This is a genomic window from Kitasatospora sp. NPDC022856 (genome assembly GCF_055561235.1).
In genome coordinates this window covers 174,297-280,809 of sequence record NZ_JBVHHE010000010.1, presented here as the reverse complement: position 1 = coordinate 280,809, position 106,513 = coordinate 174,297, and the positions used below count along the sequence as shown (strand labels likewise).

The 106,513-nt window shown below is 74.2% G+C and carries 101 protein-coding genes and 1 pseudogene (1 of these 102 running past the window's edge); 58 read left to right on the top strand and 44 right to left on the bottom strand.

The window, feature by feature from the left end:
* A pseudogene (locus ACZ34W_RS15535) lies at positions 1–303 on the bottom strand (hypothetical protein); the annotation flags it as partial.
* On the opposite strand from ACZ34W_RS15535, the gene ACZ34W_RS15530 reads away from it, so the two are divergent.
* Positions 263–1,507, top strand: a complete 1,245-nt coding sequence (locus ACZ34W_RS15530; RefSeq protein ID WP_465604273.1) for a Scr1 family TA system antitoxin-like transcriptional regulator — start codon at positions 263–265, stop codon at positions 1,505–1,507. The pseudogene ACZ34W_RS15535 and the gene ACZ34W_RS15530 sit on opposite strands and share 41 nt — an antisense overlap.
* 59 nt (positions 1,508–1,566) lie before the next feature.
* On the opposite strand, the gene ACZ34W_RS15525 is transcribed toward ACZ34W_RS15530, so the two are convergent.
* Together ACZ34W_RS15525 and ACZ34W_RS15520 are read right to left on the bottom strand one after the other, a co-directional pair.
* The gene (locus ACZ34W_RS15525; RefSeq protein WP_465604271.1) at positions 1,567–2,922 is read right to left on the bottom strand and encodes a DUF3987 domain-containing protein; all 1,356 of its coding nucleotides are present in this window, start codon (positions 2,920–2,922) and stop codon (positions 1,567–1,569) included.
* Between the two features lie 73 nt (positions 2,923–2,995).
* Positions 2,996–3,706 (bottom strand): Lsr2 family DNA-binding protein, encoded by a 711-nt coding sequence (locus ACZ34W_RS15520; protein ID WP_465604269.1) that lies wholly within the window; start codon positions 3,704–3,706, stop codon positions 2,996–2,998.
* A gap of 730 nt (positions 3,707–4,436) precedes the next feature.
* Between ACZ34W_RS15520 and ACZ34W_RS15515 the strand changes: the two genes are divergently transcribed.
* Positions 4,437–4,823 (top strand): hypothetical protein, encoded by a 387-nt coding sequence (locus ACZ34W_RS15515; RefSeq protein ID WP_465604267.1) that lies wholly within the window; start codon positions 4,437–4,439, stop codon positions 4,821–4,823.
* 8 nt (positions 4,824–4,831) lie between these two features.
* The gene (locus ACZ34W_RS15510; RefSeq protein WP_465604265.1) at positions 4,832–5,098 is read left to right on the top strand and encodes a hypothetical protein; all 267 of its coding nucleotides are present in this window, start codon (positions 4,832–4,834) and stop codon (positions 5,096–5,098) included.
* 60 nt (positions 5,099–5,158) lie between these two features.
* On the opposite strand, the gene ACZ34W_RS15505 is transcribed toward ACZ34W_RS15510, so the two are convergent.
* From ACZ34W_RS15505 to ACZ34W_RS15490, 4 genes are all read right to left on the bottom strand, one after another.
* A complete protein-coding gene (locus ACZ34W_RS15505; protein WP_465604263.1) occupies positions 5,159–6,067 on the bottom strand; it encodes a hypothetical protein in 909 nt (302 codons plus the stop codon).
* 15 nt (positions 6,068–6,082) lie between these two features.
* Positions 6,083–6,433 carry a hypothetical protein gene (locus ACZ34W_RS15500; RefSeq protein ID WP_465604261.1) on the bottom strand — a complete coding sequence of 117 codons (351 nt, stop codon included), beginning with the start codon at positions 6,431–6,433 and terminating at the stop codon, positions 6,083–6,085.
* 15 nt (positions 6,434–6,448) lie between these two features.
* The gene (locus ACZ34W_RS15495; RefSeq protein ID WP_465604259.1) at positions 6,449–6,802 is read right to left on the bottom strand and encodes a hypothetical protein; all 354 of its coding nucleotides are present in this window, start codon (positions 6,800–6,802) and stop codon (positions 6,449–6,451) included.
* A 915-nt stretch (positions 6,803–7,717) separates the two neighbouring features.
* Complete coding sequence (locus ACZ34W_RS15490) at positions 7,718–7,873, bottom strand: helix-turn-helix domain-containing protein (RefSeq protein WP_465604257.1); 156 nt, start codon at positions 7,871–7,873, stop codon at positions 7,718–7,720.
* A gap of 179 nt (positions 7,874–8,052) precedes the next feature.
* Here ACZ34W_RS15490 and ACZ34W_RS15485 point away from each other — a divergent pair, with 179 nt between their 5' ends.
* The 4 genes from ACZ34W_RS15485 to ACZ34W_RS15470 all read left to right on the top strand — a co-directional run bounded on the left by ACZ34W_RS15485 (position 8,053) and on the right by ACZ34W_RS15470 (position 14,089).
* A complete protein-coding gene (locus ACZ34W_RS15485; protein WP_465604255.1) occupies positions 8,053–8,619 on the top strand; it encodes a helix-turn-helix domain-containing protein in 567 nt (188 codons plus the stop codon).
* Between the two features lie 5 nt (positions 8,620–8,624).
* Positions 8,625–9,806 carry a tyrosine-type recombinase/integrase gene (locus ACZ34W_RS15480; RefSeq protein WP_465604254.1) on the top strand — a complete coding sequence of 394 codons (1,182 nt, stop codon included), beginning with the start codon at positions 8,625–8,627 and terminating at the stop codon, positions 9,804–9,806.
* Positions 9,807–9,872: 66 nt separating this feature from the next.
* Positions 9,873–11,042 carry an exonuclease SbcCD subunit D gene (locus tag ACZ34W_RS15475; RefSeq protein ID WP_329490556.1) on the top strand — a complete coding sequence of 390 codons (1,170 nt, stop codon included), beginning with the start codon at positions 9,873–9,875 and terminating at the stop codon, positions 11,040–11,042.
* Positions 11,039–14,089 (top strand): AAA family ATPase, encoded by a 3,051-nt coding sequence (locus ACZ34W_RS15470; protein ID WP_465604252.1) that lies wholly within the window; start codon positions 11,039–11,041, stop codon positions 14,087–14,089. The genes ACZ34W_RS15475 and ACZ34W_RS15470 overlap by 4 nt, the downstream gene beginning before the upstream one ends.
* Before the next feature lie 66 nt (positions 14,090–14,155).
* Here ACZ34W_RS15470 and ACZ34W_RS15465 read toward each other — a convergent pair whose 3' ends face one another.
* On the bottom strand, positions 14,156–14,377 hold the full coding sequence (locus tag ACZ34W_RS15465; protein ID WP_465604250.1) for a hypothetical protein: 222 nt from the start codon (positions 14,375–14,377) through the stop codon (positions 14,156–14,158).
* Positions 14,378–14,630: 253 nt separating this feature from the next.
* Between ACZ34W_RS15465 and ACZ34W_RS15460 the strand changes: the two genes are divergently transcribed.
* Positions 14,631–15,317 (top strand): DUF1990 family protein, encoded by a 687-nt coding sequence (locus ACZ34W_RS15460; RefSeq protein WP_465604246.1) that lies wholly within the window; start codon positions 14,631–14,633, stop codon positions 15,315–15,317.
* Between the two features lie 99 nt (positions 15,318–15,416).
* Here the strand turns inward: ACZ34W_RS15460 and ACZ34W_RS15455 are convergent, their stop codons facing one another.
* Together ACZ34W_RS15455 and ACZ34W_RS15450 are read right to left on the bottom strand one after the other, a co-directional pair.
* Positions 15,417–15,854, bottom strand: a complete 438-nt coding sequence (locus ACZ34W_RS15455) for a YjbQ family protein (protein ID WP_329490552.1) — start codon at positions 15,852–15,854, stop codon at positions 15,417–15,419.
* 146 nt (positions 15,855–16,000) lie between these two features.
* Positions 16,001–16,267, bottom strand: a complete 267-nt coding sequence (locus ACZ34W_RS15450; protein ID WP_329490551.1) for a hypothetical protein — start codon at positions 16,265–16,267, stop codon at positions 16,001–16,003.
* Positions 16,268–17,066: 799 nt separating this feature from the next.
* On the opposite strand from ACZ34W_RS15450, the gene ACZ34W_RS15445 reads away from it, so the two are divergent.
* Entirely contained in the window at positions 17,067–19,265 is a 2,199-nt protein-coding gene (locus ACZ34W_RS15445; protein ID WP_465604244.1) for a bifunctional glycosyltransferase/CDP-glycerol:glycerophosphate glycerophosphotransferase, read from the top strand.
* A 151-nt stretch (positions 19,266–19,416) separates the two neighbouring features.
* On the opposite strand, the gene ACZ34W_RS15440 is transcribed toward ACZ34W_RS15445, so the two are convergent.
* A complete protein-coding gene (locus tag ACZ34W_RS15440; RefSeq protein ID WP_329490549.1) occupies positions 19,417–19,629 on the bottom strand; it encodes an EF-hand domain-containing protein in 213 nt (70 codons plus the stop codon).
* A gap of 237 nt (positions 19,630–19,866) precedes the next feature.
* On the opposite strand from ACZ34W_RS15440, the gene ACZ34W_RS15435 reads away from it, so the two are divergent.
* A complete protein-coding gene (locus tag ACZ34W_RS15435; RefSeq protein WP_359804277.1) occupies positions 19,867–20,535 on the top strand; it encodes a lysophospholipid acyltransferase family protein in 669 nt (222 codons plus the stop codon).
* Between the two features lie 41 nt (positions 20,536–20,576).
* Here ACZ34W_RS15435 and ACZ34W_RS15430 read toward each other — a convergent pair whose 3' ends face one another.
* Positions 20,577–22,394, bottom strand: coding sequence for an ABC transporter ATP-binding protein (locus ACZ34W_RS15430; RefSeq protein ID WP_329490547.1), 1,818 nt, complete (start codon positions 22,392–22,394; stop codon positions 20,577–20,579).
* Between the two features lie 218 nt (positions 22,395–22,612).
* Positions 22,613–23,386 (bottom strand): SDR family NAD(P)-dependent oxidoreductase, encoded by a 774-nt coding sequence (locus ACZ34W_RS15425; protein WP_329490546.1) that lies wholly within the window; start codon positions 23,384–23,386, stop codon positions 22,613–22,615.
* A gap of 188 nt (positions 23,387–23,574) precedes the next feature.
* Between ACZ34W_RS15425 and ACZ34W_RS15420 the strand changes: the two genes are divergently transcribed.
* The 4 genes from ACZ34W_RS15420 (at position 23,575) to ACZ34W_RS15405 (ending at position 26,714) form a co-directional block, all read left to right on the top strand.
* Positions 23,575–23,763, top strand: coding sequence for a hypothetical protein (locus ACZ34W_RS15420; protein WP_329490545.1), 189 nt, complete (start codon positions 23,575–23,577; stop codon positions 23,761–23,763).
* A 94-nt stretch (positions 23,764–23,857) separates the two neighbouring features.
* A complete protein-coding gene (locus ACZ34W_RS15415; protein WP_465604240.1) occupies positions 23,858–24,670 on the top strand; it encodes a hypothetical protein in 813 nt (270 codons plus the stop codon).
* Positions 24,667–25,605 (top strand): DUF6895 family protein, encoded by a 939-nt coding sequence (locus ACZ34W_RS15410; RefSeq protein WP_329490543.1) that lies wholly within the window; start codon positions 24,667–24,669, stop codon positions 25,603–25,605. The genes ACZ34W_RS15415 and ACZ34W_RS15410 overlap by 4 nt, the downstream gene beginning before the upstream one ends.
* Positions 25,606–25,610: 5 nt before the next feature.
* Complete coding sequence (locus tag ACZ34W_RS15405) at positions 25,611–26,714, top strand: serine hydrolase domain-containing protein (RefSeq protein ID WP_465604238.1); 1,104 nt, start codon at positions 25,611–25,613, stop codon at positions 26,712–26,714.
* Between the two features lie 53 nt (positions 26,715–26,767).
* Here the strand turns inward: ACZ34W_RS15405 and ACZ34W_RS15400 are convergent, their stop codons facing one another.
* Genes ACZ34W_RS15400 through ACZ34W_RS15390 form a run of 3 tightly spaced genes read right to left on the bottom strand, consistent with a single transcriptional unit; the run spans position 26,768 to position 30,224 of the window.
* Entirely contained in the window at positions 26,768–27,661 is an 894-nt protein-coding gene (locus ACZ34W_RS15400) for an SDR family oxidoreductase (RefSeq protein WP_329490541.1), read from the bottom strand.
* On the bottom strand, positions 27,658–28,605 hold the full coding sequence (locus tag ACZ34W_RS15395; protein ID WP_465604235.1) for an alpha/beta fold hydrolase: 948 nt from the start codon (positions 28,603–28,605) through the stop codon (positions 27,658–27,660). The genes ACZ34W_RS15400 and ACZ34W_RS15395 overlap by 4 nt, the downstream gene beginning before the upstream one ends.
* On the bottom strand, positions 28,602–30,224 hold the full coding sequence (locus ACZ34W_RS15390) for a flavin-containing monooxygenase (RefSeq protein ID WP_465604233.1): 1,623 nt from the start codon (positions 30,222–30,224) through the stop codon (positions 28,602–28,604). The genes ACZ34W_RS15395 and ACZ34W_RS15390 overlap by 4 nt, the downstream gene beginning before the upstream one ends.
* Before the next feature lie 193 nt (positions 30,225–30,417).
* On the opposite strand from ACZ34W_RS15390, the gene ACZ34W_RS15385 reads away from it, so the two are divergent.
* The 7 genes from ACZ34W_RS15385 (at position 30,418) to ACZ34W_RS15355 (ending at position 36,845) form a co-directional block, all read left to right on the top strand.
* A complete protein-coding gene (locus tag ACZ34W_RS15385) occupies positions 30,418–31,248 on the top strand; it encodes a MerR family transcriptional regulator (RefSeq protein WP_465604231.1) in 831 nt (276 codons plus the stop codon).
* Between the two features lie 94 nt (positions 31,249–31,342).
* On the top strand, positions 31,343–32,305 hold the full coding sequence (locus ACZ34W_RS15380; protein WP_465604229.1) for an ABC transporter substrate-binding protein: 963 nt from the start codon (positions 31,343–31,345) through the stop codon (positions 32,303–32,305).
* 281 nt (positions 32,306–32,586) lie between these two features.
* Positions 32,587–33,957, top strand: a complete 1,371-nt coding sequence (locus tag ACZ34W_RS15375) for an MFS transporter (RefSeq protein ID WP_465604227.1) — start codon at positions 32,587–32,589, stop codon at positions 33,955–33,957.
* 113 nt (positions 33,958–34,070) lie between these two features.
* Positions 34,071–34,409, top strand: coding sequence for a type VII secretion target (locus ACZ34W_RS15370; protein WP_465604225.1), 339 nt, complete (start codon positions 34,071–34,073; stop codon positions 34,407–34,409).
* A complete protein-coding gene (locus ACZ34W_RS15365) occupies positions 34,406–35,965 on the top strand; it encodes a hypothetical protein (RefSeq protein WP_329490534.1) in 1,560 nt (519 codons plus the stop codon). Before ACZ34W_RS15370 ends, ACZ34W_RS15365 begins: the two co-directional genes overlap by 4 nt.
* The gene (locus tag ACZ34W_RS15360) at positions 35,962–36,351 is read left to right on the top strand and encodes a hypothetical protein (protein WP_380389157.1); all 390 of its coding nucleotides are present in this window, start codon (positions 35,962–35,964) and stop codon (positions 36,349–36,351) included. Before ACZ34W_RS15365 ends, ACZ34W_RS15360 begins: the two co-directional genes overlap by 4 nt.
* Complete coding sequence (locus ACZ34W_RS15355) at positions 36,348–36,845, top strand: hypothetical protein (RefSeq protein ID WP_465604222.1); 498 nt, start codon at positions 36,348–36,350, stop codon at positions 36,843–36,845. The genes ACZ34W_RS15360 and ACZ34W_RS15355 overlap by 4 nt, the downstream gene beginning before the upstream one ends.
* A 135-nt stretch (positions 36,846–36,980) precedes the next feature.
* On the opposite strand, the gene ACZ34W_RS15350 is transcribed toward ACZ34W_RS15355, so the two are convergent.
* Positions 36,981–37,382, bottom strand: coding sequence for a VOC family protein (locus ACZ34W_RS15350; protein ID WP_329490531.1), 402 nt, complete (start codon positions 37,380–37,382; stop codon positions 36,981–36,983).
* 59 nt (positions 37,383–37,441) lie between these two features.
* Positions 37,442–38,248, bottom strand: a complete 807-nt coding sequence (locus ACZ34W_RS15345; protein WP_465604219.1) for a (2Fe-2S)-binding protein — start codon at positions 38,246–38,248, stop codon at positions 37,442–37,444.
* A 210-nt stretch (positions 38,249–38,458) separates the two neighbouring features.
* On the opposite strand from ACZ34W_RS15345, the gene ACZ34W_RS15340 reads away from it, so the two are divergent.
* From ACZ34W_RS15340 to ACZ34W_RS15295, 10 genes are all read left to right on the top strand, one after another.
* Positions 38,459–39,421 carry a FecCD family ABC transporter permease gene (locus ACZ34W_RS15340; protein ID WP_329492333.1) on the top strand — a complete coding sequence of 321 codons (963 nt, stop codon included), beginning with the start codon at positions 38,459–38,461 and terminating at the stop codon, positions 39,419–39,421.
* Positions 39,418–40,470: a FecCD family ABC transporter permease gene (locus ACZ34W_RS15335; protein WP_465604217.1), complete on the top strand. Its 1,053-nt coding sequence runs from the start codon at positions 39,418–39,420 to the stop codon at positions 40,468–40,470. Before ACZ34W_RS15340 ends, ACZ34W_RS15335 begins: the two co-directional genes overlap by 4 nt.
* Positions 40,467–41,312 (top strand): ABC transporter ATP-binding protein, encoded by an 846-nt coding sequence (locus tag ACZ34W_RS15330; RefSeq protein ID WP_359804264.1) that lies wholly within the window; start codon positions 40,467–40,469, stop codon positions 41,310–41,312. Before ACZ34W_RS15335 ends, ACZ34W_RS15330 begins: the two co-directional genes overlap by 4 nt.
* 125 nt (positions 41,313–41,437) lie before the next feature.
* The gene (locus ACZ34W_RS15325; RefSeq protein WP_465604215.1) at positions 41,438–42,442 is read left to right on the top strand and encodes an ABC transporter substrate-binding protein; all 1,005 of its coding nucleotides are present in this window, start codon (positions 41,438–41,440) and stop codon (positions 42,440–42,442) included.
* Positions 42,443–42,557: 115 nt separating this feature from the next.
* The gene (locus tag ACZ34W_RS15320; RefSeq protein WP_465604213.1) at positions 42,558–43,772 is read left to right on the top strand and encodes an ATP-grasp domain-containing protein; all 1,215 of its coding nucleotides are present in this window, start codon (positions 42,558–42,560) and stop codon (positions 43,770–43,772) included.
* Complete coding sequence (locus ACZ34W_RS15315) at positions 43,769–45,574, top strand: IucA/IucC family protein (RefSeq protein WP_465604211.1); 1,806 nt, start codon at positions 43,769–43,771, stop codon at positions 45,572–45,574. Before ACZ34W_RS15320 ends, ACZ34W_RS15315 begins: the two co-directional genes overlap by 4 nt.
* A complete protein-coding gene (locus tag ACZ34W_RS15310; protein ID WP_465604209.1) occupies positions 45,571–46,827 on the top strand; it encodes an MFS transporter in 1,257 nt (418 codons plus the stop codon). Before ACZ34W_RS15315 ends, ACZ34W_RS15310 begins: the two co-directional genes overlap by 4 nt.
* The gene (locus ACZ34W_RS15305; RefSeq protein ID WP_465604207.1) at positions 46,824–48,554 is read left to right on the top strand and encodes an IucA/IucC family protein; all 1,731 of its coding nucleotides are present in this window, start codon (positions 46,824–46,826) and stop codon (positions 48,552–48,554) included. The genes ACZ34W_RS15310 and ACZ34W_RS15305 overlap by 4 nt, the downstream gene beginning before the upstream one ends.
* Positions 48,555–48,600: 46 nt before the next feature.
* Positions 48,601–49,821, top strand: coding sequence for a type III PLP-dependent enzyme (locus ACZ34W_RS15300; RefSeq protein WP_465604205.1), 1,221 nt, complete (start codon positions 48,601–48,603; stop codon positions 49,819–49,821).
* Between the two features lie 141 nt (positions 49,822–49,962).
* A complete protein-coding gene (locus tag ACZ34W_RS15295) occupies positions 49,963–50,763 on the top strand; it encodes an inositol monophosphatase family protein (RefSeq protein ID WP_465604285.1) in 801 nt (266 codons plus the stop codon).
* Between the two features lie 70 nt (positions 50,764–50,833).
* On the opposite strand, the gene ACZ34W_RS15290 is transcribed toward ACZ34W_RS15295, so the two are convergent.
* From ACZ34W_RS15290 to ACZ34W_RS15275, 4 genes are all read right to left on the bottom strand, one after another.
* A complete protein-coding gene (locus tag ACZ34W_RS15290; RefSeq protein WP_465604203.1) occupies positions 50,834–52,021 on the bottom strand; it encodes a cytochrome P450 in 1,188 nt (395 codons plus the stop codon).
* A gap of 195 nt (positions 52,022–52,216) precedes the next feature.
* Positions 52,217–52,975: a tRNA-dependent cyclodipeptide synthase gene (locus ACZ34W_RS15285; protein WP_465604201.1), complete on the bottom strand. Its 759-nt coding sequence runs from the start codon at positions 52,973–52,975 to the stop codon at positions 52,217–52,219.
* 504 nt (positions 52,976–53,479) lie between these two features.
* Positions 53,480–55,033 carry a pyridoxal phosphate-dependent decarboxylase family protein gene (locus tag ACZ34W_RS15280; protein WP_465604199.1) on the bottom strand — a complete coding sequence of 518 codons (1,554 nt, stop codon included), beginning with the start codon at positions 55,031–55,033 and terminating at the stop codon, positions 53,480–53,482.
* Positions 55,030–56,427 carry a diaminobutyrate--2-oxoglutarate transaminase family protein gene (locus ACZ34W_RS15275; protein ID WP_465604197.1) on the bottom strand — a complete coding sequence of 466 codons (1,398 nt, stop codon included), beginning with the start codon at positions 56,425–56,427 and terminating at the stop codon, positions 55,030–55,032. Before ACZ34W_RS15275 ends, ACZ34W_RS15280 begins: the two co-directional genes overlap by 4 nt.
* A 145-nt stretch (positions 56,428–56,572) precedes the next feature.
* Between ACZ34W_RS15275 and ACZ34W_RS15270 the strand changes: the two genes are divergently transcribed.
* The gene (locus ACZ34W_RS15270) at positions 56,573–57,232 is read left to right on the top strand and encodes a class I SAM-dependent methyltransferase (protein ID WP_329490518.1); all 660 of its coding nucleotides are present in this window, start codon (positions 56,573–56,575) and stop codon (positions 57,230–57,232) included.
* Between the two features lie 48 nt (positions 57,233–57,280).
* Here the strand turns inward: ACZ34W_RS15270 and ACZ34W_RS15265 are convergent, their stop codons facing one another.
* Positions 57,281–58,030 (bottom strand): response regulator, encoded by a 750-nt coding sequence (locus ACZ34W_RS15265; RefSeq protein WP_465604195.1) that lies wholly within the window; start codon positions 58,028–58,030, stop codon positions 57,281–57,283.
* A complete protein-coding gene (locus ACZ34W_RS15260; RefSeq protein WP_329490516.1) occupies positions 58,027–59,667 on the bottom strand; it encodes a sensor histidine kinase in 1,641 nt (546 codons plus the stop codon). The genes ACZ34W_RS15265 and ACZ34W_RS15260 overlap by 4 nt, the downstream gene beginning before the upstream one ends.
* A 182-nt stretch (positions 59,668–59,849) precedes the next feature.
* Between ACZ34W_RS15260 and ACZ34W_RS15255 the strand changes: the two genes are divergently transcribed.
* Complete coding sequence (locus ACZ34W_RS15255) at positions 59,850–61,247, top strand: cation:dicarboxylate symporter family transporter (protein WP_465604193.1); 1,398 nt, start codon at positions 59,850–59,852, stop codon at positions 61,245–61,247.
* A gap of 123 nt (positions 61,248–61,370) precedes the next feature.
* Here the strand turns inward: ACZ34W_RS15255 and ACZ34W_RS15250 are convergent, their stop codons facing one another.
* Positions 61,371–62,327, bottom strand: a complete 957-nt coding sequence (locus tag ACZ34W_RS15250; RefSeq protein WP_329490514.1) for a hypothetical protein — start codon at positions 62,325–62,327, stop codon at positions 61,371–61,373.
* Positions 62,328–62,372: 45 nt separating this feature from the next.
* Positions 62,373–63,128: an RNA polymerase sigma factor gene (locus ACZ34W_RS15245; protein ID WP_465604190.1), complete on the bottom strand. Its 756-nt coding sequence runs from the start codon at positions 63,126–63,128 to the stop codon at positions 62,373–62,375.
* Between the two features lie 203 nt (positions 63,129–63,331).
* On the opposite strand from ACZ34W_RS15245, the gene ACZ34W_RS15240 reads away from it, so the two are divergent.
* Positions 63,332–63,703 carry a hypothetical protein gene (locus ACZ34W_RS15240; protein ID WP_329490512.1) on the top strand — a complete coding sequence of 124 codons (372 nt, stop codon included), beginning with the start codon at positions 63,332–63,334 and terminating at the stop codon, positions 63,701–63,703.
* A gap of 111 nt (positions 63,704–63,814) precedes the next feature.
* On the opposite strand, the gene ACZ34W_RS15235 is transcribed toward ACZ34W_RS15240, so the two are convergent.
* Both ACZ34W_RS15235 and ACZ34W_RS15230 read right to left on the bottom strand, forming a co-directional pair.
* Positions 63,815–64,618: an MHYT domain-containing protein gene (locus ACZ34W_RS15235; protein WP_465604188.1), complete on the bottom strand. Its 804-nt coding sequence runs from the start codon at positions 64,616–64,618 to the stop codon at positions 63,815–63,817.
* A 288-nt stretch (positions 64,619–64,906) separates the two neighbouring features.
* Positions 64,907–65,974, bottom strand: coding sequence for an RNA ligase (ATP) (locus tag ACZ34W_RS15230; RefSeq protein WP_465604186.1), 1,068 nt, complete (start codon positions 65,972–65,974; stop codon positions 64,907–64,909).
* 442 nt (positions 65,975–66,416) lie between these two features.
* Between ACZ34W_RS15230 and modA the strand changes: the two genes are divergently transcribed.
* The 3 genes from modA to ACZ34W_RS15215 all read left to right on the top strand — a co-directional run bounded on the left by modA (position 66,417) and on the right by ACZ34W_RS15215 (position 69,323).
* Positions 66,417–67,271 carry a molybdate ABC transporter substrate-binding protein gene (gene modA, locus ACZ34W_RS15225; RefSeq protein ID WP_465604184.1) on the top strand — a complete coding sequence of 285 codons (855 nt, stop codon included), beginning with the start codon at positions 66,417–66,419 and terminating at the stop codon, positions 67,269–67,271.
* Positions 67,268–68,137 (top strand): ABC transporter permease, encoded by an 870-nt coding sequence (locus ACZ34W_RS15220; RefSeq protein WP_465604182.1) that lies wholly within the window; start codon positions 67,268–67,270, stop codon positions 68,135–68,137. Before modA ends, ACZ34W_RS15220 begins: the two co-directional genes overlap by 4 nt.
* A 118-nt stretch (positions 68,138–68,255) precedes the next feature.
* Positions 68,256–69,323 carry an ABC transporter ATP-binding protein gene (locus ACZ34W_RS15215; RefSeq protein ID WP_465604180.1) on the top strand — a complete coding sequence of 356 codons (1,068 nt, stop codon included), beginning with the start codon at positions 68,256–68,258 and terminating at the stop codon, positions 69,321–69,323.
* 36 nt (positions 69,324–69,359) lie between these two features.
* Here ACZ34W_RS15215 and ACZ34W_RS15210 read toward each other — a convergent pair whose 3' ends face one another.
* Both ACZ34W_RS15210 and ACZ34W_RS15205 read right to left on the bottom strand, forming a co-directional pair.
* Positions 69,360–70,040 (bottom strand): response regulator transcription factor, encoded by a 681-nt coding sequence (locus ACZ34W_RS15210; protein WP_329490506.1) that lies wholly within the window; start codon positions 70,038–70,040, stop codon positions 69,360–69,362.
* Positions 70,037–71,284 (bottom strand): sensor histidine kinase, encoded by a 1,248-nt coding sequence (locus ACZ34W_RS15205; protein WP_465604178.1) that lies wholly within the window; start codon positions 71,282–71,284, stop codon positions 70,037–70,039. Before ACZ34W_RS15205 ends, ACZ34W_RS15210 begins: the two co-directional genes overlap by 4 nt.
* 131 nt (positions 71,285–71,415) lie before the next feature.
* Here ACZ34W_RS15205 and ACZ34W_RS15200 point away from each other — a divergent pair, with 131 nt between their 5' ends.
* From ACZ34W_RS15200 to ACZ34W_RS15190, 3 genes are read left to right on the top strand one after another with little or no spacing between them, the layout of a single operon-like run.
* On the top strand, positions 71,416–72,324 hold the full coding sequence (locus ACZ34W_RS15200) for an ABC transporter ATP-binding protein (RefSeq protein WP_359804241.1): 909 nt from the start codon (positions 71,416–71,418) through the stop codon (positions 72,322–72,324).
* Positions 72,321–73,136 carry an ABC transporter permease gene (locus tag ACZ34W_RS15195; protein WP_465604175.1) on the top strand — a complete coding sequence of 272 codons (816 nt, stop codon included), beginning with the start codon at positions 72,321–72,323 and terminating at the stop codon, positions 73,134–73,136. The genes ACZ34W_RS15200 and ACZ34W_RS15195 overlap by 4 nt, the downstream gene beginning before the upstream one ends.
* 45 nt (positions 73,137–73,181) lie before the next feature.
* Complete coding sequence (locus ACZ34W_RS15190) at positions 73,182–73,928, top strand: hypothetical protein (protein WP_359804239.1); 747 nt, start codon at positions 73,182–73,184, stop codon at positions 73,926–73,928.
* Positions 73,929–73,964: 36 nt separating this feature from the next.
* Here the strand turns inward: ACZ34W_RS15190 and ACZ34W_RS15185 are convergent, their stop codons facing one another.
* The 3 genes from ACZ34W_RS15185 to ACZ34W_RS15175 all read right to left on the bottom strand — a co-directional run bounded on the left by ACZ34W_RS15185 (position 73,965) and on the right by ACZ34W_RS15175 (position 76,412).
* On the bottom strand, positions 73,965–74,681 hold the full coding sequence (locus ACZ34W_RS15185) for an aminoacyl-tRNA hydrolase (RefSeq protein WP_329490501.1): 717 nt from the start codon (positions 74,679–74,681) through the stop codon (positions 73,965–73,967).
* Between the two features lie 97 nt (positions 74,682–74,778).
* The gene (locus ACZ34W_RS15180; protein ID WP_465604173.1) at positions 74,779–75,411 is read right to left on the bottom strand and encodes a hypothetical protein; all 633 of its coding nucleotides are present in this window, start codon (positions 75,409–75,411) and stop codon (positions 74,779–74,781) included.
* A gap of 65 nt (positions 75,412–75,476) precedes the next feature.
* Positions 75,477–76,412, bottom strand: coding sequence for a hypothetical protein (locus tag ACZ34W_RS15175; RefSeq protein WP_329490499.1), 936 nt, complete (start codon positions 76,410–76,412; stop codon positions 75,477–75,479).
* Positions 76,413–76,534: 122 nt separating this feature from the next.
* On the opposite strand from ACZ34W_RS15175, the gene ACZ34W_RS15170 reads away from it, so the two are divergent.
* The gene (locus ACZ34W_RS15170; protein WP_329490498.1) at positions 76,535–76,906 is read left to right on the top strand and encodes a YbjQ family protein; all 372 of its coding nucleotides are present in this window, start codon (positions 76,535–76,537) and stop codon (positions 76,904–76,906) included.
* A 200-nt stretch (positions 76,907–77,106) separates the two neighbouring features.
* On the top strand, positions 77,107–78,198 hold the full coding sequence (locus tag ACZ34W_RS15165) for an NAD(P)-binding domain-containing protein (protein ID WP_465604283.1): 1,092 nt from the start codon (positions 77,107–77,109) through the stop codon (positions 78,196–78,198).
* On the opposite strand, the gene paaE is transcribed toward ACZ34W_RS15165, so the two are convergent.
* From paaE to ACZ34W_RS15135, 6 genes are all read right to left on the bottom strand, one after another.
* The gene (paaE, locus tag ACZ34W_RS15160; protein ID WP_465604170.1) at positions 78,186–79,331 is read right to left on the bottom strand and encodes a 1,2-phenylacetyl-CoA epoxidase subunit PaaE; all 1,146 of its coding nucleotides are present in this window, start codon (positions 79,329–79,331) and stop codon (positions 78,186–78,188) included. The genes ACZ34W_RS15165 and paaE overlap by 13 nt on opposite strands.
* Entirely contained in the window at positions 79,332–79,838 is a 507-nt protein-coding gene (gene paaD, locus ACZ34W_RS15155) for a 1,2-phenylacetyl-CoA epoxidase subunit PaaD (RefSeq protein ID WP_465604168.1), read from the bottom strand.
* Positions 79,832–80,713: a 1,2-phenylacetyl-CoA epoxidase subunit PaaC gene (paaC, locus tag ACZ34W_RS15150; RefSeq protein ID WP_352291080.1), complete on the bottom strand. Its 882-nt coding sequence runs from the start codon at positions 80,711–80,713 to the stop codon at positions 79,832–79,834. Before paaC ends, paaD begins: the two co-directional genes overlap by 7 nt.
* A 17-nt stretch (positions 80,714–80,730) precedes the next feature.
* Positions 80,731–81,024 (bottom strand): 1,2-phenylacetyl-CoA epoxidase subunit PaaB, encoded by a 294-nt coding sequence (paaB, locus tag ACZ34W_RS15145; protein ID WP_329490494.1) that lies wholly within the window; start codon positions 81,022–81,024, stop codon positions 80,731–80,733.
* Positions 81,021–82,064 (bottom strand): 1,2-phenylacetyl-CoA epoxidase subunit PaaA, encoded by a 1,044-nt coding sequence (paaA, locus tag ACZ34W_RS15140; RefSeq protein WP_465604281.1) that lies wholly within the window; start codon positions 82,062–82,064, stop codon positions 81,021–81,023. Before paaA ends, paaB begins: the two co-directional genes overlap by 4 nt.
* Positions 82,065–82,589: 525 nt before the next feature.
* On the bottom strand, positions 82,590–83,819 hold the full coding sequence (locus ACZ34W_RS15135) for a M20/M25/M40 family metallo-hydrolase (RefSeq protein ID WP_465604165.1): 1,230 nt from the start codon (positions 83,817–83,819) through the stop codon (positions 82,590–82,592).
* A gap of 1,206 nt (positions 83,820–85,025) precedes the next feature.
* On the opposite strand from ACZ34W_RS15135, the gene ACZ34W_RS15130 reads away from it, so the two are divergent.
* From ACZ34W_RS15130 to ACZ34W_RS15115, 4 genes are all read left to right on the top strand, one after another.
* On the top strand, positions 85,026–85,328 hold the full coding sequence (locus tag ACZ34W_RS15130; protein ID WP_396487906.1) for a GNAT family N-acetyltransferase: 303 nt from the start codon (positions 85,026–85,028) through the stop codon (positions 85,326–85,328).
* A gap of 192 nt (positions 85,329–85,520) precedes the next feature.
* Entirely contained in the window at positions 85,521–86,516 is a 996-nt protein-coding gene (locus ACZ34W_RS15125) for an aldo/keto reductase (RefSeq protein ID WP_465604279.1), read from the top strand.
* A gap of 123 nt (positions 86,517–86,639) precedes the next feature.
* Positions 86,640–87,227 carry a TetR/AcrR family transcriptional regulator gene (locus ACZ34W_RS15120; RefSeq protein WP_329490489.1) on the top strand — a complete coding sequence of 196 codons (588 nt, stop codon included), beginning with the start codon at positions 86,640–86,642 and terminating at the stop codon, positions 87,225–87,227.
* Between the two features lie 177 nt (positions 87,228–87,404).
* Positions 87,405–88,337 (top strand): ADP-ribosylglycohydrolase family protein, encoded by a 933-nt coding sequence (locus ACZ34W_RS15115; RefSeq protein ID WP_465604162.1) that lies wholly within the window; start codon positions 87,405–87,407, stop codon positions 88,335–88,337.
* Positions 88,338–88,446: 109 nt separating this feature from the next.
* Here ACZ34W_RS15115 and ACZ34W_RS15110 read toward each other — a convergent pair whose 3' ends face one another.
* Positions 88,447–88,713 (bottom strand): GlsB/YeaQ/YmgE family stress response membrane protein, encoded by a 267-nt coding sequence (locus tag ACZ34W_RS15110; RefSeq protein WP_329490487.1) that lies wholly within the window; start codon positions 88,711–88,713, stop codon positions 88,447–88,449.
* Between the two features lie 136 nt (positions 88,714–88,849).
* Between ACZ34W_RS15110 and ACZ34W_RS15105 the strand changes: the two genes are divergently transcribed.
* Entirely contained in the window at positions 88,850–90,088 is a 1,239-nt protein-coding gene (locus tag ACZ34W_RS15105; RefSeq protein ID WP_465604160.1) for a glycosyltransferase, read from the top strand.
* A 68-nt stretch (positions 90,089–90,156) separates the two neighbouring features.
* Here ACZ34W_RS15105 and ACZ34W_RS15100 read toward each other — a convergent pair whose 3' ends face one another.
* The 4 genes from ACZ34W_RS15100 to ACZ34W_RS15085 all read right to left on the bottom strand — a co-directional run bounded on the left by ACZ34W_RS15100 (position 90,157) and on the right by ACZ34W_RS15085 (position 95,058).
* Positions 90,157–91,686 carry an NCS1 family nucleobase:cation symporter-1 gene (locus ACZ34W_RS15100; protein WP_465604158.1) on the bottom strand — a complete coding sequence of 510 codons (1,530 nt, stop codon included), beginning with the start codon at positions 91,684–91,686 and terminating at the stop codon, positions 90,157–90,159.
* Complete coding sequence (locus ACZ34W_RS15095; RefSeq protein WP_329490484.1) at positions 91,676–92,713, bottom strand: TIGR03842 family LLM class F420-dependent oxidoreductase; 1,038 nt, start codon at positions 92,711–92,713, stop codon at positions 91,676–91,678. The genes ACZ34W_RS15100 and ACZ34W_RS15095 overlap by 11 nt, the downstream gene beginning before the upstream one ends.
* Positions 92,714–92,788: 75 nt before the next feature.
* Positions 92,789–94,201: a dihydropyrimidinase gene (gene hydA / locus ACZ34W_RS15090; protein ID WP_329490482.1), complete on the bottom strand. Its 1,413-nt coding sequence runs from the start codon at positions 94,199–94,201 to the stop codon at positions 92,789–92,791.
* Between the two features lie 14 nt (positions 94,202–94,215).
* Positions 94,216–95,058, bottom strand: coding sequence for a nitrilase-related carbon-nitrogen hydrolase (locus tag ACZ34W_RS15085; protein ID WP_329490481.1), 843 nt, complete (start codon positions 95,056–95,058; stop codon positions 94,216–94,218).
* 409 nt (positions 95,059–95,467) lie between these two features.
* Here ACZ34W_RS15085 and ACZ34W_RS15080 point away from each other — a divergent pair, with 409 nt between their 5' ends.
* From ACZ34W_RS15080 to ACZ34W_RS15030, 11 genes are all read left to right on the top strand, one after another.
* Positions 95,468–98,545, top strand: a complete 3,078-nt coding sequence (locus ACZ34W_RS15080) for a hypothetical protein (RefSeq protein WP_465604154.1) — start codon at positions 95,468–95,470, stop codon at positions 98,543–98,545.
* Positions 98,546–98,592: 47 nt separating this feature from the next.
* A complete protein-coding gene (locus tag ACZ34W_RS15075) occupies positions 98,593–98,670 on the top strand; it encodes a putative leader peptide (RefSeq protein ID WP_101948289.1) in 78 nt (25 codons plus the stop codon).
* Between the two features lie 175 nt (positions 98,671–98,845).
* Entirely contained in the window at positions 98,846–99,412 is a 567-nt protein-coding gene (locus ACZ34W_RS15070; protein WP_329490479.1) for a cysteine dioxygenase, read from the top strand.
* Entirely contained in the window at positions 99,406–99,792 is a 387-nt protein-coding gene (locus ACZ34W_RS15065) for a rhodanese-like domain-containing protein (RefSeq protein WP_329490478.1), read from the top strand. Before ACZ34W_RS15070 ends, ACZ34W_RS15065 begins: the two co-directional genes overlap by 7 nt.
* A gap of 374 nt (positions 99,793–100,166) precedes the next feature.
* Entirely contained in the window at positions 100,167–101,303 is a 1,137-nt protein-coding gene (locus ACZ34W_RS15060) for an ABC transporter ATP-binding protein (RefSeq protein WP_465604151.1), read from the top strand.
* The gene (locus ACZ34W_RS15055; RefSeq protein WP_359804223.1) at positions 101,293–101,961 is read left to right on the top strand and encodes an ABC transporter permease; all 669 of its coding nucleotides are present in this window, start codon (positions 101,293–101,295) and stop codon (positions 101,959–101,961) included. Before ACZ34W_RS15060 ends, ACZ34W_RS15055 begins: the two co-directional genes overlap by 11 nt.
* Positions 101,958–102,653 carry an ABC transporter permease gene (locus ACZ34W_RS15050; protein WP_465604149.1) on the top strand — a complete coding sequence of 232 codons (696 nt, stop codon included), beginning with the start codon at positions 101,958–101,960 and terminating at the stop codon, positions 102,651–102,653. Before ACZ34W_RS15055 ends, ACZ34W_RS15050 begins: the two co-directional genes overlap by 4 nt.
* 68 nt (positions 102,654–102,721) lie before the next feature.
* Positions 102,722–103,663, top strand: coding sequence for an ABC transporter substrate-binding protein (locus ACZ34W_RS15045; protein ID WP_329490473.1), 942 nt, complete (start codon positions 102,722–102,724; stop codon positions 103,661–103,663).
* Positions 103,664–103,858: 195 nt separating this feature from the next.
* Entirely contained in the window at positions 103,859–104,464 is a 606-nt protein-coding gene (locus ACZ34W_RS15040; protein ID WP_329490472.1) for a hypothetical protein, read from the top strand.
* 107 nt (positions 104,465–104,571) lie between these two features.
* A complete protein-coding gene (locus tag ACZ34W_RS15035) occupies positions 104,572–104,937 on the top strand; it encodes a hypothetical protein (protein ID WP_465604146.1) in 366 nt (121 codons plus the stop codon).
* 458 nt (positions 104,938–105,395) lie between these two features.
* Positions 105,396–106,513: the 5' portion of a glycosyl hydrolase family 18 protein gene (locus tag ACZ34W_RS15030; RefSeq protein ID WP_465604144.1), read on the top strand. It continues 937 nt past the right edge of the window; 1,118 of the gene's 2,055 nt are visible here — the first part of the coding sequence; the start codon lies at positions 105,396–105,398; its stop codon lies beyond the right edge, outside the window.

The window sequence follows — 106,513 nt, the reverse complement described above, 5'->3', positions numbered from 1 at the left end:
CAGGACGTCCATGATCCGCTGATAGTCCGGCGCCAGCACCGCCGGAGCAAGCCCTTCCCGCCAATGCGGCACCACCGAACCGGCCGCCGCCGCCAGGTCCCGCGCCGGACGCTCGTCGGCCACCACGACCTGCGGAAGCTCCTCGCCATCGCGAGGTTCCGCTAGGACCTCGGCAACCGTCTCACGGGTGATCACGAACCGCTCCCACGCGGCCTCCGCCTCCCGCAGCTCGGCCTGAAGGGTCTCCACCCGCTGTCGGGCAGTGCGTTCGCGTTCCTCCAACAGCCCCATCACCGACGGCATCCCGGCACCTCCACGAAGAGACGAATCGACACCCCGTCCCTGCCGCCGAAACACCATTCCTATACCTGACCAGCGGAAACACGCCCGTCACTCTCGGAAAGACAACGGCTTCTTAGCGTTGGGTGAGAGAAGGACAGAACAGCCAGCGGTCTCCATTTCGCCTGAGGTCTGGGCATGGCTGCTGACCAGCCACCGAACGCGTGCAGGGATCACCTCGTACGCCGAGCTGGCTCGACAGACCCAGTACCACCCCAGCTACGTGGGCAAGGTCGAGAACCGGGAACGGAAGCCAGCGCGACGATTCGCCGAGCAGTGTGACGAAGCGTTGAACACGGGCGGACAACTGACTGACGCATGGGACCGCGTTGACTGGGAGGCCGAGCCGCCACACCCAGACTGGTTCGAGTTCTATGCCGACCTTGAATCGACCTGTGCCGGGATTCGCGGTCACGATGTCCGTCGGGTCTGGGGGTTGCTCCAAACCGCAGCGTACGCACGCGCGCTAACCCGGTACGTGAAGCGGGGGGCCTCCGCCTTTGAGGTAGAAGAGACCGTTGACGCTCGTCTCGCTCGTCAAGGGAGATTTCTAGCGGCGGGTGGTCCACCGCTGGTCTCGATCTTGGATGAGGCCGTGATCCGGCAGGTCGTTGGCGGTCCGCTCGTCATGCGCGAGCAGCTGCAACATCTACTTGACGTGCCGGAGCAGTACCCACACATCACGGTTCAGGTGGCACCGTTCGACCTTGGGGAGCGCACGGGGGCAATCGGCAGCGTCACCCTCATAGAGACACCCAACGGTGAACGGTGGGCCTACTCAGAGGTCATGGGCCGGGGCCACATTGTGGACGACCCAGAAGCGGTCGCCAAGGTCACCCGGTCCTATGATCGCCTTCGGGCGGAAGTGCTGTCCGCGCGGGACTCCGCCAATCTGATCCGCGCCGCCATGAGAGGGCTGAACAACGTGACCACCAGCCAGATGCCGCCCAAGGTCTACTCCAACCACCACGCTGACTGGCACAAGTCCACTTACTCTGAGGGAGACGGCGGCAACTGCGTTGAGGCAGCACTGAACCTCGCCGAGACCAACGATGTGGTTCCCGTGCGGGACAGCAAGGATCGGAGCGGCCCGGAGCTGGGGTTCTCCCCCGATGCGTGGTCGGCCTTCGTCGCTGGCATCCGAGCCGGAGAGTTCGGCACCGTCTGACCGAACGAAAGAACCGCCCCGGCCAACTCGGCCGGGGCGGTTTGCTTTGCTTCGAACGTTCAGAGGAGGGCGAGGAACGGGTTCCCGGAGGCCACGGGAGCAGGCAGGGACGCGGGTACGGGGACCGGAGCAGGGGGCATGGTCCTGGCCGGTCGGTAGGTGTCGATGCGGACCACGGTGGCCGGACGTTCGTCACTCTGGCCAGGTCGCCGGCTGAGCGGAGCGTGACCGGCCTCCTCCTCGGTCAGGGTGTAGACCGTGGCGGGGCGTCCCAGGCCGGAGCGGTCGAGAGTGACCCTCACCCCGGGCAGTGCCTTGACCTCATCGGCGGAGGCCCCGACGAACGGCAGCAGATCGGAGGACCGTGCCTTGCCCCCGTGCATCTCGATCCGGGCCCGGACCTTCTCCGCCAGCGTCGGCACCCGGCGGGTGGGCTTGGTGGTCCCGGCCGCACCACCGGTGATGCTCACCGCGCAGCGGACGCTGTAGCGAACCAGGGAGAACGCGGCGGACAGACAGGCGTGGTCAATCACCTCGGAGCGTTCCGAGGCCGCCAGGCAGGCTGCTACCCGAATGGTTTGTTCGGCGGTGCGCTCCACATACACGGCCTGCGTTTCGCGGAGGTTCTCGGAGATGATCCGGGCGTACCGGCGGACGACCTTCCACAGTGGCCGGGCGTCGTCCCCGAGGATGACCGTGTGCCCGTCACCGGCCGCCCAGTAGTACGCCTGAGTGATGTCCCAGCCGTCCGCCTCCGGCAGGGTGGCTCCGTCGTCGTCCAGCATCGGCACGGACCCAAGGCTGAAAGGCATGATCCTGTTGTACGACCCCCCAGCCGCCTCGGTCGCGCCAATGTACTTGGTCCAGTCGGACGGCGTGATGTGGGCGTGAAAGACCACTGCCGGATCATCCACGGACTGAGCTTCGGCTTTGGTCGTGTTCCGCAGCGGGGCGCCGTCCCAGGCACTCCGGAGCTTGGCCGTGAAGCTGGCATCCCGTCGGACCCTTCGAAGCGTTTCGCTCCATTCCTCCTCGATCACCAGAGCCCGAACGTCGCGCCCGGCCTCCGTCTCCTCCGTGGCTTCCACCTGTTCAGCGAGATGGTTCACGAGGCTTGCACCAGAGGTGATGCCGGACGTGGTGTGAGTCTCCAGGAAGCGGCCAAGGGCAGGCTTCATGATGTGCTGTGCGGCCCGCAATGCCGTGCCCTTGCCCTTGCCCGTCCCACCAACCAACGCACTCCAGACCAGGGCCGGACGGGCGTTGCCCCGGCTGGACACCTTCACCGTCTGGCCGATGGCCGCAGACCACATGCTCAGAGCGGCCACGTAGGTGCCGACCGGATCGCACTCGACGTACGGGCTGACCTTCTCAACGGCGCGACCGATGGGCCCGTACAGGGTGATGGTGCTCAACTTCTCTTCTCCTGAGACTGGTTGGGATCGGGTGGCCGGGCCGACCCCGGCCACCCCAGGTACGTGCTGTTGGTCAGGCTGCTTGCTTGGTAGTCACGCGGTAGGCATGGCGGACCGATGCGGGGATGGGACCCTTGGCGTTCACCGTGTAGCCCTGGGCCTTGGCCCAGTCACGTATGGCCTGCGCCTCGGACTTGGCCTTGACGGCCTGAGCGTCCACCCTCACCGGTTCGGGCAGGGGGTCACCGCCCTTGAACTCTCCGGCGCACACAGCGTCACGGAAGGCACCCGGCTTGGAAGCGTCGAAGCACGGGATGCCGAACTCAACTGCGTCTTGCAGCTTCTTGGTTGCTCGCTCCGCACCTTCACCGCAGATGATCAGCACCGTGTTGGCGTCGGCCCGGCCAACCACCTCGTAACCCATGCGGCGGACGGCCTCCCTGGCGTCGTCCCACTCGTACCCCGGGATCTCGCCGGACACCATCACAGTGGGACGGACCACCGGCTCGACCTCGGTCTCGTCGTCCTCTCTGGTGTCGTCTTGGCGGTCAGCCTCGGCATCGGTCACGGACGGCTCAGCGGCAACCGGCATGGCCTCAGGCTGGCCAGGCACGCCGAGTGCATCCATGAGGTACCGGGTGAAGACGACACCGTGTTCCAAGCACAGGTCCCATGCGTGACCGGCAATGGTCAGAGTCTCCGTGGCCTCTTTCTCCCCGCCGTCCTTGGCAAGGTGGGCATCACAGAAAACACGCTCAACAGGTACCAGGACAGTCGTGCGCATGGGCTTGTTCGTTCCTTAGTGGAGTGAGTTCCAGTGGTTCAGCCGGAGCCTTGCTTCTTACGGCTGCCATTCCCGCCCACCGGCCCGACCGGCGAACGTCTCCATTCTCCCAGCCAAACCCTCCGAGTCACCCCACTAGGCATCACGGATTCATTTCTTATAGGTAACTGGATGATAAATACAATGGGGGGTAATGCTTCGTTCGTAATGCACAGGACCCACCGGGGGTGCTGTCCTCACCCTCTGTACGGGTTTGAATCTTTCGAGGGCTGGGGGCTGCCAGGGCCGCCCTGGCGGCCGGCGGGTGGTCCGGGGGCTGCTCGGGGGCGGTTTTCGGGCCTCCTGGGGCCCTTCTGGGGTCTCTCGGGGTTCTGAATGCCGCTCCGCGGGCTCGCTGAAGGCACTGAATGAATGAAATGAGGTTCCTGAACGCTATGCTGGCCACTCTTTGGCGAGAAGTGTCCCCAACTGGGCCCCGGCGACACATACATCTATTTTGCAGGGGGTTATATACCCCTCGTTAGAGTGAGTTCTCTCTATCGACGCTAACGTCTCTTCTCCGACATAAGTAAGCTCCATCCTTGAGGCAGGGGGCATTCCTGGCTCAGAAATGAACTCAGGAGAGTGTCACTCCGATGGCTTCTTTGGCGTGCGCTCTGGTTGGCATGGTGGTTGCCTGGGCTCCGGTAGACGGCATCTGATCGTCTCTCACACAAGCCAAGGAAGAGAAATGACCTCTCGTACCGCTGCTCGTTGGGTCGCCCTGCTCGCCGCCCCTGTGGCAACGGCTGGCCTGCTCGTCGCCATGACCCCTGTGCAGGCCCAGGCCGCAGTTCTGTGCGGCACGCTGGCTTCCGACTATCAGGGTCACACCTATAGACTTGAGGGAGGGAACGCAACTCTCGAGTTCAAGAGCGGAGGCGTAGTGACCCTGACCGAAAGTTTTGATTACCCTCCTAAATTCAAAAGCGGAACTTACACCGCCTCGCTGGGAAATTTGACTAGCACTTTCCCTGACTCGACCATTACCACCAATTTCCGAGGATGCGACAGCAGCGTCACCACGCCCGCGATTCTTGTGATGGTCGGAGGCAATATTTGGACGGAATATTCGTAACTCGGACCATGGCGGGGATCATCGTGCTTTTCGAGCTGGACCAGGCCCAGGCACCGAGCCCGGAGGACGAAGAGCCTGCCGTGCTGCTGGTGCACGCGGCCGGCCAGGACCCCGACCTTCCCGAGGACCCGCTTCCGCGGACGCTCTGCGGGTTGGACACCGGGGCCATGGAGCAGTCCCATTACCGGCCTGAGAGGCCCGGCGATCCCTGGTATCCGGTCTACCTGCGGAACAGGCGCTGTCGGGCCTGTGAGGACGTCCTGAGGCGGTTCTGAGGTCCCAAAACAATGAAAACGGGCCCCTGCCGAAAAGGCAGGGGCCCGTTAGGGTTTTAGTCAGGAAGCAGGCCAATCTACAGCAGCCTTAAGAATTCCCTTGGACGGCTTGGTCTCGTCGAAGGTCTGATCCGGCTTCACCGTGTCCAGGGCCGGGAATCGAACGACCTTACCGCCGTACAGGTGGAGATTGTCGATGTAGTCGGCCCGGTACTTCTCCGACTGGCCGAGGCGGAAGCCCGAGAACTGGGATGCGTACGTGGCGAAACTGGAGTGTCCCGCGACGATATCGACTCCGGCCGGCATGGCCGTGGTGGACAGGACGGTGAAGCCTGCGAGGCGGGCCACGACACCGTTAGCCGTCGCCCCGGCCTCACCGTAGGCCCCGGCGTTGGCGATCGCCGGATGCTCGATCAGGTACCGCTTCACGCGGGGCGAAACGACCACATAGCGGCCGTCCGGGATGTCATTAGTGTCCAGGGCGAGCATAAGGTCCAGGACGGTACTGTACAGGGCCTGAGGGGCATTTCCGGACGTCACCTTGATATTCGGTACAACGGTGGCGCCAGCGGCGATCACACGGCCCATGAAGCTGTCGGCCTCACGAGCCAGGGCCCGCACCATTTCCTTGTTGATCGGGGAGTCCATGGCCCCGGCCACCTGCACCCGCTCGATATTCTCCACGAGCAGCTGCAGGAACTTGGCTTCGGTGATGTGGAGGAGCTGGTCCACGGTCTCCGGCCGCTGAGCGGTCATGCCATCGGGGAGCTTGTAGTCACCGACGGTCGGGCGGGTAAGGCTGTTGATGTGGACGACGTCGCCACGCTGGCGAATATCGCCCTCGTAGGAACGATTACTGACGATACGGGAACCCCACACGAGCAGCGGGTCAAACTGCGTGAGAAGTCCGGAATTCCACTCCTCGCTAACAAAGGTATTGGAAAGCGGGTTCTGGTAGCTGTAAGCCAATGTGACTCCTAATGCTTATCGGTATCGCGCATCAAGGGAGCGCGAGTTCGGAAGGGAGGGGATGGCGTAGGACGAACCCTGGCGGCCAAGGCCCAGGTTCTGGGCATACTCGGGCTTGGCAGGCTTCAGGAACGGTGCGATGGCCTCGCTGACAATCTCGCTGGACGGCAAGCCGTCTTCCCCGAGCAGTTTGGAAATGTCCAGAAACTTGAACGCGGCGTCAGGAAATTCACTACCCGCCTGGGCTGCCTGAGCCTTGATCATTGCCCGGGCGAGATGGGGAGCCATCTCTGCCAGAGCATCCTTGCGGGCCTCTTCCCGTACGGCCTCAAGGTCGGGACTGGAATTAGTCTCGTTGTCAGTCATGAAATGTCCAAAGGATCAGCGGTGACGGGCGTCAAGAGAAACGGTGGGAGGCTTCGGGGCGCTCCCTCGGTGATATCCGGCGCCCTGAAGCTCCGGGAAGGAAGTGGCTGCCTGATTCTTACGTTCCTTCTCGATCATCGCTTGGATGGCCTCGATATTCGTCGTGCCGTCCTCGGAAAGGAAACAGTTCGGGTCGTAGTAGTCCGCCAGAACGGTCACGCCCGCAATGGCGGCCTGGGCCCTCACCTCAGCCAGGGCGAGCCTGCCCGCGTACTCGTGGTGAATCTCTGCCCGGATGGCCTGGGCCGGATCGGCCGGCACGGCCTCCGGAGAACCGGAATCACCAGTGCGAGTCTGTTCGTCGCTCATGGCGACACCTCCTAGTCAGAACTAAAAATCAAGAGAGAAGAGAGAGTGTGAGAAGTAAGCCGCCTTAAGGGGCGGCTGCATCTCACAACAGGACAACGTAGAGAAGACGGGCCCCTACCCCCAGGAATTTAACTTCACAGGGCAGAGACACTCTCCGGTTGTGTGCTGTGGCTTCACAGGCAGGTATCCGCAGAGCCGCATTCGAGCATCTTCACAACATGCTCTGGACTTCGAACGGGCCCGGACTCTCGTCCGCGTCAGAGGGCCACCGCCCAGCGGCCTTGACTCCGAGGGAGAACTTCCCTCACCTATAAGAATTAACGGACGCACCCGTGGTGAACGGTTCCATGGCGGGCACTGGGCCCCGGGTGCACAGGGGCTCTGCATGCCACCAGGGTCGGGCTGATCCGATCACCGACAGCCGGGTATTGGTCCGGCCCGTTTCCGGTCCGGTCTTTGCCTCCCTGGTGTCCTGGAACCACAGCTGGACTGTACGGCGGTCTTCGCTGCTGGAGTACCGGAGGTCAGGGTGAACACGTCGCTCCCTTTCGGAGTGGCTGTCATGGGCCATGGGCGGAGTTTCGAAATGCAAGACGTCTTCGGCATGAGCCCCGGCACGCCACGCGATATCCAGAGCGTCCGCCCTGTCAGGCTGACGCTTTGGCTTCAGGCCGTCCCGCTTGCGCTGTCGAGACTGCGCGCGGCCCACATTTTCCCGCTTCCGCAGGCACTGGGGATGGTTTGGATTCGTGGCTGGATTCGGCCCTCGCTTCCCCAGTGGGCGCTTATAAACGTATGGCTCGCGACATGTTGCGCATACGAGGGCAACCGGCTTTACAGCTGTCGTGGTCAGATTTTGCTCCAGAAACAAAGAAGGCCCCCGCGGTGCCTCGGGGGCTGTGTGTGTCGAACAAATCAATACGTCTGCTGGTCTAGCCACTTCTCCAGGTCTCCAGGGCGGCACCGGAGCGACTGACCTACCTTCCGGAACGGGATGCCCTCGCTTCTCCATTGGGAGTAGACCCAACTCTTGGGCTTGTGCAGGTAGTTCGCTACGTCGTTCACCGTCATGAGGCTGCCGTCCAAATGTTGTCCCTGCTGCGGTCCGGTGGGCGACTGTCCCGTCCGTTGCTATCCGGCCTGTCCTCAGAACACCATGTCCGAACATGTGGCAGCAAGTCCAAATTAAGTGATCCCCGACACATTCCCGAACTTGACGCAACCTGTTCGCCGTGAGCTATGGTCGTGCCATGACCTCACGAACGAACGAACCCGGCCTCCCGCCGGGATGGCACCGCGAGGGTGACTCGCTGATCTGGGCACGGTCCTACGGGCCCTGGCTGGTCAAGGCCCGGTGCCCCTCGGGCGCACCCTTCACCGGCCCCTCGGAACTGACTATTCACCTCGCCGTGGGCAGCAGTGTCGAAGAGATCGAGCAGGGGATGACCACGGCTTTGGAGACGGACGGCATTCCCGCCAGCCTGCTCCGACAACTCCCCTTTGCCGAGATCAAGGCCCAGGCCCGTGCCGTGCTGGCCCAGGGTCAGGACCAGTTGCCGGCCGAACCGTGGCCGGTACCAGCACGCTGCCGGACCGACCTGGACTACGCCCTGCTGGTGGCCGAACTGGTTCGGATGAGGGCGACGGGAACCACGGCCCCGCAACAGTCCCTCGCGGACCGTCTGGGGATCGGCAAGGCGACCTTGTCCGAGCGGGTCAAGCGGGCCAGGGCGCTCGGCCTGTGGGACGGGAAGCAACTCACGAACAAAGCAGCGGAACTGCTTGCCGAGTGGAAGAACGAACGAGAGGGGCAGTAGCAGCAGTGGCAACGACCTTCCAAAAGTGCAAGACCGACAAGACAGACCCATGCGCCAGGACACGTTGCGGGCATCCGTGGACGGCCCGGTACCGGGAGCCGGGAGGGCGCGCCGGACGGCAGCGGGAGAAGACGTTCCCCACCAAGAAGGAGGCCGACAACTTCGGGATCAAGGTCGAGAACGACAAGCGGGAGCGCGTCTACATCGATCCAGACGCCGGAACGGTTCCAGTACACGTCTTTGCCCGGGAATGGCTCGGTCGCCGTGCGGTCAAGGAGACGACCAGAAGGAATTACGAGAACTTCATCGAGCGCCACCTGATACCGGCGCTCGGCCGGAAGACGGTGGCCGGGGTCCGACCGTCCGACGTTGAGGCCCTCTGCTCCGGCATGTGCGCGGCTGGCCTCTCACGCCGAACTGTCTACCACTCGAACATGGTCCCACTGCGCTCCATCTTCAAGTCGGCTGTCTCGGAGAAGCTGATCACAGAATCGCCGGTATCCCTGGCTGACCTGCCGAAGATCAAGACCAAGCGCGTGGACGAGCGGTCCCTTCCAGACGGGAAGGCCGTTGGTCGGGTGGCCAGTGCGATGCGGGACGACTGGTCGGTGTCCGTCTGGCTCATGGCAGGCTGCGGGCTACGAATTGGTGAAGCTCTCGGCGTGAAGCTCACGGACTTCCAGGACGGCACCCTTCGGCTGCGCCGTCAGGTCGTCCATGTGAAGCGGGACGGAAAGTGGACGCCAACGATCGGTCCGTTGAAGCAACGCGAGGAGGGCGAGTGGCGAGACGTGCCGGTGCCGCCACTGGTGCAAGTCGCAATCATGCGGCACGTTGAGAGCCACGGTCTGGCCGACGACGGTTACCTCGTGCACACCTTGAACGGCGCGGTGGTCCGTGACTCGAACTACCGCACAGAGTTCGCCAGGGCCGTCAAGGCTGCGGGATACGGCGACGAGCCGTGGACGGCTCACTATCTGCGACACTTCTTCGCCTCCAGTGCCATCGCGGGTGGGGTGTCTCTCCTGGAGGTCTCCCGGTGGCTCGGACACTCCACAATCCGGATCACCGCCGACATCTACGGTCACCTCTCCCCTGATGCGGGTGACAGGCTGAGGGCAGTCATGGATGAAGCCCTGTCGGTGGGTCCTGTGATACTCGGTACTGACCAGGCACTGGCCGCGTGACCCGTGCTGACTTGGTGCTGACTCGGAGGACAGTGAAGTGGCAAACATGCAGGTAGGAGCGCTGTAGTGAGACTGCTGCATACCTCCGACTGGCATCTCGGGCGCTCCTTCCACCGGGAGAGCCTGCACGACGCCCAGCGCGCCTTCCTGGACCACCTCGTGGCGGTGGTCCGGGCCGAGCGCGTCGACGCCGTGCTCGTCGCCGGCGACGTGTACGACCGCGCGCTGCCCGGTCTGGAGGCGGTCGCCCTGTTCGACGACGTGCTGCACCGGCTGGCCGACCTGGGCGTGCCGACGGTGTTCATCAGCGGCAACCACGACTCGGCCCGCCGGCTCGGGGTGGGCGCGGGCCTGATCGGCCGGGCCGGCGTCCACCTGCGGACCGATCCGGGCGAGTGCGCGGTGCCGGTCCTGCTGGCCGACGAGCACGGGCCGGTCGCCGTCTACGGGCTGCCCTACCTGGAGCCGACGCTGGTCCGGGAGCGCTTCGGGCTGGCGCGCGGCGGCCACGCGGCGGTGCTCGGCGCGGCGATGGACGCCGTCCGGGCCGACCTCGCGAGCCGCCCCGCGGGCACCAGGTCGGTGGTGCTGGCACACGCCTTCGTCACCGGCGGCGCACCCAGCGACAGCGAGCGGGACATCGCGGTCGGCGGAGTCGCCTCCGTCCCCGCGTCCGTCTTCGACGGGGTGGACTACGCCGCGCTGGGCCACCTGCACGGCTGCCAGACGCTCGCCCCGCACCTGCGCTACAGCGGCTCGCCGCTCGCCTACTCCTTCTCCGAGGCCACCCACCGCAAGACCATGTGGCTGGTCGACCTCGCGGCGGACGGCTCGGTCGCCGCCGAGCGGATCGACTGCCCGCGGCCGCGACCGCTGGCCCGCCTGCGCGGCCGCCTCGACCAGCTGCTGACCGCCCCGGAGCACGCCGAGCACGAGCGGTCCTGGGTCCAGGCCACCCTGACCGACCCCGGCCGCCCGGCCGAGCCGATGGAGCAGCTGCGCCGGCGCTTCCCGCACACCCTGCAGCTGCTCTTCGATCCCGAGGAGAGCGAGGCCACCGCCTCCCCCTCGTACGCGGCCCGGGTCAGCGGCCGGGCGGACCTGGAGATCGCCGAGGGCTTCCTGCGGCACGTGCGCCCCGGCGCCGAGCCGGACGCGGACGAGCTCGGCTGGCTGCGCGAGGGCTTCGAGACCGTCCGGGAGAGCGACGACCGCAAGGCGGAGCTGCCCCGATGAGACTCCACAGCCTCACCGTCACCGCCTTCGGACCGTTCGCCGGCACCGAGACGGTGGACTTCGACGCGCTCGCCTCCGGCGGTCTCTTCCTGCTGCGCGGGGCCACCGGCGCGGGCAAGAGCAGTGTGCTGGACGCCGTCTGCTTCGCCCTCTACGGCGAGGTGCCCGGCGCCAGGCGGGCCAGCCGGCTGCGCAGCGACCACGCCGAACCGCTGCGGCTCACCCAGGTCCGGCTGGAGCTGACGCTCGGCGGGCGGCGGTTGGAGATCACCCGGCTGCCCGAGCAACTGCGCCCCAAGAAGGTCGGCCGGGGGACGACCGTCGAACGCGCCCAGACGCTGCTGCGCGAGTGGGCCGCCGACAGCGGCGACGGCACGCCGGGCTGGCGGGCGGTCAGCAAGTCGCACCAGGAGGCCGGGGAGGAGATCCACCGGCTGATCGGGATGAGCCGGGAGCAGTTCTGCCAGGTGGTGCTGCTCCCGCAGGGGGACTTCGCCCGCTTCCTGCGCGGCGACTCCGAGGAGCGCGGCAAGCTGCTCAGGCGACTGTTCGACACCGAGCGGTTCCAGCACGTCGAGGCCTGGCTGGCCGAGCAGCGGCGCTCCCAGGAGGCCGCCGTCCAGTCCGGCCGCCGGCGCCTGCGGGACTTGGCCAGCAAGGCCGAGCAGGCGGCCGGTCCGCAGGCCGAGCCCGCCGCCGGCTGGGTGCCCGCCGAGGAGGAGTCGGCGCACGCCGCCGCGGACCTCACCGCCGGGGTGCTCGGCTGGGCCGCGATCCTGCGCGGCGGCGCCGCCGAGCAGCTCGCCGTCGCCGAGGCCGCGCTGGCCGGCGCCGAGGCCGGCCATCGCCGGGCCCAGGCGGACCGGGGGAACGCGGAGGAGCTGGCCGGTCGGCAGCGCCGCCACCGCGAGGCCGCCTTGGAGGCGGCCCGCCTCGCCGAGGGCGCACCGGCGATGGAGCGTGACTCCGCCAGGCTGACGGCCGCCCGGGCGGCCGTCGGGGTGGAGTCGCTGCTGCACCTGCGCGAGGCCGCCGAGGCCGCCCACCGGGCGGCCCACGAGGAGGAGCGCCGCCAGCGCGCCGCGCTGGCCGGCGCCCCGGACGGCGAGGGCCCGGCGCTGGCCCGCGCGGAGGCCGAGGAGCTGGCGGCGGCCGAGCACCGGCTGCGGGCCGAGGTGGTCCGGCTGGAGACGGCCCGGGCCGAGGAGCGGCGCTGTGCGGAGTTCCGCCGCGAGCAGGCGTCGCTGGAGGCCGACCGGCGGCGCGCCGAGGAGCTGGCCGAAGAGGCCGCCGACTGGCTGGCCGACTTCGACGGCCGGCTCTCCACGCTCCAGGAGGAGCAGTCCGCCGCCCGGGCCGCGGGTGCCCGGGTCGAGCAGCTGGACGTCCGGCAGGCCGAGCTGGCCGGGCGGCTGGCCGCCGCCCGCCGCCGGGACGAGCTGCGGGCATCGATCGCCGTGGCCGAGCCCCGGGCGCTCACCCTGCGCACCGAGGCGCTCGACGCCCGCGAGCACAGCCAGAACGTCCGCGAGCGCCGACTGACCGGCATGGCCGCCGAGCTGGCGGCGCAGCTGCGGTCGGGCGAGGCCTGCCGGGTCTGCGGATCGCCCGAGCACCCGGAGCCGGCCCTCCCGGCGAGCGGCCAGGTCGGCGCGGAGGAGGAGGACGCCGCCCGGACCGCCCAGGCGCGGGCCGAGCAGGCGGCCGACACCGCCGAGCGGGAGCTGGCGGGCCTGCGGGTGAGCGAGGCGACCGCCGCCGGGGCGGCGGGGCCGGAGAGCGTCGCGGCCCTGGCCGAGGCGCTGGGCGCGCTGGAGCGCGAGCACCGCGAGGCGCTGCGGGCCGCGGAGGGCCTCGACCCGGTCACCCGGGAGCTGGAACGCCTGGCCCAGGACCAGGCCCGCCAGCTCGCCGCACTGCGCGACGCCGGTGAGCGCACCGCCGCGCTGACCGCCCGGATCCAGACCCTCGGCAGCGAGCAGGAGGAGCTGACCCGCCGGGTGACCGCGGCCCGGGGCGACGCGGCGTCGGTGTCCGCCCGGGCCTCGGCGCTGGCCGGCCTCGCCGGGAGCGTGGCGGCACTCGCCGGAGCGGCCCGGGCCTGCACGGACGCGGCGCTGCAACGGAAGAAGGCCGAGGACGAGCTGGCCGGGGCAGCCGTCGCGGCCGGGTTCCCGAGCCCGGAGGAGGCGACGGCCGTCCTGCTGCCCCGGGAGGAACGCGAGCGGCTGGAGGCCCGGCTGACCCGGCACCGCTCGGCACTGGCCGCGGCGGAGCGGGAGCTGGCCCGGCCCGAGCTGGCCGAGGCCGCCGGCCGCCCGCCGGCCGATCTGCCCGGCACCCAGGCCGACCTCCTGGCGGCCACCGACCGGCTCCGCCGGGCGCACGCCGGCCACGAGGCGGCGCAGGCGCGCTGCACGGCGCTGGCCGGGATCGGTCGGCAGCTGGCGGAGCTGGCCGCGTCACTGGCCCCGGCGCTGGACCGGTACGCCCGGATCAACCGGCTGGCCTCCGTCGCCGCCGGCACCTCCACCGAGAACCGGCTGCGGATGCGGCTGGAGTCGTACGTCCTGGCGGCCCGGCTGGAGCAGGTGGCGGCGGCGGCGAGCGCCCGCCTGGTACGGATGTCGGGCGGCCGGTACACCCTGGTCCACAGCGACGGCCGGGGCACCGGCAACAAGCGCTCGGGTCTCGCGCTGCGGGTGGTGGACGCCTGGACCGGCACCGAGCGGGACACCTCGACGCTCTCCGGCGGCGAGAGCTTCTTCGCCTCGCTCGCCCTGGCGCTCGGTCTCGCCGACGTGGTCACCGACGAGGCCGGTGGCATGCCGCTGGACACGCTCTTCATCGACGAGGGTTTCGGCACGCTGGACGAGCAGGCACTGGAAGAGGTGATGGACGTCCTCGACGGCCTGCGCGAGCGGGACCGCGCGGTCGGCATCGTCAGTCACGTCGCCGATCTGAGGAGCCGGATCCCGGCGCAGCTGATGGTCCGCAAGGGCCGCCGGGGCTCCACCCTCGCCCTCGCCGGGCGGGAGGACGCCTGAGGGGAGGCCCGGGGACCGCGGGGCCCGGGCGCCACGGCCGCGCCGGGCCCGGTCGGGTGCGCTCCGTCAGCCGGAGCAGGCGATCCGCTGCGCCTGCTGCCAGGTGCAGACCGGGCAGAGCGTGACACCGGGGTGGTCGGCGGGCAGTTCGGTCGGCTCCCCGCACAGCACGCAGTCCGCGCGCGGCCCGGTCAGCTCCGGGTCGTGCGTCAGGGCGGCCTCCGGCCCGGTGCCACCGGGGGCGAGTGCGCAGACCGGGTCCGTTTCGTTCTTCACCGCTTCGCTCATGCCGCCTTGATACTCCGCGCCCCCACCCCTCGGCAAGGCCGGCCCCGGCCGGACGGGCCCGGAGCGCTGGGCGGACGGCCCCGCCGGCGAGGCCGAGGCACCGGCCGGCCGGCCGGGCGGAGCTACCGAACCAGTACCCGCGACGCCCGGGCCCGGCCGGACGGACCCGAGGCGCCGCGAGTGCCAGGACGGGCGACCGGTCCGCCCACCCCCACCCCCGTCCCGACGGCCGGGCCCGGTTACCGTGAGGGGCATGCCCGCCTCCTCCGCCTCCCCCGCCTCGCTCCACCGGCGGTTGCTCGCCGCTCGCGCTGCCGCCCCGACCTACCCGGAGGTGGGCGCCACCCGCGAGGCCCGGCTCCCCGAGGGCTACGCCCAGCTCCGGCGGCGGATCCACCTCGGGCAGGGTCCCGACGTCCTGGAGCGGGCCGGGCGGTACGTGCTCGGCTGGGGCAGCCAGCTGGGCAGCGGCTTCGCCGTCCATCCGTACGCGCCGGCCGAGGAGGGCGCGACCGTCCTGCTGCGGCTGAGCCTGCCCGGGCTGCGGCGGCCCCGGCTGGTGATCCCCTGCCGGGTGGTGTGGACGGTGGACGAGCCGGACCGGATCGGCTTCGCCTACGGCACCCTCCCCGGGCACCCGGAGTGCGGCGAGGAGGCGTTCCTGGTGACCATGGACGCTGCGGGCGAGGTCTGGTTCGAGGTGACCGCGTTCGCCCGGCTCGCCTCGTGGTACGCGCGGCTCGGCCGCCCGGTGGCGGTGCTCTGCCAGTACCTGGCCATCGAGCGCTACCTCGCCGCCGTCGCCACGGCGGCCTCTCCCACCGGGGCGGCCACCCCACCGGAAGCCACGCCACCGGCCCCCGGCAGGACGGCCGGGCCGACGGCCGCACCGATCCTTCCCGCCCCCGGCCGGACCGACGGCCGCGCAGCCACCCGATAGCCGACCCGCCGACCCGCCGACCACGACCGCAGCCGGCCACCCCACCGGAGGCCACGCCACAGGCCCCCGGCGGGGCGGCCGGGCCGGGGTGCGGGCCGGTCAGCCCAGGAAGGAGAGCCGGACCGTCCGGCGCGGGTTGTCTCGGTTGGTGTCGATCAGGACGACGGACTGCCAGACGCCGAGCGCCAGTTGGCCGCCGATCACGGGCAGGGTGGCGTGCGGGGCGACCAGGCCCGGGACGACGTGGTCGCGGCCGTGACCCGGGCTGCCGTGCCGGTGACGCCAGCGGTCGTCGGCGGGAAGCAGTTCGCGCAGCGTCGTGAGGAGGTCGTCGTCGCTGCCCGAGCCGGTCTCCAGCACGGCGATTCCGGCCGTGGCGTGCGGCACGAAGACGTTGAGCAGGCCGTCACGGCCGGCTGCCCGGTCGTTCAGGAACTCGGCGCAGCGGTCGGTGATGTCGAGGGCGACCTCGTGGCTGCCCGTGGTGATCTCGAAGGTGGTGGTGTGGAAGGGCGTGGAGTGGATGTTGTCCGCCATGAACGCCATCCTCACGTACCGCCGGGGGCCCAAGGGCTTGGACCCAAGGAGCCCGAGGTCGGCCGAAGGACCCCGGGTACGCCGAAGACCCGACGGTCCCTGAGGTCCGCCGGGTCGGATGCCGGTGGGCGCGAGGGCTTGAGGCCCTAGCCGCGACCGCCGAACAGGCTCCGCCGCAGCCGGCGCAGCGGCGCCAGCAGCGACACCCGCGCATGGCGACGCGGCTCGGTCGGGGCACTGGAGCCGCGCGGCGTCAGTTCCCTTATCAACCCGAGTGCCTCGGCGGTGTCCACCGCCGGGAGTGCGGGCGCGCCGAGCACTGCCAGGTGACGCTCGATCCGACGGCCGGTCGCGCCGACGCCGCACTGGATCGCCGGCACGCGGGGCCGGGACCGCACTTGCATGTGTTCCATCAGTTTTTCCCACCCCTACGAGGCGCCAGGGCCGTGAGGCGAAGACTATCCGTGACAGACGGCCTTCGCGCAACCGTCCTGGTGTGCTGCCACCGTATCGTGCGGCGTCAACTGACGCCGCACCAGGGGCCGCCCGGAGCGGTTACGACTGAGCATCAATGATGGTGCACGACCGGCCGCGCGTCACGGGTGCCTCGGGGGTACGCGCCCGGCGCTTGCCGGGGAGGCACGCGCCGGGCGTGCGGGATCACCGTCGATCACGACCGGCGGGGCCCGGACGCGACCGGCGGTCGCCCCGCACGCCACCGGAGCGCCACCGACCACCCGGAGGAGACAGTTCAGAAAGTGAACACAATCGAGGGATTGACGTGGGGGAAACCTCCAAGCAATATCTTCATCGACCGCGCGAACACGGATCCCGCTCAAGCACCGCTCAATCGTGCGTTCGACTGATGAAGAATTCCGGCTCCCCCGAGCCACTGCCCGGCCACCTCGACGCTGCGGTGGCCAGGCCCGGGAGGCGCTGGGACGGGCGGCCGGCCGTGAGGGTCGGCCGGGCCGCCACCAGGCTGCCGGTGCCGCCCCGTACGGGGCCCGGCACCGGCGGTTCCGGGCCCGCGGACGGCCACCGGTACGGCCCGGTAGCGAGGCACCGGACCGAAGCCCGCCCCCACGCTCCCGCGACGCATCTCACACCCCCGCACCGCGCCCCCGCCCGGCACCGCGCACCGCACCCCCACCCCGTGCCCCGACCCCGCGCGAATCCGCTCCCCGGCGGCGCTCGGTAGACTCGGCCAGCGTGCCAGTCCTCCTCAGCATCGTGCTCCCGGTCCACGGAGTCGAGCGCTACCTGCCCCGCTGCCTCGACTCGATCCTGGAAGCCACTCCCCTCGGGGAGTCGCGCTTCGAGGTGATTGCGGTCGACGACCTCTCCCCCGATCGCTGCGGCGCGATCCTGGACGAGTACGCCGCCCGCGACCCGCGGTTGCGCGTGCTGCACCTCACCGAGAACCAGGGTCTCGGCGGCGCCCGGACCGCCGCCCTCCCCGAGGTGCGCGGCGAGTACGCCTGGTTCGTCGACAGCGACGACTGGCTGCCGGACGGCACCGTCTCCGCGCTCCTCGACGAGCTCGCGCAGGAACGCGCCCGCGAGACCCCGGCCGACGTCCTGCTCACCGACTTCACCCACGTCTACCCCGACGGCGGGACCGAGCCGAACCCCTGGCGCCACGTCCTGGTCGGCTCGCCGCTGGCCGACGGCTGCACCCTCGCCGACCACCCCGCGCTGTTCCGGACCGTGATGTCGGTGTGGAACAAGGTCTTCCGCCGCGACTTCCTGCTCGGCCTCGACGTCTCCTTCGGGCGCGGCTTCTACGAGGACATCTCGGTCACCTACCCGGCCCTGCTGGCCGCCGGACGGCTGCGCTACCTCGACCGGGTCTGCTACTTCTACCGGCGCGGCCGCCCCGGCGCGATCACCAGCACCGCCTCCCCCAAGCACGCCGACGCCTTCGCCCAGTACGACGCGATCTTCGCGTTCCTGGACCGCCCGGACCGGCCCGGCCGCCCGGTGCCGGACACCCTGCGCACCCTCGTCTTCGAGCGGACCGTCCAGCAGGCGCTGACCGTCCACGACACCCCCGGGCTGGTCCCGGCCGGGCTGCGCAAGGACTTCTTCCGGCGGATCGCCGAGCACTTCGCCCGCCACCGCCCGGCCGGCTACCAGTTCCCCGGCGGCCTGCGCGGCGTGCAGTACCGCCTGGCGGCGCGCGGTGCCCGGGTCGCCTACGCGGAACTGCGCCGCACCGGCCGGCTGCCGCGCGAACTCAAGCGGGGGGCGCGGGCCGTCGCCCCGGCGGTGAAGAAGGGGGTGCGCAGCGGCGCCCGCTTCACCGCGTACAACGCGTTCCGCCGGCTCCCGCTGGACGAGCACCTGGCGGTCTACGCGGCGTACTGGCACCGGGGTTACGCGTGCAGCCCGGCGGCGATCTACGAGAAGGCCAGGGAACTCGCCCCGGACGTACGGGGCGTGTGGGTGGTGGAGAACCGGAAGCAGGCGGCCACGCTGCCGGCCGGGGTGCCCTACGTGATCGTCAACACACCGGCCTACCTGAAGGCGATGGCGACCGCCAAGTACTTCGTGAACAACGTCAACTTCCCGCGCACGATGGTGAAGCGGCCGGGGACGGTGCACGTCCAGACGCAGCACGGCACGCCGCTGAAGGCGATGGGGATGGACCTCCGGGACCACCCGGTGGCCGCCGACGGGATGGACTTCGACCGGCTGCTGGAGGCCGTCGACCGCTGGGACTTCCTGGTCTCCTCCAACCCGCACACCAGCGAGCACTTCGCCCGGGCCTTCCCCGGCCGCTACGAGATGCTGGACACCGGCTACCCGCGCAACGACCGGCTGGCCGTCAGCACGCCGGCCGAAGTCGCGGCGATGCGCGAACGGTTCGGGCTGGCACCGGACACCACGGCGGTGCTGTACGCGCCGACGCACCGCGAGGGTCGGGGCGGGTACGTCCCGCTGCTGGACGTCCGCGAGCTGGCCCGGCGGCTGGGCCCCGGCTTCACGCTGCTGGTGCGCACGCACTACTTCCACACCGGGGGCCCGGGCGACTTGGCGGCGGGTGAGGACGCGGCCGCGATCGTGGACGTCTCGGCGCACCCGACCGTGGAGGACCTCTACCTGGCGGCGGACGTCCTGGTCACCGACTACTCCTCGATGATGTTCGACTACGCCGTGCTGGACCGGCCGATCGTGGTCTTCGCGCCGGACTGGGAGGAGTACCGGCGGGTGCGCGGCGTCTACTTCGACCTCTTCGCGGAGCCGCCGGGCGCGGTGACGGTGGATGCCGACGGGCTGGCCTCGGCGCTGCTGGCCGGCGACCCGGAGCCGGCGGCGCGGGCGAAGTTCCGCGAACGGTTCTGCCCGTGGGACGACGGCGGGGCGAGCGAGCGGGTGGTCCGCCGGGTGTTCCCGACCCGGGCCTGAGCAGGCGCCGGCCGGGCCGCACCGACCGGCCCGGGAACGCGGCGGGCGGGACCCCGGGAATCCCGGAGCCCCGCCCGATGCGGGCTCGGCCCGGTACGGACTCGGCCCTGAACGGGCTTCGGTCCGGTACCGGCTTCGGCCCGAAGCCGGCTCAGCCCTGACGCGCGGCGAGGAACTCGTCGAAGGTCAGCTCGCCGTCGTGGTTGGTGTCCATCTGCTTGATGATGGCCTCGGCCATCGAGATCGACGTGGTCAGGTCGCCGAGCTCGCGGGCGACCTTCGCGTACTCGACGGCGGTGATCCGGCCGTTGCCGTTCACGTCGTACTTGTCGAACGCCGCGCGGATGGTGTCGACGTCTGCCATGGGTGGCCCCTCCTGAGGAACTGCATGCCTGCGATGATCCGCATGACTGCTGATGTGCGTTTCCGACGGCCGTACCCTACCCGGCCGTGGTGAGCGCCACGGTTGCCGGGAGTGGACGGGCTCGGGGGTGGGTGTCGTAGTCTGCGGGTCTGATCCCGGCCCGGCCGGGGAACGAACGCCGATCGTCGTCTGTTCAGGCCCGGGCTCGTCTCGGGCGTGCTCGTCCTGGGAGGGACCATGCTCGATCTCGTCACCAAGCTGGTGCTGAAACCGCTCGCGCGGGGGATCTGGCGGCCGACCATCGAGGGCCTGGAGAACGTGCCGCGCAAGGGTGGCGTGATCCTGGCCAGCAATCACCTCTCCTTCATCGACAGCGTGGTGATCCCGCTGACCGCGCCGCGCCGGGTGCACTTCCTGGCCAAGGCCGAGTACTTCACCGGTACCGGGATGAAGGGCGCGCTCTCCAAGGGCTTCTTCGAGGCGATCGGCGCGGTGCCCGTCGAGCGCGGCACCTACCGCTCCGCGCAGGCCTCGCTGGAGTCGGCCCTGGAGATCCTGGAGGACGGCAAGGCCTTCGGCATCTACCCCGAGGGCACCCGCTCGCTCGACGGTCGCCTCTACCGCGGCAAGACCGGCGTGGCCTGGCTGGCCCTCACCGCCGGCGTCCCGGTGGTGCCGGTGGCGCTGGAAGGGCCCGACCAGATCCTGCCGATCGGCAAGCGCGTCCCGCGCCTGCGCAAGGTGACGGTCCGCTTCGGCGAGCCGCTGCACTTCGACGAACTGCACGGGCAGGCCCGGTCGCTCAAGGCCCGCCGGCAGGTCACCGACGAGGTGATGCGGGCGATCCAGCAGCTCTCCGGCCAGGAGATCGCGGAGACCTACAACGAGATCCCCAAGGCCGCCTGACCGTCACCCGAGCCCGGGCCGCGGACCGGCCGCCCCGGCGGCTACCGCTTTTCGAGCACCGGGACCGGCGCCTCACGGCGCAGCAGGGCCGCGTACCGGCCGTCGGCCTCGACCAGTTCGTCGTGGGTGCCCTGTTCGACGACCTCGCCCCGGTCCAGCACGACGATCCGGTCGGCGGCCCGGACGGTGGAGAGCCGGTGGGCGATGGTGATGGTGGTGCGGTCGGCCGCTAGGGTGTCGATGGCCTGCTGGACGGCCTGCTCGGTGCGGTTGTCCAGCGCGCTGGTGGCCTCGTCCAGGATCAGCACGGGCGGGTTGCGCAGAACGGTCCGGGCCAGCGCGAGACGCTGCTTCTCCCCTCCCGAGAAGCGGTAGCCGCGCTCCCCGACCAGGGTCGCGTAGCCGTCCGGGAGTCCGGCGATGGTGTCGTGGATCTGCGCGGCCCGGGCGGCGGCGACGAGTTCCTCGTCGGTGGCGTCCGGCTTGGCGAAGCGCAGGTTGTCGGCGACCGAGGCGTGGAAGAGGTACGTCTCCTGGGAGACCACGCCGACCGCCCGTGACAGCGAGTCGAAGGAGAGCTCGCGGACGTCCACCCCGTCGATCGTCACCCGGCCGCCGGTGACGTCGTAGAGGCGGGGGACGAGGTAGCTGAGCGTGGTCTTGCCGGAGCCGGTCTCGCCGACCACGGCGAGCGAGCTGCCGGCCGGGACCTTGAGCTCCACCCCGGCGAGCGTGGGCCGCTCCTGCTCGGGGTCGTAGCGGAACTCGACGCCCTCGAAGCGCACCTCGCCGCGGATCTTCTCCAGGACGGTCGGCCGCTCGGGCTCGGCGATCTCCACCGGGAGGTCGAGGTACTCGAAGATCCGCTGGAACAGCGCCAGCGAGGTCTGCACCTGGACACCGGTGGAGAGCAGGCTGATGGTCGGGCGGAACAGGCCCTGCTGGAGCGAGACGAAGGCGACCAGGGTGCCGACCGAGACGATCGGCGAACCGCCGGCCGAGGCCAGTCCGGCCGCCCAGTAGATCACCGCGGGCATCGCGGCCATCACGATCTGGATGGTGTTCATCCGCCAGCGCCCGGCCATGCTGGAGCGCACCTCCAGCTCGGCCAGCCGGTCGGACTGCCCGGTGAAGTCCGCGGCGAGCGAGTCGGAGCGGCCCATGGTGCGGCCGAGCAGGATGCCGCTGACCGAGAGGGACTCCTGCACGGCCGAGCTCATCGCGGCGAGCTGCTTCTGCCGCTCACCGGTGATCTTCTTGCGCTCGTTGCCGACCCGGCGGCTGATCCAGACGAAGACCGGCAGGAGCAGCAGCGAGACGACGGTGAGCCGCCAGTCCAGCGCGACCATCGCGACCACCGAGGCGATCACGCTGGTGAAGTTGGAGACCAGCGAGGTGGCGGTGGAGGTCACGGTGGACTGCATGCCGCCGATGTCGTTGGCGATCCTGGACTGCACCTCGCCGGTGCGGGTGCGGGTGAAGAACGCCAGCGACATCCGCTGGAGGTGGCCGTAGACGGCGGTGCGCAGGTCGTGCATCACGCGCTGGCCGACGGTGGTGGAGATCAGCGTCTGGAGCACGTTGAAGATGCTGTTGACCACGGCGGCGGCGATCATGCCGAGCGCGAGCAGGCTGAGCAGGCCGGTCCGGCCCTGCGGGATGGCGGTGTCCAGCACGGCCTTCAGCAGGAACGGCGTGACCACCGAGACGACCGCGGAGGCCGCCACCAGCACACCGACCACGGTGAGCCGGCCGGAGTACGGGCGGAACAGCGCGAGGATGCGGCGCCACTGGGCCGGCGGGCGGGGCTCTCCCTCGGCCTGGGCGGGCGGGGTCCAGCTGATGCCGTCGGGCCTCAAGGGCGGGCCTCCTGGGGTCGGACGCGCGGGCGCGCGGCGGGCACGGCGCCGCAGAGGGCTGCGGCGGGCGTGGCGGGCGTGGGGGACACGGCGGTCGGGCGGCCACCGGCATAGCGAGGATAGCTCATAGTTAGCTAAGCTAATAGTGAGACTGCTCCTATTCCATGGCCGCCCCTGAGGGACCGGCGCCGCCCGAGCCCGCCCGCCGAACCGGTACGTCAGTCGGTACGGTACGTCCGCGCCGCCTTCGAGGAGACCCCGCCGAGCTTGCCCGACGGCAGCACCCGGGCGATCGCGACCGCGAGCTTGTAGCGCTTGCTCGGCACGGACAGCGAGCGGCCGCGCGCCAGGTCCCGCATGGCCTCGGCGACCACCCGCTCGGCGGACAGCCAGCCCCAGGAGGGGATGTTGCCGGTGCCCATGCCGGCCCGCTCGTGGAACTCGGTGTGGGTGAAGCCCGGGCAGAGCGCCATCAGCCGCACGCCGGTGCCGCCGAGGTCCCGCATCACGCCCTGGGTGAAGCTCACCACCCACGCCTTGCTGGCCCCGTACGTGCCGCGCGGCAGGAACGCCGCCACCGAGGCGACGTTGACGATCGCGCCGCGGCCGCGCTCGCGCATGCCGGGCAGCGCCGCCGTGGTGAGCCGCAGGATCGCCTCGACGTGCACCTTCAGCATGTCCAGCTCGTCCTGGAGCGGGACGGTCAGGAAGGCGCCCTTGTTGCCGAAACCGGCGTTGTTCACGAGCAGGTCCACCGGGTGGGCCGGGTCGGCCAGCCGGGTCTCGACGGCCGCGATACCGGCCTCGGTGGCCAGGTCCGCGGTGAGCACCTCGGTGTCGATGCCGAACTTCGCCCGCAGGTCGGCGGCCGCGCGCTCCAGCCGCTCGGTGTCCCGGGCCACCAGGACGAGCCGGTAGCCGCTCCGGGCGAGCCGGCGGGCGAACGCGGCTCCGATGCCGGCGGTCGCGCCGGTGATCAAGGCAGTGGTCATGCAGCGACCGTATCTACTCGCGGGTATCCGCGACACCCCGGGCGCTCTCGCTGCGCGCCGGTGAGGTACCTCTCGGTGACGGTGGTCACGGAGCGTACTGCGGTGGCGCCGGATGGTTCGTGCTCCTATCGTCGATGAAGGGGGCATCGCCGGACCAGGCGATGGAACTTCGATGAGGAGGCACTCAGATGCTTACTCAGACCACGCGGACGACGCTCGCCACCCAGGCCGAGCTCGACGCACTAGGCATGTTGATCACGGAGGACGAGGCGACCGTCAGCGACGCGCCCACGTACCGCCCCGAAGCCGCCGCCCTGCTGCTCCTGGCAGGAGCGCTGCTGCTGTCGCCGAAGCCGCCGAAGGAGAAGACCCGGTAATTCGGGACCGACGGCACCCGGCACCGCGCGGAGTCCGCGGGCGCACAGCGGGCCCGTGACACCGCGAAGCCCTCTTCAAGGAGAAGTACGCACCATGCCAACCGCCGATCTCTCGCTCCGCGACGAATACGCCGCAGCGGTGGAGCGGCTGGCAGGCCGCACCCTCGACGCCCTCCGTGGCGCCGAGGGCGCGGTCGCGCCCGCCGCGCCCGACACCGGCCCCGCGCCGCGTCCGGTCCTCGCCGCCGCCCGGGTGCTCGGGCCGGACGTGCTCGCACCGCAGGTGCTGGGCGTGGCCGGGGCCGACGAACAGGCCGTCCTGCTGCTGGCCGAAGCCCACCGGGCCTTCCCCCTCGCCGGCTTTCCGGCGCCCACCGAACCGGGGTCCCCCGTCCCCGCCCGGTCCGCCGACGACGACCGGGCGGCCGGTGCCGTCCTCGTCGCCGCGTGGCGGGACTGGGCCACCACCGTGCTGCTCGCCCGGGCGCCCGGACCCGCCGCCGACCTCCTGTTCCCCGAACCGGTCGGCGACACGGCGCACGACCGCGGCGTGCCCCACCCCGGTCACGCCCCGCGGCCGGAGCCCCACGCCTGGCAGGCCTGGTCGGTCCGGATGGCCCAGCTGTCCGCCCTCGCCCTCCCCGGCCTCGACGGCCCCGTGCACGACGCGGCCCGCGAGCACGGTCTCGCCCTGGCCCGCGGCGCCGTCCGTTCGCTGCTGCGCTGCGACTACCGGGTCGCCGCCCGGCTGACCAGATGGCTCGCCTGGCTCGCCGCCGACGGACGGCCGCTGCCCCTGGAGGTCGAACCCATGCTGGACCGGATCCGGGCCGTGGGTGACGGCAGTGCGCGCACCGCCCTCGAACTCGCTGTGGCCGAACACCTGCTGAGCGGAGCGGCTTCATGACCGATAACCAGCTCCTGTCCTCCGCACAGCAGTTGGGATCGCGTGCGATGGCCTGGCTGCACGACTGCCACGAGCGCGGCTTCGGCCGGCTCCCCGACGACGTCACCATCGACCTGGCCGATCCGAACAACGCCTACAAGCCGCTCGCCGAGTCCGCCCTCGCCGCGTCACTCGTCCTGCGGGACGGCGTCACCGGCCCCCACGACGCCCGCATCGCCCGCGAACTCCTGGACTTCGGCTGGTCCCAACTGCGGGAGGGGAACCTCCTGTACGAGCGGCTGCTGCGCTACCCCGTGATGACCGACCCGCTGGAGACGTACGTCCACTTCGCCCGGTCCGGCTACCGGCACGCCCCGCTGGAGGAGCTCCTGGAGTCCCTGACGAAGGTCCGCGGGATCCAGGCCATCGAGATGATGCCCAACCGGCGGCTCGCCCTCGCCAACGCGCGCCGGGTGATCGGACTGCGCAATCAGCCCGACGACTGGGACGCCCTCACCTCCCGGACCTGGCTCGGCGCGACACCGGAACCCTGGGCCATCGACTGGCTGACCGGCTACCACATCACCCACGCCGTCTTCCACCTCACCGACTGGGGTGCCCGGCCCGAGGGCATGCCCGAACCGATGCGCGACTACGTCCGCAACTGGCTGCCGGTCTGGGTCGACACCTGGCTGGAGGTCGGCCAGTGGGACCTCGTCGGCGAACTCCTGGTGGTCGACTCGTGCATCGGGGAGCCCGTCACCGGCACGCAGGGCTGGGAGGCGCTGGCCGCGATCCAGCGCGAGGACGGGCTGATCCCGCGCGAGAGCGCCGAGCCGGTCTCGGACGACCCCGAGCAGGCCTTCCGCGACCACGAGCACACCGCCGTCGTCGCCGTGGTGGCCGGCACCGTCACCCTGTCGCGGGCACTCGGCGGCGCCGCGGTCGCGGCCTGAACGCGATGACCGACCCGGACACGACGACCGGCCCGCCCTCCGCCGCCCGCCGGGCGGGGGCGGGCGGCCTGCACGGCTTCAGCGGCCCGGGTGCGGACCAGGTCCCCGCCCTCGTCCGGGCCGCCGCGCCGTACGCCACCGCCGTGACGCTGGCCGTGGCCCGCGGGGACCGGACCGCCGTCCACTGCCACGGCCGGACCGACCTCGACGGGGAGCCCTGCACGCCCGAGACCGTCTACGAACTCGGCTCCGTCACCAAGACGTTCACCGCCCTGCTGCTCGCCGTCATGACCGCACGGGGCGAAGTCGCCCTGGACGACCCGCTGCAGCGGCACCTCCCAGCGGACTGGTGCCCCCCGGACGTCCGGCACGGCGGTCCGATCCGGCTGCTCCACCTGGCCACCCACACCTCGGGCCTGCCCAAGCTCCCACCCGGACTGCTCGCGACCGCCCTCCCCAGCTGGGCCCGCAATCCGTACGCGGGCTTCGACGACCGACGGCTGCGCGCCGGCGTGGCCCGAACCAGCGTGCGCCACGCGCCCGGTACGCGCTACGGGTACTCCAACTACGGGGTCGGCCTGCTCGGCCGGCTGCTCGCCGAGGCGGGCGGCACCGGCTACGCCGAGCTGCTCGCCGACCGCCTCTGCCGCCCCCTCGGCCTGCGCACCGCCACCTGCTCCCCCGACGCCCCGCACCGCGCCACCGGTCACCGGCGCGGTCGCCCCATCCCGCCGTGGCTCATCCCCGGGCTGCCGGGCGCCGGCGCCGTCCGGGCCGGCGGCGCCGATGTGCTGCGCTTCCTCCGCGCCCACCTGTCGCCGGACGAAGGCGAGTTGGGGCACGCGCTGCGCGACGTCCAGCGCCCACGGCTTCGGCTGTCCCGATCGGGCGACCGGATCGGCCTGGTCTGGAACCTGCGCAGGACGCCGGACGGCCGCGATCTCTACTTCCACTCCGGCGCCACCCGCGGGTTCACCGTCGTCGTCGGCTTCTGCCCGCAGACCGCGACGGCGGTCGCCGCCCTCACCAACACCGGTCCGGCGCTCGACGGGCGCTTCGTGCAGTCGGCGTACGACACTCTGAAACAGCTCGCGAAGCCGGCGAACTGAGCGGCGCCCCGGCCCGGCCGGCCCGGCGGGACGGGGCTGGCCGGGCCCGGCGGTCAGGGCTTCTCGGGGTGCGCGGCGCTGTCCGCGGCGCCGCCGGCGCCGACCGGGCGAAGGCGGGAGGCCGCGGTGGCGGCCAGCTGCGGGGCGAGCCGGGCGATGTCGCGGGAGCCGACGGCGGCGATCAGCGAGGGCAGGATCCAGCGGACCGGCTGCATGCCGCGCAGCCAGGGCTGGGCGTAGACGTGGGCGGAGCGGCGGGCGATGCCGGCGACCAGGCGGTCCACGGCCGGGCCGAGCGGGTACGTCTTGTTGGCCGGCCAGGGCAGGCGGTCGCGCATCTGCTTGAGGACGGCGTCCTGGTCGGCGCCGCGGACCATGTCGGTGTCGGTCCAACTCAGGTAGCCGACACCGACCTTGACGCCCTGATGGGCGACCTCGGCGCGGATCGAGTGGGCGAAGGCCTCGACGCCGGACTTGCTGGCGCAGTACGCGCTCATCAGCGGGGCGGGCGTGAGCGCGGCGAGCGAGGCGATCTGGAGCAGGTAGCCGCGGCTCTCGGCGAGGGCCGGCAGGAAGGCCCGCGCGGTGGCCACGCTGCCGAGCAGGTTCACCTCGATCACCCGGCTGAACGCCCGGTGGTCGCTGTCCAGCAGCGGGCCGCCGATGGCGATGCCCGCGTTGGCGACCACCACGTCGATCCGACCGTAGTGCTCCTTGATCCGGCGGGCGGTCTCGGTGAGCGCGTCGATGTCGGTGACGTCGGCCTCCCAGGCGGTGGCGCCCGGGCCGCAGAGTGCGGCGACCTCCTTGAGCTCGGCCGGTTCCAGCCCGAGCAGCGCCACCTTGGCGCCCTGCAGGGTGAGCTTGCGGGCCAGGGCGGCGCCGACCCCGCGCGCGGCACCCGTGACGACGACGACCTGTGCGGACAGCGGCAACGTGGCACTCATGCGGTCAGACTCCTCTGGGGGGAAGGACGGTGGACGGCGGGCAGGTGGGCGGTCGCGAGCCGCTCGATCTCGGCGGCGACCTCGGCGGGCCGCTCGATCGGCACCATGTGGCCGGCCCCGGGCAGCAGGAGCAGCCCCTGCGGGTCGGGCAGCGCGGCGACGATGCGGTGCGCGTGCGCCGGCGGGGTCAGCCGGTCGTCGGTGCCGACCACGACGGCGGTCGGCACGGTGAGCCGGGCCAGCCCGGCGCGGACGTCGAGCGAGTCCAGGACGCCGGCCCAGCGGGCCCGGACGGCGGTCGGACAGGCGTGCACCACCCGGGCCGTCGCCTCGACCCGGTCGGCGGGCGAACCCGCCCCCATGGTGACGTACTTGAGCGCCGCACGGCTGACCGGGCCGACCGGACCGAGCGGCAGCCGGGAGCGCAGGCCCTGCCGGTGCAGGAAGCGCCGCAGCCGTGCCGGGCGCACCGCCTCCGGCAGTACGAGCAGCTCGGTCACCAGGTCGGCCGGGCCGGTGGAGACCAGCACCGCGGCGGCGGTCCGCTCGGCGACCTCGGGGCGGCCGGCGGCGGCCATCACGGTCATACCGCCCATGCTGTGGCCGACCAGGACGGCCCGCTCCCCCGCCGGGACGGTCCGGGCGAGCACGGCGGAGAGGTCCTCGGCGAGCGCCCGGGTGGAGTAGCGGAGCCGGCTGGGCGGGACCTCGCTGCGGCCGTGGCCGCGCTGGTCGTAGGCCACCACCCGGTAGCGGTCGGCGAGCCGGTGGATCACCGGCGCCCAGAAGACGGTCGAGCAGGTCCAGCCGTGGGCGAGCACCACGGTCGGGGCGCCGGGCTGCCCGTGGATCTCGGCGTGCAGCCGGCTCCCGTCGGCCGAGCGGACCACCAACTCCTCGGCGGGGGCGGGCGGGACGCAGTCGGCGGGGATCGCGGGGCTCATGCCAGCGCCTCCTCGGGCGTCCCGGCGCTCCGGTCGGCCGGCACGGTCCGCATGATCAGCTCGTACTCGGCGAGGTCGACCTTGCGGGTGGCCCGGCGGAAGGAGGTGGTGGAGCCGGGCCAGAGCACGGTGTTCTTGCCGCTGCTGTCCAGGTACCAGCTGCGGCAGCCGCCGGTGGTCCAGACGGTCCGGTCCATCCGGTGCTGGAGTTCGAGGTTCCAGTGCCGCTGGGCGCGGGCGGTCGGCTGCATCGCGGTGGCGCCGACCGAGCCGAGCGTGGTGAGGGCGTCGACCAGGTAGTTGAGCTGGGACTCGATCATCAGGATCATCGAACTGTTGCCGAGGCCGGTGTTGGGGCCGATCACGAAGAACAGGTTCGGGAAGCCGTGCACGGTGGAGCCGCGCAGCGCCTCCATGCCGTCCTTCCACTCCTCCGCCAGGCTGGTGCCGTTGGCCCCGAACACCCGGGCGCCGATGGGCATGTCGGTGACGTGGAAGCCGGTGCCGAAGACGATCGCGTCCACCTCGTGCTCGCTGCCGTCGGAGGCGACCAGGGTCGAGCCGCGCACCTCGCGCAGGCCGGCGGCGACCACCTCGGTGTTGGCGGCGGCCAGCGCCGGGTAGTAGGTGTTGCTGAGCAGGATGCGCTTGCAGCCGATCCGGTAGTCCGGCGTGAGCTTGGCGCGCAGCGCCGGATCGGTGACGCTCTGGGCGATGTGCCGCTCGGCGAGCTGCTGGACGAGCTTCAGCAGGCCGGGCCGGCGGACGAACGCGTCCACCTGGAGCTCGCGGAGCGCGAAGAGGGTGCCCCGGCGGAGCTTGGCGGTGAGGGGCAGCCGGGTGTGCAGCCACTTCTCGGCGTCGGTGATCGCGCGGTCGCGGCGCGGCAGGACCCAGGCCGGGGTGCGCTGGAAGACCGTCAGCCGGCCCACCTCGGGCTGGATGTTGGGAATGATCTGGGCGGCGGAGGCGCCGGTGCCGACCATCGCGACCCGCTTGCCGGCGAGGTCGAAGTCGTGGTCCCAGCGGGAGGAGTGGAACACCTTGCCGGTGAAGGAGTCCAGGCCCGGCAGGTCGGGGATCTGCGGGTCGGCGAGCGGCCCGGCGGCGGAGACCACGGCGTCGGCCGTCCACTGGCCGGCCGTGGTGGTGATCCGCCAGCGGGTCCGGTCGGCCTCCCAGCGGGCCTCGGTGACCTCGGCGTTGAACCGCAGGTGCGGGCGGATGCCGAAGACGTCGGTGACCTTCTCCAGGTAGGCGCGGATGTCGGGCTGGCCGGAGAAGCTGCGCGGCCAGTCGGGGTTGGGTGCGAAGGAGAAGGAGTACAGGTGGGAGGGGACGTCGCAGGCGCAACCGGGGTAGCTGTTGTCCCGCCAGGTGCCGCCGACCGAGTCGGCGCGCTCCAGGATGACGAAGTCGGTGATCCCGGCGCGGCGCAGCCGGACGCCGGCGCCGATGCCGCCGAAGCCGGAGCCGATGACGGCCACCCGGACGTGCGGGGCGTCGGGTGCGGCCGGGGTGGCTTCCGGGGCCGGGGCGGTGTCGGCCGGGCCGGACGAGGCGTCGAGCGGGGCCCGGTCGGACGCGTCGGGGCGGGGGCGCTTCGTGCTGGATGCCATGCGGCGTCCTCCTGAGGGTGGGGGCCGTGAGGTGCGCACTGCCGCGACGTGCCGTCGTGCGTCCTGCCATCGTGCCGTCGCGATAACCATGCCAGCAATCACTGGCACGATTGGCAGAGTAGCCCCTGTCGCCGACGGGGGGAAGAAGCCCGGCCACGTCACTTCGGCGATCGCCGGTCCTATGCTGAGCGCCGTGGACAAGGTCAGAGCGGGTGCGGGCGACGGACGACGCGAGTACCGGGTGGAGGAGCTGGCCGAGGCGGCCGGCATCACCACCCGGACGCTGCGTTTCTACCGCGAGCGCAAGCTGCTCCAGCCGCCGCGCAAGGAGGGCCGGATCGCCTGGTACGGCGAGGCCCATCTGCACCGGCTGGGGGTGATCGCCGAACTGCTGGAGCGCGGCCACACCCTGGGCGGCATCGCCGAGCTGATCGGCGCCGGGGAGAGCGGCCGGGACGTCGCCGAGCTGATCGGCCTGGAGGCCGCGATCATCGCGCCCTGGTCGGACGAGACGCCCGTCCACCTCGACTGGGACGAGCTGAAGACCGCCTTCGGCGACCAGCTCACCGAGGAGAACACCGCCGAGTCCGTCGCCCAGGGCTACATCTCGGTCGAGGAGGACGGGATCACCCACGTCAGCCGGCGGCTGATGGACGCCACCACGGCCCTGGTCGCCGAAGGCGTGCCGCTCGCGGTCGTGCTGGAGGCCAGCCGCCGCGCCCAGGAGCATGTGGACGCGATCGCCGAGATCTTCACCGCGCTGGCCCGCGACCAGCTCCTGGGCCCGCTCGCCGCCGATACCCCGCTGCCCCCCGGTGAGGCGGCCCGCCTCACCGAGCAGATCCTCCGGGTGCGGCCACTGGCCCGGACGGTCACGGACGCCCAGTTCGCCCTGGCCATGGACCGGCGGGTGCACGCCGAGTACGACGGGCTGCTGCGCCAGCGCCGGGAGCAGCGGGAGGACGGCGGTACGGACGACCGGAGGGACGGCGGAGCGGACGACCGGCGGGACGCGGACGGTTAGGGCGACCCCGGCACGCCCCGCGCGCAGGCGTAGCCGCACCCTCCCGCGGGCAGGGATCCGGGCGCCGCGCCGCCTTCCGGATCGGAGTCGCCCGATGCTCCCCGCGCTCACCCGCCGCACCGTGCTCACCCTCGCCTCCGGGCTCGCACTCGCCGCCTGCGGCTCGGGCGGCGGCGGCTCGACCGGCGGCGGCTCCGGGGCCACGGCGGCCGCCACCCGGGTCGTGCGGCACGCGCGCGGCGAGAGCACCGTGCCGCAGCGCGCCGCCCGGGTGGTCGTCCTGGACACCGACGCCCTGGACTCCGTCGTCACCCTCGGCCTCACCCCGGTCGGCGCCACCACCACCGCCGAGGGCGCGCCGTTCTCCGGCTACCTGCCGGCGGACCGGCTGGCCGGGACGAAGGCCGTCGGCACCATCGGCCAGCCCAGCCTGGAGAGCATCGCGGCGCTCAGACCGGACCTCATCCTGAGCAACCAGGTCCGCGACGACAAGCGGTACGACGAACTGTCGAAGATCGCGCCGACCGTCCTGACCGAGACCACCGGGCCCGCCTGGAAGGAGAACGCCCGGCTGCACGCCGAGGCGCTCGGCCGCCGGGCCGAGGCCGAGGCGGCCGAGGCGGCGTACCGGGCCAAGGTGACCGAGCTGGTCACCGCCCTCGGCGGCCCGGCGAGCGTCGCGGCCACCCGGGTGGAGATGGCCCGCTTCCTGGCCGGCGCGCCCACCCGGCTCTACCTCAACGACACCTTCGTCGGCTCGCTCTTCAAGGACCTCGGCCTGGGCCGCCCGGCCAACCAGGACAAGCCCGGCTTCTCGATCGAGATCAGCCCCGAGCAGGTCGACCAGGCGGCCGCCGACGTCATCTTCTACTCGGTGTACGGCGACGCGGCCAAGTCGGACCGGGCGAGGATCGTCGACGGCTCGCTCTGGAAGAACCTGGACGCGGTACGCGCCGGGCGGGTCTACCAGGTGGACGACGGCCTCTGGATGCTCGGCATCGGCTACACGGGCGCGGGGCGGATCCTGGACCGGATCCGCGCCGCGCTGGTCGGCTGAGCCGGTCCGGCCGCACCACGGTCCGGCCACCCCCGGACCGCCCTCGGACCCGGCGCACCGAACCGGGCGGGTCGCGCCGCTCCGGGCGACCCTCCGGCCGCCCTTGGGCGGTCCTCCAAGGTGACCGAACGCTCCGACTCGACCGCGCTGGGTGATCGTACGGTTACCCGGGTGATCATCCAGGTCGTACGGTCGGAGCTCACCCGCGGGCCGCCGGTACCGGCTCGGGCCGGTGGTGGGAGGCGGGCGCCCACCCCGGCTCCGCGTGGGGGTGCAGCACGATGTCCGTGGTCACGAGGTTCCGTTCGGCGGCGCAGCTGACGGGTGGTGGGGTGCTGCTCTGGTCGCTGCTCGGCCGGCTGCCGAACGCGATGTGCCCGATCGGCACCCTGCTGCTGGTCACCCGGAACACCGGCAGCGTCTGGCGCGGCTCGGTGGTGGCCGGGGCGCTGGCCCTCGGTCAGGCGGTCGGCGGGCCGCTGGTCGGCCGGCTCGCGGACCGGCGCGGGCAGCGCACCGTCGGCCTGGTCACCGCGCTCGTCAACACGGTCGCGGTGCTCGCCCTGGTGGCCGCGTCCGAGGGCGGTCTGCCGCTCGCCGCGCAGATCGCGCCGGCCGCGCTGATCGGCCTCTCGGTCCCGCTGGTCGGGCCGCTGTCACGCAGCCGCTGGGTCCGGCTGGCGCGCGGAGACGCGGAGTTGACGTCCTCGATGCTCTCGCTGGACGGCATCGTGGACGAGGTCAGCTTCACCACCGGGCCGGCCCTGGTCGGTCTGCTCGCCACCCTGGTCTCCCCCGCCGCCGGGCTGCTCACCGCGGCGGCGCTGGTCGGCGTCGGCGCCACCCTGTTCGCGCTGCACCCGACCGCGCCGCCCGGTACCGGGCCGGACGCCCGGCGGCGCTCCGCCGAGCCCCTGATGAGCCCTCCGTACGTGCTGCTGCTCGCCGGGATGGCGCTGCTGGGCGCCTGCTTCGGCTCGGTGCAGGTCGGGGTCACCGCCACCACGGACGCGCTGGGCCGGCCCGGTGCGGCCGGGTTGATCTACGGCTTCATGGGATTCACCAGTGCCTTCGCGGGCATCGCCACCGCCGCGCTGCCGGCCCGTTGGGAGCTGGCGGCCCGGTTGCGGGCCGGGACGGTCCTGCTGTTCGCCGCCTCCGTCCTGCTGCTCTTCTCCGGCGGCGGCGTACTCGCCCTGGCCGGAGCCGTCGGGTGCCTGGGCATGGCCGTCGCACCTCAGATGATCACCATGTTCGGCCTGGTGGAGCGGACCGTGCCGACGGCGCGGCTCGGCGAGGCGATGGCGGCGCTGGTCAGCGCGATCATCCTGGCCCAGTCGGCGGGGACGTTCCTCGGCGGCTGGGCGGCCGACCACCTCGCGCCCGAAGCGCCCTTCCGGATCACCGTCGTCGCCGCGGCGGCCGCCCTGCTGCTCGCCGCCGCGACGGCCACCGACCGCCGCTACCCGCGCCGTTCGGCGCTGCCGGTACCACTGCCGGCACCGGTACCCGTGAAGGCGGACACCCTGGACCCGGCGGTCGAGCCGGTCCCGGCCCGTGGGGTGAAGACCGCACAGAACGCCCCGAATGTGCGGCCGTTGCGGGCCGGCCGTGAAGGAAGCGAGGAGCCGATCCGGCCCTCCCGGGCGTAATACCCTGTCCCCCGCCACAGGTTAGGCTCTCTCCCCGGTGTCCGCGCCGTACCGTCGCGCGGGCACCGGTGGTAGGTGGACCGACGTACCGGAAGACGGGGGAACGGGGAAGCATGAGCGACGGAGCAGCGTCGGGCGGCGGCGGGGACGGATACGGCGTCAGCGTGGCCGGTCTGAGCGGCGTCACGGACCAACTGAACAAGACGGCGACGGACATCGCCGCGGCCAAGACCGCCTACGCGGGCTCGGTGTGCTACGCGGCCACCGCCTTCGGCGAGTTCGGCATGGACAGCGCGTGGTCCTCCTTCGACAGCGCCTGGTCGAAGGAGATCACCGTCACCCAGCGCGCGCTGGACGAGCTGTCCCAGAAGATGTCGACCACCACGGCCAACTACCGTAACGCGGAGAAGGCCATCACGGCCTCGCTGGTGCCGGCGGGCGGCGGCCGGTGAGCAAGGTCAAGGATCTGGAGAAGGCGCGGCACACCATCGAGAAGGTGAACTTCATGTTCGCCAACCTCCACCTGCTGGAGGGGATCGACCAGGCGCTGGCCGTGCCGGAGCCGGTCGGCGACGTGAGCGCCGTGCAGGCCCGCGCCAAGGACTACGGACAGGCGGCGGCCTCCTTCGGCCAGGCCTCGCAGGACCTCTCCGGGATCGCCACCAACCAGCTGCCCGCGGTCTGGAGCGGCTCGGTGGCCGAGCACGCGACGCAGGCGATCCACGCGATGTCGGAGGAGACCACCACCTCCCAGCAGACCCTCGCCCAGGCCGCCGTCCTGCTGGACACCTGGGCGAGCGAGCTGGACTGGGCGAAGAAGACCGACACCCAGGGCCGCGAACAGCTGCGGTCCGCCGGGGAGCGGGCCCGCCAGGACCCGGGCGGCTTCGACCAGGACGCGATGGCGACCGCGCTGGCCGGCGTCGACGCCCGGCTCGCGGCGGCCCGGCGGGTGGAGAGCACCGGCACCAGTACCGCCAGCAAGCTGAACCAGCTGGCCTCCGCGGCGCGCGCCTCGCGCGCCGGGATGGGCTCGATCGACCCGCTGGCCGCGGTGGTCCTGGCCACCGAGAAGAACCCCGGCGCGGGCGAGGACGGCGGCTACATCCTCACGCCCAACCAGCTCGACCGGGCCAACCAGACCCTCGGTGTGATGACCGGCGCCGACCAGGCGGCGTTCCGCGCGCTGCTGTCCGGCGCGAAGTCCCCCGAGGAGGCGGCCTACCTCTGGAAGGCGCTGGCGGCCGGGCACTCGGTGTCCGACATCCAGCGGTTCGACGCCCAGATCCACCCGCACGGCGACGACCCGGCCTGGCTCGCCAAGCACCTCGTGCCGGCCACCAGCACCGGCGACACCGGCCGGGAGTCCTCGGACAACCTCGACGTCACCTACGGCGGCCAGAACGTCAACATCGACGGCTACGGCCTCTATTCGCAGCGCAACGTCAGCGACTGCGTGGCGGCCTCCACCGTGATCGCCCAGGCCAAGCTGGACCCGCTGATGATGTTCCAGCTGACCACCGGCGGCACCCCGGACGCCCCCGGCGCCGACTCCCCGGAGAACTTCGAGAAGCGGCTGCAGGACACGTACCTCAACGAGTACAAGGACGGCCAGCGGGTCGACGGGAACAAGAAGGTCTACCCGCAGGTGGACAGCGGGCTCGGGCCGAAGGCCCAGACCTACCTGGCCGACAAGGACCTCGGCAAGGCCACCGGCGCCGACTACGAGCACGTCGAGCTGGAGAGCGACGAGGACCGGCGGGCGGCGCTGGCGCGGATCGAGAAGTCCGTCGACGAGGGCCTGCCCGTCCCGATCACCGTGCGGAACGACGACTCGGGTCACCAGATGATGATCATCGGGCGGGACGGTGACAAGCTGCAGGTCTACAACCCCTGGGGCTTCACCTCCTGGGTGACCGAGGAGCAGTTCGTCAACAGCCAGCTCGGCGGACTGACCCCCGGTGAACACCCCCTCAACAAGTCGACCGCGCTGGAGCTGCCGAAATGACGAACGTCCGCCCCGACGCCGAACTGGCGGACCTCGACGTCGCCGCCGCCATCACCCGGGGCCTGCTGCTCACCGGTGGCCCGCGCCAGGCCCTGTTCACCGAGGCCGCCATCGCGGCCGCCCACCGCGCCGAGGCGGCGGGCATCGGCGCGTACCCGCTGGGCTTCCTGGCCCAGCACGTCCGCGCCGGCGGCTTCGCGGCGGCCCTCGCACTGCCCGAGCCGGTCATCGGCGAGCCGGGCCGGACCGTCGTCCGCGAGTGGCTGCAGGCCGCCGCCGCGAGCGGCGCCGACCTCGGGCGCGAGCACCTGTTCGCGCGCTGGCTGGCGGAGGTCGCGGCGCTGATCGAGCTGCGGCGCAACGCCCGGGAGGCGGAGGCCCGGTGACCGCCCGATCCCCGCGCCGCCCGCTCGCCCTCGCGGCCGCCGCCCTGCTGGTCCTGGCGCCGGTGGCCGGCTGTTCGTCCTCCGGCGGGCCGTCGTCGGACGAGCGGCCGGACACCGTCCTCGCCCTGCCCGCCGACCTGGAGGCCGAGGCCGTGGCCGGCGGCAAGCCGGCCTTCGAACCGGCCGACGTCCACCTGGCCGTCGGCCGCTCGGTCGGCGTCAGCCTGACCTCCGCCCCGCTGCCGCACGGCTGGCAGCTGACCGGCGAGGGCGACCGGGCCGTCCTGCACCGGGACGCGGACGCCAAGTTGAGCAGCTGCCCGCCCGACTCCGCGGGCTGCGGCCACACCGTCCGCCAGACCTGGACCGCGACCGCCGCCGGCAGCACCACGCTCACCTGGCACTACGTCGACCGCGCCACCTGCCGCGAGCCGGGCGACGCCGCCTCCTGCAAGGTGCTGGCGGTCAAGGACGTCCGGGTCACCGTCGGCTGACCGCCGCCGGGGCCCGGGGAGACCGGCCGGGCCGCCGAGGCCGGGGCGAGCCGGGAGCAACGGCGCTCATGGGGTGGGAAGTCGGCCGGGCCGACTTCCCACTCCGGTGGCGACGCCCGGACCCGGCAGGCGGGGTCAGGCGCCCCAGGTCCGGCTGCAGAGCACCAGCCGGTACCCGTCCGGGTCCGCGACGGTCACGCCGTACTCGTCCCAGTACGGGTTGTGCGCGGCGACCCGGGTGCCGCCGGCGGCCTCCAGCCTGGCCACGGCGGCCTCGTCGACCGGCGCGCCCAGGTAGACGACGAAGAGGTCGTCCACGGTCGGCGTCGGCTCCAGCGGGTGCTCCGGGTCACGGGTGAGCTCGAAGTGCCAGCTGCCGCCGGCCGGGCCGACCATGATCAGGTCGTGCTCGCCGGACACCCGCTCGGTGGTGCGCCAGAGGACGTCGAGCCCCAGGCCGTCGACGTAGAACCGCTCGGCGGCGGCGAGGTCCCGGGAGGGGCGGGCGACCCGCACCCGCATCGTCGAATCGATCATCGGGCGAGCCTATCCGAGCACCTGACATCCCCTCAGCCCGGGGGCCGGGGGCGCCCGCCTCAGAGCCGCCGCAGCCGCTCCTCGTCCGGCGTCCGGGGGCAGGTGATACAGGCGGAGTCCGGCCGGATCGCGTAGTAGAGGCAGCAGCCGAGCCGGGTGCGGGTCGGGTGGCCGCGCCCGTCCTCGCCGCGCAGGAGGCGGAAGTCGGCGGCGCCGAGCAGCGGCTGGGTGCCGCCGGGCAGCACCGCTCCGGCGGCCGCGACGGCGGCGGACTCCTCGCCGAGCATCCGGCCGAGGTACCAGACGGCGGAGGCCAGATCGTCCGTCACCATGCCCCACAGGGCGCGGGTGCCGCGCCGGGTGGCGCCCGAGAAGGCGGTGAGCAGCGGCTCGACGTGGGTGACGACGGAGGCGCGCAGTTCGGCGCGCAGTTCGTCGTCGCCCGCGAGCGTGCTGTGGGCGCGTGGACGGAGTGCGAAGTCACCCGTGGGGGCGTGCATCCAGAGGTCCGCGCCGTCGATGACGGGGACCCGGCGGGCGAGGTGCCAGGGGCCGGCGATCAGGACGCAGACCGACCAGAGGTAGTGGTGCAGCAGCCGGGAGGCGGTGACGTGGGGGCGCGGGGCCTTGCCGTGCTCGGCGGCGATCCGGGACTCCTCGCCGGCCAGCGCGTCGGCCAGCGCGGTCGGATCCGCCGCCAGTTCGACGGCGGAGTACCAGCCCTGAGCACGTGTGGGCGCGGCCTCGCCCGCGCCGAGCACGTCGACCCGCAGGGCCGGGGCGAGGTCCAGCAGCCGCCGGTAGTCCGCGTAGAGAGGACAAGGGACGCATGGGGCGGCGGGCACGGGTGTGGCCCCCAAGATCATCGGTACTCCCCGAGATCGGCTAAGGTGAGCCTCACCTTATACGCGGTACGCACGCCATGGGGGTCGAACTCGGCCTGGTCCGTACCAAGTCACCAGGACTTGACGAGATAAGGATTGCCTAACCTAAGATCTCGCCCTGTGCTGAGAACCGACCCGCCGGCCGCCACGGCCTCGGCGGTCCCCCGACACCCGACGCTACGGCGGCCGCTCCTGCTGGCCGCCGGCGTCTGCGCGCTCGTGCTGTGCGCCGCGCTGAGCCTCGCTCTCGGCTCCCGCTCCATCCCGCTCTCCACCGTGATCGACGCTCTGACCGGCGCCGGGCACGGCGGCGACGCCGACGTGGTGACGGGCCTTCGGGTCCCCCGGACGGTGATCGGGCTGACGATCGGGGCGGCGCTCGGCGCCGCCGGCGCGGTCGCCCAGGGCGTCACCCGCAACCCGCTCGCCTCACCCGTCACGCTGGGGATCAACGCGGGCGCGGGCTTCGCCGTGGTCGCCGCGATCTACGCCCTCGGCCTCACCCGGCCGGTCGAGTACCTCTGGTTCGCCTTCGCCGGCGCGGCCGTCGCCGCGGTGGCCGCCTACGCGATGTCCCGCCGGGGCGGCGACCTCGACCCCGTCCGGCTGGCCCTCGGCGGCACCGTGCTCACCGTGGTGCTCACCTCCTGGACCTCGGCACTGATGCTGGCCAGTCACCGCACGCTGGACGAGGCGCGGTTCTGGCTGGCCGGCTCCATCGCCGGGCGCCACCTGGACACCCTGACGCCCCTGCTGCCGTTCCTGGCGCTCGGGCTGGTCGGCGCGTTCGCCGTGGCGCCCTCGCTCAACGCGCTCGCCCTCGGCGACGAGAGCGCCCAGGCGCTCGGCGTGCCGGTGGCCAGGATCCGGGTGCTCGGCGGTCTGACCGTCGTCCTGCTCGCCGGCAGCGCCGTCGCCGTCGCCGGACCGATCGCCTTCGTCGGGCTGGCGGCGCCGCACCTGGTCCGGCCGCTGCTCGGAAACGACCACCGCTGGCTGCTGCCGGGCTGCCTGATCACCGGTCCGCTGCTGCTGCTCGCGGCCGACGTGCTGGGCCGGCTGGTAGCCCGGCCGTCCGAGATCGAGGTCGGCATCGTGACGGCCTTCCTCGGCGCGCCGCTGCTCGCGGTGCTGGCCCGGAAGGTGGCCCGATGAGCGTCCTGACCCCGGCGGTGCGCGCCACCGCCGTCGGCACGGCGGCCCGTCGCCGGGCCCGCACCGCCGCCTGGTCGCTGCTCGCCGCCGCCCTGCTGGTCCTGCTGACCGGGATCGCGCTCGGCACCGGCCAGGTCGAGATGTCGGTCTGGGAGGCGCTGCGCGCCCTGGTCGGGCTCGGTGACGCCGGAAACGTGCTGGTGGTGCAGGAGTTCCGGGCACCCCGGGTGGTCTCCGCCCTGATCGCGGGCGCCGCGCTCGCGGTGGCCGGCTCGATGCTGCAACGGCTCTTCCGCAACCCCCTGGCCTCCCCCGACACCATCGGCGTCACCGGCGGCGCGTCGTTCGGCGCGGTGCTGATGCTCGCCACCGGCGCCTCGCAGGAGCTGATCCCGCTCGCCGCGCTCGGCGGCGGGCTGCTCACCGCCCTGCTGCTCGGCGGCTTCGCCTGGCGGTCGCGGATGGCCGTCACCCGGCTGGTGCTGGTCGGCCTGGCGGTCCAGCAGGGCCTGGCCGCGGCGGTGAACCTGATGATCGTCCGGTTCCCCGCCGAGCTGGCCTCCTCGGCGATGCAGTGGACCACCGGCTCGCTCTACGGACGGGACTGGACCGAGGTCTGGATCGGCGGCACCGCCATCGCGCTCACCGTCGTCGCCGTGGTGCTCAGCCAGCGACGGGTCGCCGTGCTCGACCTCGGCGACGACTCGGCCGGCGGCCTCGGCCTGAACCCGAACCGCGACCGGCTCGTCCTGCTGCTGCTCTCCATCGCGCTGGCCTCGCTGGCCGCCGCGCTCACCGGACCGGTCGCCTTCGTGGCGCTCGCCGTCCCGCACCTGGTCCGCCTGCTGGCCGGACCGCCCACCCTCGGCACGCTCGGCCTCACCGCGCTCGCCGGCGCCGTGCTGCTGCTCTCCGCCGACCTCCTGGTGCTCCATGTGATCCCCGTCCACGGCCTGCCGGTCGGTGCCGTCACCGCCACCCTCGGCGCGCCCTGGCTCCTGGCGCTGATGATCCGCCAGGGCCGGCTTCCCCAGAGGAGCGACCGATGACCCCCGACGTGGCGACCCCCTCCACGGCCCCCGACCCGGCGGGCAACCGCCTCGCCGCCCACGGCCTGCACCTGCGCTACGGCAACCGGGTGATCGTCGACGGCCTCGACCTGGAGCTGCCCGGCGGCGCCGTCACCGCGATCGTGGGCCCGAACGCCTGCGGCAAGTCGACCCTGCTGCGCGGCCTGGTCCGGCTGCTCGGCCCGGCCGCCGGCACCGTCACCCTGGACGGCTCGGACATCCACCGGATGTCCGCCCGGGCGCTCGCCAAGCGGATGGGCCTGCTCCCGCAGCAGCCCGTCACCCCCGAGGCGATCACCGTCGAGGCGCTGGTCCGGCTCGGCCGCTTCCCGCACCAGCGGCTGCTCACCCCCTGGTCCAAGGCCGACCAGGCCGCCGTCGAGGACGCGCTGGCCCGCACCGGCACCACCGACCTGCGCGACCAGCAGGTGGACCGGCTCTCCGGCGGCCAGCGCCAGCGCGCCTGGATCGCGCTCGCGCTCGCCCAGGACACCGACCTGCTGCTGCTCGACGAGCCCACCACCTTCCTGGACCTCCGGCACCAGCTGGACGTCCTCGACCTGGTCGCCGACCTGCACGCCGAGGCCGGCCGCACCGTCGTCATGGTGCTGCACGACCTCGGGCAGGCCGCCCGCTACGCGGACCACCTGGTCGTCCTCAAGGACGGCCGGCTGGCCGCCGCCGGACCGCCCGCCGAGGTGCTGACCGCCGACCTGGTGGAGGCCGTCTTCCAGGTGCCGTGCCAGGTCGTGCCCGACCCGGAGACCGGCACCCCGCTGGTCGTCCCGCGGGCCCGGACCGGGCGGGCCGCCGCCCGCTGACCCGCCCGACCACCCCGCGGCCGGCCCCGCTCACCCGTGGGCCCCGCCGCCCCCGACCCGCCCAGCCGTCCGCTGCCCGCAGCCGTCCGGCACCCCCGCCCCCGCACCAGAGACAAGGACCCGTCATGACCCGCTCCGCCCGCGCCCGCAGAGTCCCCGCCGCGCTCCTCGCCGCCGCGCTCTCCACCACGCTGCTCGCCGCCTGCGGCAGCACCGGCGGCGACAGCGCCGAGCCCGCCGGGGACGCCGCCTCCGCCCCCGCCGCGGCGGGCTACCCGCGCAGCGTCACGCACGCCGCCGGGACGGCCGAGATCAAGGCCCGGCCCAAGCGCGTCGTGGTGCTAGACAGCGGCGAGCTGGACGACGTCACCCTGCTCGGCATCACCCCGGTCGGCGCGGTGTCCCCGCACATGAAGACCGAGGGCGGCTTCCCGAACTACCTCAAGGACAAGATCAAGGACACCAAGGACGTCGGCCCGATGGCCGAGCCGAACCTGGAGCTGATCGCCTCCCTCAAGCCCGACCTGATCCTCTCCTCGAAGGTCCGGCACGCCAAGGTCTACGACAAGCTCAACGCCATCGCGCCGACCGTGCTCGCCGAGACCACCGGCTTCCCCTGGAAGGAGAACCTCGCCCTCTACGCCCAGGCCCTCGGCAAGGAGGCCGAGGCCAAGAAGGCGCTGACCGACTACGAGGCCCGCGCGGCCAGGCTCGGCGAGGCGATCAAGGCCAAGAACGGCGGCACCGAGCCGACCGCCTCGGTGGTCCGCTTCGTGGCCGGCCCGACCCGCCTCTACGCCAAGGCCTCCTACAGCGGCGTGGTGCTGAAGGACGTCGGCCTGAGCCGCCCGGCCGCCCAGGACGTGGACCAGAACATCATCGAGGTGAGCGCCGAGCAGATCAACCAGGCCGACGCCGACCTGGTCTTCGTCACCGTCGCCGACGACCCGACCAAGACCAAGCAGAGCGAGGTCCAGGGCACGCCGGTCTGGCAGGGCCTGAACGCCGTCAAGAACGCCAAGGTGTTCAACGTGCCGGACGAGACCTGGATGTCCGGCATCGGCGTCCAGGCCGCCGAGGCCATGCTCGGTGACATCGCCAAGGCCGCCGGCGTCGACGCGCCCAAGTAGCCGCCCGCCCCGGGTGCGCGGGGCGAGGGCCCACCGCCCGCCCCGCGCCCCGCGTGGCCGCCCGCCCGCCCGGCCCCAGCCCTCGCCCCTCGCCCCCGTCACGGAGAGACCCGACATGCGGCTCTACCTGCTCGCCCTCAACCCCACCGACTCGGTCACCCAGGGCTTCCTCCCGGCCGCCGCACGGCTCGGGCTCGACATCACGGTGCTCACCGACCACGCCGAGCCGCACCGGGACGCCTACGCCGCGCTGGCGTCCGCGCCGGAGGTGGTGGAGTGCGACGTCCGGGACTTCCGCGAGGTGATCGGGCTGATCTCCCGGCGCGAGGCCCCCGACGCGGTGTTCAGCAACAGCGACCACCTGCAGACCCAGACCGCCCTGGCCGCCGAGTACTTCGGGCTGCCGGCCAAGGACTGGAAGGCGGCCCTGCGGGCCAAGAACAAGGGCGAGCTGCGCCGCCACCTGACCGCCGCCGGCCTGGACGCCGTCCGCTCCTTCGAGCTCGACCCCGGCCAGGACCCTTCCGCGCTGCGGGAGTTCGACGTCCCCTTCCCGGTCGTGGTGAAACCGCGCGAGGGCGTCGCCAGCGAGGACGTCTCGCTGGTCGGCGACCGCGCGGAGCTGGAGCTGCGCTGCGCCGAGATCCAGCGGCGGCGGCCCGGCGCGGCGCTGGTCGTCGAGGAGTTCCTGGACGGGCAGTTGTGCACCCTGGAGACGCTCGGCGACGGGAAGCGGCGGCACGTCCTCGGCGGGCTGCGGACCAGACTCTCCGCTCCCCCGCACTTCATCGAGGAGATGCTGGAGTTCGTCCCCGACCACCCGCGGCCGGTGGTCGAGCAGATCCTCGCGCAGCTGGACGCCGTCGGCGTCGGACTCGGCGCCTGCCACACCGAGTTCGTCGTGCAGCCGGACGGCCGGGCGCGCATCATCGAGGTCAACTACCGTGCCATCGGCGACCAGTGCGACCTGATGCTCGCCGAGATCCTCGACATCCCGCTGTTCGAGCACATCCTCGCCGCGCACCTCGGCCGTGAGCTGCCCGAAGGCCTCACGGAGCACTGCGCGGCCACCACGAAGCGGGCCCGCAACGAGGCGGTCTGCGCGGACCGGGCCGGCACCCTCACCGCCGCGCCCGGCCCGCACCACGAGGAGCGCGACGGCGTCCGGCTCAGCTACCAGCCGGTCCGCCCGCTCGGTGAGCGCCACGAGCTCCACCACACCAACCGGGACTACCTCGGCGTGATCTGGGCCGTCGGCACCGACCAGCAGGCCGTGGACGCCGCCGTCGCCCGCTTCGTCGCGGCCAACCGCTGGGAGATCACCCCGTGAGCGCCGCCACCCGCCCCGCCCCGCCGCGCGACGCCGGGCCCGGCGCCCCCACCGCCGCCGAGCAGTTGGCGCTGCGGGTACTCTCCGCGCTCCTGCGCGAGGACGTGCTCGGGCTGCGGACCCGCAGCACCCCGCAGGACCGCGCGGACGGCCGCTGGCTGCTGCTGGCCCCGGCCGGCCTCGCCCTGCCGGTGGTCGCCGAGGGCTTCCAGAGCGAGTACGCGGCCCGGCTCCCGCTGCTGGAGCTGGACGGCACCCCGCTGACCGGGCTGGAAGCCGTCCTGGCGGCCCTGACCGGCCTCGCCGAGGCGGCGGACCGGCCCGGCTGGGCGGCGTTCACCGAGGAGTGCCGGCAGACCCTCGCCACCATGGAGCTGCACGAGCGCACCCGGGCCGAGGTGCACAGCGCCCTCACCGACCTCTACGGCGCGGACCCGGCCCGCTGGAGCGGCCCCGCCGCCGCCCTGGGGTACGACGCCCTGGCCGCCCACCTCGACCACCCGGTCTACCCCACCGCCCGCGGCCGCTCCGGTCTCACCGAGCCCGAGCTGCGCGCCTACGCACCGGAGTTCCACCCGGCCTTCGAACTGCGCTGGCTCGCCGTCCCGGCCGGTGCCCTCACCGTGCACGGCGACCGGCCGCTGCCCAGCTGGTGGCCCACCCCGAGCTGGCTCGGCCTCGACCTGGCGGGCGGTGACGACGCCTGGACCACCCTGCCCGTGCACCCGCTCACGGTGGGCGAGCCGCTCGCCGGGGCACTGCGGGCGGCCGGCCTCGACGGCCGCGCGGTCCTCGCCGACCGGCCCTACCTGACCGTCGTGCCCACCCTCTCCATGCGCACCGTGGCCGTCGCCGACGACCCCGGCCACCACCTCAAACTCCCGCTCGCCACCGCCACCCTGGGCCGGCTCAACCGCCGCACCATCAAGCCGGGGACGCTGGTCGACGGCGCCGCCGGGCAGCGGCTGATCGAGGCCGTGCTGGCCCGCGAACCCCGCTTCGCCGACCGGATCCTGCACGCCGACGAGCAGAGCTGGGCCCACGCCGGCCACGAACTGCTCGCCGTCCTGCTCCGCCGCTACCCCGCCGACGCCGGCCTGGACCGCGCCGTGACCGTCCCGCTGGCCGCCCTGCTGGCCCCCGCCCCCGGCGGACGCCTGGTGATCGACCACCTGGCCGACCGCTTCCACGGCGGCGACCCGGTCGCCCTCTACGACACCCTGCTGGGCCTGCTGCTCGACTGGCAGGCCACGCTCTTCGGCTACGGCATCGCGCTGGAGTCCCACCAGCAGAACACCTCGGTGGTGTTCGACGAGGACGGCGGCCTGCGGCTGCTCTACAAGGACGACGACGGGCCGCGGATCCACACCGGCCGGCTCGCCGCCACGCTGGGCGAACACGGACCCGGCCGGGCGGAGTTCGACGACGCCCGGATCTTCGGCGACGGCGACCGACCGCTGACCGACCTCTTCGCCACCATCACCGGCCACCTCTGCGCCGGCTCCCTGGCGTTCGGCCTCGCCGCCCACGGCCGCGCCGAACTGGGCGACCTGCTCGACCTGTTGCGCAGACGGCTGGCGGAGGCCACCGAACGGATCGGGCCGGCCGGCGCACCGCTGCGCGCCGCCCTGCTGGACGCCGAGCGACTGCCGGTCAAGGCGATGGTGACCGCCGGGACCCTGCTCACCAAGCAGCGCTCGGGCGCCGCCGACATCAACAAGCACTACACCGACGGGCCCAACTACCTCCGTCCGGACGCCGTCGCGGCAGCACCGGCGGGCGGCGCCGGGGCCACCCGATGAGCGTCGACACCCTGCCACAGCACCCCGGCAGCACCGCCCGCCCCGAGGGGCTCGGCCGGCGCCAGGTGCACGCGGTGGCCGCCTGCTACTTCGTCGCCTCCTTCGCCGCCCTCGGCCTGCCGCCCTACCTGACGGCCATCCTCCCGGCCCTCGGCGACCCGCAGGGACGCTGGGCGGGCGTGCTCTACATCGTCCCGACCGTGTTCAGCGCCCTCGGTGCCCCGCTCTGGGGCCGGCTCGCCGACCGGTTCGGCCGCAAACGGCTGCTGCTGCGCGCCCAACTCGGCCTCACCGTCTCGTTCCTGCTGGCCGGAGCCGCCGACAGCCTGCCCGCGTTCACGCTCGCGCTCGTCCTCCAGGGCTTCCTCGGCGGCACCTTCGCCGCCACCAACGGCTACCTGGCGGCCGCCCTGGACGGCTCGAAGCTCTCCCTCGCGCTGACCCTGATGCAGGGCAGCGCCCGGGCCGCGCTGGTCGCCGCGCCGATCCTGGTCGGCGCGCTCTCCCCGTGGATCGACCCGCACCGGCAGTACCTGCTGATGGCCGTCCTGCCGCTGACCGCGGCCCTGTTCCTGTCGCTCCTGCCGGAGCCCGACCCGGCCGCCCGGGGCGGCGGCGGCCCGGCCACCGACACCGGCAGCGGCCCCGGCAGCGACCGGGCCCCCAGCGCCGCGACCGCCCGACCCGCCCCGATCGGCCTGCTCTACACCTTCGAGTTCGTGTTCGTCTTCGCCACCATCATCTCGTTCCCCTATCTGATATCCCTGGCGCAGGAGCGGCTGCCCGGGGTCTCGGGCACGACGACCGGCATCCTGTTCGCCCTGCCGCACCTGTGCTACCTGGCGTTCGCCGCCCGTACGCACACCGCCTTCCTCGCCCGCCCGCACGCCGGCATCGCGCTGGGCTTCGGCTTCGTCGCGCTCGGCCTCGCCGGGCACGCCGCCGCGCACTCGCTGGTGGCGTTCGTCGCCGTCCGGCTGCTGCTCGGGGCCGGGCTCACCCTCGGCCTGGTCTGCCTCTCCGTGCTGGCCGCCGAGGCCGCCCGCGGCCGGGCACCGGGGCGGATGTTCGGCACCCTCGAATTCGTCTCCAAGGGCGGCGCGGTGGCCGCCGGCGCCGTCGCCGCGCTGGCCAACGGCCGCTTCGGCGCCGCCGCCCCCGTGCTGGTCGGCACCGCCGCCGCACTGCTGGCCGCCACCGCGGCCGCCACACTCGTCTTCCCGACCCGCATCCGCTGGAGTAGTCGCCGATGACACACGACCTGACCGACCACGAACTGCCCACCCCCGACGACGCGGTCGCCCACACCCTGCTCAACTGCCTGCTGCGGGAAGTCTCGGGACCGGAACACCAGACCGCGGTCACCGACGGTCGGCTGCTGCTGCGCCTGCCCCGCCGGGGCGTCCTGCTCCGGGTCGCGCTGCGCCGCACCTCGCTGCTCGGCGCGCACCGCTTCACCGGCCCGGTCGAGGAGGAACGGGCCGCGGGCTGGGTCCCGTTGGCCTGGCGGGAGCTCGCCGGACACGTCCAGGACGAGCTGGAGCTGCGCACCGGGACGGTGAACGAGGAGTTCCTCGACCAGCTGACGTCCAGTCACGCGGGCGTGCGCGCCGGGCTGGAGAACCGGCCGGCCCCGGGCCCGGACCGCTACCTGGAGTCCGAGCAGGCCCTGCTGTTCGGCCACCGCTTCCACCCCGCGCCCAAGTCCCGCTCGGCCGAGCGCGGCGACTGGCGCGCCTACGCCCCCGAGTCGCGCGCCGCGTTCCGGCTGCGGCACCTCGCCGTGCGGCGGGAGCTGATCGCGGAGTCCTCGCTGGACGCCTCGGCGACGGCGCTGCTGGACGGCCTGGGCCGGGCCCCGGTCGGCTACCGGCTGCTGCCCGTCCACCCCTGGCAGTACGAACTCCTCGCCGACCACCCGCTGCTGCGCGGCGCCCTGGAGCGCGGGGACGTCGTGGACCTCGGGCCCGGCGGTGAGCCCTTCGCCGCGACCGCCTCGGTGCGCACGCTGCACGGCGCGGGCGCGTTCCTGAAGTTCAGCCTCAACGTGCGGATCACCAACTGCCTCCGCAAGAACGCGGCGTACGAGCTGACCGGTGCCGTCGCGCTGACCCGGCTGCTGGCCCCCGCGCTGGGCGACCTCGCCGAGCGGTACCCGAACGCCGCGATGCTGCGCGAACCGGCCTTCCGCACGCTGGCCCTGCCGGGCGCGGACGGCCTCCCCGACCGCGCCCTGTACGAGGGCTTCGGCCTGATCGTCCGCGAGGGCTTCGCCGGGGTGCTGCGGCCCGGCGTCACCCCGCTGCTGGCCGCCGCCGTCGCCGACGAGCACCCGACCAGCTCCGCGCACATCTCGCGGCTGCTCGGCGAGGACGCCGAGGCCGGCGAGGCGCTCGCCTGGTGGACGGACTACCTGCGGCTGCTCGTCCCGCCGGTGCTCGCCGCCTACTTCGACCACGGCGTGGTGCTGGAACCGCACCTGCAGAACGTGCTGATCGGCGTCGACGCCGCCGGGCGGCCCGCCCAGGTGCTCTTCCGCGACCTGGAGGGCACCAAGCTCGTCCCCGACCGCAACGCCGCGCTGCTCGCCGCGCTGCCGCCGGAGGTGGCCGGCCCGATGGCCTACGACGCCGAGCGCGGCTGGGACCGGGTGGTCTACTGCCTGCTGGTCAACCACGTCGCCGAGCTGCTGGCCGCGCTCGCCGACCGCCACCCGGAGGCGGAGGGCGCCCTGTGGGAGGCCGTCCGGGACACCCTGCAGGAGTACGCCGACGCGCACGGCCGCCCGCCCCGGCTGCGTGCCCTGCTGGCCGGGGTGCCGCTGCCCGCCAAGGCGAATCTGCTCACCCGCTGGGAGCGCCGGCCCGACCGCGAGGCGGGCTACGTCCGGCTGCCCTCGCCGCTGGCCGGCTCCGTCCTGGCGGAGGCCGCGCGGCTGCGCCTGCCGGCCGCCCGCACGCCGGCCTGGAGCAGCCGGTGACCCCCGCCCGCCGCCCGACTGCCGCCGTCCCCACCTGGAGTCACCGATGACCGACGCCGTCCGCCGGCACGTCGCCGCGCTCGCCCCGGAGGCGCTGCCCGCGTACGTCCACGACCTGGCGGCGCTGCGTGCGCACGCCGCCGCCGTCCGGGCCGCGCTGCCCGCCCGCGTCGAGCTGTACTACGCCGCCAAGGCCAACCCGGAGGCGCCCGTGCTGGCCGCGCTGCGGGCCGCCGTCGACGGCTACGAGGTCTCCAGCGGCGGCGAGCTGGCCCACGTGCGGCAGGCCGTCCCGGACGCGCCGCTGGCCTTCGGCGGACCGGGCAAGACGCCCGCCGAGATCGTGGCCGCCCTGGACGCCGGGGTGCACCGCTGGCACGTCGAGAGCGAGCAGGAGCTGTACCGGCTCGCCGCCGCCCTGACCGACCGGCCGGACGCCGCGGTGGACGTCCTGCTGCGGGTCAACCTGCCGGTGGGCGCGGGCGCGCTGGACACGGTGGCACTCGCGATGGGCGGCCGCCCGACCCCGTTCGGGCTGGACCCGGACCGCGCCGAGGCCTGCGCCCGGCTGCTGACCGACCCGCTCGGGCCCTTCGGCCCGCTGCTCCCCCGGCTGAGGCTGCGCGGCGTGCACGCCCACCTGGCGAGCGGGCTGGCGGCGGCGGAGCAGCTCGCCGTCGCCGGGCAGATCGTCGAGTGGTCGGCCCGCACGGCCCGGCGGCACGGCTTCGCGCTGGCGGAGGTCAACGTGGGCGGCGGCATGGCCGTCGACTACGCGGACCCCCGGGCCCGCTTCGACTGGACGGCCTTCGGCGAGGGCCTGGCGAAGCTGCTGGAGCGCCACCCGGGGCCGACCCTGCGGATCGAGCCGGGCCGCGCGCTGACCGCGTACTGCGGCTGGTACGCCACCGAGGTGCTGGACGTGAAGCAGAGCCACGGCGAGGACTTCGCGGTGGTCCGCGGCGGCACCCACCACCTGCGCACCCCGGCCACCCGGGGGCACGACCAGCCGTTCGCCGTGCTGCCGGTCGACGCCTGGCCGCACCCGTGGCCGCGCCCGGCCGTCACCACCGGCCGGGCCACCCTGGCCGGGCAGCTCTGCACCCCGAAGGACGTCCTCGCGCACGCCGCCCCGGCGGCGCGGGGCCTGCGGACCGCGGACCGGGTGCTCTTCGCGATGGCCGGCGCCTACGCGTGGAACATCTCGCACCACGAGTTCCTGATGCACCCCCGCCCGGGCTTCCACTACCTGGGCGAGGACGGCTGACGGCGGCCGGGCGGCGGACCGGGAGCGCGTCCCCCGGCCCGCCGCCCGGCGCCCGCGACGGGCGCTCCGGGGGCTGGCGAAGGTCAACACCGCACTGACGTGCGAAAGTGGTAGCCAGCGAAGGGAGCGCGCAACGTGCTGATGGACAGGGTGGCGGAGATTCTCGCCGAGGCGTGCGCCGAGGTGGTGGAGCCGCGGTTCCGCGCGCTGGCAGCCGGCGAGGTCATGGAGAAGGCCCCCGGCGAGGTCGTGACGATCGCCGACCGCGAGGCCGAGGTGATCATCGAACGGCGACTGCGCGAGCTGCTGCCCGTCCCGGTGGTCGGCGAGGAGGCCGTGTCCGCCGATCCGTCGCTCGCGCTGGCCCTCCACACGGAGCCCGCCGCCTGGCTGGTCGACCCGGTCGACGGCACCTCGAACTTCATCGCCGGCCGCCCCGACTACGCCGTGATGGCCTCGCTGGTCCGGTCCGGGCAGACCGTCGCCTCCTGGATCTGGCAGCCGGCCACCGCCACCTGTTACACCGCCGAGCTCGGCTCCGGCGCCTGGCGCAACGGCGAGCGGCTGACCAGGCCCCTTGCGGCCGGCCCGCCGACCGAGTGGCGCGGCTCGCTGAAGAGCCGCTTCCTGGAGCCGGAGCTGCGCCGGACGCTGGAGGCGAACGCCGCGGCCGGCTTCGGCGAGATCACCCCGGGCCGCAACGCGGCCGGGATCGAGTACCCGGACCTCGTCGACGGCGCGCTGGACTTCATCCTCTACTGGCGCACCCTGCCGTGGGACCACGCGCCCGGTTCGCTGCTGGTCACCGAGGCCGGCGGGGTCTCCGCCCGGCTCGACGGCAAGCCCTACCGGCCGGAGGCCCCGGGCGGCGAGGAGGGCCTGCTGGTCGCCGCCGACCCGGAGTGCTGGGAGCGCGCCCGCGCCGTCCTGTTCGGCCAGTAGGGGCCAGGACCTGGCCGGGCCTCCGGGCCGCACGGCCGCCTGGCCGCACCGCCGGCCCGGCCGGCACCGGCTACCAGAGCACCGGGAGCCGCTCCGGCAGGCGCTTGATGAAACCGGGCCGCCACGCCAGCTGCTCGACCGGCAGGGCCAGCCGCAGGCCCGGCAGGCGCTCGACCAGCGCCGTGATCGCGATCTCGGCGTGCGTGCGGCCGAGTGCCGAGGCGGGGCAGAAGTGCCGGCCCGCGCCGAAGGCCAGGTGCGGGTTGTCGACCCGGTCGAAGTCGATCCGCTCCGGGTCCGGGAAGACGGCCGGGTCGTAGTTCGCCCCCTCGACCAGGACCAGCACCAGCTCCCCCGCCTTCACCAGCACCTCACCGACCCGGACGTCCGCCAGCGCGATCCGGGGCAGCGCGTCGCCGATCGACAGGTTGACCCGCAGCAGCTCGTCCACCGCCCGGCCGATCAGCGGGGGCTCCCGGCGCAGCCGCTCGGCCAGCTCGGGCTGCCGGGCCAGGTAGATGACGGCGTGCAGCAGGAACGAGGAGGTGGAGACGGCGCCCGCGCCGAACAGCGAGAGCGCGACGGTGGCCAGCAGCTCGTCGCCGACCCGGTCCGCGGCGTCCGGCGAGCGCCGCAGTTCGGCGAACCGGCCCAGCAGGCCCTCGGTGGGCGCCGGCTCCGCCGCGAGCCGCTCCCGCACGTAGCCGAGGTCCTTGTACCAGTTGGGCGCGGAGCCCTCGAACGGCACCGGGCTGGTGAGGAAGGCGACGTCGATGCCCGCCATCAGCCGCCGCCAGTCCTCGACGGGCAGGCCGAGCAGCCGGCAGTGCAGGGCGGCGGAGTAGGGCTCGGCGAAGCCGTCCCGCAGGTCGGCCGGGGCGCCCTGGCCGATCAGGGCGTCGATCAGCCGGTGCGCCTCGGCCTGCAGCCAGCCGTCCAGCTCCTTGTCCGCGCGCGGCGAGAGGGTCTTCATGACGGCGTTGCGCAGGCCGGCGCCGTTGATCTTGCCCATGTTGTCGACCACCTCGGGCGGGATGGTCAGCGCGTACTGGCGGGGGACGCCGGGGTTGGCGGTGTCCTTGAGGCTGAAGCGCTCGTCCTCCAGCACCTGCTTGGCCAGCGGGTAGCTGCTGACCAGCCAGGCCGGGTCGCCGGTCATGGTGCGGACCGGGGCGACGGGCTGCTCGGCGCGCAGCCGGTTCGCCTCCTCGGGCAGGACGTCGCCCCGGCGGGAGAGCGGGAAGGTGAGGTCGGTCATGGGGGTACTCCCTGGGATCGGGCAGCGGGTACGGGGGCGGCCCCACGAGGGCGGGGCGGGTGTGCGGGCCGGTCGGGGCACGGGCGCGCGGGCGGTCGGCCGGGCGGGGCGGGGCGCGGCGCGGGTACGTGCGGGCGCGGCGCGGGTACGTGCGGGCGCGGCCGGGTCGGGCCGCACGGGTCGGGTCGGGTGCGGTCAGGCCGCGCGGGTCCCGGCGACGGCGCCCGCGGCGGCCGTCGGCGCGGCCGGGCGGACCACCGCGTAGCCCTGGCCGGGCGCCGCCCGCAGACCCTCCGAGCGGCCGAACAGCACCGGGGTGAGCGGGAGTTGGAGGTGGTAGCAGCTCACCGAGGAGGGCACGCCGAGCAGCGCCGGAGTGTCCAGGAAGAACGGCAGCTCGGCGGCTATGTAGCGGAGCCCGGCGGCCAGTTGGGGCTCGTTCGGCGCCAGCCCCTCGTCCAGCCGGGCGGCCAGGAAGCCGCGCGCCATCGCCTCGGCGGCCGCGCCGAAGTCCCGGTCGGCGCGGAGTGCGTCCATGGCCTCCCGGTGCAACCGCCGGTAGACGGGGTGGCCGGCGAACTCGGAGAGCGCGTGCGCCCGGACGGCGTCGCGGTGGCCGGCCTCCTCGACGCCGCGGGCGATCCGGCGGGCGGTGGCCTTGACCTCCTTGGCGGCCCGCCGGTGCGCGTGTTCGGGCGTGTAGCCGAAGGTCTCGTACTGCGCCCCGACATGCAGATCGGCGTGGACGATGTCGATCCGCTCGAAGAACTCCAGCCCCCACCCGATGAGTTCGGCGATTCGGCGGTGACTGAAATAGCTGTTCCCGGGACTGACACCGATGAGCAGGTGCTCACCGCGGCGCCAGATCTCGCGGCAGCGGTCGGAGAACGGAAGGGCCTCGTACCCGGTCGTATCGATGGGTGTGGCACGTTCACCCGGGAGGGTTTCGCGCATGCCTTGCCTCCGCTTCGCAGGAATGGTCACAGGACTGGCTTCAGGTGGTTCACGCGGTTCTACCGGGGATTCACAGAAGTGCATGACGGCAGCCGGAGTTCACCCGGAGTCGGGGGTGGGGTCACCGCATGCTGACGACGCGCGCCTGGTCAGGCGGCCTGCCCCGGGGAGCCGTGTGCTCTTGGTGGGGCGGCGACCACATGAAGTTACCGCCGCCGTTCGGGATCTCCGCAAGCCCTGCCGAGGGGTTGGCGGATTCTGATCACCAGGCGGCCTGAATCAGCCTGTACTCCTCCGGGAAGGTATGTCCACGGAGGCTTTCCGGGGGCGGCCGAATATCCCCCGGACAGCATGGCACGCCAGTGTGTATTCCTCCAACATCCGCCCCCGAAAAAGGCTTTGCCTTTGCCTCGGCAATTCGGCCGGACCCGGGGCCGACCAGCCGGACACCGCGGCCCACCGGTGGGACGCGGCAGCCGGCGGCCCACCGGCCGGCCGCGGCGGTCAGCCGGCCGCGATGTCCCGCCCGGCCCGCACCACCCGGCCCAGCAGGGCGCCGACCTCGGCGGCGGTGGTGTGCGGATTGAGCAGCGTCAGCTTCAGCCGGACCCGCCCGGGGCCCTCGCCCGGGAGTTCGGTCCGGCCGACGACGGCCCGGCCGGTGCGCAGCAGCTCCCGGCGCAGCTCGCCGTTGACCGCGTCCACGGTGGCCGGATCGGCGGCGCCGGCGCCCGGGCGGCCCGGCGGGAGGTAGCGGAACAGCACGGTGGTCAGGACGGGTTCGGCGTACAGCTCCAGCGCCGGCTCCGCCCGGACGGCCTCGGCGGCGTCCAGCGCCAGCCGGTGGCAGGCGTCGACCAATCGGCCGAGCCCGGCGCGGCCGAGGGTGCGCAGCGTGACGGCGATCTTGAAGGCGTCGGCCCGCCGGGTGGTGCGCAGCGAGCGGCCCAACAGGCTGGGGTAGCCGGCCTGTTCGTCGTCGGCCGGGTTGAGGTACTCGGCCCGGCGGGCGAGCGAGACATAGGTCTCGGCGCGGCGGACCAGGAAGACCCCGGCGGCGGCCGGCTGCCAGCCGAGCTTGTGCCAGTCGAGCGAGACGGAGTCGGCGCGGGCGATGCCGTCGAGCAGTGGGGCGAGCCGGTCCGAGAGCAGCGCGCCGCCCCCGTACGCGGCGTCCACGTGCAGCCAGGCGCCGTAGCGGGCGGCGAGGTCGGCGGCGGCGTGCAGCGGGTCGATCGCACCGGTGTCGGTGGTGCCGGCGGTGGCCACCACGGCGATCGGGGTCTGTCCGGCCCAGCTCGCCCCGGCCAGGGCGCTCGCCAGCGCGTCCGGGTCCATCCGCTGGTCGCGGTCGACGGGGACGGGGACGACGGCGCGTTCGCCGAGGCCGAGCAGCGCCGCGGCGCGCTGGACGGAGAAGTGCGCGGCGCGGGAGGCGATGATCCGCGGCTCGACGCCGGCCGGGATCCCCTCCAGCTCGACGATGCCGTCGAGCTTCTGGTCGCGGGCCAGCATCAGGCCCATCAGGTTGGACTCGGTGCCGCCGGAGGTGAGCACCCCGGCCGCGCCGGCCGGGTCGTAGCCGACCAGGGCGGCCAGCTCGGCGATCAGCGCCGTCTCCAGGGCCGTCGCGGCGGGGGCCTGGTCCCAGGAGTCCTGCGAGGGGTTCAACGCGCTGACCGCGAGGTCGGCGGCGGCCGCGACGGCCAGCGGCGGGCAGTGCAGGTGGGCGGCGCAGGCCGGGTCGGCCGGGTCGGCGGCGCCGTGGGCGAGGAGTTCGGTGAGCCGGGCGAGCGCCTGCGGGCCGTGCGCGTCGGCCAGCTCCGCGCGGGCCAGCGCGGCGAGCTCCCCGGGTCGGCCGGCGGGCAGCGGACCGGCCCGGCGGGCGGCTCCGGCGGCCAGCGCGGCCAGCACCTCGGCGACCAGCGGGGCGAGCGCCGCGCCACCGCCGGCGCCACCGGCCAGCGCGTCGGGGGCGGGGGCCGGGGCGGTTCCGGGCACCACGGCGAGGCGGGCGGGCTCCCGGTCGGGGCGGCCGGGCTCGACCGGGGTCGTCACCGTACGCCCGCCGCGGCCGCCGCGATGGCGTCGGCCAGGCGGTCGAGCACGGCGGCGGCCTGCTCGTCGGTGATGGTGAGCGGCGGCAGCAGCCGCAGGACGGCGTCGTGCCGGCCGCCGAGTTCGACGATCAGGCCGCGGGCCAGGCAGGCCTCCCGGACCTTGACGGCGAGCGCGGGCGCGGCCGGGCGGGCCCCGCAGGCGTCCGGTTCGGCGGCCGGGTCGACGAGTTCGACGCCCAGCATCAGCCCCCGCCCGCGCACGTCGCCGATCACCGGCAGCCCACCGGCCAGCGCCCGCAGCCGCTCGACCATCCGGGCGCCGACCAGCTCGGCCCGCGCGGCCAGGCCGTTCGCGGCGACGTACCGCACAGTGGCGGCGCCCGCCGCCATGGCGAGGGTGTTGCCGCGGAAGGTGCCGGTGTGGGCGCCCGGCCGCCAGCGGTCGTACTCCTCGCGGTAGACGACGACGGCGAGCGGCAGGCTGCCGCCGATCGCCTTGGAGAGCACCATGGCGTCCGGGACGATCCCGCTGTGCTCGACCGCCCACATCGCACCGGTGCGGCCGACCCCGGTCTGCACCTCGTCGACGATCAGCGGGATGCCGCGCTCGGCGGTGATCCGGCGCATCGCACGCAGCCAGCCGTCGGGGGCGGGGACGACGCCGCCCTCGCCCTGGACCGCCTCCAGGATCATCGCGGCGGGCCGGACCACCCCGCCCGAGGGGTCGTCCAGCAGCCGCTCGGCGTAGGTCGCGGCGAGCTCGGTGCCGGCCTCGCCGCCGACGCCGAACGGGCAGCGGTAGCCGTACGGGTAGGGCAGCCGGACCACCTCGCCGCCGCCCGGCAGGGGTTCCTTGACGGCGACGTTGCCGGTCAGCGCCAGGGCCCCGGCCGTCATGCCGTGGTAGGCGCCGGTGAAGGCGAGGGCGCCGGAGCGGCCGGTGGCGGTCTGCATCAGCTTGAGCGCCGCCTCGACGGCGTCCGTCCCCGCGGGCCCGCAGAAGTGCATTCGGGCCTGTCGGGCGAACTCCGGCGGCAGGCTCTCGAACAGGGCGGTGGTGAAGTCGTCCTTCTCGGCGGTGGCGAGGTCGAGCAGGTGCAGGGGCGCGCCGCTGTCCAGGGTGCGGCGGATCGCCTCCAGCACCACCGGGTGGTTGTGACCGAGGGCGAGCGTGCCCGCCCCGGAGAGGCAGTCCAGGTAACGACGGCCGTCGGCGCCCTCGACCGTCATGCCGTGGGCGCGCACCGGGACGATCGGGAACGAGCGGGCGTAGGTGCGGGCGGCGGACTCGCGAACGCGCTGGCGGCGCAGGATGGCGTCGCCCGGGGCCTGGGCGGGGACGGCAGCGGGCCCGGTGGCGGGGACGGCGGCGAGCGTCAAGGCGAACTCCAAGAAGTTAGGTAAGCCTAACTTTACTTCCCTGACCTGGCCGGACGGGCTCCGGGAGGCGAGAACCACCCGAGCGGGTGATGCGGAGCCCGCCTCCCCAACGAGTGAACCGCCCACCGGTTACGGCCCGCGCGCTACTCTCGCCCCCATGCCGCCCTCACCCTCCCCCGCCCCCGGCGCCCCCGACCCGGCCGGGCGCGACGCCGAGCACTCCGCCGAACTGGCCCGCACCCGCGCGTTCTTCGCCTCCCGCGCGGCCGGCTGGGACGCCAAGTTCCCCGACGACGGGCCGCGGTACGACGCCGCCGTCGCCACCCTCGGCCTGCGCCCGGGCGGTCGCGTCCTGGACGCCGGCTGCGGCACCGGCCGCGCCCTCCCCCCGCTGCGGGCGGCGGTCGGCCCCGACGGCCTGGTGCTCGGCGTCGACGTCACCCCCGAGATGCTGCGCGAGGCCGGCGCCCACCACCCCGGCACCGCGGCCCTGCTGCTCGCCGACTGCGCCCGCCTCCCGCTCCCGGACGCCGCCCTCGACGCCGTCTTCGCCGCCGGGCTGATCTCCCACCTCGACGATCCGGACCGCGCCCTGCGCGAACTCGCCCGCGTCACCCGCCCCGGCGCCGTGCTGGCCCTCTTCCACCCCGTCGGCCGGGCCGCCCTGGCCGCCCGCCACGGCCGCGCGCTCACCCCCGACGACCTCCGCGCCGAACCCAACCTCCGCCCCCTCCTGACCACCACCGGCTGGCACCTGGACAGGTACACCGACACCGACGACCAGTACCTCGCCCGAGCGGTCAGGACCGCCGGCTAGGTGCCGCCGCCGGGGGCCGGCCCCCGGCGGGCGAGGGCGACGGGCGGATCATGCTCGTCCCGGTGTGACGCCCTTCCGCTCGCCGCCGCCCGTCCAGCGGTAGCAGAGCTCCGGGCGGCCGACGTTGCCGTACTGCGGTTCGCGGGCCGCCAGGCCGGTGTCGACGAGGTGTTCCAGGTAGCGGCGGGCGGTGATCCGGGAGACGCCGGCGGCGGTTCCGGCGGCCGCCGCGGAGATCCCGGTGCGGGCCTCCCGCAGCACGGTGGCGACGGTGTCCAGTGTGGGGGCGCTCAACCCCTTGGGGAGGGCGGTGCGTTCGGGGGTGCGCAGCAGGGCGAGCGCCTGGTCGACCTCGTCCTGGCCGGTGGCCTCGCCGGTGCGGCCCAGGGTGTCGCGGTAGCGGGCGTAGCGCTCCAGCCGGTCGTGCAGCGCGGCCGCGCCGAACGGCTTCAGCAGGTACTGGACCACGCCCGCCGAGACGGCCTGGCGGACCATCGCGAGGTCGCGGGCCGAGGTGACGGCGATGACGTCGGTGGTGTGGCCGGCCGCGCGCAGCGTGCCGCAGAGCTGGAGGCCGTGGCCGTCCGGCAGGTAGAGGTCGAGCAGGGTGAGGTCGACGGGCCGGCCGGCCGCTCGGGCGCGGTCCAGGAAGCGCAGCGCGTCGGCGCAGCTGTGCACCGTCCCGGCGGCGCGGAAGCCGGGCTCGCGCCCGACGTACAGGGTGTGGGCGGCGGCGGCCACCGGGTCGTCCTCGACCACCAGGACGGAGATCTCGGGCCGGTCCGATGGGCTGTTCATGACGCCGCCGTCTCGGGCTGCCGGGGCCGGCGGGCGAGCGGCAGCCGGACGGTGAGCACCGCGCCGCGGTCCCGGCCGACCTCGACCGTGCCGCCGTTGCGCCGGGCGGTCTGGGCGACCAGGGCGAGCCCGAGGCCGTGCCCGTGGCCGTCCTGCTTGGTGCTCCAGCCGCGCCGGAACACGTCGTCCACCGCGCCCGGGTCGATCCCGGCGCCGGTGTCGGCGACCCGCAGCAGCAGGTGGTCGCCGTCGACCCGGGCGGTGACGGTGACCTCGGGCTGGTCCGGGCGCCCGGCGGCGCCGGCGATCGCGGCGTCCACCGCGTTGTCGAGCAGGTTGCCGAGGACGGTGATCAGGTCGCGGGCGGCGAGCCCGGGCGGCAGCACTCCGTCGTCGATCCGGCTGTCCTCGGTGAGCGTCAACTCCACGCCCCGCTCGGCGGCCTGGGCCGCCTTGCCGAGCAGCAGGGCGGCCAGGACCGGCTCGCCGACGGCCGCGACGACGCGGTCGGTCAGCTGCTGGGCGAGTTCGAGTTCGGCGGTGGCGAACTCCACCGCCTGTTCGTGGCGGCCGAGTTCGATCAGTGAGACGACGGCGTGCAGCCGGTTGGCGGCCTCGTGCGCCTGCGCGCCCAGCGCCTCGGTGAAGCTCTTCACGGAGTCCAGCTCGCCGGTGAGCGACTGCAGTTCGGTGTGGTCGCGGAGGGTGACGACCCGGCCGAGGCCGGTGCCGATGGTGGAGGTGTTGAGCACCAGCACCCGCTCGGCGGTGAGGTGGACCTCGTCCCGGACCGGCTCCTGCCCGAGCACGGCGGCCACCAGGGCCGCCGGCAGCCCCAGCCCGTCGATCGGCCGCCGCTCCACCTCCCCGGCCAGCGAAAGGAGTTCGCGGGCCGCGTCGTTGCAGAGCACCACCCGGTGCTTGCGGTCGAGCAGCACCAGCCCCTCCCGCACCGAGTGCAGGGTCGCCTGGTGGTACTCGTAGAGGTGGCTGAGCTCGGCCGGCCCCATGCCGTGGGTGTGCCGCCGCAACCGGGAGTTGGCGAGGTAGGTGCCGAGCCCGCCGAGGGCGAGCGCGGCCACCGCGACGCCGACCAGCGCGAGCAGCGGCCCGCGCAGCTGCGCGGAGATGGACTGCACCGTGATGCCGGCGCTGACCAGCGCGACCACCCGGTGGTCCGCGTCCAGGACCGGGGTGACCACCCGCACCGACGGCCCGAGCGTGCCGGTGTACGTCTCGCTGCGGGTCTCCCCGGCGAGCGCCCAGTCGATGTGCCCGAGGAAGGTCTTGCCGATCTGCTCGGGCAGCGGGTGCGTCCAGCGCATCCCGGCGGTGTCCATCACGGTGATGAAGGAGACCCCGGTGTCCACCCGCACCTGCTCGGCGTAGGGCTGCAGGACGGCGGTCGGGTCCGGCCCGGCGACGGCCGCCCGCACCGACGGGGCGTCGGCCACCGAGCGGGCGACGGCGGTGACCTGGCGGCGGGCGGCGTCCTCCGTGCGGTCGGCGGTGAACAGGTAGGCCAGCACGGCGCCACCGGCCACCACGGCGGCGACGATCACCACCTGGACGACGAAGAGCTGTCCGGCCAGGCTGCGCACCGGCCGGCGCGGCGAGGGGAGGGTGCGCGCGGACATGCCTGACAGTGTGCACCACCGCCGGAACCCGGCCCGGCCCCCGCGGGCCCCGCCCGGTCCGCCGCGGGCCCGGGCGGGGTGTGAACTCTATGAACGCAAACGTGACCTCCGTCACGGCGCGGCCCATAGTCGGAGCGGCCCACCACCCGGGGCCGCCAGGACTGCAGGCGAAGGAGCCGCGGATGTCGATCACTGGAGCAGGGCCACAGGCGGGAGGCAGACGCCGGGACCGCACCCACTACCTCTACCTCGCGGTGATCGTGGCGGTGGTCGCGGGCGTGGTGGTCGGCTTGGCCGCACCGTCGTTCGCGGTGGAGCTGAAGCCGATCGGCACCGGCTTCGTCAATCTGATCAAGATGATGATCAGCCCGGTGATCTTCTGCACCATCGTGCTGGGCATCGGCTCGGTGACCAAGGCGGCGAAGGTCGGCAAGGTCGGCGGACTGGCCCTCGGCTACTTCCTCGCCATGTCGACCGCGGCCCTGGCCATCGGCCTGCTGGTCGGCAACCTGCTGGAGCCCGGCGGCGGGCTGCACCTGACCGCCGCACTGGCCAAGTCCGGTCACGCCCAGGCAGCCGCCGGGGGCGCCCAGTCCACCGCCGACTTCCTGCTCGGGATGATCCCGACCACCATGTTCTCGGCCCTCACCGAGGGCAAGGTGCTGCAGACCCTGCTGGTCGCCCTGCTGGCCGGCTTCGCCCTCCAGGCGATGGGCACCGCCGGGGCGCCGGTGCTGCGCGGGATCGAGCACGTGCAGCGGCTGGTGTTCCGGGTCATGTCGATGATCATGTGGGTGGCGCCGGTCGGCGCCTTCGGGGCGATGGCGGCGGTGGTCGGCGCGACCGGCACGGCAGCCCTGAAGAGCCTCGCCGTGATCATGATCGGCTTCTACCTCACCTGCGGGCTCTTCGTCGTCGTGGTGCTCGGCACGCTGCTGCGGCTGGTCGCCGGGGTGAACGTGTTCACCCTGCTGCGCTACCTCGGCCGCGAGTTCCTGCTGATCCTCTCCACCTCGTCCTCGGAGAGCGCGCTGCCCCGCCTGATCGCCAAGATGGAGCACCTGGGCGTCAGCCGCCCGGTCGTCGGCATCACCGTGCCGACCGGCTACAGCTTCAACCTGGACGGCACCGCGATCTACCTCACGATGGCCTCGATCTTCATCTCCGAGGCGATGGACAAGCCGATGTCGATCGGCGAGCAGCTGTCGCTGCTGGTCTTCATGGTGATCGCCAGCAAGGGCGCGGCCGGGGTCACCGGCGCCGGGCTGGCCACCCTCGCGGGCGGACTGCAGTCGCACAAGCCGGCGCTGGTGGACGGGGTCGGCCTGATCGTCGGCATCGACCGCTTCATGTCCGAGGCCCGGGCACTGACCAACTTCGCGGGCAACGCCGTGGCCACCGTGCTGATCGGGCACTGGACGGGCGAGTTCGACCGCGAGCGGGCCCGGCAGGTGCTGGCGGGCGCGATCCCGTTCGACGAGCGGACGCTGGTGGACACCCACGGCGCGCCCGACGCGCCCGGCACCCCCGAGGTGCGGCCGGACCCGGTCCCCGCGCAGAGCGCCGCCCCGGCGGCCTGAGCCACCGCCACCGAGCCCCCCGGCCCGGCGCCCCGCCCAACCCCCCGAGCGGCGCCGGGCCGGGGATCCGCCCGTCCGCACCCGGTCGCCGCCCGGCGACCGGGTGAACGCCGCCCGGCGAGGTCAGAAATCGTCGGATCCGCTGACCGCCCAGCTCAGACCGCTCGCCGGATCCTCCACCGCGATGTGCAGATGGCGCAGCCCGTCCTCCGGTTCGCACCAGGTGAAGCAGCGCATCCGGGCCACCAGGGCGTTCACCTCGGCGCGGTTCGGCCCGCCCGCGCCGGCCATCGCGCCGAGCGCACGCCACAGCGCCAGCCGGCCCTGTGCCGAGCCGTGCGCCCGGTCCACCACACCGGCCAGCAGCAGCACCGGGTAGGCCAGCGCGAACGGCAGGTACCCCCCGGTGACCCGCCGCCCCGGCGCCACCAGGGCGGCGGCCTGCGGGGCCGGCCCGCGGGCGCAGACCACCTCCACCCAGTCCGCCAGCGCGGCCAGCCCCCGGGTGGCCCGCTGCCCGCGCAGCCGGGTACCGGGCTCGGGCAGCAGGACGGGGCCGAGCCCCTCCCGGGTGGCGGGCAGCGTCAGCAGGGCGCTGCGCGAACCGCCGGCCGGCAGGTAGTCCCGGACCCGCACGCCCTCGCCCCAGCCGGCCGTCTCCCAGGGCTCCAGTTGCAGCGGGACGCCCTCCGGATCGGGCTCGGCCCCGTACGAGAGGTCCTCGCCGATCAGCACCCGGGTGTGCGCGACCAGCCGGCGCACCGGGGCCGGACCGAGCAGCGGGGCCAGCCGCAGCCAGGAGTGCCGGGTCGCCAGTACCTCCCAGAGCGGACCGGCGTCGTGGTCCGCCGTTCCGGCGGCGCTGCCCGGGCCGCCATCGCGGTCGAACAGGCGGACGGCCAACTCGGGCGGCGCGGCGTAGGCGATCAGGTGGCCGAGCGACGCGGTCTCCGCCGCCGCCCGCTGCTCGCCGTCGCGCGCCGCCGCGAGGGCCCGGGCGCGCCGGTAGTGGCCGAGCAGCTCGGACCAGCGGCCGTCCTCGGCCAGGGTGCGGAGCCGGTGTTCCTCGTACGCGATCACGATGGGCAGCGTACGGGCCGGGGCCCCGCAACAGCTGACTTGCCGTCAGTTCGGTGCGTCGGCGGCCCCTCCCCGCCGCCACCGCTGGGCGCACGGCCGCACCTCGGGGCCGGAGCGGCCCCGGGCCGGGTCGCAGCGGCGGGCACGGTCGCGATCGCGATCGCCCGCGCGTTCGACCGGGTTGCGGCCGGGGAGCCCGCCGGCACGCTGCCCCTCGCGCCCCCGACCCCCCTCGTCACCGCGTCCGTGCTCGCGTTCGCCTTCGAGGACCGCCCGGAGCCGGGCCAGCGCCCGGCGCCGGGTGACCGCCAACGTGGAGCGGTGCAGGCCGAGCAGCGCGGCGGCCTCGTCGACGCTGTACCCGTCGAGGTCGACCAGTTGCACCACCCGGGCCTGCTTGGCGGTCAGCCGGCCCAGCAGCCGGAGCACCTCCCAGCGCGCCAGCAGTTCCCCCAGCCCGCCGCCGAGCGGATCGGCGCAGGCCTGCTCGTCGGCCGCCCACTCGGGCGGCGGCACCCGGCGGCGTTCGCGTCGCCACTGGTCCCGGACGAGGTTCGCCATCGTGGTGAACGCGTAGGCGTAGGGCTGCGGATGGCCGAGGAACCGGTCGGGGCCGCGGGCGATCCGCAGATACGCGTCGTGGACGACGTCGTCGGCGGCGGCCCGGCTGCCGGTGAGCCCGACGGCCGCGCGGTGGAGCCGGGGCAGCAGATCCGTGAACACCCGGTTGAACTCGGCCGTGTCGGAGGCGGGTCCGGGATCCGGCTCCCGCCCGCCCCGGCACCCACCACTGGACTCCATGCCGCCCCCTCGGACATCGGCACCCCGGAGGCACGGTTGACGGCCCGGCCGACAACCAGCCTGTGACACAGGTCACATCATAGATTGTCGTCTCACGCTCCGCAGTCATTCGTGTGCAATGAGTCATCGTCCGGGCGTAGACGGGGACTTCCGGCTCCCGACGCCCGGCCGGGGCAGGCACCACGAGCGAGGAGAGAGCACCCATGTCAGGTTGTATCGCCAGGAACATCGCCAAGTTCGGGATGGTGGCCGCGGCCGCCCTCGGCGCGGTCGGCGCCACCACCCTGCCGACGGCCGCCGCGCCGGCCGCCGGCGACCAGTCCATCTCCGCCGGTCCGGGCGCCTCCGCCGAGGCCGTCACCGCCTCCTACCGCTGCACCATCACCGCCGACTACGGCTGGCGCTGGGAGGGCAACTGCCGGGTCTACTCGGGCGAGCTGCGCACCATCACCTACTGCGCCAACGGCACTTCCACCACCGGGCTCTGGATCGGCGCCCGGACGCAGCCGTGGGCGGTCTGGGGCAACTGCCCGGGCTCCAGCTGGACCAGGATCGTGTTCCAGACCCGCGGCTGAACCGTTCCGCGCACCGGCGCGGGGCGCCACCCGTCCGCGGGTGGCGCCCCCGAACCGTTCCGGACGGCCCGTCGCGCCCGGCGGGCCGGCGGGCCGGCGGCCGGGACGGCGTCAGGCCGCGCGGTCGTGCCGCCCCGGCCCGGGGCGCGCGGGCGCCGCCGGGAACTCCTCGATGGTCAGCTCGCCCGCCTCCCGGTGGGCGGCGCGGTCCGGGGCCGGCGGCGAGAGCGCGGCGAAGGCGGCGGCGAGGAAGAGGAAGGACCCGGTCCCGACGGCGAGCGGAAGGACGAACTCCATCGGGCCGGTCCCGTCGAGCCCGGCCCGGGCGGGCACGGCGGCCGTCCGCGCGCAGTGCAGACAGCTGACGGCGAGCCCCATCACCAGGGAGGCGGCCGTCTCGGCCGCCGCGCTGCGGAGGGTGACGACGGCCCAGAGCGAGCCGGTGGCCGCCCCGACCGCGACCAGCACCGAGAGCGCCACCGTGCCCGGGTCGAAGCGCAGGCCGCCGCGGGTCCGCAGGGCCGCCAGGTCGAGGTAGTGCACCGCGGCGATCCCGAGGCCGGTGATCACGCCGCCGGCCAGGAGCGCGGGGCCGCGGCGGCGCCCGCACCCGACGGCGCACACCCCCGGACCGGTGACCAGGACGGCCACCGGCAGGCCGAGCACCGCCGCCGGAACACCGTGGCACGCTTCGGCGCCGTCGGGGGTGAAGCCGGACATCGCCACGACGTCCATCGTCCAGATGCCGGAGCCGATCGCCGCCGCCGCGGTGAGCAGCCGGTTCCGCCGGGCGGCGCCGGTCGCCGCGAGACCGCGCAGGGTGCGGCGCAGGCCGAGCGCCGCGACGGCGCAGGCCACCACGCACGACAGCGCGGGCGTCACCCAGCCGGAGCCGAGCTGGCTCGTCGTGCCCATGGGACCTCCGGTCGAGCGGTCGGGGCCCGGGGCGGTCCCCGCCGCGCCCCGGGCTCCCTGGACCGGGCGGACTCCGCACGGCCGACGGGCGGGTGACCGGTCCGGACGGGCCGATCACCCGTCATATGCCGTCCGCACGTGCGCTTCCGGTCCGGGGTGCGTGGGACGCTATCGGGACCTCGAAAGAAGTCACCCGAAGATATGGAAAGCTGCCCGCACCCTGGGGAGGCTGTGCTCGAATGAGCCGGTCCTGTGCCGCCCCGACCGGCGGTCGGCCGACGAGCCCTCCTACTCGTACTCGGTGCCGCCCTTGCGGGTCAGATAGGCGTCGCCGACCACCTTGGCGATCGCCCGGCCGCCCACCACCGGGCTGTACCGCTCGGCCACCGGACGGACCACCACGCCCTCGCGCACGTGCAGTTCGCGCCCGGAGACCGTCTCGCGCCCCTGGGCCAGCGCCAGCACGCTGTCCGGGTCGAACGGGCCGCGCCACAGCTCGGGCACCACCGACAGCTCACCGCCGAGCAGTTCGGCCGCCGACAGCCAGCGCAGCTGCCCGTCCACCACCGCCGAGACGTCGAACGCCGCGTAGCCGGGCAGCTCGGTGCGGCCGGACTCGCCGTACGTGAGGTCCTGCACACCGGCGCCGAACACCTCGCCGAAGATGCCCACCCGCTCGGCGCCGAGCCGCTCCGCCAGCCGGGCGGCCACCGCCGGTATGCCGTGCGCCCGGACGGCCCGCCAGTAGAGGTTCCGCCCGTCCTCGGCCAGCGCCAGCCCCTGGGCGCCGATGCCCTTCGAGGCCACCTGCACCTCTCCCCCGGCGGCGTGGTAGGTGACGAGGCAGCAACTGCCGTGCAGCTTCTCGGTCAGCACGACCGGCTCGCCGGGCTCGAAGATCCCGGGGAAGCGCTTGAGGTTCTCGATGTCCACCCACGGCAGCAGGTCCGGCGCGCGGACCACCTCGCCGTTCATCGCCGTGGGGATCGGCGGCCGCCACTTCACCACGCCCAGCCGTTCGGCGAAGTCCTCGCCGCGCTCGGCGGCGGCCGCCAGATCGGTGCCGGCCAGCGCACCGGGCCGGCAGACGATGCCCTGCGACAGTTCGCCGCGCAGCCGGACGGCCTTCACCCGGTCGGCGCCGCTCCCGGCCAGCCGCCCGGTCAGGCCCAGCTCCTCGATCAGCGGCGCGGGCAGCACGGCCTGCTCGGGGATGTAGACGGCGTAGTCGCCGGTCCGGTACGCGCCCTTGGCCACCACGGCCCGGTAGAGCCCGACCTGTGCCAGCTCCAGGGCGTCGGCGTTCGGGTGCGCCAGGACGGTCAGCCGCTCGGCGGTGACACGCAGTGTGGACACGGGTGGGCTCCTCCCCTTGGCCCGGCCGGTCGGCCGGCGGTGCGTACGGGCGCGGGTGCGTAGGGGCGCGGGTGCGTACGGGCGGACCGCTGCCCGGCCGGGCGCGCTCACGCCCGGTGAGCACTCTCGCCCCTCGCACTGCTCGCGCGCGGCGGGTTTTCCCGGCCGATGCGGGGATCCCCCGCTAGACGCCCGCCCGCCGCGGAGATGCCGGGCGGCGGGCTCGGCAGGGGCGCGCAGCGGCGTCGGCCCCCTCGCCGAGGGGCCGGCCGACCGCCCGGTTTGAGCCTTCCCACAGCCCCGGCACGAAGCCCGGCGGCACCTGCCTGTGCAATGAGACAGGCACTTTCGGCTCGCATTTGCGGCACTATGATCGGCGTAATGGCCGCACCTGCGGCAGCATCCTCGCGCCCCTTCCGGCGCGCCCAGGAGGGGAATACCGATGAGCATCCGTGCCGTGCGCTCCCGCAGACTCGCCGTCGCCGCCGCAGCGGCCCTCGCCCTCGGCCTCGGGGTCACCGCCTGCGGCAGCGACGGCGGCGACAAGGCCTCCGGGGGCTCGTCCACCGCGGCCCCGGCCGCCGGGGCGTCCGCCCCGGCGCCGACCGGCGCCGCCAAGGTGTCCGGCCCGATCACCGTCTTCGCCGCCGCCTCGCTGAAGGAGACCTTCACCGACCTCGGCAAGACGTTCGAGGCGGCCAACCCGGGCGCCAAGGTCACCTTCAACTTCGGCGGCAGCTCCAGCCTCGCCACCAGCATCAACTCCGGTGCCCCGGCGGACGTGTTCGCCGCCGCCAGCCCCGCGACCATGAAGACGGTCACCGACGCGGGCGGCGCCACCGGTGAGCCGAAGACCTTCGTCAGGAACACGCTCACCATCGCCGTGCCGAAGGGCAACCCCAAGCACGTCGCCGGGTTGAACGACCTCACCGCGCCCGGGGTCAAGGTCGCCCTCTGCGCGAAGGAGGTGCCCTGCGGCGCCGCCGCCCTGACCGCGCTCAAGGCCGCCGGCGTCAACCTGACCCCGGTCACCCTGGAGCAGGACGTCAAGGGCGCGCTCACCAAGGTCGAGCTGGGCGAGGTCGACGCCTCGCTGGTCTACCGGACCGATGTGAAGGCCGATGCTGCGAAGATCGACGGCGTGGACTTCCCCGAGGCCGCCAGGGCCGTGAACGACTACCCGATCGCCGCCCTCGCCAAGGCGCCGAACAAGGACGGCGCCGCCGCCTTCGTCGCCTACATCCAGTCGCCCGAGGCCCAGCAGGTGCTCACCGCGGCGGGCTTCCAGGCACCGTGAGCCGCCGCACCACCGCCGGCTCCGGCCTCCGCGCCGCCTCCGGTGCCGAGCCCCCACGAGCGGGCAGGGCGCACCGGCGGCGGCGGGGGCGGCGCGTCCCGGTCGCGCTGCTGCTCCCGGCCCTGCTCGGGCTGGCGTTCCTGACCCTGCCGCTGGTCGGCCTGCTGGTCCGGGCCCCCTGGAGCGCGCTGCCGGAACAGCTCACCAGTACCGAGGTGTGGGACGCGCTGCGGCTCTCGCTGTTCTGCGCGACGGCGGCCACCGGGGTGTCGCTGGTCCTCGGGGTGCCGCTGGCCTGGGTGCTGGCGCGGACCGAACTGCCCGGCCGCCGGCTGGTCCGCGCGCTGGTCACGCTGCCGCTGGTGCTGCCGCCGGTGGTCGGCGGGGTGGCGCTGCTGCTGGTGCTCGGGCGGCGCGGCATCGTCGGCTCCTGGCTGGACTCCGCCTTCGGGATCACCCTGCCGTTCACCACCACCGGTGTGGTGATCGCCGAGGCGTTCGTCGCGATGCCCTTCCTGGTGATCAGCGTCGAGGGCGCGCTGCGGGCCGCCGACCCGCGCTACGAGGAGGCGGCCGCCACCCTGGGCGCCTCCCGGCTGACCGCCTTCCGCCGGGTCACCCTGCCGCTGATCGCCCCCGGGATCGGGGCCGGCGCGGTGCTGGCCTGGGCCCGGGCGCTCGGCGAGTTCGGCGCGACGATCACCTTCGCCGGCAACTTCCCGGGCCGGACGCAGACCATGCCGCTCGCCGTCTACCTGGCCATGGAGTCGGATCCGGAGGCGGCGATCGCGCTCTCGCTCGTCCTGCTGGTGGTCTCCATCGCCGTCCTGGCGGGCCTGCGCGACCGCTGGCTGTCCACCCCGTGACCGGCGCCCCGGCCGGCGGCCGCGCCGCGCCCTCCGCCCGCGCCCTGCCCACCCGCGCCCTGCCCGCCACCGCCGTGGGCGCCCCGCCGCCCCGCACCTCCCCCGGGACACTGCCACGATGACCGCCGCGAAGCACGCCCTCGACGCCCGGCTGCGGGTGGACCGCGCCGCCTTCAGCCTCGACCTCGCGCTCACCGCCGCCCCCGGCGAGGTGGTCGCCCTGCTCGGGCCGAACGGCGCCGGCAAGTCCACCGCGCTGCGGGCCCTCGCCGGGCTGCTCCCGCTCACCGCGGGCCATCTGCGGCTGGACGGCCGGGTGCTGGAGGACCCGGCCGAGCGGCTGCACACCCCCGCCGAGGAACGGCCGGTCGGCGTGGTGTTCCAGGACTACCTGCTCTTCCCGCACCTCAGCGCACTCGACAACGTGGCGTTCGGCCCGCGCTGCCAGGGCCGGCCCAAGCGCGCGGCCCGGGCCGAGGCGGCCGGCTGGCTGGAGCGGCTGGGCCTGGCCGAGCACGCGGGCACCCGCCCCGGCCGGCTCTCCGGCGGCCAGGCCCAGCGGGTCGCGCTCGCCCGGGCGCTGGCCGTCCGGCCCCGGCTGCTGCTGCTCGACGAGCCGCTGGCCGCCCTGGACGCCCGCACCCGGCTCGACGTCCGCTCGCAACTGCGGCGCCACCTGGCCGAGTTCGAGGCGGTGGCGGTGCTGGTGACGCACGATCCGCTGGACGCCATGGTGCTGGCCGACCGGCTGGTGGTGATCGAGGACGGCCGCGAGGTGCAGTCCGGGAGCCCCGCCGAGATCGCCCGGCGGCCGCGCACCGACTACATCGCCCGCCTGGTCGGTCTCAACCTGTACCAGGGCCTCGCGGACGGCCGCCGGGTCACGCTGGCCGACGGCACCGAGCTGGCCACCTCCGAGGAGCTGACCGGCCCGGCCTTCGTGGCCTTCCCGCCGGCCGCCGTGACGCTGCACCGGGAGCGGCCGCACGGCAGTGCGCGCAACGTCTGGAAGCTGGAGATCGCGGGGCTGGACCTGCACGGCGACCAGGTCCGCGCCGACCTGGCCGGCGCCCTCCCGATGGCGGCCGACCTCACCCCAGCCGCCGCGGCCGAACTCGACCTGGCGACCGGCACGTCCGTCTGGGCCTCGGTCAAGGCCGTCCAGACCCACGCCTACCCGGCCTGAGCGGGCCGCCGCCCGGAGCCGCCGGCCGGCGCCCGGCTACTCCGAGGGCTCCACGAACCCGGACTCGTACGCGGCGATCACCGCCTGGGTGCGGTCCCGCGCCCCGAGCTTCGCCAGCACGCTGCTGACGTGCGTCTTCACCGTCTGCACGCCGAGGAAGAGCTGCTCGGCGATCTCACCGTTGGTCAGCCCCCGGGCCACCAGGCGCAGCACCTCGGCCTCGCGCTCGGTCAGCGCGGCGCGGGCCATCGTGTCCCGGGCCGCCCGGTTGCCCTGGCCGGCGGCCAGACGGCGGATCGCGGTCGGGAAGAGCAGCGACTCACCCGCCGCGACCAGCCGGACGGCGTGGGCGATCTCCGCCGGGCGGGAGCGCTTCAGCAGGAAGCCGTCGGCCCCGGCGCGCAGGGCCTGGTAGACGTAGTCGTCGTTCTCGAAGGTGGTGACGACCAGGATCTTCGGCGGCTGCCCGCCGGAGCCGTCCGGCCCGCCGGGCGGCACGGCCCCGACGAGCGCGCGGGTCGCCGCGAGACCGTCCAGCCGGGGCATCCGGACGTCCATCAGCACCACGTGCGGGCGCAGTTCGCGCGCCATCGCGACCGCCTCGGCGCCGTCGGCGGCCTCGCCGACCACCCGCAGGTCGCCCTGCGCCTCCAGGACGGCCCGCAGCCCGGCCCGGACCAGCTCCTCGTCGTCGGCCAGCAGAATGTCGATCATCACGCGCCCAAGCGTAGGGGCAGCCGCACGGCCAGTACCCACTGCCCGGCCTCCGGCCCCGCCGCGGCCCCGCCGCCGAGCAGGGTGGCCCGTTCGCGGATGCCGCGAAGTCCCTTGCCGCCCCGGCGTGGTGACGCGCGGACGGCGGACGACGCCAGCGCGTTGGTGCAGCGCAGCTCCAACTGCCCCTCCCGCACCGTGATCCGGACGGTGATCGGCTCACCCGGCGCGTACTTGAGGGCGTTGGTGACACCCTCCTGGACGATCCGGTAACCCTCCCGGGAGAGCACCCCGGGCAGTTCCGCCGCCGGTACGCCGATCCACGCCTCGACCGGGCTGCCGGCCGCGCGCGCGGTGTCGAAGAGGGCGGGCAGCTGCCCGATGCCGGGCCGCTCGGTGGCCGGGCCGTCGGCGCCGTCCGCACCCTCGAAGGCCCCGCCCGTACCGGCGGTGTCGCGGGTCTCGCGGAGCAGGACGAGCGTGCGTTCCAGGTCCTCCATCGCCTGCCGGCCGGTCTCCTCGATGACTTCGAGCGCCTTGGCGACGAACGCCGGGTCGCCCACCTCCCGCGCCGCGCCCGCCTGGATGACCGTCACCGTCAGCGCGTGGCCGATGGAGTCGTGCAGCTCCCGGGCCAGCCGGTTGCGCTCCAGCAGGCGTTCGGCCCGCAGCTCGGCGGCGGCCAGCCGCTCGGCCGGGGACGGCCCCAGCAACCGCACCGCCATGGCGAGTTGGAGACGGCCCGCCCAGACCACCAGCCAGCCGAGGGCGAACATCAGCACCGGTGCCAGCAGCGGGTACCAGGTGAACCCCTCGCGCGCCGGGAGCCGGAGGCCGAAGAGGTCCGGCTCCGGCCGGACGAGCAGCCCGACGGCGGCGGCCGGCACCAGGACGGAAGGGAAGCCGACGGCCGTCCCGAGGGCCACCCGCCCGATCAGCCAGGCCGCCGTACGGCGCCGGTCGGCGAAGCCGCGGGCCGGCTCGGCCGCGATGTCCTGCTCCCGCGCGGGCATCAGCAGCAACCGGGCCTGGACACCCTCCGCCCGGCGCATCGCGGGTACCAGGGCGGCCGCCACGAGCAGCGCGACGTCCAGCGGGACGGCCAGTGCGAGCAGCCCGCCGAGGCTGCGCCCCTCCGTCCCCGGGAAGACCAGCAGGACGACGCCGGCGAAGATCAGACCGATCAGCAGATGGAGCCACCGCGCGTAGGTGGCGGCGCTCAGCAGCGGCGCGAGGATCCTGGGCATCCGGCCATCCTGCCAGGCCAGGCGCACGGACGGCCTCCCTCCCGGGAGGGAGGCCGGTCCCCTCCCCGGCGGGATCCGCCGCAGCCTCCGCTCCGGTCGAATAGGGCCATCGACAGAGAGGGAGGGCAGCCGTGATCCAGGTTCAGGGCCTCACCAAGGAGTACGACGGCACACGCGTGGTCGACGACCTCGACTTCGAGGTCCGGCCCGGTGTGGTGACGGGCTTCCTCGGGCCGAACGGCGCGGGCAAGACCACCACCATGCGACTGGTCCTCGGCCTGGACCGGCCGACCGCCGGCCGCGCGCTGGTCGGCGGCCGCCCCTACGCCGAACTGGCCGACCCGCTGCGGCAGGTCGGCGCGCTGCTGGACGCCCACGCCCTGCACGGCGGCCGCACCGCCCGCGGCCACCTGCGCTGGCTGGCCGCCGCGGGCGGCCTGCCGGAGCGCCGGGTGGCCGAGGTGCTCGGCCAGGTCGGTCTCGCCGACGCGGCCGGCCGCCGGATCCGCGGCTTCTCGCTCGGCATGCGCCAGCGCCTCGGCGTGGCCGCCGCGCTCCTCGGCGATCCGCCGGTGCTGATGCTCGACGAGCCGGTCAACGGCCTCGACCCGGAGGGCATCCGGTGGATCCGCACCCTGCTGCGCGAACTCGCCGCCGAGGGACGGTCGGTGCTGGTCTCCTCGCACCTGATGACCGAGATGGCGCTCACCGCCGACCACCTGGTGGTGATCGGCCGGGGCCGGCTGCTGGCGGACGCCGCCACCTCCGACTTCCTCGACCGCCACGGCCGCACCCGGGTCCGGGTCCGCGCGGTGGACCCGGTGAAGCTGGCCGCCCTGCTGGCCGGCTCCGACCTGGCCGCCGAGGCGGTGGACGGCGGCGCCTGGGAGGTCACCGGCGCCGAGCCGGAGCGGATCGCCGCACTCGCGGCGGCCAACGGCGTGGTGCTGTACGAGATCGCCGTCCAACAGGACTCGCTGGAGGAGGCCTTCATGCGGATGACCGCCGACAGCGTCGAGTACCGGGCGGTGGCGGCATGAGCGCCACCGGCACGCCCGTCCGCACCGGCTCCCCCGTCCGTACCGGCACGGCGCCGGCCCCGGGGTCCGCCCCGACGGGCTTCGGGCAGGTCCTGCGGTCCGAGTGGATCAAGCTCGTCACCCTGCGCTCGCTCTGGCTGACGCCGCTCCTGGCGGTCCTGCTGACGGCCGGGCTCGGCACCGCCACCGCCGCGGCGCTCGGCGACGAGGACGCCAGCCTGATCGACGACCCCGGCATCGGGATCCACTACGGCCTCAACTTCGGCCAGGCCGCCCTGACCTGCTTCGGCGTCCTGCTGGTCGGGCAGGAGTTCAACACCCGCATGATCGGCGTCTCGCTCACCGCCGTCCCCCGGCGCGGACGGTTCTACGCCGGGAAGCTCACCCTGGGCGCGCTGGTGGCCCTCGTCGTCGGCCTGCTCGGGACGGCCGGCTCCTTCGCGGGCTACGCCGCCTACGCCACCGGTGCCTGGGACGGCCCCGCCCTGCTCCGCAGCGCCACCGTCGGGGTGCTGTACCCGGTGCTGCTGGTGGTGACCTGCGTCGGCCTGACCGCCGTGCTGCGCAACCTCACCGCCGCGATGGGCCTGCTGGTGCCGACGGTCTTCCTGCTCTCCCCGCTGCTGGCCGGCGTGCCGGGGGTCCGCCGCGTGGTGCAGTTCCTGCCCGACCGGGCCGGCCAGTACGCGCTGCACTACGCCGACGATCCGCAGGTCGTCTACGGGCACTGGACCGGTCTGCTGATCATGGCCCTCTGGGCGGCCGCGGCCGCGTACGGCGGCCTGCGCGCGCTGCGCCGGGCCGACGCCTGACCGCCACTCCCCACGACCGGACCTGCTGGAAAGGACACCCCCGCGATGACCACCGCCGCCGTGCTCCGCTCGGAGCGGCTCAAGTTCACCACCCTCCGCTCGCAGTGGAGCACTCCGCTCGTCGCCCTCGCGCTGACCGTCGGCATCACCGCCGCCGTCAACGCCGCGTACGGGCAGGTGGACCACACCCCCGGCGAGGACCCGTCCATCGGGATCTACTACGGCCTGCAGTTCGGCCATGTCGCGGTGGCCTGCGTGGGCGTCCTGCTGATCGGGCAGGAGTTCAACACCCGCATGATCGCCGCCTCGCTCACCGCCGTCCCCCGGCGCGGGCGGCTCTACGGCGCGAAGCTGGCCCTCGGCGCCGGGCTCGGGCTGCTGCTGGGGCTGGTCTCCACGGCCGGCTCGTTCCTGGCCACCGCCGCGACCGTGGGGGTGGACCTCACCGTCCCCGGTACCGGGCGCAGCTTCCTCGCCGGGGTGCTCTACCACCCGCTGCTGATCGTGCTCTGCCTCGGGCTGACCGCCGTCCTGCGCAACCTCAGCGCCGCGCTCGGCCTGCTCACGCCGATGCTCTTCCTCGGCACCACCGTGCTGACGGCGATCCCCGGGGTGCGCGAGGCGGCGCAGTTCCTGCCCGACCGGGCCGGCTTCCACGCGATGCGCACCCAGGCGGACCCGACGGTGCACTACGGCCACTGGACCGGTCTGCTGATCATGGCCCTCTGGGCGGCCGCGGCGGCCTGCGCCGGTCTGCGCTCGGTGCGCCGGTACGCGGTCCGCGCCGGGTGACCGGCGGCGGTCGCCCGGCCCGCCCACCGGCCCCGGTCAGCCGCGCCGCAGCGCCGGGTGCTCCGCGACCACCGTGCAGCTCCCCGGGGCGATCTCGGTGAACCCCGCGTCCTGGACCAGCGGCAGACCGCTCGCCACCAGCTCCGCCCAGGCCTGCGGGGTGGCCGTCCGGACCGCCAGCGCGAAGCCGGACTCCGCCCACTCCTTGCGCTGCGCGTCGTCCAGCCGCCACCAGGCGAGCTGGGCGGCGTGGCCGGTCTGGGCCATCGTCTTGCCGGCGCTCATCTCCAGCTCCGGGTTGAGCCAGAGCACCGGCAGGCCCGCCCCGGACTCGGCGACCGGACCGCTCTCCTCCAGATCGGTGCCGGAGACCTGGAGCTTGGCGAGCTCCTTGGGCCAGCCGTCGAGCGGGACCGGCGGGAACACCCGCACCTCCGCCTCCCGGCCGGCCACCGTGATGCCCGGCAGCTCGCCCGCCCGGCGCCACTCGCCGCCCCGGGCGCGCCGGACGACCTTGCGGATCCGGGCGTCCTCCCAGGCCTCGACCCGCTCGGCCCACTCGCCGTCCGGCGCGGTGACCCGGGGGTCGGAGAGCAGGGTGAGCACGGCCCGCGCCGAGGTCTCCAGCGCGTCGGTCCGCCCGGGCGGGGTGGCCCGCTCCAGGCGGACGACCAGCGGCAGCACGTACTGCGGCCGGGCGTCGCGGTCCTCGGGAGCAGGGGCGGGGACGGGGGCGTCGAACGGAGAAGTCACCCGTCCAGCATGCCAGCCCGCACGCGGCGGTGATCACGCCAGGTCGGCCGGGACGCACCGCCGGGCCCGGGGCTCGTACCGGGGGCCGGCGGCCCGGTCAGCGCAGGCGCTGCCGCAACTCCTCGACGGCGGTCCGGATACCCGCGCTGTACGCGTCCTGCGGCAGCGCGTCGAGGCTCCGCACGGCGCGCTCCAGCTGCTCGCGCGCCGGCTCGGGCTCGCCGAGCTTGAGGTGGTCGGAGGCCAGGTTGAGGTGCAGGGCCGGGTAGAACGCCCGGACCTGGAGGGCGGCCGCGTAGGTCTGCGCGCGCTCGGCGGTCAGCGAGTCGGCGGCGGCCAGGGCCCGGCGGTCCCACTCCAGCTCGGCGTGCGGATCGTCCTGCAGATCGGCCAGGTAGTGGGCGAGCACGCAGCGGTGGAAGACGTCGCCGCGTTCGCCGAGCTCGTGCCAGAGCTGCTCGAAGCTCTCCCGGGCCTGCGCCCGCCGCCCGCGCTGGGCGGCCTCGACGCCCTCCAGGCCCAGCGTGAGCCGCTCCAGCACGCGGTCGTCGGCACCGGCGGCGTCGTGCGCACCGGCATCGGCGGCTCCGTCGGCGGCATCGGCGGCTCCGGCGGCGGCTCCGAAGGCGCGGGCACCGGAGACGGCGGTACCCAGCGCGGCGGCCGCACCCGCGTCGGCGAGGCCCGCACCGGCGGCGGGCCCGTCAGGAATGTCTGACAAATCGGACATGCCCGCAGCCTAACCGTCCGCCGCGCCCCCCGCCCCACCCGGCCGGGCCGCCCCGTCCCGCGCCGTCAGCGCCGGTAGCCGCGCTGCGGATCCCGCTCCTCGGCGTCCTCGTACACCAGGAACCAGCCCTCCGGGTGGGTCGCCGCGAGCAGCAGTTCGGTGCGCTGCTCGGTGCTCAGCTCCGGATCGCCGTCGTCCGGCCCGAAGACCCCGAAGAGCTCGTCGTGGCAGCCGTCCCAGTCGTAGTCGTAGAGGTCGGCCGGCAGGTCGCCCATCATGTCGGCGACCGACTCCGGCTGCGCGCCGAGCAGCGTGCGGGCGTCCACCAGGGCCATCCGCAGCGCGATCTCCTCGGCCAGGTTCCGCGGCAGCGGCCACTCACCGAGCGCGAGGTCGTCGGCGAGGTCGTCGAAGGCGCGGGCCATCGCCCGGCGCCAGTTCCGGTGCTGGCGCCAGGTGCGCTGCGGCAGCCGGGCGAAGACCGTCCAGTCCGTCTCGTCGCCGTCGCCGACCGGCTCGTCCTCGTGCTCCTCCAGGTCGTCGTACGCGGCGTCGGCCAGGCCCAGCAGCTGGGCGTGGAGGAGGCAGGCCGTGCGCGGGGTCAGCGTCCAGTCGCCGGCCCCGCCGCCGCCGTCCTCGTCCTCGCCGCCGTCCAGCGGGAACAACTCGGCGAAATCCGGCGCGAAGTCCTCGGTCACGCTGATCTCCAGCGTGCCGCCGATCGCCTCGACACCGGCGATCGCGGCCACCAGCCGGTCCGGGTGCAGCAACGCGCCGAGCGCCGCGTTGGCGTCCTCGGACACCTCGCGCAGCAGCTCACGGCGCTGACCCGCCGGGTCGACGCCCGCGAAGTCCAACTCCTCGACGGCCGCGATCGCGGCTGCCCGCAACGCCGGCCAGTCGGTGATCCGCAGGCCCAGCACCACCGTCGCCTCGATCTCCTGCGCGCCCGAGTCCTCCGCCGCGCCCGGCCCCTGTGGATGATCGCTTCGCTCGCCCATGGGGCTACGGTACGGCCTTTCCGCCGACCGATCACCGGTCCGTCCGGCATCTCGACGCCTTCTCCGCCGGTTCCCGGCCATGCCTCTGCCCACCGGCGGTACGCAGCCCGCAGGATGGCCCCATGGCTAACATCGACGAATTCGGCGGCGGGCAGCGCCCGGACGCCCAGGTCCTGGTCGTGACCACCAACGACATCCCCGGCTTCCGGGTCGACCACGTCATCGGCGAGGTCTTCGGCCTGACGGTCCGCAGCCGGCACATCGGCAGCCAGATCGGCGCCTCCCTGAAGTCACTGGTCGGCGGCGAGCTGCGGGGTCTGACGAAGACCCTGGTGGAGAGCCGCAACGAGGCGATGGAGCGCCTGGTCGAGCAGACCAAGGCACGCGGCGGAAACGCGGTCCTGATGTTCCGGTTCGACGTGACGGAGGCGCTGGACGCGGGGACCGAGGTCTGCGCCTACGGCACCGCCGTGGTGATCTCCCCGCTCACCTGAGCCGGCCGCCCGAGCCCCTGGCCGCACCCACCGCCGGTTCCCGGCGCGAGGGTCCTCCCCCGCGCCGGGAACACTCCCCGCCCGCGGGATGTTTCACCGGCGTGACTGTTTACGGTGCAACCAACCTGGGGGCGGTCGAGCCCGGGGCCGCCCCGCTCGCCGCCGACGCCGCCCCGGGAGCCGGCCGGACGACCCGACGGGTGGACGTCCTGGTGGTCGGGGCCGGGCAGGCCGGTCTGTCCGCCGCCTACCACCTGCGCCGCCGCGGCTTCGCCCCCTACCGGGAGGACGCCGACGGCGGCTTCGTCGTCCTCGACGCCGGCTCCGCCCCCGGCGGCGCCTGGGCGCACCGCGCGCCCTCGCTGCGGATGGCCACCGTGCACGGCTTCCACGACCTGCCCGACTTCGAACTCCCCGAGCCCGACCCGGACGCACCCGCGCGCGAGGTGGTTCCGGGGTACTTCACGGCGTACGAGGCGAAGCACGCGCTCCCGGTGGTGCGCCCCGTCCACGTCCGGGCGGTGCGCTCCGAGTCCGACCGGCCGGACGCCCGCCTGCTGGTCGGGACGGACGCCGGTACCTGGTCCACCCGGGCGCTGATCAACGCCACCGGCACCTGGACCCGCCCCTTCGTGCCGCACTACCCCGGCCACTTCGCCGGGCGGCAGCTGCACTACGCCGAGTACCGGGGGCCGCCGGAGTTCGCCGGAAAGCGCGTCCTGGTGGTCGGCGGCGGCGCCTCGGCGGTCCAGGTGCTGTCCGAGGTCGCGGCCGTGGGCGAGACGGTCTGGGTCACCCGCACCCCGCCCGTCTTCCACGAGGGCCCCTTCACCCCCGAGTACGGCCGCGCGGTGGTCGCCAAGGTCGAGGAGCGGGTCCGCCAGGGGCTGCCGGTGCGCAGCGTGGTGAGCGTGACCGGGCTCGGCCCGTCCGTCGCCTACCGCCGGGCCGAGGAGCTCGGCGCCCTGCACCGCCGGCCGATGTTCGACCGCCTCACCGAACACGGCGTCGCCTGGGGCGAGCGGGAGCTGGCGGTCGACGCGATCGTCTGGGCCACCGGGTTCCGCCCCGAGGTCGGCCACCTCGCCCCGCTCGGCCTGCGCTCCCCCGGCGGCGGGATCGCCCTCACCGGCACCCGGGCCACCGTCGACCCGCGCGTCCACCTGGTCGGCTACGGCCCGTCCGCCAGCACCGTCGGCGCCAACCGGGCGGGCCGGGCCGCCGTCCACGACATCGTCGCGCTGCTCGGACCGCCGGCCGGGGCGGCCGCGGTGCCCGCTCAGCGGTCGTAGTCGACCGTCACCCGGTCGGTGAGCGGGCGGGCCTGGCAGGTCAGCACGTAGCCGGCGGCCAGCTCCTTCTCCTCCAGCGCGAAGTTGCGGCGCATCTCCACCTCGCCCTCGGTGACCAGGGCGCGGCACGTACCGCAGACCCCGCCCTTGCAGGCGAACGGCAGGTCGGGGCGGGAGCGCTGGGCGCCGTCCAGGACGGACCGGTCGCGCGGCAGCGTGAGCGTGCTGCCGCGCCCGTCGAGGACGACGGTGACCTCGCTGTGCGCGACGCCGTCCGCCGGACCGGACGGCTCGGTGCGCTCGGCGGCCGGCTCGTCCTCGGCGTGGAACAGCTCCTGGTGCACCCGCGCGGTCGGCACGCCCAGCCCGGCCAGCAGTTCCTTGGCGCCGGTGACCATCCCGAACGGCCCGCAGAGCCACCAGTGACCGACCGCCGGCACGTCCACCAGCGCGCTCAGCAGCGCCTCGACCCGCTCCGGGTCCAGCCGCCCGCTGAGCAGCTCGGCGTCCCGGGTCTCCCGGGAGAGCACGTGCACCAGCTGGAACCGGCCGAGGTAGCGGTCCTTCAGGTCGGCCAGCTCGTCGGCGAACATCACGGTGTCGCTGCGCCGGTTGCCGTAGAGCAGCGTGACGGTCGAGGTGCGGTCGGCGGCCAGGACGGAGGCGGCGATGGAGAGCATCGGGGTGATGCCGGAGCCGGCCGCCAGCAGCACGTGGTCGGCGGGCTCGCCGAGCGTGGGGGTGAAGAGCCCGGACGGGGTCAGCACCTCGACCTCCTCGCCCGCCCGCGCCTCCCGCACCAGCCGGCGGGAGAACAGCCCGCCGGGCACCTCGCGGACGGCGATCCGCAGCGGGCCGCCGACGGGGGCGCAGATCGAGTACGAGCGGCGCTCGTCGGTGCCGTCCACCACCTGGCGCAGCGTCAGCGTCTGTCCGGGGCGGAACGCGAACTCCTCGGCGAGCGCCTCCGGCACCTCGAAGGTCACCGCGACGGCGTCGTCGCAGAGCCGCTCCACCTCGGCGATCCGCAGGTGGTGGAAGGCCGGACGCCGGGCGGCCGGGGCGGGGCCGGGGGCCTGCTCGGCACTGGTGGCCGGGGCGGGGCCGGTGGCCGGGGCGGGGCTGGCGGCCATTCAGATCTCCTTGACGCGTTCGAAGGGCTCGCGGCAGTCCCGGCAGCGCCACAGCGCCTTGCAGGCGGTCGAGCCGAAGCGGGACAGCTCCTCGGTGTCGGTGCCGCCGCAGAGCGGGCAGGCCACCACACGGCGGGTCGGGCCGAGGGCCAGCAGGCCGGGGGACGACCGGTGCGCCGACGCCCGGTCGGGCGGCGCGATGCCCGCCTCGGCGAGCTTGCGGCGGCCCTCCTCGGTGATCAGGTCCGTCGACCACGGCGGGTCCAGCCGCAGCCGCACCCGGACGTCCGGGTACCCCGCCGCGTGCAGGCGGCGGTCCACATCGGCCGCCATCTCCGCGACGGCCGGGCACCCGGAGTAGGTCGGGGTCAGCCAGGCGGTCACCGTCGCACCGCCCTCCTCCACCTCGGCCAGCACCCCGAGGTCGGCCAGGGTGAGCATGGGCAGCTCCGGATCCGGGACGCTCGCCGCGACCTCCCAGGCCCGGCCGCGCGGGGTGGTCACCATGTCGCCCCCGGGTGCGCGCGGGCCACCACCTGGAACTCGGCCAGCAGCGGACCGAGCGCCTCGGTGTGCACGCCGTCCCGCCCGGCCCGGCCGCCGACCGTGGCCAGCCCCGGCACCTCGGGCACGGTCAGCCCGGCCTCGGCGAGGACGGCGGCCAGCGAGCGCAGCACCGGCTCGCGCAGGCCGGCCGGGTCCACGCCGACCCGCAGCTCCACCGGATGCGCCGTGAACAGCTCCTCCACCAGCGGCCAGACCGCGTCCAGACCGGCCTGCATCCGCAGCGCCGAGTACGGCGTCCCGTCGCCGAGCCGCAGCGTCCAGGCGGTGGCGTACTCGCGGTGGTAGGCCAGCTCCTTGACGCCCCGGGCGGCGACCGCCGCCAACACGGGGTCGCGGTGCGTGGCCAGCGCCTCGTACAGCGCGCCGCGCGCGGTCGCGAAAACCAGCAGCCGGGCGACCGAGAACGCGAAGTCCCCGTTCTCCGCCTCGACCAGCCGGACGTTGCGGAAGTCGTGCTCCTCGCGCCAGTACGCCAGGTCGTCCTCGGTGCGGCCGGAGCCGTCCGCCTGGCCGGCCCGGGTGAGCAGCTGGCGGGCCTGGCCGAGCAGGTCGAGGCCCAGGTTGGCGAGCGCGACCTCCTCCTCCAGCTCCGGCGCCCGGGTGCACCACTCGGTGAGCCGCTGGGCGAGGACGAGGGCGTCGTCGCCCAGCATCAGGCAGTACGCGGCGAGGTCGGCGCCGTCCAGGCCGGGCGGCACGGCGGTGTCCACCCCGAGCAGCGGGTCGGCGAAGCCCGTCCCGTACGCCCAGCGGCCTTCGCCCTCGGGCTCGTCGGACGCCTCGGAGAGGCTCAGGTAGACGTGGTCGTCTGTCATGGTCGTGCTGCTCCCCGTCAGATGTGCGGGACATCCTCGGGGATGTCGTAGAAGGTCGGGTGGCGGTACACCTTGTCGCCGCTGGGGGCGAAGAAGGGGTCGCGCTCGTCCGGGGTCGAGGCGGTGATCGCGGCGGAGGGGACCACCCAGAGGCTGACGCCCTCGTTGCGCCGGGTGTAGAGGTCACGGGCGGCGAGCAGCGCCATCCGGTCGTCGGCCGCGTGCAGCGAGCCGACGTGGACGTGGTTCAGTCCGCGCCGGGGGCGCACGAACACCTCGTAGAGCGGCCAGCCGGCCTTGGACTCGGTCACTTTCCGTTCTCCTCGCTCTGCGCGCTCGGCGCTTCGGGTCCGGCCGTCGGGGCCGGGGCGGTGGCAGCCGGGGAGGTGGCGGCCGGGGCGGTCGGGCGGCTCTCCGCCCGGCGCTTGCGCGCGTAGGCGGTGGCCGCCTCGCGGACCCAGGCGCCGTCCTCGTGGGCCGCGCGGCGGCGGTCCACCCGCTGGGCGTTGCACGGGCCCTGGCCCTGGATGACCCTGGTCAGCTCGGACCAGTCCGGCTCGCCGAAGTCCCAGCAGCCCCGGTCCTCGTTCCAGCGCAGCGCCGGGTCGGGCAGCGTGACCCCGAGGTGGTCCGCCTGCGGGACGGTCATGTCGACGAAGCGCTGCCGCAGCTCGTCGTTGGTGTGGCGCTTGATCCGCCAGCCCATCGAGCGGGCGGTGTTCGGCGACTCCGCGTCGGAGGGACCGAACATCATCAGGGACGGCCACCACCAGCGGTCCACCGCGTCCTGGACCATCCGCCGCTGGGCGTCGGTGCCGCGCATCAGCGTCATCAGCAGTTCGTAGCCCTGGCGCTGGTGGAAGGACTCCTCCTTGCAGATCCGGACCATCGCGCGCGCGTACGGGCCGTAGCTGCAGCGGCAGAGCGGTACCTGGTTGCAGATCGCGGCGCCGTCGACCAGCCAGCCGATCACACCGACGTCGGCGAAGGTGAGGGTCGGGTAGTTGAAGATCGAGGAGTACTTCTGGCGGCCGGAGATCAGCTTCTCGGTCAGCTCCGCCCGGTCCACGCCGAGGGTCTCGGCGGCGGCGTAGAGGTAGAGGCCGTGGCCGGCCTCGTCCTGGGCCTTGGCGAGCAGGATCGCCTTGCGGCGCAGCGACGGGGCACGGGTGAGCCAGTTGCCCTCGGGCTGCATGCCGATGATCTCGGAGTGGGCGTGCTGGGCGATCTGGCGGATCAGGGTGGCCCGGTAGGCGTCGGGCATCCAGTCCCGGGGTTCGATCCGCTGCTCGGCGGCGACGACCGCCTCGAACCGCTCCTCCTGCGTCTGCGCGGAGGCCGGTTCGGCCACCTCTGTTGTCACCACTCGCCCCTCTCGCGTCCTGTCCCTGCGGTCCGCGCCCGGCGGCCGGTGCCCCGGCGGCCGGTGCCCCGGCGGCCGGTGCCCGGGCGCGATCCGCTCGCGTCCCCGCACCGGCGCCCCGTGCACCGGCCACCGGCAGCGCGGTGTGCCGGGCTCGGCCGCCGCCCTCACGGCAACCGACTGACCGTTCGGTCGGTACCATTGTGCGCGGTGAGGCGGCGCCCTGACAAGGGAACCGGGCCGCCCGGGGTCCGCCGGGGCTCGCTCCCGCGCCGGGGACCGCCCCGGGCGGGGGTGCGGGTGGCGGCCGCCGTCTCCCCGGGGGCCTCACCGGGGCCCCGCTGTGGCCTCGCCGGACCCCGCTGGGCAGCGACCCGTCCGTCGCGGCACGTCACCGCGGCCCCGGCGCGGGAGCCGCTCACCGCAGCCGGCCGCACGGCGGTGGGCCCGCCGTCCGGGGTCGGACGACGGGCCCACCCGGCCCGGCCCGCCGCTACCGCGACGGGGGCGCGCTCACCCCTCCGACCGGTCCCGCAGGCGCGGCAGCGGTACGGCGAGGAGCGCCGCCAGCAGCGCGATCCGGGGCGCCAGCTGATCGATCCGGATGTGCTCGTGCCGGGCGTGCGCCCCGGCCCCGACCGCGCCGAAGCCGTCCAGCGTCGGCAGGCCGCGCGAGCCCGGCAGGTTGGTGTCACCGGCGCCGCCGGCCGGGCCGCCGTCCAGTTGCTGCCCGAGCACCGCCGCGAGCGACCGGACGTGCCGCAGCAGCGGGTTGGCGGTGCGCTCCGGCCAGGCCGGCCGGCTGGACAGGACCTCCGTCCGCACCCGGGCCCCGGGCCGCAGCGCGGTGAGCCGGGCGAGGCTGTCGAGCGTGCGGCGCTGCGCCTCACCGGTGGAGAAGCGCAGACCCAGCTCGGCCTCGGCCCGGCCGGCGACCACGTTGGCGCGGGTACCGCCGCTGATCCGCCCGGCGTTGAGCTCGGTACCGGGCCGGCGGGCGAGGTCACGGACCGCGACCAGCTGGTCGACCAGCTCGTCCACCGCGGAGACCCCCTCGCCGGCGTCGTTGCCGGCGTGCGCCTCCCGCCCGGTGACGGTGAGCCGCACCCGGGTGCTGCCCCGGCGGGCGGTCTTGAGCCGGCCGTCCGGGTGCGGCGGTTCGAGCCCCAGGACGGCCACCGCGCCGCGCAGTTGGCGCTCGACCAGGCGTCTGCCGTCCGGGCTGCCGACCTCCTCGTCCGAGACCACGACCAGCCGGACGGTGCGGTGCGGGCGCTGACCGAGGTCGGCCAGCAGGGCGAACGCGCCCTCCAGGACGGCGAGTCCGCCCTTCATGTCGACGACGCCGGGGCCGCTGAGGGTGCCGTCCTGCTCGGTCACCGGCCAGTCGTTCAGGATCCCGGCCGGCCAGACGGTGTCGTGGTGGCCGACCACGAGGAGGTGCGGCAGGCTCTCGTCCTGGCCGTCCCACTGGAGCACCAGGTGATCACCGGCGGGGCCGGGCTCGCGGTGGGCGGTGGCGCCGGTCGCGCGGAATCCGGCGGCCAACTCCTCGGCGAGGGCGTCGAGTCGGGGCGCGTCGCCACTGGGCGACTCGATACGGGCGAGGTCCGCGCAGCGGCGTCGGACGGCTCCGGCCAGCGTACGGGCGCGGGAGCCGAGGGCCTGGGGCAGTCCGGGGAGGGCGGCGGTCAGGCCGGCGTGGGGATCACCGTCGGCGGCCGGAGGGGCGGGCGGCTCCACGGGCAACGCCTGGGCGGAGGCGGTGGGGCGGGCCGACGGGGCGGGCTCGGGCCGGGGCGGCGTCGCGGCCGGTGTCGCGACCGGTGCCGCGGCCGGCGCCGGTGCGGACCGCACCGCCTGTACCGCCGCAGCCACGGCCGCGGCCTTGGGTGTGGTTGTGGTTTGACCTGGGGCCGTGGCCGTGGCTGCGGCGGTGGCCGTGGCTGTGGCTGTGGCTGTGGCTGTGGCGAGAGTCACAGGGGCGACGGTGGCCGAGGAGGGGCCGGCGGCCGCGGTGGTCACGGTCGACGCGGCGGGCGGCCGGACGGTTTGAGGACTCAACGCTCGCCTCCGCGGCCGCCGCCGGTATTCAGCGGCCGGACCGGCCGACCGGACCAGCCCGGGTGCCCGGACCAGCCGGGGCGCGCGGCCCCGGCCCGGCGTACGACCTGCCAGGTCGGCCCGTCTGGCCCAAGTGCGGTGGAACGGCTGGGCGGCATGCTTGGCATTGCGTCCTCCTCGCTCGATCCGGAGGCCCCGGTCGGCCCGGAGCCCCCGTGGACGGCGGCTTCGATGCGGCGGGCGCAGCAACGGCACCACCACGGGGAAGCCGAGATGTGAGCCTAGAAGAACCGTTCGGCTTCCTGCGAGGTGGCCCTGCTCCCAGCGCGCCGGAGGGCCGGGCCCTGCCTCGGGCACCCGTCGGAGAACGGCGGCGGGCGCACGGCGCGCGGGCCTGGATCGGCGCGCGAGCGCGGTCGCCGGATCGCGCCCATCTCCACCATGGACCCGGCGCCCGGGTTCGGCAGCCCAAACGCCCAAGGCGCGGGTTTTCCACGCCGGATGGGTGACCCCGGCTCAGCGCCCGGTACGAGGAAGCGGGCCGTCGGCGCGGCCGTCCGTCGCGATACGCGGCGGCGGCGGAGGCACTCGTGGTGCGGCCCGTCGGCCGGGTGGACGTCGCGGCGGAGGTGACCGGGCGAGAGCACCGGGGCGGCGCGCCCGGGGCCGGCCCGGGCGACCCGGCACCGGCCCAAGTGCGTTGCCCGGGCGCCCGGTTGCCCCTCGCCGGGGGCGACCCGCGGTCCACCGGACGGCGAGGCCGTCCGGCGCGGAGACGGCGCGGCCGCGGCAACACCCGGCCGACCGACGGGCGGTGCGGCCGCCGGAACTCGATGATGGACCGGGGCCGGCCCCGGCCCCGCGACCTACCGCGAGGAGCCTTCGATGACCGTCACCGTGCACGACGCCGAGGCCGAGAACCGCTTCGAGGCCCGGGTGGACGGCGCCCCGGCGGGCTTCGCCGAGTACATCCGCAGCGACCGGCTGGTGGTCTACCCGCACACCGTGGTCGAGCCGGCGTTCGAGGGGCAGGGGGTCGGCAGCGCGCTGGCCCGGGCCGCGCTGGACGACGCACGCGAACGGGGCCTGGCGGTACTGGCGACCTGCCCGTTCATCAAGGGCTGGATGCTGCGCCACCCCGAGTACACGGATCTGGCCTACGAGAACCGCAGCCGGGTGAGCGACTGACGAATGACAGGTGACGACTGACAGGTGACAGGCAACAGGTGACAGCTGACGACTGACAGATGACGGCTGACAAACTTTGAAATCTGTCAGTCGAGGTGCCATAGTGGAACCCGGCAGGCCCGCGCCCCGCGCGGCCGCCGGACCCTCCACCCCCTCACCCCGCCGGAGCACCCCGTGACCACGACCTCCCGGATCCCGCAGCGCCCGCTCGGCGCCACCGGCCCCACCACCTCCGCCCTCGGCCTCGGCTGCATGGGCATGTCCGACCTCTACGGCCCGGCCGACGAGGCCGAGAGCATCGCGACCGTGCGCGCCGCACTCGACGCGGGCATCACCCTGCTCGACACCGGCGACTTCTACGGCATGGGCCACAACGAACTGCTGATCCACGACGCGCTGCGCGGTCGGGACCGCGCGAGCGTGCAGATCAGCGTGAAGTTCGGCGCCCAGCGCGCCCCGGACGGCCAGTGGCTCGGCTACGACGCGAGCCCGGCCGCCACCAAGACCGCCCTCGCCTACACGCTGCGCCGGCTGCGGACCGACTACGTCGACGTCTACCGCCCGGCCCGGCTGGACCCGAGCGTTCCGATCGAGGAGACGGTCGGCGCGATCGCCGACCTCGTCAAGGCCGGTCACGTCCGCCACATCGGCCTGTCCGAGGTCGGCGCCGACTCGCTGCGCCGGGCCGCCGCCGTGCACCCGATCAGCGACCTGCAGATCGAGTACTCACTGCTCTCGCGGTCCATCGAGGCCGAGATCCTGCCCACCGCCCGCGAGCTGGGCATCGGCGTCACCGCGTACGGCGTGCTCTCGCGCGGGCTGCTCAGCGGGCACTGGGACAACGGGCGCGCGCTGGCCGGCTCGGACTTCCGCGGCCACAGCCCCCGCTTCCAGGGCGACAACCTGGCCCACAACCTCGACCTGGTCGAGGCGCTGCGCGCGGTCGCCGAGCAGCGGGGCGCGAGCGTCGCCCAGGTCGCGATCGCCTGGGTCGCCTCGCGCGGCGAGGACATCGTGCCGCTGGTCGGCGCCCGCCGTCGCGACCGGCTCGCCGAGGCCCTCGGCGCGCTGGACGTCGCCCTCACTCCGGCCGACCTCGCCGCCATCGAGGCCGCCGTCCCCGCCGGGTCCGCCGCCGGGGACAGGTACGCTGCCGCTCAGATGGCCCACCTCGACAGCGAGCACTGACCGGCACCCCGGCGGTCGCCGGTTCGCGGCCGGGGCGGGGCCCCGCCCCGGCCCGCCCGTCAGCCGCAGCACCGTCCGCCGCCCCGGCGACGGACGCACCACCCCGTTAGGACGTACCTCCCCGTGACCACGGACAGCGCACTCACTCCCGAGCAGATCCTGGGCGCGACGGAGGAGGTCCTCCGGCGGTTCGGCCCCGCCAAGGCCACCGTGGTGGACGTCGCCCGCACCCTCGGCGTCAGCCACGGCAGCGTCTACCGCCACTTCCCCAGCAAGGCGGCGCTGCGCGAGGCCGTCACCCAGCGCTGGCTCGACCAGGCGCACGACAGCCTGGCGTCTATCACCGCCGAGTCCGGCCCGGCGGTGGAGCGCCTGCACCGCTGGCTGGAGACGCTGTTCGCCGCCAAGCGGAAGAAGGCGCTCGACGACCCCCAGCTGTTCGCGACCTACCTGGTGCTGGTCGCGGAGACCAGCAGCACCGTCGAGGCCCACATCGACACCCTGGTCGAACAGATCGGCCGGATCGTCCAGGCCGGGGTGAACAGCGGGGAGTTCGGGCCGGCTCCGGTCGGCCCGACCGCCCGGGCCCTGTTCGAGGCGACCGCACACTTCCACGACCCCGCGTACGCCGCCGAGTGGTCCGACCCCCAGGCACCGGAGCGCTTCGCCGCCCTCTGGAAGCTCCTCCTCGGCGGCCTCCTCACCCGCTGACCGACCACCCTCGTGCCCGGACCCGCACACCCGGGGCCGCACATCCTGGCCCGCACATCCTGGCCCGCACACCCGGACCCGCACACCCGGGGCCGCACGTCCTGGCCCGGCTCGCGCCCGGCCCCACCGCCGAAAAGCGTTCGCCCCACCGTGGCGGCACCCGGCAGACTCCCGCGCATGATCGATTCCCCTCGGGAGGACGGCCTGCGTGCCACCGGACCGGCGCTGGACAGCCTGCAAGGCCTCGCCCTCGGCGACGCCTTCGGCGACCGCTGGTTCTCCGCCCCGCTCGACGAGGCTCCCGCCGCACTGGGTGCCCGGCTGCCCCGCCCGGCGCCCTGGCACTGGACGGACGACACCGCGATGGCGCTCGTCCTGGTCCGTCATCTCCGTCACCGCGGTGCGGTCCAGCAGGACGAACTGGCGGCCGGGTTCGCCGAGGAGTACGCCACCGAGTACGGGCGCAAGTACGGGCCGTCGATGCACGGCGTGCTGCGGGCGGTGGGTGCGGGCGCCGACTGGCGGAGCGTCACCGCGGAGCAGCTCGGCGGGCAGCGCTCCTACGGGAACGGCGCCGCCATGCGGGCCGCCCCGCTGGGCGCCTGGTTCGCCGAAGACCTGGACACCGTGGCCCGGCAGGCCGAACTGCAGGCGCTCACCACGCACTTCCACCCGGAGGCGGTGGCGGGGGCCGTCGCGGTCGCGCTGGCGGCGGCGCTCGCCGCCCGCAGCCGGGGGCAGCGCCCGCCCGGTCGGGCCGAGTTGATCACCGAGGTCGCCGCCCGGCTGCCCGACAGCGACGTCCGCTCCGGACTGCGGATCGCCGCCCGGCTGCCGGGGCACACCAGCGTCCGGCACGCCGCTCAGGTCCTCGGGTCCGGGCTCCTGATCTCCGCCCCGGACACCGTGCCGTTCGCCCTCTGGTCCGCCGCCACGCACCTGGACTCCCTGCCGGACGCGCTCTGGCACACCCTGGAGGGCTGGGGCGACATGGACACCACGTGCGCGATCGCGGGCGGCGTGGTCGCCGCCCGGACCGGCCTCGCCGGGGTGCCCGCCGCCTGGCTGGACGCCCGCGAGGACCTGCCCGGGTGGGTGGCCGAGCCGTAGCCGGCACGGCCGGGCGGGTCGGCCGGTTCGGGCGGGTCGGGCGGTTCCGACTCCCGACCCGGCCTGCCGGTCACCGGCAGGGGCCACCGCAGGCGGTCACCTACGGCGCTCAGCTGCGGGAGTTGCCGAAGAAGATCCGGTAGAGGATCAGCAGGACCAGCGCGCCGCCGATCGCCGAGCCCCAGGTGGCCAGGTCGAAGAAGTGCGCCGAGACCGGCTTGTCCAGGATCCGCGAGGAGATCCAGCCGCCGACGAACGACCCGGCGATGCCGATCAGGGTGGTCACCACCAGACCGCCCGGGTCCCTGCCCGGCAGCAGCAGCTTCGCCAGCGCCCCGGCCACCAGACCCAGCACGATCCACGCGATGATGCTCATGCGTCCTCCCGCCCTCCGTCACGGCACTCCCAGCGGGCCGTCTCACCGGCGAGGACGCCGCCGTGCGCCCCCTCGGTTGCAGTGCGCCGGGCGTGGCACCCGGCGGCGCGACCGGCCGCGCCGCGATACTGCGGCCATGCGCATCCTGATCGCCACCGCCGGGTCCCGGGGCGATGTGGCGCCCTTCACCGGTCTGGGCGCCCGGCTCCGCGCGGCCGGCCACCAGGTGGCCGTCGCCACCCACACCACCTTCGCCGGCCAGGTGCGTGCCGCGGGCCTGGAGTTCCGCCCGCTCCCGGTCGATCCGCGCGCCGAACTCGCCTCCGACCGCGGCCAGCGGGTCCTGCGGTCCGGCTCCGGACCGCTGGCCCTCCTCCAACTCCTGCGCCTCGGCCGCTCCTTCATGCCCGCCCTCGGCGACGCCATCGTGGCGGCCACCGCCCAGGGCACCGACCTGCTGCTCACCACCAGCGCCACCACCCCGCTCGGCCAGGTCGCCGCCGAGGCCGCCGGCATCCCCAGCATCGGCCTCTACCTCCAACCGATCGCCCCCACCCGGGAGTTCGCGCCCTCCGTGACCGGCACCCGGTCGTTGGGCCGGACCGGGAACCTGCTCGCCGGCCACGCCGTGGAGGCCGCCGCCGACCGCCTCTTCGCGCCCGCCGTCCGCGGGTTGCGCCACCGGCTCGGCCTGCCGGCGCGCGGCATCGCCCGGACCCGGCGCGCCCACGCCGTGCTGCACGGCTTCTCCCCGACCGTCGTGCCGCGCCCCGCCGACTGGCGACCCGGCCTGGAGGTCGCCGGGTACTGGTGGCCGCACCCCGAGCCCGGGTGGCGACCGCCGGACCGCCTCGTCGACTTCCTCGCCGCCGGGCCGCCGCCGGTCTTCGTCGGCTTCGGCAGCCTGGTCGTCCCCGATCCGGCGGCGCTGAGCGCCACCGTCCTCGCCGGACTGCGTGCCGCCGGGGTGCGGGCCGTCCTCCAGGCCGGCTGGAGCGGCCTCGGCGCGGCCGACTCCGACGACGTCCTCACCATCGACGACACCCCGCACGACTGGCTGTTCCCGCGGATGGCCGCCGTCGTCCACCACGCCGGGGCCGGCACCACCGCCGCCACCCTGCGGGCCGGCACGCCCGCCGTCCCCGTGCCCGCCCAGCTCGACGCGCCGTTCTGGTCCGCGCGCCTCACCCGCCTGGGCACCTCCCCCGGGCCGGTCCCGCTCCCCGCCCTCACGTCCGCCCGCCTGGCCGCCGCCGTCCGCCGCACGCTGGACACGCCGCACTACCGGGAGCGCGCCCGGGCCGTCGCCGCCGCGCTGGCCGCCGAGGACGGCACCGCCGGGGTCCTGGCCGCCGTCGACCGCCTCGCCTCCTGACCCCGAACGGCCCCACCGGCCCCCACGCGCCCCCGGAACGGCCCCCGAACGGCCCCGACGGCCCGCCCCTACCGCCGGCGCCGGCCCGTCCCCCGGCTCAGCACGAGGTAGAGGGCGAACGAGGTGGCGAAGCCGACGGCCCACCCGTAGTCGGCCAGCGATTTGAGGACGGGCAGCAGGCCGTCGGCCGGGAACGGGCCGCCGTAGGAGCCGCCGACGGCCAGCACGCCGCCGGTGGCCAGGGCGGTCACGGCCCGCCAGTTCCAGCCGGCGGTGTACCAGTAGGCGCCGTGCGGCCGGTAGAGCTCGGCCGGCAGCAGCCGGGTGCGCCGCAGCGCCCAGTAGTCGGCGATCAGCACGCCGGCCACCGTGCCGAGCAGGCCGCCGACCAGGCCGAGCCAGGTGAAGATGTAGACGTGCGGGTCGGAGATCAGCTTCCAGGGGAAGAGCGCGATCCCGATCACACCCGTGATCAGCGCCCCGGTCCGGAAGGTGATCAGCCGGGGCAGCAGGTTGGCGAGGTCGTACGCGGGCGAGACGACGTTGGCCGCGATGTTGACGGAGAGCGTGGCGACCAGCACGGTCAGCAGGGCGAACAGGATGCCCACCGGGCTCTCCATCTTCGCGGCGAGCGCGATCGGGTCCCAGACCGGTTCGCCGTAGACGGCCTGGGAGCCGGAGGTGACCAGCACCGAGAGCAGCGCGAAGAGGGTCATCGTGGTGGGCAGCCCGAGCGCCTGGCCGCGGATCTGGGCGCGCTGGCTGCCGCCGAAGCGGGTGAAGTCGGGGATGTTGAGCGAGAGGGTCGACCAGAACCCGATCATGCCCATCAGCGCCGGGAAGAAGACCTTCCAGAAGTCGCCGCCCCAGCCGAGCCGGGACGGCTGGTCGAGCAGCGGTCCGAAGCCGCCCGCCTTGACGGTGATCCAGGCCAGCAGGGCCAGCGCCCCGACGATGACGAACGGGGCCGCCCAGTTCTCGAACCGGCGCAGGGTCTCCATGCCGCGGGCGATCACGGCCATCTCGATCAGCCAGAACAGCAGGAAGGAGAGCCACTGCGTCCACGGGTGGCCGCCCAACTCGGCCGCGGTTCGCCAGGATTCGCCGAGGAGCTTGCCGGCGAGCAGGAAGATGCCCTCGCCGCCGATCCAGGTCTGGATGCCGAACCAGGCGCAGGCGACGGCGGCCCGCAGCAGCGCCGGCAGGTTGGCGCCGCGCAGGCCGAAGGAGGCGCGGGCGAAGACCGGGAACGGGATGCCGTACTTGGTACCCGCGTGGCCGGTGAGCAGCATCGGTATGAGCACGACGAGGTTGGCCAGGGCGATGGTGAGGACGGCCTGCTTCCAGTCCATGCCGAGCGCGACCAGGCCGGAGGCGAGCGTCCAGGACGGGATGTTGTGGGCCATGCCGACCCAGAGCGCGAGGAAGTTGTAGGTGGTCCAGGTGCGGCGGGCGACCGGGACGGGCCGCAGGTCGTCGTTGGTGAAGCCGTTGGCGGGCAGCACGGGGGCGGCGGGGTCGGGTTCGACCCGGCCGTCCCCGTGCTCGTACTGGCCGGTGGCGGCGGCGCGGTCGGTCGGCGGCGGGTCACCCTTCACCGGGGCGCGCCTCCTGCCGGAGCCGGGGGATGACGTCGGTGCCGTAGGCGTCGATGGTGGCCTCGACCGCGTCGTGCATGGCGTAGACGGCGAACTGGTCGACGCCCAGGGAGCGGAGGTGTTCGAGGCGGTCCCGGTGGGCGGCGGGCGGGCCGATCAGGCAGAAGCGGTCGACGATCTCGTCGGGCACGAACGCGGTGTCGGGGTTCCCGGCCCGGCCGTGGTGGCTGTAGTCGTAGCCCTGGCGGTCCTTGATGTAGGCGGTAAGGGCCTCGGGGACGAGGCTGGAGTGCTCGCCGTAGTGGGTGACCAGGTCGGCGACGTGGTTGCCGACCATGCCGCCGAACCAGCGGCACTGCTCGCGGGCGTGGGCGAGCGCGGCCGGGGAGTCGTCGGCGGTGACGTAGGCGGGGGCGGCGACGCAGATGGTGACCGTGTCGGGATCGCGGCCCGCCTCGGCGGCGGCGGCGCGGACGGCCTTGATCATGTACTCGGTGAGGTAGGGGTCGGCGAGTTGGAGGATGAAGCCGTCGGCCTGGCGTCCGGTGAGGGCCAGCGCCTTGGGCCCGTAGGCGCCCATCCAGACCGGCAGGGCGCCTTCGCGGACCCACGGCAGGTGCATCTCGGTGCCGTCCACCTCGACGGTGCGGCCCTCGGCCAGCTCCTTGATGGCGTGCATGGCCTCGGAGAGCCGGGCGAGGGTGGCGGGGCGGCGGCCGGCCACCCGCATCGCGGAGTCGCCGCGGCCGATGCCGCAGACGGTGCGGTTGCCGTACATGTCGTTGAGGGTGGCGAACAGGGAGGCGGTCACCTCCCAGGTGCGGGTGGAGGGGTTGGTGACCATCGGGCCGACGGTCAGCGTCGTGGTCTCGGCGAGGATCCGGCTGTAGATCACGAAGGGCTCCTGCCACAGGACGCAGGAGTCGAAGGTCCAGCCGTGGCTGAACCCGGCCCGTTCGGCGCGGACCATGCGGTCGACGAGCAGTCGGGCGGGCGGGTCGGTCTGCAGGACGAGGCCGATGTCCATCGGGGAGCTCCAGGGAAGGGTGGGGCCGCCCGGGGCCGACGCACGGCCCCGGGCCACGGCGGTGCGGGGAGAGGGTCAGGTGAGGTACTGGCAGGTGTCGCGGCGCAGGAAGGCGCCGTGTCCGGCGCGGCCCAGCCAGGTGCCGTCGTCGAGGATCACGGTGCCGCGGGAGAGCACCGTGCGGGCCCGGCCGGTGAGCCGGCGCCCCTCGTAGGCCGAGTAGTCGACGTTCATGTGGTGGGTGGCGGCGGAGACGGTCTGCACGGCGGTGGGGTCGTAGACGACCACGTCGGCGTCGGCGCCGGGGGCGATGGTGCCCTTGCGCGGGTGCAGGCCGAACATCCGGGCGGGGGTGGTGCAGGCCACCTCGATCCAGCGGCGGCGGGTCAGGTGACCGTCGACGACGGCCTGGTGGAGGAGGTCCATCCGGTTCTCCACGCCGGGCAGCCCGTTCGGGATCTTGGAGAAGTCGCCGCGGCCGAGCTCCTTCTGGCCGGCGAAGCAGAAGGGGCAGTGGTCGGTGGAGACCACCTGGAGGTCGTTGGTGCGCAGCCCGCGCCAGAGCGCCTCCTGGTGCTCGCGGGGTCGCAGCGGCGTGCTGCAGACGTACTTGGCGCCCTCGAAGCCGTCGGCCCCGGTCTCGGCGAGGTTGTCGGTGGAGAGGAAGAGGTACTGCGGGCAGGTCTCGCCGAAGACGTTCAGGCCCTCGTCACGGGCCCGGGCGAGCTCGGCGAGGGCGGAGGCGGCGGAGACGTGGACGACGTAGAGCGGGCTGCCGGCGACCTGGGCGAGCTTGATGGCGCGGTGGGTGGCCTCGGCCTCCAGGAGTTCGCGGCGGACCTCGCCGTGGTACCGGGGGTCGGTGCGGCCGGCCGCGAGCGCCTGCTCGACGAGGACGTCGATGGCGATGCCGTTCTCGGCGTGCATCATGATCAGCCCGCCGTTGGCGGCGCCGCGCTGCATGGCGCGCAGGATGCGGCCGTCGTCGCTGTAGAAGACGCCGGGGTAGGCCATGAAGAGCTTGAAGGAGGTGGACTCGCCGGAGTCGACGAGGGCGTCCATCTCCTTGAGGACCGCGTCGTTGACGTCCGAGACGATGGTGTGGAACGCGTAGTCGACGGCGCAGTTGCCGTCGGCCTTGGCGTGCCAGGTGTCGAGGCCTTCGCGCAGCGAACCGCCGACCGGCTGGACGGCGAAGTCGACAATGGTGGTGGTGCCGCCCCAGGCGGCGGCGCGGGTGCCGGTCTCGAAGGTGTCGGAGGCGGCGGTGCCGCCGAAGGGCAGCTCCATGTGGGTGTGGGCGTCGACGCCGCCGGGGACGACGTAGTGGCCGGTGGCGTCGATGACGGTGTCGGCGGTCCAGGCCCGGGCGGCGTCGCTGTCGGTGGCGGCGAGGGCGGCGATGCGCTCGCCCTCGATCAGGACGTCGGCGTGGATCTCGTCGGTGGCCGTGATGACGAGGCCGCCGCGGATGACGGTGCGGGTCACGGTGGGTGCCTCCCTCACGCCTCGGTGAGCGGACCGTAGGCCTCGGGCCGGCGGTCCCGGTAGAACGCCCACTGCTGCCGGACCTCCTCGATGAGGCCGAGGTCGAGGTCGCGGACCACGAGTTCCTCCTCCTTGTCGGAGGCGACGTCGCCGACGAACTGGCCGCGCGGGTCCACGAAGTAGGAGGTGCCGTAGAAGTCGTTGTCGCCGTACTCCTCGGTGCCGACCCGGTTGATCGCGGCGACGAAGTACTCGTTGGCGACGGCGGCGGCGGGCTGTTCGAGCTGCCAGAGGTAGCCGGAGAGGCCGCGGCTGGTGGCGGAGGGGTTGTAGACGATCTGGGCCCCGGCCAGGCCGAGGGCGCGCCAGCCCTCGGGGAAGTGGCGGTCGTAGCAGATGTAGACGCCGACCTTGCCGACGGCGGTGTCGAAGACGGGCCAGCCGAGGTTGCCGGGCTTGAAGTAGTACTTCTCCCAGAAGCCCTTGACCTGGGGGATGTGGTGCTTGCGGTACTTGCCGAGGTAGCTGCCGTCGGCGTCGATCACGGCGGCGGTGTTGTAGTAGACGCCGGGCTGCTCCTCCTCGTAGACGGGGACGACGACGACCAGGCCGAGTTCGCGGGCGAGGTCCCGCATCCGGCGGACGGTGGGGCCGTCCGGGACGGCCTCGGCCCAGCGGTAGTGCTCCGGGTCCTGGACCTGGCAGAAGTACGGGGCGTTGAAGACCTCCTGGAAACCGATGATCTTCGCCCCCTGGGCGGCGGCCTCGCGGGCGTGGCGCTCGTGGAGGGCGATCATCGTCTCCTGATCACCGGTCCACCGGGTCTGCACGAGGGCGGCACGGACGATCTGCGACATGGGTACCTCCGCAACTCCGTGGCCCGGCCGGGGGGTCGGGCCTGCGGTCTGAGGGTTGACGGGGCGGATCTGCCTCGGTTCCGGCACGCGTCGGCATGCGGCGACGCACACATCTACGTGCGTAGAACGTGGTCAGTAGACCGTAGGCCCGGCCTCGGTGGCCTGACAATACGTCGGACGTAACGCGGCCGGGGCGATCCTGTTACGCGGACACGCGGGTGCTTCTGGACGGGATGAAACGCTCAACTACCCCACTGCCGCACTCCTTACCCATTCGGGTGAATCCGGGTGCGAAGTACCGCGCGTCGGGGTAAGACGCCGGTGGACGCTGCTCCGGTCCGTCACCGGGGCGCTCCGGACGGTGAGTTCCCGGCGGTCGTCCGGGCCGGCCCCACGGGGGGAGGTCGAGGTGAAGGCCGCATCCGCCGCGCCCGGGCCGGGTGGCGCGCCCCCCGACCCTCCGCCGGGTCCGGTACCGCCGTGGGCCGGGCTGCTGCTCGCCCTGGCCGTGCCGCTGCCCCTCGTGCTGGGGAGCCTGCTCTTCGCCCGGTGGGCGCCCGCGGTGCGGAGCGTGCGGCTGCAACTGGCCGGTTCCGCCGCCTCCGCCGGAGCCGTGGTCGCCGGGCGGGCCGCCGACCACCTCGCGGCGCTGCGGGCCGAGCCCTGGCTGCTCGGCGGCTGGACCCTGACCCTCGCGGCGGCCGGGCTGCTCGGCCGGTACGTGCTCACCCGTCCGCACTGGCGGCTCACCGCGCTCGCCACCGGGGCCGCCGGCCTGCTCGCGGGCGCCCTGGACATCGCGGAGAACGCGCTGCTCGGCATCGGGCTGGACGGGCTCGGCACCGGCCCCGGCCCGCACGCCGGCTCCGACGCGCCCTTCGCCGCCGCCACCGCGCTCGCCACCGTCAAGTGGCTGCTCCTGCTGCCGGCCGGCGCGATGGCCCTGGCCGTGCTCACGATCACCGTCCACCGCGCGGCGCGCGGCGTCCTGCGGCGGCCGCCCGCGCCGGCCCGCGCCGGGGGCGCCGGACCGGCCGACGCCGGCCCCGAGCTGATCCCGCCGTGGCCGGTGGCCACCCGCCACGGCGGGCGCTGGCCGGCCGGCCCGCGCCCGCACGGGCCGCTCGACCGCCACGCCCGCTGGCGCAACGGCACCCGGGTGCCGCCCGGCCGGGAGCCCGCCCGGCTCGGCTTCTGCGTCTCCGGCGGCGGCATCCGCTCCGCCTGCGTCACCCTCGGCGTCCTCCAGGCGCTGCGGCCCTGGCTGAAGCAGGCCCGCTACCTGGTCTCCGTCTCCGGCGGCGGCTACACCACGGGCGCGCTGCAGCTCGCCCTCAGCGACTCCGCGCCCGGCGGCCCGGAGCACGCCGTCTCCGGCCTGACGGCGGACGACGTCCTGGAGCCCGGCTCGCCGGAGGAGGACCACCTCCGCCGGCACGCCAAGTACCTCGCGGACGGGGCCGGCCAGTGGCTGGTCGCCCTCGGTACGCTGCTCCGCGGTCTGGTGGCGGCGCTGGCCCTGCTGCTCGCCGCCGTCCTGGTGCTCGGCCTGGGGCTCAGCCGCTTCTACCACTTCGTCCCACTGACCGACCTGGACGCGCTGGCCGCCGTCGGCCTGCGCACCGGCGGGGCCGGCCGGCTCGGCGCGCTCGCCGTCCGCCAGCCGGCCGTCCTCGCGCTGCTCGGGCTGCTCGCGGCGGCCGCGCTCTGCTGGCTGCTCTGGCTGCTCGCCTTCTCGCAGCTCGGCTGGGACACCCCGCTGCCGCGCACCCTGCGGCGGCTCTCGCACGGCGCCCTCGCCCTGGCCGCGCTGGTGGCCGCCGGGGTGCTGGTGGTGCCCGGGCTGGCCTGGGGCGCGGTCTGGCTGCAGCAGGAGCTGGCGGTCGGCGCCCGGCAGACCGGCGCCGGGCTCAGCCTGACCGTCCTCCTCAGCTACCTCACCCTGCTGCTCGGCATACTGTGGCGCGGGCGCCGGGTCGTCGAGCAGGGCGCGGCGGCGCTCGGCGGGCTGCTGCGCAGCACCCGGCGGCTCGGCGGCGGGGTGACGGACGGGCTGGTCCAGTACCTGCTGGTGTGGGCGGTGCTCGCCACGCTGTCGTCGGGCGCGCTGCTCGCGCTCGGCTGGGCGGTCGCCACCGGCCACGCCTGGCCCGCCACCGCGCAGGTGCTGCTGCCGCTCGTGCTCGGCACGGTGGGGCTCAACCTCGACCAGACGTGGATGAGCCTGCACCCGTTCTACCGGCGCCGGCTGGCTTCCGCCTTCGCCGTCCGCCGCGCCACCGAGGACGGTGAGGCACTGGCCCGGCCGTACCACTTCTACCGAGAGCAGACCTGGCTCAGCCACTACGGCGCCCGGCACCCCGGCGTCCCTCAGATGATCTTCGCGGCGGCGGCCAACCTGTCCGGCAGCTCCCGCACGCCGCCCGGGCGCCGGGCCGTCTCCTTCACCTTCTCGCACGACTACGTGGGCGGGCCGGACGTCGGCTACGCCCGCACCGACCTGCTGGAGCGGCGCACCCGGCGGCACATCGCCAGGGACCTCACCGTGCAGTCCGCGATGGCCGTCTCGGGCGCCGCGTTCTCCTCCGCGATGGGCCGTCAGTCCCGCGCCTACCAGGGCCTGTTCGCCGTCACCAACGCCCGGTTGGGCACCTGGCTGCCCAACCCGGCCGCGCTCGGGCCGCTCTGGGCGCCGGGGCGGGACTGGCGGCTCCCCTCCCAGCCCGCCGTCCGCCGGCTCCCCTACCAGCTGCGCGAGCTGAGCGGCCGCTTCCCGATGGACGACCGCTTCCTGCTCACCACCGACGGCGGCCACTACGAGAACCTCGGCCTGGTCGAGCTGCTCCGGCACCGCGTGCGGACGGCCGTCTGCGTCGACGCCAGCGGGGACGCCCCGGTCGCGGCGAGTCTGGCGGCGGCGATCACCCTCGCCCGCGAGGAGCTCGGCATCGTCATCACCCTGCACCGGCCGGAGCTGCTGATCCCCGGCAGCGACGACACGTCGCTGCGCGGTCTGGCGGCACGCCTGGCGGGCCGGCTCTCCGCCCGGGCCGTGATCACCGGGGACATCCGCTACCCGGACCCGTTCGACGCCCCCGGCGACGACACCCGCGTGGGCCCGGCCGTCGGCGACCGGCACCACGGCCCCCACGGCGACGAGTGGCGGCACCACGGCACGCTGATCGTCGTCCAGGCCGTCCTCACCGTCGGCATGCCGTACGAGCTGCACGCCTACGCGGCGGCCAACGCGGCGTTCCCCAACGACAGCACCAGCGACCAGTGGTTCGACCACCGGCAGTTCGACGCCTACCAGACGCTCGGCCGCCATCTGGGCGAGCAGGCCGCCCCGGTGCTCGGCGCGACGCTGGCCGACCCCGCACCGACCCCGGCACCGGCCCCCGCGCCGACCGCCCCGGTGGCTCCGACCAGCACGGCAGCGCGCCCGGCCGCGGCGCCTCCAGCACCCCGGCGCGCCACGCACGAGTGACCGGGCCCGCTTGACTCACGCCCCGCGGGTCGGGAAGGATCCGGCGCATGGACTCCGGCACCACTCTGGTTTGCCGCCTGCACGTCGATCTGCGACGCCAGGCGAGCTCCATCTGTGCCTGTTGACCTTGCCCCTCCTCGCCGGTCCCGCCCTGTGACGTCCGCCAGGGCCCGCGCCGCGCAGCCGTACCCGTCTTCCTGACGCGCCCCGTTTCCCGGCGCACCCGTACCCGGCAGGCCTGCATCCCCCGCCGGGTACGGCCGTACCTCCGCTCGCTCCGCCTTCCCCGAGGACGCCCACATGAGCCTGGACCTCGCCCCCGGCACCCCGGCCGGCCCGGCCCGCACCGAAGCCGCCCCCGACGCCCCGACCGCCGCCGACTCCGCCACCACCGCGCCCGCGCGGACCGGTACCCCGCTCACCCCGAAGTCCCTGCGCGCGATCGTCCGCGACCTCGCCGAGCAGCCCGACCAGTGGATCCACCACGTCCGGCTCTCCACCGAGGAACGCTGGTACCGGCGCCTGGTGGCCGACGAGGACCACGAGGTCTGGCTGATCAGCTGGCTGCCCGGCCAGTCCACCGGCTTCCACGACCACGGCGGCTCGCGCGGCGCGTTCGCCGTCGCCCTCGGCGAGCTGGAGGAGCTCTCGCTCGGCGGGCCGGAGCAGGGCCTGCTGATCCGCCGGATCACGGCCGGCACCGCCCGGGCCTTCGGCCCGGAATACGTGCACGACGTCCGCAACACGGGCGCGGGCCCCGCGGTCACGCTGCACGCCTACTCACCGCCGTTGGACTCGATGGCGCACTACGAACTGCGGGCCGGCGGACTGGTCCGCACCTCGCAGGAAGGACCGGAGCAATGGTGACCACGATCGACGACCTGGTGGAGCGCGCGCGCGAAGGGGTCCACCGGCCCCGGGCCCGGGAGGCGTACCAGGCCCAGCTGGACGGCGCGCTGCTGGTGGACATCCGGCCGGCGGCGCAGCGGGCGGCCGAGGGCGAGATCCCCGGCTCGCTGATCATCGAGCGCAACGTGCTGGAGTGGCGGCTCGATCCGACGGGCAGTCACCGGATCCCGGAGGCCGAGGGCTACGACGTCGAGGTGGTCGTGGTCTGCTCGGAGGGCTACGCCTCCAGCCTGGCCGCCGCCTCGCTGCGCGAGCTGGGGCTGCACCGGGCGACGGACCTGGACGGCGGTTTCGTCGGCTGGGCGGCCGCCGGACTGCCGACGCGTCAGGGCGGCTGAACGGCAGGGCGGCTGAACGGGCCGCCCGCAGGGCGCTCCCACCCACCTGGTCCGGGGCGCGTCCGGCCCGGTGGCAGCACCGCCGCGGCCCCTCGGCGGCCGGCCCGACGGCCCCGGGCCGGGCCCGGTCTCCCGGGGGCGGCCGCCCCACGCGGAGGGTAAATCACGGACAGGAGATGATTCAGGTCATAGTCTGATCGGAGTTTCCGCCGGTCCGATGCAGGGCAGCCACGCGGGCGGAAGAACGCCCGGGCAGTTGATCCGACGAAGGGCGGCCGCTTCACGGGCCGTCACTTGTCGACAAACCGCCACGACCGACAGACCGACACCATCGGCGCCACCACCGGGCGGCGCCGAGACAGAGGAAACTCCCCGTGATCAGATTCGACGGCGCCGGCAAGCGCCATCCCGACGGCACCATCGCCGTGGGGGGCCTGGACCTCGATGTGCCCACCGGCCGGACGACGGTGCTGGTCGGCCCGTCCGGCTGCGGCAAGACGACCCTGCTGCGCATGGTCAACCGGATGGTGGAGCCGACCTCGGGCCGGGTGCTCCTGGACGGCACGGACGTCGCCGAGCTGGAGCCGGCCAAGCTGCGCCGCGGCATCGGCTACGTGATCCAGCAGGCCGGCCTCTTCCCGCACCGCAAGGTGATCGACAACATCGCCACCGTCCCCTACCTGCTCGGCTGGGACAAGAAGCGGGCCCGGGCCCGGGCCGCCGAGCTGCTGGAGCTGGTCGGGCTCGCGCCCGAGACCGGCAAGCGGTACCCGTTCCAGCTCTCCGGCGGCCAGCAGCAGCGGGTCGGCGTGGCCCGGGCGCTGGCCGCCGATCCGCCGGTGCTGCTGATGGACGAGCCGTTCAGCGCCGTCGACCCGGTGGTGCGGGCCGGACTCCAGGACGAGCTGCTGCGGCTGCAGTCCGAACTGCACAAGACGGTCCTCTTCGTCACGCACGACATCGAGGAGGCCATCCGGCTAGGCGACCAGGTCGTGGTGCTGCGCGAGCAGGGCCGGATCGCCCAGCTCGCCGACCCGCACACGCTGCTCACCGCGCCCGCCGACGCCGAGGTCGCCGCCTTCCTCGGCCGTGACCGCGGGCTGCGCGGGCTCGGCCTTCGCCCGGCCACCGCCGTCACCGTCCGCCCGGTGGCCGACGGACTGCGCTACGGCCGGTGGGAGTTGACGCTGGACGACGAGCGCCGCCCGATCGGCTGGGTCGACCGGGACGCCCCGGCCGCCGCGCTGCACCCGGTCGCCGGGTACCACCCGCAGGCGGACACCCTGCGCTCCGCGCTGGACGCCGCCGTCCTCTCCCCCGCCGGGGTCGCGGTCGCCCTGGACGCCGAGGGCCGGGCCACCGGCACGGCGAGCCGGGAGGCCGTCCTGACCGCCCTGGCGGCCGCGCCCGGTCCCAGGGCCGAGGAGATAGCGATGGCCAAGGCCTACGACACGCCCGGGGCGGGCGAGGTGGACGAGGACGCGACCGACGGAGCCACCGGTGGACGATGAACCGATCGTCCGGTGGTACTGGATCGGCGACCACCTCGGCTACCTGGGCGACCTGCTCGCCGACCACGCGGTGATCGCGCTGCTCCCGGTCCTGATCGGCCTGCTGCTGGCCGTCCCGCTCGGCCTGGCCTGCGCCCGCCACCCCCGGCTCTACCAGCCGCTGGCCGCCGTCTTCAACGTCGTCTACGCGCTGCCCTCGCTGGCGGTCTTCGTGGTGCTCATCCCCTACACCGGGCTGGCCACCCAGGCCACCGTGATGATCCCGCTGACCTTCTACGCGGTCGCCGTCCTGCTGCCCACCACGGTGGACGGCCTGCACGCCGTCCCCGACTCGGTCCGCCAGGCGGCCACCGCGATGGGCTACGGGCCGTGGCACCGGCTGACGGCCGTCGAACTGCCCGCCTCCGTGCCCTACCTGGTCGCCGGCCTGCGGGTCGCCGCGGTCTCCAGCATCTCGCTGGCGAGCGTCGGCGCCCTGGTCGGACGCGGCGGGCTGGGCTACCTCTTCATCGACGGCTTCCAGCGCACCTTCCCGACCCCGATCGTGGCCGGCATCGTGCTGATCGCCGCGCTGGCGCTGGCGGTGGACCTGCTCCTGGTCGGCGCCCGGCGGCTGCTCGCGCCCTGGGCCGTCCGGGAGAAGGGGGCCGGCCGATGAACTGGCTCTCCTGGCTGGGGGACTTCTTCTCCTCCCCGGACCGCCGCAGCGGCCCGGACTCGATCGTGCACCGTGTGACCGAGCACCTGGTGCTCTCCGGCGAGGCCCTGCTCCTCGCGGCCCTGCTGGCCGTGCCGCTCGGCCTGCTGATCGGCTACACCGGCCGCGGCGCCACCGCCGTCACCTCGCTGGCCGGCGCCGCCCGCGCGCTGCCGACGCTCGGCCTGGTGACGCTCGCGGTGCTGCTCGCCGGGGTCGGCGACACGGCCGTGCTGATCCCACTGGTCGCGCTCGCCGCGCCGCCGCTGCTGGTCGCCGCCGTGGAGGGGGTGCGCGGGACCGATCCGGACGTCCGGGACGCGGCGCGCGGCGTGGGGCTGACCCACCCGCAGGTGCTGCGGCAGGTCTGCCTGCCGTCCGCGCTGCCCACCCTGCTGGCCGGCTTCCGGACCGCGACCGTCCAGGTGGTCGCGACGGCCACGGTCGCCGCGTACGTCGGCCTCGGCGGGCTCGGCCGGTACGTGATGGACGGGCTGGCCACCCGGAACTACGCCGTGACGGTGGGCGGCGCGCTGCTCGTGGTGCTGCTCGCGGTCGGCGCCCAGCTGTTCTACGCGCTGCTCGCCCGCTACGCGCTCCCGCCCGGGCTGCGCGCCCAGCGCCGCGCCCGCTCCTCGCGCGAGTCCCCCTGATCCCGCTCCGCAGGCTTGTCCCGCTCGTCCCACCGAGCATCTGCCGTCCCGAAAGGACACCTATCACCATGTCGACATCCGCACGCCGCCGAAGCGGCCGCCGGGCCCTGCTCCTCGGTACGGTCGCCGCGCTCGCCCTCGGCGCCACCGCCTGCTCCTCCTCCGGCGGCGACCCGCTCGGCGGCGGCGCCTCGGCCCCGGCCGGCGCGACGACCGGCGGCTCGGGCTCGACCGTCGTGGTCGGCTCGGCCAACTTCCCCGAGAACGTGCTGCTCGGCTCGATCTACTCGCAGGCACTGAAGGCCAAGGGCGTCAAGGTCGAGGAGAAGTTCAACATCGGCAGCCGCGAGGTGCTCTACGGGCAGCTGCAGAACGGCAGCCTGACCGTGCTGCCCGAGTACAACGGCGCGCTGCTCTCCTACCTCGGCGGCAAGCCGGCCGCGACCAAGGACGAGGTCAACGCCGAACTGGCGAAGACGCTGCCCGCCTCGCTGGCCATCCTGGACTCCTCGCCCGCCGAGGACAACGACACCCTGAGCATCAGCCAGGAGAGCGCCGACAAGTACCAGCTGAAGAGCATCGAGGACCTGGCCGCCAAGGCGGGCGAGTTCACCATCGGCGGGCCGCCGGAGTTCAAGACCCGCCAGGAGCAGCCGCTCAAGGACGTCTACGGGCTGACCTTCAAGGAGTGGAAGCCGACCGGCGAGACCACCGCCAACGCGATCAAGGACGGCTCGATCCAGGTCGGCAACGTCTTCTCCACCGACCCGAAGATCGCCCAGCTGAAGCTCGTCCCGCTGACCGACCCGAAGCACCTGTTCGGCGCGCAGAACATCACCCCGCTGGTGAACAAGACGGCCGTCGACGCCCCCGCCGTCGCCGCGCTGAACGCCGTGTCGGCCAAGCTCAGCACCGACGGCCTGGCGACGCTGATGAAGAAGGTGGCGGTGGACAAGGAGGACCCGTCCGCCGTGGCCAAGGAGTGGCTGAAGGCCAACGGCCTGAGCTGAGCCGGGCGGCCGGACGGCCCGACCGGCAGTGCCGGCGACCGGCGGACCGTACGCGCCGGGCCGACGGTACGAGCCGGCCGAGCGTACGGCCGGTGACAGCACGCGGCGGCGGTCCGGGGGGCGACCCCCGGGACGCCGCCGCTTCGCCGTCGGGGGATCTTCCCTTGAGCGGCGCGAACATGACAGTGTGGCGGAATGCGCACTCGTCTCCTCGCCGCCACCCTCACGGCGTTCGCCGCGGTGAGCCTGGCTGCCTGTTCGTCCGGCTCGGGTTCGGACGGATCCGCGGCCGGCTCCCCCACCACCCCGGCCGCCGCCACCGCGTCCGCACCGGGCACCCCCGCCCCCGGCGGTACCGCCGACCCCTCGGGCACCGGCGCGCCGGCCACCCCGACCGCACCCGGCGCGCCCGCCACGGGCAGCCCCGACGGGCCCGCGCCGGGATCGACCCCGCCCGCCACCCCCGACGCCCCGGACGCCCCCGCCACGTCGGCGCCGCCCAAGCCCGCGCCTCCGGCCGATGCCGGGCTGCCCGCCAAGCCGGGCTCGGCCGACGCCGCCAAGCTGGTCGCCGCGCTCGACGCGATCGACCCGGCGATCGTCGGCGGCAAGCCCGACGAGGCCGTCGACCGGGCCCGCAACCAGTGCCAGGCGATGTACCAGTTCCCCAAGGACCGGGCCAAGCTGGTCGAGCTGGTGAACCAGCGCTTCACCGCGCCCGACCACCCGCAGGGCTTCGGCGCCGAGAAGGCCGAGAAGATCATCGACGCCCTGCGCGCCACCCTCTGCCCGCCGGCCTGACGGCCCCGCACCACGGGCGGACCGCCCCGAGCCGCCCGGTGTCCTGAGCACCGGGCCCGCCGTGGCCGCGCGCAACGACCGGCGCGCGGCCACGGCACCAAGGCGGCGTGGCACCGTCCGGATCGGCGGTCACCGCCGACCGGTTCTCCAGCTCCAGGGTCGGCGGCCTGCTGAGCAGGACCCCGGGCATCACCACCCACGGCTCCTGCCTGCGGGCCATGGTCCGGCACCCCTACGACATGTGGTCGGCCGGGTTCAGCCACCACCGCGCGTTCTACCCCTCCCGCGAGATCGTGCTCCTGCAGTCGCTGCTCGGCCTCGTCGTCGACCGGAAGCGGGCCGAGCTGCTGGGTGACGACGCCTGGCTGACCACCGCCGTCCGCGGGCTGGCGGCGCACCACCCCGCCGTCCGGTGGCGCCGGCCGGACGGGGTCGCCGAGCTCGTCGACGAGCTGCTCGCTCAGGCCTCCTGAGACCCTCCCGACCCCGGCGGCGGCCCTCCCGCCGAGCCGCGCCCCTGGGGCCGGTGGGGCTCCGACCGCGCCGCCCGCGCAGCCCTGACGGTGCGTCCGGTGACCGCCCGACCCGTCCGCCGACGAACAGTTAGGACTCTTGACAGACGAGTGGTCTAGTCCAACCATAAGCATGTCGATCCGACCGGGATGCACTGTGGGGGTGTGACCACCGGCGGCTGAGGCATTGCCCTGCCCTGCTCCGCTCCACCCCCGACCCGCACGGCGCACGCCTGCCCACACACTGTCGTCCGCCCGTCCGGATGGCACGGGGGCTCCGTACGCCCACCCGCCGCACGCCCCCACCACATTCCGCAGCATCCGCTCCGCAGCAATGCCACCTGCGCGGTCCCACGGTTTCGCCGCGCAGCCCCGCTCTTCACCAACGTCCTGCCCCACCAAGTCTGTTGGAGAATTCCATGCGTCTACGCAGAACACTCCAGGCCGCCCTGACGGCCTGTGTCACACTGGCCGCGTCGGCCGGCCTGGTCGCCGTCGGGACGGCCTCGGCCGAAGCCGCCACCCCGCTGCCGACCCGGGTCTTCGCCCCGTACTTCGAGGCCTGGACGGGCGAGAGCCCGGCCGCGCTCGCCGCCCAGTCCGGTGCCAAGCACCTGACGATGGCGTTCCTCCAGGCCGCCACCAAGGGCTCCTGCACGCCGTACTGGAACGGCGACAGCTCGATGCCGGTCTCGCAGGCCACCTTCGGCGCGGACATCGCCACCATCCGGGCCAACGGCGGTGACGTGATCCCGTCGTTCGGCGGCTACACCGCCGACAACACCGGTACCGAACTGGCCGACAGCTGCACGGATGTCAACCAGATCGCGGCCGCCTTCGAGAACGTCATCACCACGTACGACATCAGCCGGATCGACCTGGACATCGAGGACAACTCGCTGACCAACACGGCCGGCATCGACCGCCGCAACAAGGCGATCAAGCTGGTGCAGGACTGGGCCGCCGCCAACGGCCGCTCGATCCAGTTCTCCTACACGCTGCCGACGACGACCAGCGGCCTCGCCTCCAGCGGCCTCGCGGTGCTGAAGAACGCCGTCACGAACAACGCCCGGATCGACGTCGTCAACCTGATGACCTTCGACTACTACGACAACGCCGCGCACGACATGGCCGCCGACACCCAGACCGCGGCGACCGGCCTCTACAACCAGCTGGCCAAGCTCTACCCGACCAGGACCCCGGCGCAGCTGTGGGGTTCCATCGGCGTCACCGAGATGGTCGGCATCGACGACTTCGGCCCGGCGGAGACCTTCACCGTCGCCAACGCGACCGCGGTGTACAACTGGGCCGTCTCGAAGGGCATCAACACGCTGTCGTTCTGGGCCCTCCAGCGCGACAACGGCGGCTGCCCGGGCACCGGCGGGCGGGACGACTGCTCCGGGATCAGCCAGGGCAAGTGGGACTTCAGCCACATCTTCTCCCAGTACACCAGCAGCACCCCGGTGGGTAACGACTTCTCGGTCGCGGTGAACCCGAACTCCGGCACCGTGGCGGCCGGTTCCGCCACCAGCGCGAC

What these genes read in the sequence shown, in the direction of transcription:
- ACZ34W_RS15520 (WP_465604269.1), bottom strand. Translation starts at nt 3,706, where the DNA reads ATGCGCACGACTGTCCTGGTACCTGTTGAGCGTGTTTTCTGTGATGCC.
- ACZ34W_RS15515 (WP_465604267.1), top strand. Translation starts at nt 4,437, where the DNA reads ATGACCTCTCGTACCGCTGCTCGTTGGGTCGCCCTGCTCGCCGCCCCT.
- ACZ34W_RS15510 (WP_465604265.1), top strand. Translation starts at nt 4,832, where the DNA reads ATGGCGGGGATCATCGTGCTTTTCGAGCTGGACCAGGCCCAGGCACCG.
- ACZ34W_RS15500 (WP_465604261.1), bottom strand. Translation starts at nt 6,433, where the DNA reads ATGACTGACAACGAGACTAATTCCAGTCCCGACCTTGAGGCCGTACGG.
- ACZ34W_RS15495 (WP_465604259.1), bottom strand. Translation starts at nt 6,802, where the DNA reads ATGAGCGACGAACAGACTCGCACTGGTGATTCCGGTTCTCCGGAGGCC.
- ACZ34W_RS15490 (WP_465604257.1), bottom strand. Translation starts at nt 7,873, where the DNA reads ATGACGGTGAACGACGTAGCGAACTACCTGCACAAGCCCAAGAGTTGG.
- ACZ34W_RS15485 (WP_465604255.1), top strand. Translation starts at nt 8,053, where the DNA reads ATGACCTCACGAACGAACGAACCCGGCCTCCCGCCGGGATGGCACCGC.
- ACZ34W_RS15470 (WP_465604252.1), top strand. Translation starts at nt 11,039, where the DNA reads ATGAGACTCCACAGCCTCACCGTCACCGCCTTCGGACCGTTCGCCGGC.
- ACZ34W_RS15465 (WP_465604250.1), bottom strand. Translation starts at nt 14,377, where the DNA reads ATGAGCGAAGCGGTGAAGAACGAAACGGACCCGGTCTGCGCACTCGCC.
- ACZ34W_RS15460 (WP_465604246.1), top strand. Translation starts at nt 14,631, where the DNA reads ATGCCCGCCTCCTCCGCCTCCCCCGCCTCGCTCCACCGGCGGTTGCTC.
- ACZ34W_RS15455 (WP_329490552.1), bottom strand. Translation starts at nt 15,854, where the DNA reads ATGGCGGACAACATCCACTCCACGCCCTTCCACACCACCACCTTCGAG.
- ACZ34W_RS15450 (WP_329490551.1), bottom strand. Translation starts at nt 16,267, where the DNA reads ATGGAACACATGCAAGTGCGGTCCCGGCCCCGCGTGCCGGCGATCCAG.
- ACZ34W_RS15440 (WP_329490549.1), bottom strand. Translation starts at nt 19,629, where the DNA reads ATGGCAGACGTCGACACCATCCGCGCGGCGTTCGACAAGTACGACGTG.
- ACZ34W_RS15435 (WP_359804277.1), top strand. Translation starts at nt 19,867, where the DNA reads ATGCTCGATCTCGTCACCAAGCTGGTGCTGAAACCGCTCGCGCGGGGG.
- ACZ34W_RS15425 (WP_329490546.1), bottom strand. Translation starts at nt 23,386, where the DNA reads ATGACCACTGCCTTGATCACCGGCGCGACCGCCGGCATCGGAGCCGCG.
- ACZ34W_RS15420 (WP_329490545.1), top strand. Translation starts at nt 23,575, where the DNA reads ATGCTTACTCAGACCACGCGGACGACGCTCGCCACCCAGGCCGAGCTC.
- ACZ34W_RS15415 (WP_465604240.1), top strand. Translation starts at nt 23,858, where the DNA reads ATGCCAACCGCCGATCTCTCGCTCCGCGACGAATACGCCGCAGCGGTG.
- ACZ34W_RS15410 (WP_329490543.1), top strand. Translation starts at nt 24,667, where the DNA reads ATGACCGATAACCAGCTCCTGTCCTCCGCACAGCAGTTGGGATCGCGT.
- ACZ34W_RS15405 (WP_465604238.1), top strand. Translation starts at nt 25,611, where the DNA reads ATGACCGACCCGGACACGACGACCGGCCCGCCCTCCGCCGCCCGCCGG.
- ACZ34W_RS15400 (WP_329490541.1), bottom strand. Translation starts at nt 27,661, where the DNA reads ATGAGTGCCACGTTGCCGCTGTCCGCACAGGTCGTCGTCGTCACGGGT.
- ACZ34W_RS15395 (WP_465604235.1), bottom strand. Translation starts at nt 28,605, where the DNA reads ATGAGCCCCGCGATCCCCGCCGACTGCGTCCCGCCCGCCCCCGCCGAG.
- ACZ34W_RS15390 (WP_465604233.1), bottom strand. Translation starts at nt 30,224, where the DNA reads ATGGCATCCAGCACGAAGCGCCCCCGCCCCGACGCGTCCGACCGGGCC.
- ACZ34W_RS15380 (WP_465604229.1), top strand. Translation starts at nt 31,343, where the DNA reads ATGCTCCCCGCGCTCACCCGCCGCACCGTGCTCACCCTCGCCTCCGGG.
- ACZ34W_RS15375 (WP_465604227.1), top strand. Translation starts at nt 32,587, where the DNA reads ATGTCCGTGGTCACGAGGTTCCGTTCGGCGGCGCAGCTGACGGGTGGT.
- ACZ34W_RS15370 (WP_465604225.1), top strand. Translation starts at nt 34,071, where the DNA reads ATGAGCGACGGAGCAGCGTCGGGCGGCGGCGGGGACGGATACGGCGTC.
- ACZ34W_RS15360 (WP_380389157.1), top strand. Translation starts at nt 35,962, where the DNA reads ATGACGAACGTCCGCCCCGACGCCGAACTGGCGGACCTCGACGTCGCC.
- ACZ34W_RS15350 (WP_329490531.1), bottom strand. Translation starts at nt 37,382, where the DNA reads ATGATCGATTCGACGATGCGGGTGCGGGTCGCCCGCCCCTCCCGGGAC.
- ACZ34W_RS15345 (WP_465604219.1), bottom strand. Translation starts at nt 38,248, where the DNA reads ATGATCTTGGGGGCCACACCCGTGCCCGCCGCCCCATGCGTCCCTTGT.
- ACZ34W_RS15335 (WP_465604217.1), top strand. Translation starts at nt 39,418, where the DNA reads ATGAGCGTCCTGACCCCGGCGGTGCGCGCCACCGCCGTCGGCACGGCG.
- ACZ34W_RS15330 (WP_359804264.1), top strand. Translation starts at nt 40,467, where the DNA reads ATGACCCCCGACGTGGCGACCCCCTCCACGGCCCCCGACCCGGCGGGC.
- ACZ34W_RS15325 (WP_465604215.1), top strand. Translation starts at nt 41,438, where the DNA reads ATGACCCGCTCCGCCCGCGCCCGCAGAGTCCCCGCCGCGCTCCTCGCC.
- ACZ34W_RS15320 (WP_465604213.1), top strand. Translation starts at nt 42,558, where the DNA reads ATGCGGCTCTACCTGCTCGCCCTCAACCCCACCGACTCGGTCACCCAG.
- ACZ34W_RS15310 (WP_465604209.1), top strand. Translation starts at nt 45,571, where the DNA reads ATGAGCGTCGACACCCTGCCACAGCACCCCGGCAGCACCGCCCGCCCC.
- ACZ34W_RS15305 (WP_465604207.1), top strand. Translation starts at nt 46,824, where the DNA reads ATGACACACGACCTGACCGACCACGAACTGCCCACCCCCGACGACGCG.
- ACZ34W_RS15300 (WP_465604205.1), top strand. Translation starts at nt 48,601, where the DNA reads ATGACCGACGCCGTCCGCCGGCACGTCGCCGCGCTCGCCCCGGAGGCG.
- ACZ34W_RS15295 (WP_465604285.1), top strand. Translation starts at nt 49,963, where the DNA reads ATGGACAGGGTGGCGGAGATTCTCGCCGAGGCGTGCGCCGAGGTGGTG.
- ACZ34W_RS15290 (WP_465604203.1), bottom strand. Translation starts at nt 52,021, where the DNA reads ATGACCGACCTCACCTTCCCGCTCTCCCGCCGGGGCGACGTCCTGCCC.
- ACZ34W_RS15285 (WP_465604201.1), bottom strand. Translation starts at nt 52,975, where the DNA reads ATGCGCGAAACCCTCCCGGGTGAACGTGCCACACCCATCGATACGACC.
- ACZ34W_RS15270 (WP_329490518.1), top strand. Translation starts at nt 56,573, where the DNA reads ATGCCGCCCTCACCCTCCCCCGCCCCCGGCGCCCCCGACCCGGCCGGG.
- ACZ34W_RS15265 (WP_465604195.1), bottom strand. Translation starts at nt 58,030, where the DNA reads ATGAACAGCCCATCGGACCGGCCCGAGATCTCCGTCCTGGTGGTCGAG.
- ACZ34W_RS15260 (WP_329490516.1), bottom strand. Translation starts at nt 59,667, where the DNA reads ATGTCCGCGCGCACCCTCCCCTCGCCGCGCCGGCCGGTGCGCAGCCTG.
- ACZ34W_RS15255 (WP_465604193.1), top strand. Translation starts at nt 59,850, where the DNA reads ATGTCGATCACTGGAGCAGGGCCACAGGCGGGAGGCAGACGCCGGGAC.
- ACZ34W_RS15245 (WP_465604190.1), bottom strand. Translation starts at nt 63,128, where the DNA reads ATGGAGTCCAGTGGTGGGTGCCGGGGCGGGCGGGAGCCGGATCCCGGA.
- ACZ34W_RS15240 (WP_329490512.1), top strand. Translation starts at nt 63,332, where the DNA reads ATGTCAGGTTGTATCGCCAGGAACATCGCCAAGTTCGGGATGGTGGCC.
- ACZ34W_RS15235 (WP_465604188.1), bottom strand. Translation starts at nt 64,618, where the DNA reads ATGGGCACGACGAGCCAGCTCGGCTCCGGCTGGGTGACGCCCGCGCTG.
- modA (WP_465604184.1), top strand. Translation starts at nt 66,417, where the DNA reads ATGAGCATCCGTGCCGTGCGCTCCCGCAGACTCGCCGTCGCCGCCGCA.
- ACZ34W_RS15215 (WP_465604180.1), top strand. Translation starts at nt 68,256, where the DNA reads ATGACCGCCGCGAAGCACGCCCTCGACGCCCGGCTGCGGGTGGACCGC.
- ACZ34W_RS15205 (WP_465604178.1), bottom strand. Translation starts at nt 71,284, where the DNA reads ATGCCCAGGATCCTCGCGCCGCTGCTGAGCGCCGCCACCTACGCGCGG.
- ACZ34W_RS15195 (WP_465604175.1), top strand. Translation starts at nt 72,321, where the DNA reads ATGAGCGCCACCGGCACGCCCGTCCGCACCGGCTCCCCCGTCCGTACC.
- ACZ34W_RS15190 (WP_359804239.1), top strand. Translation starts at nt 73,182, where the DNA reads ATGACCACCGCCGCCGTGCTCCGCTCGGAGCGGCTCAAGTTCACCACC.
- ACZ34W_RS15180 (WP_465604173.1), bottom strand. Translation starts at nt 75,411, where the DNA reads ATGTCCGATTTGTCAGACATTCCTGACGGGCCCGCCGCCGGTGCGGGC.
- ACZ34W_RS15175 (WP_329490499.1), bottom strand. Translation starts at nt 76,412, where the DNA reads ATGGGCGAGCGAAGCGATCATCCACAGGGGCCGGGCGCGGCGGAGGAC.
- ACZ34W_RS15170 (WP_329490498.1), top strand. Translation starts at nt 76,535, where the DNA reads ATGGCTAACATCGACGAATTCGGCGGCGGGCAGCGCCCGGACGCCCAG.
- paaE (WP_465604170.1), bottom strand. Translation starts at nt 79,331, where the DNA reads ATGGCCGCCAGCCCCGCCCCGGCCACCGGCCCCGCCCCGGCCACCAGT.
- paaD (WP_465604168.1), bottom strand. Translation starts at nt 79,838, where the DNA reads ATGGTGACCACCCCGCGCGGCCGGGCCTGGGAGGTCGCGGCGAGCGTC.
- paaC (WP_352291080.1), bottom strand. Translation starts at nt 80,713, where the DNA reads ATGACAGACGACCACGTCTACCTGAGCCTCTCCGAGGCGTCCGACGAG.
- ACZ34W_RS15130 (WP_396487906.1), top strand. Translation starts at nt 85,026, where the DNA reads ATGACCGTCACCGTGCACGACGCCGAGGCCGAGAACCGCTTCGAGGCC.
- ACZ34W_RS15115 (WP_465604162.1), top strand. Translation starts at nt 87,405, where the DNA reads ATGATCGATTCCCCTCGGGAGGACGGCCTGCGTGCCACCGGACCGGCG.
- ACZ34W_RS15110 (WP_329490487.1), bottom strand. Translation starts at nt 88,713, where the DNA reads ATGAGCATCATCGCGTGGATCGTGCTGGGTCTGGTGGCCGGGGCGCTG.
- ACZ34W_RS15105 (WP_465604160.1), top strand. Translation starts at nt 88,850, where the DNA reads ATGCGCATCCTGATCGCCACCGCCGGGTCCCGGGGCGATGTGGCGCCC.
- ACZ34W_RS15095 (WP_329490484.1), bottom strand. Translation starts at nt 92,713, where the DNA reads ATGGACATCGGCCTCGTCCTGCAGACCGACCCGCCCGCCCGACTGCTC.
- ACZ34W_RS15085 (WP_329490481.1), bottom strand. Translation starts at nt 95,058, where the DNA reads ATGTCGCAGATCGTCCGTGCCGCCCTCGTGCAGACCCGGTGGACCGGT.
- ACZ34W_RS15075 (WP_101948289.1), top strand. Translation starts at nt 98,593, where the DNA reads ATGGACTCCGGCACCACTCTGGTTTGCCGCCTGCACGTCGATCTGCGA.
- ACZ34W_RS15070 (WP_329490479.1), top strand. Translation starts at nt 98,846, where the DNA reads ATGAGCCTGGACCTCGCCCCCGGCACCCCGGCCGGCCCGGCCCGCACC.
- ACZ34W_RS15065 (WP_329490478.1), top strand. Translation starts at nt 99,406, where the DNA reads ATGGTGACCACGATCGACGACCTGGTGGAGCGCGCGCGCGAAGGGGTC.
- ACZ34W_RS15050 (WP_465604149.1), top strand. Translation starts at nt 101,958, where the DNA reads ATGAACTGGCTCTCCTGGCTGGGGGACTTCTTCTCCTCCCCGGACCGC.
- ACZ34W_RS15045 (WP_329490473.1), top strand. Translation starts at nt 102,722, where the DNA reads ATGTCGACATCCGCACGCCGCCGAAGCGGCCGCCGGGCCCTGCTCCTC.
- ACZ34W_RS15040 (WP_329490472.1), top strand. Translation starts at nt 103,859, where the DNA reads ATGCGCACTCGTCTCCTCGCCGCCACCCTCACGGCGTTCGCCGCGGTG.